At 63.2% G+C, this 113,964-nt stretch carries 100 protein-coding genes, 3 rRNA genes and 8 pseudogenes (2 of these 111 cut by a window edge); 43 read left to right on the top strand and 68 right to left on the bottom strand.

Annotated features, from left to right (window positions below):
• The 5 genes from ACLI1P_RS12220 to ACLI1P_RS12240 form a co-directional block, all read right to left on the bottom strand.
• On the bottom strand, positions 1-508 hold the 5' portion of the coding sequence (locus ACLI1P_RS12220; protein ID WP_095279056.1) for an ABC transporter permease. Its footprint begins 245 nt before the window's first position; only the first 508 of its 753 coding nucleotides appear in the window; the start codon lies at positions 506-508; its stop codon lies beyond the left edge, outside the window.
• A complete protein-coding gene (locus ACLI1P_RS12225) occupies positions 505-1,548 on the bottom strand; it encodes an ATP-binding cassette domain-containing protein (protein ID WP_239180856.1) in 1,044 nt (347 codons plus the stop codon). The genes ACLI1P_RS12220 and ACLI1P_RS12225 overlap by 4 nt, the downstream gene beginning before the upstream one ends.
• The gene (locus tag ACLI1P_RS12230; protein WP_257157145.1) at positions 1,545-2,621 is read right to left on the bottom strand and encodes a saccharopine dehydrogenase; all 1,077 of its coding nucleotides are present in this window, start codon (positions 2,619-2,621) and stop codon (positions 1,545-1,547) included. The genes ACLI1P_RS12225 and ACLI1P_RS12230 overlap by 4 nt, the downstream gene beginning before the upstream one ends.
• A 166-nt stretch (positions 2,622-2,787) precedes the next feature.
• Positions 2,788-4,989 carry an ATP-binding cassette domain-containing protein gene (locus ACLI1P_RS12235; RefSeq protein ID WP_411709012.1) on the bottom strand — a complete coding sequence of 734 codons (2,202 nt, stop codon included), beginning with the start codon at positions 4,987-4,989 and terminating at the stop codon, positions 2,788-2,790.
• 107 nt (positions 4,990-5,096) lie between these two features.
• Positions 5,097-5,600: an ECF transporter S component gene (locus ACLI1P_RS12240; protein ID WP_408929726.1), complete on the bottom strand. Its 504-nt coding sequence runs from the start codon at positions 5,598-5,600 to the stop codon at positions 5,097-5,099.
• 627 nt (positions 5,601-6,227) lie between these two features.
• Here ACLI1P_RS12240 and ACLI1P_RS12245 point away from each other — a divergent pair.
• Positions 6,228-6,611, top strand: a pseudogene (locus ACLI1P_RS12245) (IS110 family transposase); the annotation flags it as partial.
• Between the two features lie 2 nt (positions 6,612-6,613).
• Here ACLI1P_RS12245 and ACLI1P_RS12250 read toward each other — a convergent pair.
• From ACLI1P_RS12250 to glf, 3 genes are all read right to left on the bottom strand, one after another.
• Positions 6,614-7,222, bottom strand: a complete 609-nt coding sequence (locus tag ACLI1P_RS12250) for a three-helix bundle dimerization domain-containing protein (RefSeq protein ID WP_306508374.1) — start codon at positions 7,220-7,222, stop codon at positions 6,614-6,616.
• Between the two features lie 50 nt (positions 7,223-7,272).
• Positions 7,273-7,509: a hypothetical protein gene (locus tag ACLI1P_RS12255; RefSeq protein ID WP_408929727.1), complete on the bottom strand. Its 237-nt coding sequence runs from the start codon at positions 7,507-7,509 to the stop codon at positions 7,273-7,275.
• Positions 7,510-7,586: 77 nt separating this feature from the next.
• On the bottom strand, positions 7,587-8,783 hold the full coding sequence (gene glf, locus ACLI1P_RS12260) for a UDP-galactopyranose mutase (RefSeq protein ID WP_411709013.1): 1,197 nt from the start codon (positions 8,781-8,783) through the stop codon (positions 7,587-7,589).
• 147 nt (positions 8,784-8,930) lie between these two features.
• Between glf and ACLI1P_RS12265 the strand changes: the two genes are divergently transcribed.
• On the top strand, positions 8,931-10,910 hold the full coding sequence (locus ACLI1P_RS12265; RefSeq protein ID WP_411709014.1) for an N-acetylmuramoyl-L-alanine amidase: 1,980 nt from the start codon (positions 8,931-8,933) through the stop codon (positions 10,908-10,910).
• A gap of 77 nt (positions 10,911-10,987) precedes the next feature.
• On the opposite strand, the gene ACLI1P_RS12270 is transcribed toward ACLI1P_RS12265, so the two are convergent.
• The 7 genes from ACLI1P_RS12270 to serS form a co-directional block, all read right to left on the bottom strand.
• The gene (locus ACLI1P_RS12270; protein WP_408932376.1) at positions 10,988-11,287 is read right to left on the bottom strand and encodes a hypothetical protein; all 300 of its coding nucleotides are present in this window, start codon (positions 11,285-11,287) and stop codon (positions 10,988-10,990) included.
• A gap of 124 nt (positions 11,288-11,411) precedes the next feature.
• Positions 11,412-12,251, bottom strand: a complete 840-nt coding sequence (locus ACLI1P_RS12275) for an HAD family hydrolase (protein WP_296133865.1) — start codon at positions 12,249-12,251, stop codon at positions 11,412-11,414.
• A 32-nt stretch (positions 12,252-12,283) separates the two neighbouring features.
• Positions 12,284-13,831 (bottom strand): glycerol kinase GlpK, encoded by a 1,548-nt coding sequence (glpK, locus tag ACLI1P_RS12280; protein ID WP_411709015.1) that lies wholly within the window; start codon positions 13,829-13,831, stop codon positions 12,284-12,286.
• Between the two features lie 24 nt (positions 13,832-13,855).
• A complete protein-coding gene (locus tag ACLI1P_RS12285) occupies positions 13,856-14,593 on the bottom strand; it encodes an MIP/aquaporin family protein (RefSeq protein ID WP_306508168.1) in 738 nt (245 codons plus the stop codon).
• 74 nt (positions 14,594-14,667) lie between these two features.
• Positions 14,668-16,392, bottom strand: a complete 1,725-nt coding sequence (locus ACLI1P_RS12290) for a glycerol-3-phosphate dehydrogenase/oxidase (protein WP_411709016.1) — start codon at positions 16,390-16,392, stop codon at positions 14,668-14,670.
• A 325-nt stretch (positions 16,393-16,717) separates the two neighbouring features.
• Positions 16,718-18,445 carry a lysophospholipid acyltransferase family protein gene (locus ACLI1P_RS12295; RefSeq protein WP_411709017.1) on the bottom strand — a complete coding sequence of 576 codons (1,728 nt, stop codon included), beginning with the start codon at positions 18,443-18,445 and terminating at the stop codon, positions 16,718-16,720.
• A gap of 60 nt (positions 18,446-18,505) precedes the next feature.
• Positions 18,506-19,771: a serine--tRNA ligase gene (gene serS, locus ACLI1P_RS12300; protein ID WP_411709018.1), complete on the bottom strand. Its 1,266-nt coding sequence runs from the start codon at positions 19,769-19,771 to the stop codon at positions 18,506-18,508.
• A 63-nt stretch (positions 19,772-19,834) separates the two neighbouring features.
• Here serS and ACLI1P_RS12305 point away from each other — a divergent pair, with 63 nt between their 5' ends.
• Genes ACLI1P_RS12305 through ACLI1P_RS12315 form a run of 3 tightly spaced genes read left to right on the top strand, consistent with a single transcriptional unit; the run spans position 19,835 to position 22,071 of the window.
• Positions 19,835-20,569: a GntR family transcriptional regulator gene (locus tag ACLI1P_RS12305; protein ID WP_306508164.1), complete on the top strand. Its 735-nt coding sequence runs from the start codon at positions 19,835-19,837 to the stop codon at positions 20,567-20,569.
• Between the two features lie 58 nt (positions 20,570-20,627).
• Positions 20,628-21,719 carry a septum formation family protein gene (locus tag ACLI1P_RS12310; protein WP_411709019.1) on the top strand — a complete coding sequence of 364 codons (1,092 nt, stop codon included), beginning with the start codon at positions 20,628-20,630 and terminating at the stop codon, positions 21,717-21,719.
• 4 nt (positions 21,720-21,723) lie between these two features.
• Positions 21,724-22,071: a metallopeptidase family protein gene (locus ACLI1P_RS12315; RefSeq protein WP_411709020.1), complete on the top strand. Its 348-nt coding sequence runs from the start codon at positions 21,724-21,726 to the stop codon at positions 22,069-22,071.
• A gap of 14 nt (positions 22,072-22,085) precedes the next feature.
• Here ACLI1P_RS12315 and ACLI1P_RS12320 read toward each other — a convergent pair whose 3' ends face one another.
• A complete protein-coding gene (locus tag ACLI1P_RS12320) occupies positions 22,086-22,733 on the bottom strand; it encodes a histidine phosphatase family protein (RefSeq protein WP_296133850.1) in 648 nt (215 codons plus the stop codon).
• 10 nt (positions 22,734-22,743) lie between these two features.
• The gene (gene pheA, locus ACLI1P_RS12325) at positions 22,744-23,652 is read right to left on the bottom strand and encodes a prephenate dehydratase (RefSeq protein ID WP_306508161.1); all 909 of its coding nucleotides are present in this window, start codon (positions 23,650-23,652) and stop codon (positions 22,744-22,746) included.
• A gap of 33 nt (positions 23,653-23,685) precedes the next feature.
• Here pheA and ACLI1P_RS12330 point away from each other — a divergent pair, with 33 nt between their 5' ends.
• The 3 genes from ACLI1P_RS12330 (at position 23,686) to ACLI1P_RS12340 (ending at position 26,947) form a co-directional block, all read left to right on the top strand.
• Complete coding sequence (locus tag ACLI1P_RS12330) at positions 23,686-24,831, top strand: amidase (RefSeq protein WP_411709021.1); 1,146 nt, start codon at positions 23,686-23,688, stop codon at positions 24,829-24,831.
• The gene (locus ACLI1P_RS12335) at positions 24,828-25,529 is read left to right on the top strand and encodes a CPBP family intramembrane glutamic endopeptidase (RefSeq protein ID WP_411709022.1); all 702 of its coding nucleotides are present in this window, start codon (positions 24,828-24,830) and stop codon (positions 25,527-25,529) included. The genes ACLI1P_RS12330 and ACLI1P_RS12335 overlap by 4 nt, the downstream gene beginning before the upstream one ends.
• Before the next feature lie 80 nt (positions 25,530-25,609).
• Complete coding sequence (locus ACLI1P_RS12340; protein ID WP_411709023.1) at positions 25,610-26,947, top strand: LCP family protein; 1,338 nt, start codon at positions 25,610-25,612, stop codon at positions 26,945-26,947.
• 110 nt (positions 26,948-27,057) lie between these two features.
• Here the strand turns inward: ACLI1P_RS12340 and ACLI1P_RS12345 are convergent, their stop codons facing one another.
• Genes ACLI1P_RS12345 through ACLI1P_RS12355 form a run of 3 tightly spaced genes read right to left on the bottom strand, consistent with a single transcriptional unit; the run spans position 27,058 to position 29,660 of the window.
• Positions 27,058-27,987, bottom strand: a complete 930-nt coding sequence (locus ACLI1P_RS12345) for a DUF5926 family protein (RefSeq protein WP_411709024.1) — start codon at positions 27,985-27,987, stop codon at positions 27,058-27,060.
• Positions 27,988-28,008: 21 nt separating this feature from the next.
• Entirely contained in the window at positions 28,009-28,713 is a 705-nt protein-coding gene (locus ACLI1P_RS12350; protein WP_408932366.1) for a glycerophosphodiester phosphodiesterase, read from the bottom strand.
• Positions 28,713-29,660 carry an L-lactate dehydrogenase gene (locus tag ACLI1P_RS12355; protein ID WP_296133837.1) on the bottom strand — a complete coding sequence of 316 codons (948 nt, stop codon included), beginning with the start codon at positions 29,658-29,660 and terminating at the stop codon, positions 28,713-28,715. Before ACLI1P_RS12355 ends, ACLI1P_RS12350 begins: the two co-directional genes overlap by 1 nt.
• 139 nt (positions 29,661-29,799) lie before the next feature.
• Between ACLI1P_RS12355 and ACLI1P_RS12360 the strand changes: the two genes are divergently transcribed.
• The gene (locus tag ACLI1P_RS12360) at positions 29,800-30,960 is read left to right on the top strand and encodes an alpha/beta-hydrolase N-terminal domain-containing protein (protein ID WP_411709025.1); all 1,161 of its coding nucleotides are present in this window, start codon (positions 29,800-29,802) and stop codon (positions 30,958-30,960) included.
• On the top strand, positions 30,944-31,633 hold the full coding sequence (locus tag ACLI1P_RS12365; RefSeq protein ID WP_411709026.1) for an alpha/beta-hydrolase family protein: 690 nt from the start codon (positions 30,944-30,946) through the stop codon (positions 31,631-31,633). Before ACLI1P_RS12360 ends, ACLI1P_RS12365 begins: the two co-directional genes overlap by 17 nt.
• Here the strand turns inward: ACLI1P_RS12365 and msrA are convergent.
• The gene (msrA, locus tag ACLI1P_RS12370) at positions 31,630-32,280 is read right to left on the bottom strand and encodes a peptide-methionine (S)-S-oxide reductase MsrA (protein WP_296133832.1); all 651 of its coding nucleotides are present in this window, start codon (positions 32,278-32,280) and stop codon (positions 31,630-31,632) included. The two genes, ACLI1P_RS12365 and msrA, sit on opposite strands and share 4 nt — an antisense overlap.
• A 196-nt stretch (positions 32,281-32,476) precedes the next feature.
• On the opposite strand from msrA, the gene ACLI1P_RS12375 reads away from it, so the two are divergent.
• The 4 genes from ACLI1P_RS12375 (at position 32,477) to ACLI1P_RS12390 (ending at position 36,225) form a co-directional block, all read left to right on the top strand.
• The gene (locus tag ACLI1P_RS12375; protein ID WP_411709027.1) at positions 32,477-33,079 is read left to right on the top strand and encodes a superoxide dismutase; all 603 of its coding nucleotides are present in this window, start codon (positions 32,477-32,479) and stop codon (positions 33,077-33,079) included.
• A 236-nt stretch (positions 33,080-33,315) separates the two neighbouring features.
• Positions 33,316-35,022 carry a carbon starvation protein A gene (locus tag ACLI1P_RS12380; RefSeq protein ID WP_411709028.1) on the top strand — a complete coding sequence of 569 codons (1,707 nt, stop codon included), beginning with the start codon at positions 33,316-33,318 and terminating at the stop codon, positions 35,020-35,022.
• On the top strand, positions 35,012-35,269 hold the full coding sequence (locus tag ACLI1P_RS12385) for a cory-CC-star protein (protein WP_306508220.1): 258 nt from the start codon (positions 35,012-35,014) through the stop codon (positions 35,267-35,269). Before ACLI1P_RS12380 ends, ACLI1P_RS12385 begins: the two co-directional genes overlap by 11 nt.
• Positions 35,260-36,225 (top strand): ArsA family ATPase, encoded by a 966-nt coding sequence (locus tag ACLI1P_RS12390; RefSeq protein ID WP_411709029.1) that lies wholly within the window; start codon positions 35,260-35,262, stop codon positions 36,223-36,225. The genes ACLI1P_RS12385 and ACLI1P_RS12390 overlap by 10 nt, the downstream gene beginning before the upstream one ends.
• Here the strand turns inward: ACLI1P_RS12390 and ACLI1P_RS12395 are convergent.
• Entirely contained in the window at positions 36,173-37,063 is an 891-nt protein-coding gene (locus ACLI1P_RS12395; protein ID WP_411709030.1) for a LysR substrate-binding domain-containing protein, read from the bottom strand. The genes ACLI1P_RS12390 and ACLI1P_RS12395 overlap by 53 nt on opposite strands.
• Positions 37,064-37,133: 70 nt before the next feature.
• Here ACLI1P_RS12395 and ACLI1P_RS12400 point away from each other — a divergent pair, with 70 nt between their 5' ends.
• Positions 37,134-38,285 (top strand): MFS transporter, encoded by a 1,152-nt coding sequence (locus tag ACLI1P_RS12400; protein ID WP_411709031.1) that lies wholly within the window; start codon positions 37,134-37,136, stop codon positions 38,283-38,285.
• 11 nt (positions 38,286-38,296) lie between these two features.
• Positions 38,297-39,586: a copper oxidase gene (locus tag ACLI1P_RS12405; RefSeq protein ID WP_411709032.1), complete on the top strand. Its 1,290-nt coding sequence runs from the start codon at positions 38,297-38,299 to the stop codon at positions 39,584-39,586.
• Between the two features lie 134 nt (positions 39,587-39,720).
• On the opposite strand, the gene ACLI1P_RS12410 is transcribed toward ACLI1P_RS12405, so the two are convergent.
• Entirely contained in the window at positions 39,721-41,157 is a 1,437-nt protein-coding gene (locus ACLI1P_RS12410) for a TM0106 family RecB-like putative nuclease (protein WP_411709033.1), read from the bottom strand.
• 75 nt (positions 41,158-41,232) lie between these two features.
• Between ACLI1P_RS12410 and ACLI1P_RS12415 the strand changes: the two genes are divergently transcribed.
• Both ACLI1P_RS12415 and ACLI1P_RS12420 read left to right on the top strand, forming a co-directional pair.
• Complete coding sequence (locus tag ACLI1P_RS12415; RefSeq protein WP_296134749.1) at positions 41,233-41,865, top strand: DUF6474 family protein; 633 nt, start codon at positions 41,233-41,235, stop codon at positions 41,863-41,865.
• Between the two features lie 337 nt (positions 41,866-42,202).
• The gene (locus tag ACLI1P_RS12420; RefSeq protein WP_296134737.1) at positions 42,203-42,520 is read left to right on the top strand and encodes a histone-like nucleoid-structuring protein Lsr2; all 318 of its coding nucleotides are present in this window, start codon (positions 42,203-42,205) and stop codon (positions 42,518-42,520) included.
• 2 nt (positions 42,521-42,522) lie between these two features.
• Here ACLI1P_RS12420 and ACLI1P_RS12425 read toward each other — a convergent pair whose 3' ends face one another.
• Positions 42,523-43,161, bottom strand: coding sequence for a response regulator (locus ACLI1P_RS12425; protein WP_296134735.1), 639 nt, complete (start codon positions 43,159-43,161; stop codon positions 42,523-42,525).
• Between the two features lie 36 nt (positions 43,162-43,197).
• Positions 43,198-44,370: a sensor histidine kinase gene (locus ACLI1P_RS12430; RefSeq protein ID WP_296134733.1), complete on the bottom strand. Its 1,173-nt coding sequence runs from the start codon at positions 44,368-44,370 to the stop codon at positions 43,198-43,200.
• On the opposite strand from ACLI1P_RS12430, the gene ACLI1P_RS12435 reads away from it, so the two are divergent.
• Entirely contained in the window at positions 44,369-44,953 is a 585-nt protein-coding gene (locus ACLI1P_RS12435) for a DUF2020 domain-containing protein (RefSeq protein WP_411709034.1), read from the top strand. The two genes, ACLI1P_RS12430 and ACLI1P_RS12435, sit on opposite strands and share 2 nt — an antisense overlap.
• A 15-nt stretch (positions 44,954-44,968) precedes the next feature.
• Here ACLI1P_RS12435 and ACLI1P_RS12440 read toward each other — a convergent pair whose 3' ends face one another.
• Both ACLI1P_RS12440 and ACLI1P_RS12445 read right to left on the bottom strand, forming a co-directional pair.
• Positions 44,969-45,121, bottom strand: a complete 153-nt coding sequence (locus tag ACLI1P_RS12440; RefSeq protein ID WP_411709035.1) for a hypothetical protein — start codon at positions 45,119-45,121, stop codon at positions 44,969-44,971.
• Positions 45,121-45,882 carry a class E sortase gene (locus ACLI1P_RS12445; RefSeq protein WP_411709036.1) on the bottom strand — a complete coding sequence of 254 codons (762 nt, stop codon included), beginning with the start codon at positions 45,880-45,882 and terminating at the stop codon, positions 45,121-45,123. The genes ACLI1P_RS12440 and ACLI1P_RS12445 overlap by 1 nt, the downstream gene beginning before the upstream one ends.
• 65 nt (positions 45,883-45,947) lie before the next feature.
• Here ACLI1P_RS12445 and yidC point away from each other — a divergent pair, with 65 nt between their 5' ends.
• Positions 45,948-46,934: a membrane protein insertase YidC gene (yidC, locus tag ACLI1P_RS12450; protein ID WP_411709037.1), complete on the top strand. Its 987-nt coding sequence runs from the start codon at positions 45,948-45,950 to the stop codon at positions 46,932-46,934.
• Here yidC and ACLI1P_RS12455 read toward each other — a convergent pair.
• From ACLI1P_RS12455 to ACLI1P_RS12470, 4 genes are all read right to left on the bottom strand, one after another.
• Positions 46,891-47,499 carry a TetR/AcrR family transcriptional regulator gene (locus ACLI1P_RS12455; RefSeq protein ID WP_296134724.1) on the bottom strand — a complete coding sequence of 203 codons (609 nt, stop codon included), beginning with the start codon at positions 47,497-47,499 and terminating at the stop codon, positions 46,891-46,893. The genes yidC and ACLI1P_RS12455 overlap by 44 nt on opposite strands.
• A 69-nt stretch (positions 47,500-47,568) precedes the next feature.
• On the bottom strand, positions 47,569-47,829 hold the full coding sequence (locus tag ACLI1P_RS12460) for a GlsB/YeaQ/YmgE family stress response membrane protein (RefSeq protein WP_296134722.1): 261 nt from the start codon (positions 47,827-47,829) through the stop codon (positions 47,569-47,571).
• Between the two features lie 135 nt (positions 47,830-47,964).
• On the bottom strand, positions 47,965-48,861 hold the full coding sequence (locus ACLI1P_RS12465) for a universal stress protein (RefSeq protein WP_411709038.1): 897 nt from the start codon (positions 48,859-48,861) through the stop codon (positions 47,965-47,967).
• Positions 48,862-48,907: 46 nt separating this feature from the next.
• The gene (locus ACLI1P_RS12470) at positions 48,908-49,051 is read right to left on the bottom strand and encodes a hypothetical protein (protein WP_296134717.1); all 144 of its coding nucleotides are present in this window, start codon (positions 49,049-49,051) and stop codon (positions 48,908-48,910) included.
• Here ACLI1P_RS12470 and ACLI1P_RS12475 point away from each other — a divergent pair.
• Entirely contained in the window at positions 48,987-50,039 is a 1,053-nt protein-coding gene (locus ACLI1P_RS12475) for a pseudouridine synthase (RefSeq protein ID WP_411709724.1), read from the top strand. The genes ACLI1P_RS12470 and ACLI1P_RS12475 overlap by 65 nt on opposite strands.
• A 1,139-nt stretch (positions 50,040-51,178) precedes the next feature.
• On the opposite strand, the gene rrf is transcribed toward ACLI1P_RS12475, so the two are convergent.
• The 6 genes from rrf to ACLI1P_RS12505 form a co-directional block, all read right to left on the bottom strand.
• Positions 51,179-51,296: ribosomal RNA gene (gene rrf, locus ACLI1P_RS12480) — 5S ribosomal RNA — on the bottom strand.
• A 127-nt stretch (positions 51,297-51,423) separates the two neighbouring features.
• Positions 51,424-54,496, bottom strand: a 23S ribosomal RNA gene (locus ACLI1P_RS12485).
• A 481-nt stretch (positions 54,497-54,977) separates the two neighbouring features.
• A 16S ribosomal RNA gene (locus ACLI1P_RS12490) occupies positions 54,978-56,496 on the bottom strand.
• The 16S, 23S and 5S rRNA genes sit together here, the layout of an rRNA operon.
• 598 nt (positions 56,497-57,094) lie before the next feature.
• The gene (locus tag ACLI1P_RS12495; RefSeq protein WP_411709039.1) at positions 57,095-58,081 is read right to left on the bottom strand and encodes a hypothetical protein; all 987 of its coding nucleotides are present in this window, start codon (positions 58,079-58,081) and stop codon (positions 57,095-57,097) included.
• Positions 58,078-58,881, bottom strand: coding sequence for an ATP-binding cassette domain-containing protein (locus ACLI1P_RS12500; RefSeq protein ID WP_411709040.1), 804 nt, complete (start codon positions 58,879-58,881; stop codon positions 58,078-58,080). The genes ACLI1P_RS12495 and ACLI1P_RS12500 overlap by 4 nt, the downstream gene beginning before the upstream one ends.
• Positions 58,878-59,252: a GntR family transcriptional regulator gene (locus ACLI1P_RS12505; protein WP_411709041.1), complete on the bottom strand. Its 375-nt coding sequence runs from the start codon at positions 59,250-59,252 to the stop codon at positions 58,878-58,880. Before ACLI1P_RS12505 ends, ACLI1P_RS12500 begins: the two co-directional genes overlap by 4 nt.
• A 226-nt stretch (positions 59,253-59,478) precedes the next feature.
• On the opposite strand from ACLI1P_RS12505, the gene ACLI1P_RS12510 reads away from it, so the two are divergent.
• The gene (locus tag ACLI1P_RS12510; protein ID WP_411709042.1) at positions 59,479-60,744 is read left to right on the top strand and encodes an NYN domain-containing protein; all 1,266 of its coding nucleotides are present in this window, start codon (positions 59,479-59,481) and stop codon (positions 60,742-60,744) included.
• A gap of 98 nt (positions 60,745-60,842) precedes the next feature.
• On the opposite strand, the gene ACLI1P_RS12515 is transcribed toward ACLI1P_RS12510, so the two are convergent.
• The gene (locus ACLI1P_RS12515) at positions 60,843-61,598 is read right to left on the bottom strand and encodes a PspA/IM30 family protein (RefSeq protein ID WP_411709043.1); all 756 of its coding nucleotides are present in this window, start codon (positions 61,596-61,598) and stop codon (positions 60,843-60,845) included.
• A 123-nt stretch (positions 61,599-61,721) separates the two neighbouring features.
• A complete protein-coding gene (gene trxA / locus ACLI1P_RS12520; protein WP_411709044.1) occupies positions 61,722-62,093 on the bottom strand; it encodes a thioredoxin in 372 nt (123 codons plus the stop codon).
• Between the two features lie 146 nt (positions 62,094-62,239).
• Between trxA and ACLI1P_RS12525 the strand changes: the two genes are divergently transcribed.
• Genes ACLI1P_RS12525 through ACLI1P_RS12540 form a run of 4 tightly spaced genes read left to right on the top strand, consistent with a single transcriptional unit; the run spans position 62,240 to position 66,497 of the window.
• A complete protein-coding gene (locus ACLI1P_RS12525) occupies positions 62,240-62,440 on the top strand; it encodes a heavy-metal-associated domain-containing protein (protein ID WP_296134345.1) in 201 nt (66 codons plus the stop codon).
• A gap of 7 nt (positions 62,441-62,447) precedes the next feature.
• Positions 62,448-64,658 carry a heavy metal translocating P-type ATPase gene (locus ACLI1P_RS12530; RefSeq protein ID WP_411709045.1) on the top strand — a complete coding sequence of 737 codons (2,211 nt, stop codon included), beginning with the start codon at positions 62,448-62,450 and terminating at the stop codon, positions 64,656-64,658.
• An 11-nt stretch (positions 64,659-64,669) separates the two neighbouring features.
• Positions 64,670-66,004, top strand: coding sequence for an MFS transporter (locus ACLI1P_RS12535; RefSeq protein ID WP_411709046.1), 1,335 nt, complete (start codon positions 64,670-64,672; stop codon positions 66,002-66,004).
• A gap of 28 nt (positions 66,005-66,032) precedes the next feature.
• Positions 66,033-66,497, top strand: coding sequence for a VanZ family protein (locus ACLI1P_RS12540; protein WP_411709725.1), 465 nt, complete (start codon positions 66,033-66,035; stop codon positions 66,495-66,497).
• A gap of 13 nt (positions 66,498-66,510) precedes the next feature.
• On the opposite strand, the gene dnaB is transcribed toward ACLI1P_RS12540, so the two are convergent.
• The 8 genes from dnaB to ACLI1P_RS12580 all read right to left on the bottom strand — a co-directional run bounded on the left by dnaB (position 66,511) and on the right by ACLI1P_RS12580 (position 74,366).
• Positions 66,511-67,938, bottom strand: coding sequence for a replicative DNA helicase (dnaB, locus tag ACLI1P_RS12545; protein WP_411709047.1), 1,428 nt, complete (start codon positions 67,936-67,938; stop codon positions 66,511-66,513).
• A 586-nt stretch (positions 67,939-68,524) separates the two neighbouring features.
• Positions 68,525-68,977 carry a 50S ribosomal protein L9 gene (gene rplI / locus ACLI1P_RS12550; protein ID WP_296134352.1) on the bottom strand — a complete coding sequence of 151 codons (453 nt, stop codon included), beginning with the start codon at positions 68,975-68,977 and terminating at the stop codon, positions 68,525-68,527.
• A gap of 46 nt (positions 68,978-69,023) precedes the next feature.
• On the bottom strand, positions 69,024-69,617 hold the full coding sequence (locus ACLI1P_RS12555; protein WP_411709048.1) for a single-stranded DNA-binding protein: 594 nt from the start codon (positions 69,615-69,617) through the stop codon (positions 69,024-69,026).
• A 64-nt stretch (positions 69,618-69,681) separates the two neighbouring features.
• Positions 69,682-69,972, bottom strand: coding sequence for a 30S ribosomal protein S6 (gene rpsF / locus ACLI1P_RS12560; protein ID WP_296134355.1), 291 nt, complete (start codon positions 69,970-69,972; stop codon positions 69,682-69,684).
• Between the two features lie 140 nt (positions 69,973-70,112).
• The gene (locus ACLI1P_RS12565; protein WP_411709049.1) at positions 70,113-70,301 is read right to left on the bottom strand and encodes a hypothetical protein; all 189 of its coding nucleotides are present in this window, start codon (positions 70,299-70,301) and stop codon (positions 70,113-70,115) included.
• Positions 70,298-71,689, bottom strand: coding sequence for a glycosyltransferase family 87 protein (locus ACLI1P_RS12570; RefSeq protein ID WP_411709050.1), 1,392 nt, complete (start codon positions 71,687-71,689; stop codon positions 70,298-70,300). Before ACLI1P_RS12570 ends, ACLI1P_RS12565 begins: the two co-directional genes overlap by 4 nt.
• A 9-nt stretch (positions 71,690-71,698) precedes the next feature.
• On the bottom strand, positions 71,699-73,930 hold the full coding sequence (locus ACLI1P_RS12575) for a transglycosylase domain-containing protein (RefSeq protein WP_411709051.1): 2,232 nt from the start codon (positions 73,928-73,930) through the stop codon (positions 71,699-71,701).
• 76 nt (positions 73,931-74,006) lie between these two features.
• Entirely contained in the window at positions 74,007-74,366 is a 360-nt protein-coding gene (locus ACLI1P_RS12580; RefSeq protein ID WP_373692302.1) for a DUF5318 family protein, read from the bottom strand.
• A gap of 146 nt (positions 74,367-74,512) precedes the next feature.
• Between ACLI1P_RS12580 and ACLI1P_RS12585 the strand changes: the two genes are divergently transcribed.
• From ACLI1P_RS12585 to ACLI1P_RS12595, 3 genes are all read left to right on the top strand, one after another.
• Positions 74,513-74,992, top strand: coding sequence for a MarR family winged helix-turn-helix transcriptional regulator (locus ACLI1P_RS12585; RefSeq protein WP_411709052.1), 480 nt, complete (start codon positions 74,513-74,515; stop codon positions 74,990-74,992).
• Positions 74,993-75,088: 96 nt separating this feature from the next.
• Complete coding sequence (locus tag ACLI1P_RS12590; protein WP_306508141.1) at positions 75,089-76,078, top strand: universal stress protein; 990 nt, start codon at positions 75,089-75,091, stop codon at positions 76,076-76,078.
• Positions 76,079-76,095: 17 nt separating this feature from the next.
• Positions 76,096-76,584: a hypothetical protein gene (locus tag ACLI1P_RS12595; RefSeq protein ID WP_306508140.1), complete on the top strand. Its 489-nt coding sequence runs from the start codon at positions 76,096-76,098 to the stop codon at positions 76,582-76,584.
• Here the strand turns inward: ACLI1P_RS12595 and ACLI1P_RS12600 are convergent.
• Together ACLI1P_RS12600 and ACLI1P_RS12605 are read right to left on the bottom strand one after the other, a co-directional pair.
• The gene (locus ACLI1P_RS12600; RefSeq protein WP_306508139.1) at positions 76,581-77,522 is read right to left on the bottom strand and encodes a rhodanese-related sulfurtransferase; all 942 of its coding nucleotides are present in this window, start codon (positions 77,520-77,522) and stop codon (positions 76,581-76,583) included. The two genes, ACLI1P_RS12595 and ACLI1P_RS12600, sit on opposite strands and share 4 nt — an antisense overlap.
• A 118-nt stretch (positions 77,523-77,640) precedes the next feature.
• Positions 77,641-78,333, bottom strand: a pseudogene (locus ACLI1P_RS12605) (IS30 family transposase); the annotation flags it as partial.
• Between the two features lie 45 nt (positions 78,334-78,378).
• On the opposite strand from ACLI1P_RS12605, the gene ACLI1P_RS12610 reads away from it, so the two are divergent.
• On the top strand, positions 78,379-79,722 hold the full coding sequence (locus ACLI1P_RS12610; protein WP_411709053.1) for an IS256 family transposase: 1,344 nt from the start codon (positions 78,379-78,381) through the stop codon (positions 79,720-79,722).
• 27 nt (positions 79,723-79,749) lie between these two features.
• Here ACLI1P_RS12610 and ACLI1P_RS12615 read toward each other — a convergent pair.
• Positions 79,750-80,103 (bottom strand): annotated as a pseudogene (locus ACLI1P_RS12615) (transposase); the annotation flags it as partial.
• A 42-nt stretch (positions 80,104-80,145) separates the two neighbouring features.
• Here ACLI1P_RS12615 and ACLI1P_RS12620 point away from each other — a divergent pair.
• A pseudogene (locus ACLI1P_RS12620) lies at positions 80,146-81,241 on the top strand (IS256 family transposase); the annotation flags it as partial.
• Positions 81,242-81,390: 149 nt separating this feature from the next.
• Here the strand turns inward: ACLI1P_RS12620 and ACLI1P_RS12625 are convergent.
• Positions 81,391-81,894 carry an SHOCT domain-containing protein gene (locus tag ACLI1P_RS12625; protein ID WP_411709054.1) on the bottom strand — a complete coding sequence of 168 codons (504 nt, stop codon included), beginning with the start codon at positions 81,892-81,894 and terminating at the stop codon, positions 81,391-81,393.
• Positions 81,895-82,021: 127 nt separating this feature from the next.
• On the opposite strand from ACLI1P_RS12625, the gene ACLI1P_RS12630 reads away from it, so the two are divergent.
• Positions 82,022-82,324, top strand: coding sequence for a transposase family protein (locus ACLI1P_RS12630; RefSeq protein WP_034991509.1), 303 nt, complete (start codon positions 82,022-82,024; stop codon positions 82,322-82,324).
• Here ACLI1P_RS12630 and ACLI1P_RS12635 read toward each other — a convergent pair.
• From ACLI1P_RS12635 to ACLI1P_RS12645, 3 genes and pseudogenes are all read right to left on the bottom strand, one after another.
• Positions 82,324-82,508 (bottom strand): annotated as a pseudogene (locus ACLI1P_RS12635) (IS30 family transposase); the annotation flags it as partial. The gene ACLI1P_RS12630 and the pseudogene ACLI1P_RS12635 sit on opposite strands and share 1 nt — an antisense overlap.
• Before the next feature lie 19 nt (positions 82,509-82,527).
• Positions 82,528-82,977: pseudogene (locus ACLI1P_RS12640) on the bottom strand (helix-turn-helix domain-containing protein); the annotation flags it as partial.
• 73 nt (positions 82,978-83,050) lie between these two features.
• Positions 83,051-84,547 (bottom strand): DUF1846 domain-containing protein, encoded by a 1,497-nt coding sequence (locus tag ACLI1P_RS12645; protein WP_411709055.1) that lies wholly within the window; start codon positions 84,545-84,547, stop codon positions 83,051-83,053.
• A 93-nt stretch (positions 84,548-84,640) separates the two neighbouring features.
• Here ACLI1P_RS12645 and ACLI1P_RS12650 point away from each other — a divergent pair, with 93 nt between their 5' ends.
• From ACLI1P_RS12650 to ACLI1P_RS12660, 3 genes are all read left to right on the top strand, one after another.
• Positions 84,641-85,450 carry an Fpg/Nei family DNA glycosylase gene (locus ACLI1P_RS12650; protein WP_411709056.1) on the top strand — a complete coding sequence of 270 codons (810 nt, stop codon included), beginning with the start codon at positions 84,641-84,643 and terminating at the stop codon, positions 85,448-85,450.
• Positions 85,451-85,461: 11 nt separating this feature from the next.
• Entirely contained in the window at positions 85,462-87,018 is a 1,557-nt protein-coding gene (locus tag ACLI1P_RS12655) for an NAD(P)H-hydrate epimerase (protein ID WP_306507886.1), read from the top strand.
• Between the two features lie 166 nt (positions 87,019-87,184).
• A complete protein-coding gene (locus ACLI1P_RS12660; RefSeq protein ID WP_411708718.1) occupies positions 87,185-88,138 on the top strand; it encodes an integrase core domain-containing protein in 954 nt (317 codons plus the stop codon).
• On the opposite strand, the gene ACLI1P_RS12665 is transcribed toward ACLI1P_RS12660, so the two are convergent.
• A protein-coding gene (locus ACLI1P_RS12665) for an IS3 family transposase (RefSeq protein ID WP_115021451.1) occupies positions 88,135-89,351 on the bottom strand; the annotation gives its coding sequence in 2 pieces (ribosomal slippage) (positions 88,135-89,090 and positions 89,090-89,351; 1,218 coding nt in all). The genes ACLI1P_RS12660 and ACLI1P_RS12665 overlap by 4 nt on opposite strands.
• A gap of 219 nt (positions 89,352-89,570) precedes the next feature.
• Between ACLI1P_RS12665 and ACLI1P_RS12670 the strand changes: the two genes are divergently transcribed.
• A complete protein-coding gene (locus ACLI1P_RS12670) occupies positions 89,571-90,011 on the top strand; it encodes a hypothetical protein (RefSeq protein WP_411708719.1) in 441 nt (146 codons plus the stop codon).
• 331 nt (positions 90,012-90,342) lie between these two features.
• Here the strand turns inward: ACLI1P_RS12670 and ACLI1P_RS12675 are convergent, their stop codons facing one another.
• The 3 genes from ACLI1P_RS12675 to ACLI1P_RS12685 all read right to left on the bottom strand — a co-directional run bounded on the left by ACLI1P_RS12675 (position 90,343) and on the right by ACLI1P_RS12685 (position 92,906).
• Positions 90,343-91,167 (bottom strand): TIGR02206 family membrane protein, encoded by an 825-nt coding sequence (locus tag ACLI1P_RS12675; protein WP_408929781.1) that lies wholly within the window; start codon positions 91,165-91,167, stop codon positions 90,343-90,345.
• A gap of 96 nt (positions 91,168-91,263) precedes the next feature.
• Positions 91,264-91,911: an ABC transporter ATP-binding protein gene (locus tag ACLI1P_RS12680; RefSeq protein WP_296133975.1), complete on the bottom strand. Its 648-nt coding sequence runs from the start codon at positions 91,909-91,911 to the stop codon at positions 91,264-91,266.
• Positions 91,911-92,906 (bottom strand): FtsX-like permease family protein, encoded by a 996-nt coding sequence (locus tag ACLI1P_RS12685; RefSeq protein WP_411709057.1) that lies wholly within the window; start codon positions 92,904-92,906, stop codon positions 91,911-91,913. The genes ACLI1P_RS12680 and ACLI1P_RS12685 overlap by 1 nt, the downstream gene beginning before the upstream one ends.
• A gap of 115 nt (positions 92,907-93,021) precedes the next feature.
• Here ACLI1P_RS12685 and ACLI1P_RS12690 point away from each other — a divergent pair, with 115 nt between their 5' ends.
• From ACLI1P_RS12690 to ACLI1P_RS12700, 3 genes are read left to right on the top strand one after another with little or no spacing between them, the layout of a single operon-like run.
• On the top strand, positions 93,022-94,179 hold the full coding sequence (locus ACLI1P_RS12690; RefSeq protein ID WP_411709726.1) for a sensor histidine kinase: 1,158 nt from the start codon (positions 93,022-93,024) through the stop codon (positions 94,177-94,179).
• Between the two features lie 11 nt (positions 94,180-94,190).
• A complete protein-coding gene (locus tag ACLI1P_RS12695; RefSeq protein WP_411709058.1) occupies positions 94,191-94,808 on the top strand; it encodes a response regulator in 618 nt (205 codons plus the stop codon).
• 6 nt (positions 94,809-94,814) lie between these two features.
• Positions 94,815-95,831: an NAD(P)-binding domain-containing protein gene (locus ACLI1P_RS12700; protein ID WP_411709059.1), complete on the top strand. Its 1,017-nt coding sequence runs from the start codon at positions 94,815-94,817 to the stop codon at positions 95,829-95,831.
• A gap of 1 nt (position 95,832) precedes the next feature.
• Here the strand turns inward: ACLI1P_RS12700 and ACLI1P_RS12705 are convergent, their stop codons facing one another.
• Positions 95,833-96,384 carry a VanZ family protein gene (locus tag ACLI1P_RS12705; RefSeq protein ID WP_408929784.1) on the bottom strand — a complete coding sequence of 184 codons (552 nt, stop codon included), beginning with the start codon at positions 96,382-96,384 and terminating at the stop codon, positions 95,833-95,835.
• Positions 96,385-96,471: 87 nt separating this feature from the next.
• On the opposite strand from ACLI1P_RS12705, the gene ACLI1P_RS12710 reads away from it, so the two are divergent.
• Positions 96,472-97,437 (top strand): acryloyl-CoA reductase, encoded by a 966-nt coding sequence (locus ACLI1P_RS12710; RefSeq protein WP_408929785.1) that lies wholly within the window; start codon positions 96,472-96,474, stop codon positions 97,435-97,437.
• Between the two features lie 533 nt (positions 97,438-97,970).
• Here the strand turns inward: ACLI1P_RS12710 and ACLI1P_RS12715 are convergent.
• The 7 genes and pseudogenes from ACLI1P_RS12715 to ACLI1P_RS12745 all read right to left on the bottom strand — a co-directional run bounded on the left by ACLI1P_RS12715 (position 97,971) and on the right by ACLI1P_RS12745 (position 106,330).
• Complete coding sequence (locus ACLI1P_RS12715) at positions 97,971-98,678, bottom strand: response regulator (RefSeq protein ID WP_296133962.1); 708 nt, start codon at positions 98,676-98,678, stop codon at positions 97,971-97,973.
• Positions 98,675-101,272, bottom strand: coding sequence for an ATP-binding protein (locus ACLI1P_RS12720; RefSeq protein ID WP_411709060.1), 2,598 nt, complete (start codon positions 101,270-101,272; stop codon positions 98,675-98,677). The genes ACLI1P_RS12715 and ACLI1P_RS12720 overlap by 4 nt, the downstream gene beginning before the upstream one ends.
• 33 nt (positions 101,273-101,305) lie before the next feature.
• Entirely contained in the window at positions 101,306-101,857 is a 552-nt protein-coding gene (locus ACLI1P_RS12725; protein ID WP_411709061.1) for a potassium-transporting ATPase subunit C, read from the bottom strand.
• An 18-nt stretch (positions 101,858-101,875) separates the two neighbouring features.
• A complete protein-coding gene (kdpB, locus tag ACLI1P_RS12730) occupies positions 101,876-103,957 on the bottom strand; it encodes a potassium-transporting ATPase subunit KdpB (protein ID WP_411709062.1) in 2,082 nt (693 codons plus the stop codon).
• The gene (gene kdpA, locus ACLI1P_RS12735; protein ID WP_411709727.1) at positions 103,954-105,666 is read right to left on the bottom strand and encodes a potassium-transporting ATPase subunit KdpA; all 1,713 of its coding nucleotides are present in this window, start codon (positions 105,664-105,666) and stop codon (positions 103,954-103,956) included. Before kdpA ends, kdpB begins: the two co-directional genes overlap by 4 nt.
• The gene (gene kdpF, locus ACLI1P_RS12740; protein ID WP_039672809.1) at positions 105,666-105,761 is read right to left on the bottom strand and encodes a K(+)-transporting ATPase subunit F; all 96 of its coding nucleotides are present in this window, start codon (positions 105,759-105,761) and stop codon (positions 105,666-105,668) included. The genes kdpA and kdpF overlap by 1 nt, the downstream gene beginning before the upstream one ends.
• A gap of 278 nt (positions 105,762-106,039) precedes the next feature.
• Positions 106,040-106,330: pseudogene (locus tag ACLI1P_RS12745) on the bottom strand (PaaI family thioesterase).
• On the opposite strand from ACLI1P_RS12745, the pseudogene ACLI1P_RS12750 reads away from it, so the two are divergent.
• The 3 genes and pseudogenes from ACLI1P_RS12750 to ACLI1P_RS12760 form a co-directional block, all read left to right on the top strand.
• Positions 106,325-106,510 (top strand): annotated as a pseudogene (locus tag ACLI1P_RS12750) (hypothetical protein); the annotation flags it as partial. The pseudogenes ACLI1P_RS12745 and ACLI1P_RS12750 sit on opposite strands and share 6 nt — an antisense overlap.
• A 78-nt stretch (positions 106,511-106,588) precedes the next feature.
• Positions 106,589-108,289, top strand: a complete 1,701-nt coding sequence (locus tag ACLI1P_RS12755; protein WP_411709063.1) for an FAD-binding dehydrogenase — start codon at positions 106,589-106,591, stop codon at positions 108,287-108,289.
• 27 nt (positions 108,290-108,316) lie between these two features.
• A complete protein-coding gene (locus ACLI1P_RS12760; RefSeq protein WP_411709064.1) occupies positions 108,317-109,600 on the top strand; it encodes a hypothetical protein in 1,284 nt (427 codons plus the stop codon).
• 38 nt (positions 109,601-109,638) lie between these two features.
• Here ACLI1P_RS12760 and leuS read toward each other — a convergent pair whose 3' ends face one another.
• Positions 109,639-112,482 (bottom strand): leucine--tRNA ligase, encoded by a 2,844-nt coding sequence (leuS, locus tag ACLI1P_RS12765; protein WP_411709065.1) that lies wholly within the window; start codon positions 112,480-112,482, stop codon positions 109,639-109,641.
• Positions 112,483-112,565: 83 nt separating this feature from the next.
• Positions 112,566-113,964: the 3' end of a DEAD/DEAH box helicase family protein gene (locus tag ACLI1P_RS12770; RefSeq protein ID WP_411709066.1), read on the bottom strand. Its footprint extends 2,342 nt past the window's final position; the window shows 1,399 of its 3,741 coding nt (coding positions 2,343-3,741); its start codon lies beyond the right edge, outside the window — the gene reads right to left on this strand; it ends in the stop codon at positions 112,566-112,568.

Below are 113,964 nucleotides of genomic sequence, written 5' to 3' on the forward strand. Positions count from 1 at the left end.
GGATCGATGAGGCTGTCGACACCGGGGCGGGCACCATCAGGATCACCCCGTCCGTGACCAGGGACAGGACCGCGGCGGCGAGCAGTGACCACAGGACTGTCCACGCGACGTCACCGAGAGCCATGTCGAGGCCGCAGGACCACGCGACGACCAGCAGCGCCGCGATCGACGCGGACATCCGCAGCACATCGGTGGCGAGCCTGCCGGCGACATAGCCGCCTGTGGCCCCGGGCAACACGCGCACGCGGTCAACGAGCCCGGATTCGACGTCCTGTCCCACCGCCATCGCCGACGCCGCGGCGGTGAACATCGCCGCCTGGAACAGGCAGCCGCCGAGCACGAAACGCAGGTACCCGAAGCCGGATTGCCCTGCCGAGTACCCAAACACCGCGTACAGGCACAGCAGGAAGAGGGGAGGAACGACGAACATGGAGATCAGCGACGCGGTGTTGCGTCGCAACAGCAGCAGATCCCGACGGAGGAACGCCGCGACCGACGTCGCACTCATCGCGCCGCACCCCCTGCGTTCATCGATATGAATACCTCGTTGAGGGTGGGCGGCGACACGCTCAGCGAATCCGGCAACGCGTCCGAGGCCTCCATCGCCTGCGCCACCGCCTCGAGGACCTGCGGTCCGGGGTCGACGTCGAGGGACACCGACTTCCCCGCGACGCGGGCGCCGTCCAGGCACGTTCCTCCGAGGCAGCGGGCGAACGCCTCCGCCTCGGCGGTGGTGGCAAAGGACACGCGGAGCACGTGCGACCCGAAGTCGCGGCGCAATTCCTCCGGCGTTCCGCTGGCGACGATGCGGCGGTCCTTGAGCAGATGGACGTGGTCTGCCAGCGCCTCCGCCTCTTCCAGGTACTGGGTGGTCAGCACCAGGGTCATTCCGTCGTCCCGCAATTGCCGGATGAAGCCCCACAACTCTTCGCGGCTGACCGGGTCCAGCCCCGTCGTGGGTTCGTCGAGGAACAGCAACCTGGGCACGACGCACAGCGACGCGGCGATGTCGAGGCGGCGCCGCATGCCACCCGAATAGGCCGACGCCAGCGTCGAGGCACTGTCCGCGAGCGAGAATTGCGCGAGCAGTTCCGTCGCGCGGGCGGCCGCGTCGGCGCGGTCGAGTCCGCGCAGACGCCCGAAGAACTCCAGGTTCTCCCGGCCGGTGAGGTTCTCGTCGATCGCCGCGAATTGGCCGGTGGTGGCAATGGCGGCGCGCACGCCCGCCGGATCCTCTTTCACATCGCGCGAGAAGATGCTCACCTCGCCGGAGTCTGCGGTGATGAGCGTCGACAGGATTCGGATGAGGGTGGTCTTGCCTGCGCCGTTGTGGCCAAGGAACGACACGATCGACCCGGCGGGCACGGTGAAACTCACGCCGTCGAGCACATGCTTGCGCATCCGGGCGCCGCGCTTTCCCTTGCGCCCGCCGTCCGGCGGAGCACCTGCCCCGCCTTCGGGCGCGGTGCCGGCTGTGCCCGCAATCGGGTAGCTCTTCGTGAGGTCGCGGACGACGATCGCCGCACCCCGTTCAGCTTGATCCGTCATCGTTTCTCCTTTTCTTTGGTGTCGCAGTGGGCCGCTGCCGGCAGTGGCCCCGTGGTCGGGTTGTCATGCGGCGTTTCGATATGGATGCCTGCATCGCGGGCGAAGGCGAGGACCGGTTCGAGGAGCCGGGGGTGGCTGACGAGATCCCGGCACCCCGGCGCGACCGGCTTCCCCGCGACCGACGCAACGGTGGCGGCAATGGCCGCGGTCATTTTGTAGGAACCCGGGCCAGTTGCCCGGACGACGGTTGTCTCGGCCGCCGACCCCGCATCGCCCGCGCCGGCGGAGGACAGTGCGATGACCAGCTCGGCGGGTTGCGGAGTGCCGTTCGCCCGCGCCTTCCGCGACGTCACGGCCGCCCCGAGACGGGCGAGCAGACCGGAGACGACGGGCATCGCGTACAGTCTCGACGTGCGGATCTTCTCCACCGACTCATCGGGGAGAGCATCGAAGGCGACGTGATAGGAAAATCCGAGGATCGAGGGGCACACCCCGCGTACGACGTCGATGTCCGGGCATTCGTAGCCGATTCCGCTTTGCGACGACACCAGGTTGCGCCGCACTTCGACGATGGCGCCGCCGAGCATCGCGCGGTATCCGCCGCGAATGGTCCGGAACATCGACTCGACCGACGCGGCCCCGGATTCCTGGTCGGCGCCAATTCGCAGATCGACCCGCACATCGCGGACCTCTTCGGTCCCCGCAGCGCAGGCCCCGAGCATCAACAGGGCCGTCGACAAGCCCGGGCACAGGCCGAACCCGGTGAGCACGGGAACCCCCTCCCGCCGAGCATCCCCGTCGAGGGCCATGATTGCGCGGCGGGCGTCGATCGAATCGTTGACGTCGATGTACCCGGTGCCTGAGTCGATGCAAGCACGGGCGAGTGAGTCTGCATGCACCTCGAACGGGCCGATGCCGGCTTCGGCCAACCGAGTCGCAGCCGCCACCGCCTCCGCATGGACCCGGCCGTACGGGACGAGGACGTCCCGCCGATTCTCGACGAAGGTGATCCCCTTCTTCGTCTCATCGGCCTTGTCCCGAAGCACGTCGCTGATGGTCCGGATCGTGTTCACTGGTACCTCTTTCGGTTGTCGGCGCCATGCCGGTGCCGGGCGGACCGGGCCCGCATGGCGCGACCCGGAGGATGTGTCTGAAGGGTTGAAGCAACTGGGTGGGGCGCGTCTCCGTACAGGCTCGGAAACGCTCGCGGGCTCGGGGCCCGCCGGTTCCGGGTGCCCGTCAAGTCACTGCGGACACAAGGGCCGCAACGAAGGCCGCGGCGGACGCTGCGGCCGCGAAACCGTCACGCACTCGCCAGGGGTGATCGGTGCGGAAGGTACGCCCCGGATGGCGGCCGAAGTTGCGCATCACCAGGGTCAGGGACAGCTTTTCGGCGCAGCGCACGGCGCTGACGAACAGGGGAAAGGCGATGCGCGCGGGCGTCGTCGCGCGAATGAAGCCGGAGCGGAAAGACTGCCCCGGTCGCATCGAGCGCAATCTAATCGCCCATGTCAGCTGGGGGATTTCGCTGCGCAGGAACGCCGCGATGCTCACCCCGGAAATCGCTATGGTGCACCATGTGTAGGGCACCCGGAGGCGTTGTACCATGGCGTCGAAAAGCTCCTCGACGCGCATACACGCGGAGACCAGGACCGTCCCCGCAAACACGGCCGTCAGTAGCAGTCCGTGATGGATGCCGTGGCGGACAGCCTCCGCCGGATCCCCACTGCCGTAGAACTCGGAGCGCCACCCGAGCAGGCCGAAGAACACCCCGATTAACAGGACGAGGAGGACCTTCCCCGCCGTCGCCCGAACGTCACGTTCCGCGATCGCAGCGAGTGCGAGGAACGCGACCCCCGTCAGAGCGAGAACGGCGTCTCCGCCGGAGAGCAGCCCGGCGACGAGGACGAGCATCACCGCCGCGACAATCGTGATGGCGTTCAACCCCGCGCGCCTTCGAGCGGCGGATCCACTGGTCCAGGGGCTTTCGTCCAAGGACGTCCGTGCGCCGGCCGCGGGCAGTGCGCGATCCCGCCGGGACGACTCCGGGGAAGCCGGCACGTCGGCTGCGGGACCGGACCAGGCGACCTTCCCTTCGGCGACGATGCTCGCCCGATCCGCCCACGTTCGCGCAGCACGGCGGTCGTGGCACGTGAACACAACGGTTCCGCCGGCCCCTGCGTATTCCGCTAGGGCATCCAGTACGATGCGCGAGCTCGGCGAATCCAGATGCGCCAACGGCTCGTCGAGAAGCAGCAAACGGCGATTGGCCGCCACCGCCAGGAAGATGCCCAACCGTCTTTTCTGTCCGCCCGACAGGACGAACGGCGAGACGGGGTCAAGTGCCCGGGGGCACAAGGCTTCCCGCAGTTTCCGCAGCTCATCGGCGCCGAGTGGTCCGTGCGGGTCCGTGCCGGCCAGCGCGGAGTCAATTTCCGCGGCGACGGTCGCGCGGGTGAACTGGTGCTCGGGGTTCTGGAACGCCAACGACGCGAAGGCGTCGGGGACGCGCCGGGCGGACGCGCCGTCAATCCGGAGGTCCGCTCCCGCCTTCATCTGGCCCGACAGCACCGCCAGCAAGGTGGACTTACCGGCTCCGTTGGCACCGACTAGGGCATGAATCTCGCCCCGCTCCAGTGTCAGATCGGCCCCGTTCAGGATCCTCTCCCCGCCTCGGGCCACGTGGGTTCCGGTCAAGGCCAGCAGTGGAACGGCCTCCGCCTCCGATTCCGGATTGGGACGGTCCGGCACCCCCGTGCCCGGCGTACTGGCGTCCGGCGTTCCGGCGGTCGCGGCCGTCGTCGCAATGCCCTTCACCGCGATGCCATCCGGCGCTCCGTGGGCGGCGACGCTCCCGTCCGCATCGAGGATCGTCACCGTGTCGACCCACCCGTCGAACGGGCGGAGGTCGTGCTCGATGAGCAGGATGACGCGCCCCGGGGCCCGCAAATCACGGATGGCGGCGAACAGCGACCGGCGACCGTCCTCGTCGACGTGGGCCGCGGGCTCGTCGAAGATCATGACCTCCGGCGCCCTGGCCACCGCACCGGCGATGGCCATCCGCTGGCGTTGCCCGCCCGACAAAGCCCACGGATCCTTCTCCGCGAGCTCTGACAGCCCGAGCTCTGATAGGGCCGCGGCTGATCGCTTGGCGACGATACCGGCTTCCACGAGGGAAAACTCGAGGGCCATGGCCACGTCATCTACGACTCGGAGCGTGAGCACCTGCGTCGCCGGGTCTTGCCCGACGAAGGTGACCCGGTCCCCGTCCACGGGGCGTTCGGTGCCGTCGGCATCGACGATGTGCACGAATCCGGCATGGTCGATGGGGATGTGCGAGGGAATCAGTCCAGCGATGAGGTGGGCCAGGCTCGTCTTTCCGCATCCCACGGGTCCCGTGATGGCGTTTATCGTGCCGAAATCGAAGGAGAGATCCACCATGTCGGGTGCCCATCGCCCATCGGCGTGCCGCACGCCCGCGCCCCTAACCCGTAACCGGGCCGGGGCCGTCCCGCGTGTCGCACCGGCGCACGCGGGTGCTCCGCCGGTCACCGGGTGACCCCGCGGCTGCGAAGCCCCTTTGCGACGGCAAAGCCCAGGACCAAAAACACCAAGCTCGATGCCAAGGCTATGGCGAAGCTGATCAGGGTCATGGGCGTGGTCGGCGAGTCGACGCCAACTGCGCGCGGGGCCATCGTTCCCATCAGCGCGGAGAACAACATCGCCGACGCCACGAACTGGGTACGCGTCCACCGCCGGTACAGGGTGACCATGAATGGAAGCTCGATGAGCAATCCTTCCATGATCAGCGCCCCGATCGCGGCGACGCCGAACGGGGTGGTCGCCGCGGACACGACGCCCATGGCAAGGCACGCAATGAGGCTCGCGCCAGGCTTGCGGACGACGATGAGGGGAACGACACACTGCAGGAACCACAACCCGAGCGTCGCCGCGACGAGATAAACGTGGGCGATGCCGGCGAACACCTGCAGGTAGGTCAGGGGCACGACGACGAGAGACCCCGCGACGCCGATCGCGGCGGCGACGAGCATATCGCGGGTGGATGGTCGGCCACCCGCTGCGACCGGTGCGACGTGTACCAACCGCCCGTCGTCCGTCTGCGACGCCACCGCGTCACCGTCGCCCGTCCCGTCCGGGCCCGCGTCCCCGACTCCCCCTCCGGAGAGGGGTTCTCTGGTCGATCCACGTTTTCTGTTCATCGTCGCCGCCTCGCTTCCGTTGCCGATTCCCGATCGGAACATAACTTGAAACAGTATTAGGTTAGGCAATCCTTATCCACTTATGCCAGACTCGAATTATTGACTTTGCCCCCGCTCCCCCCCATTACGTTGTTAGCAGTTCCACCTCAGGGCACCGAAGATTCATAGCCTGTCCACCCGATTGGGCTGGTTATGTTTATTTCCGGTCCCTCCGTCTGAAAGGACAGTGGAACTAGTCGCTGGCTTCGGTATGGCTTATTCCCGCCCCTGTCTGAAAATGATCCGGGGGTGATGCCGCCGAAGACAGTGACATCCTCAAACTGCTAATAGGAACCCGACCCAGCCCAGGTGGTATGAGGTCTCACAGTAATGTGGATGCCAGCGCAAGCATGTCCGACAACCCCAGCGATGAAGCTTAAATAGTCCAACTTCTAATTCATCGCTAGGAGGCATACACCCATGGCCTATGACTTCGTCATTGGCGTAGACGTCGGCAAATACTTCCACCACGCCTGCGTCCTCGATCCCCAAGGCAGGCAAGTCCTGTCCAAACGCATCAATCAGCATGAAGGCTCGCTACGCAAGCTCTTCGGCCAATTCCTCGCCAACAACGCCTCGGTCCTTGTCATTGTCGATCAGCCCAACAACATCGGCCGATTAACCGTCGCAGTCGCCCAAGACATGGGGGCAGATGTTCGCTATCTACCAGGGCTTGCAATGCGACACCACGCCGGCAACTCCAAGACCGATATACGCGACGCCTACGTCATCGCCCATGCCGGCCTTAACCTTCCAGATTCCCTGCGCAGTGTCGACCGCGTTGAGGAAGTCTTTATCCAGCTGATTTAGGCCGTGACAGCGGCATCCTCCGAGATGGGATCGATGCCCAGGCGGTTGAGCATGTAGAGCACGCGGGCGCCGAGGTCATCGGCCAGCTCGCGGGTCTCCTCCACGGTTTCTGCCGTGGCGATGTCCCAGATCTTGACGTCCTTGCCGGCCTCGTCGCGCGGGATCTCGCGGCCGAGGTAGACAATGAAGTCAGGGATAGTCACCAGACGCAGGTCCTCGACGTAGCGGTCCGGGTGCTCCGCCATGCCGCGCTCCTGGAGCACGTGGGCCATGTGGGAGTCAGGGTCGTTTTCCGGGTGGGCTACGGCGGCGTCCACCAGCAGCGCGTTACCGGCATACTTCTTCGTCAGTGCCACGGCGGCCTGCGCCAGCGCATGGTCGGCACCTGCCGAGAAACGCACGTGGATGCGGTGGCTGCCAAAATGCTCGCGCACCTCGCGCTCCACCATCACGGGGACAAACTCTTCTAAGGTTGCACCAGCTTCGTGCCGCTCGATCGTGGCATCGAGGAAGGAGTCAATCTCCTGCGTGGTGTGCTCGTGGCCATAATCGGCATGCAGGTCGTGGCGCAACGTATCGAAACGGCGGGCATTAGGGGAAGTCATCTCTAAACTCACTTTCTGTTCGCCTATTGTTAACCTGCTGTTAACTTTAATCAATCATTGAGCACCCGACAAGTTTTTTGTGCGGTGCCCCGGCCCCGTGCGCTGGCGAAACCTCCCAGAGAAAGGCCAAAGGCCCGCCGGGTGTTCCGGCAGGCCTTCTTGGATTGTTCCTTCTTCTTATCCGGTATCCGCGTTGCGCGGCTGCGGAGCTTGAGGTGCTCCTCAAGCCGCTCCGGGGACATCTTCCACATGCGGCGGTCTGCGCGCTTCTTCTTGCGCTGGGCCATGCCGTCACCTCCTTCCATCGAGGTGTTTCAGCATACCGCGCCACGGGGACTAACCCGTCCAGGCCGCGCGCAACTGCCTAGTGGCCGCGCTCCTGCGTGATGGCTTGGCCATCACGGAAATAGGGGGCCAGCTTGTTATCGAACAGGCTCAGCGCGGAGGCAATGGCCATGTGCATGTCTAGGTACTGGTAGGTGCCCAGGCGGCCGCCGAAGAGGACCCGGTTCTCGCGAGCCTCAGCGGCGGCGAGCTTGCGGTAGGCCTCCAACTTGGAGCGGTCCTCCGGAGTGTTAATCGGGTAGTACGGCTCATCACCCTTCTCCGCGAAGCGCGAGTACTCCTTCATAATGACGGTTTTGTTGGCAGGATATTTATCCTGCCGCTCCGGGTGGAAGTGGCGGAACTCGTGGATGCGGGTGTAATCCACGTCCGCATCGTTGTAGTTCATCACCGGGGTGCCCTGGAAGTCACCGGTCTCCAGAACCTCCAGGTCAAAGTCCAGCGTGCGCCAGCCCAGCTCACCCTCGGCAAAGTCGAAGTAGCGGTCCAGCGGACCGGTGTAGACCACCGGGGCTTCCGGGGAGGCCGCGCGCAGCTCCTCCCGGACGTCGAACCAGTCGGTGTTGAGGGAGACGTCGATAAGCTCGTGCTCCGCCATCTTCTCCAGCCAGGCCGCGTAGCCGTCGACGGGCAGGCCCTCGTAGGTGTCATTGAAGTAGCGGTTGTTGAAGGTGTAGCGCACCGGCAGGCGGGTGATGTTGCCGGCCGGCAGCTCCTTCGGGTCGGTCTGCCACTGCTTGGCGGTGTAGTCACGAATGAAGGCCTCGTAGAGCGGGCGGCCAATGAGCGCGATGGCCTTCTCCTCCAGGTTCTGCGCCTCATCCACAGCGAACTCGCCGGCCTGCTCCTTGATGAGCTCGCGCGCCTCGTCCGGGGAGTAGTAGCGGCCAAAGAACTGGTTAATCAGGCCCAGGCCCATGGGGAACTGGTACGCCGTGCCATCGTGCATGGCAAAGACGCGGTGCTGGTAGTCGGTGAAATCGGTGAACTGGTTGCAGTAGTCCCACACGCGCTTGTTCGAGGTGTGGAAGAGGTGCGCGCCGTACTTGTGGACCTCAATGCCGGTCTCTGGCTCGGCCTCCGAGTAGGCGTTGCCGCCGAGGTGTTCGCGACGCTCCACAATGAGCACCTTCTTGCCCAGCTGGGAGGCTGCGCGCTCGGCCACGGTCAGGCCAAAGAATCCGGATCCAACAACAATGAGGTCATATGCAGTCATGGCCACCAGCTTAAAGCAGCGCGCGTGAGCCCACCGACGCCCACACGCGCGGGCGTGTCACACCTCCAACAACATTGGCCACTGGCGTAACATCTGTCCCGTTAGTTAACTCTTTGTGCCTCTCAGCGCAAACCCTAGGGAGAAACAGTGCACTTACGACGTCGTCTTGTTCCCGCGAAATCGCCGTGGTCCACCCCGCTCATCGCCGCCGTGACCTCCATCGCCGTGGTAGCCGCCGCGGCCATCAGCGGCCATGACATCCTCGAAACCCAGGAGACGGGCTCCGGCCCCATCGAGGTCGCCTCCGCATCCGAGTCCTTCGGCGACGGCGAGACCGTCATGGTCGATGACCCCGCCATCGCCGCCCAGGGCGACGGCTCCGGCCCGCGCGCGGTCAAACAATTCCACCGCGACGATCCCTTCTCCTCCTTCGCCGTGACGTGGAAGGGCCAGCGCGACGTCGCCGCCTTCGTGCGCGCGAAGCAGCAAGATGGGTCCTGGTCCGAGTGGTACGACATAGACGCGAACGCATACTCCAGCGACGACCCGTCCGCCACCAACGGCACCGAGCTCATCTTCGTGGGCGATACCAACGACGTGCAGGTCTCCGTCAACAACGTGGACCTGGTCACCGGCTCCAACCTGGATGACTCGTTCACGGAGACCCCTGTCGAAGACGCAGCGCTTGCCGACGCCCCCTCCCTCGCCGCCGCCGAAGCCGCAGCGAAGCGCTCCGAGAACCCGCTGCCGGCGCCGATCGCCTCGAACGTCGGCGACATCGCCCCGGTTGCAGACGCCGCGGACCTGAACAGCCTCGACGGTCTGGAGGCCGTGTTCATGGACGGCAACGCCCAGGCCGGGGAGGCCATCGCCCCTGCCGCGGACACCGACGGCATGCCGCGCGTGGTCTCCCGTGCCGGCTGGGGCGCAGATGAAAACCTGCGCTGCAAGGGTGCCGACTACGACGACGGCGTGAAGGCCATCGCGCTGCACCACACCGCGGGCTCCAACAACTACACCCGCGCGCAGGCGGCCGCCCAGGTCCGCGCCGCCTACACCTACCACGCGCAGAACCTGGGCTGGTGCGACATCGGCTACAACGCCCTGGTGGATAAGTACGGCACCATCTATGAGGGCCGTTACGGCGGCCTGGACAAGGCCGTGCAGGGAGCCCACATTGGTGGCTTCAACGAGAACACCTGGGGGATTTCCATGATTGGCAACTACGAGGAGGCTCAGCCCACCTCCGCCATGCTCGACTCCGTCACGGACCTGGCCGGCTGGAAGGCCGCCATCTCCGGCGTCGACCCGGCCTCCCGCGTCTCCCTGCGCTCGGGCGGATACCGCGGCGCGAAATACCCGGCCGGCTCCACCGCCACGGTCTACGGTCTCTTCGGCCACAGCGACGTTCACTACACCGCCTGCCCGGGCCAGTACGTCATCGCCCGCTGGCCGCAGATCCGCCAGGCGGCGCACGAGAAGTACTTGGCGCAGAAGTCGGGCTCAGTAAGCGCACCGTCGACAGACTGGTCCGACGTTGAGGACAGCGTGGATGCCAACACCGATGCCCCCGTTGATACCGGTGCCGCGGACACCCCACGCCAGGAGGCCACGTCCTCCATCGGCGATTCTGAAATCCCGGTCAGCACCATCACCGCCGTGGCGGGCCTGGCGGCGACGGTCTTTGCCATCATGCACAAGCGCTCGGAAACCGAGTTCGACCCGCAGCAGAAGGTCGGCGGACTGCCGGCGGAGAAGATTCCGGGCATCGTGACCAAGGTGCTGGCGTTGAGCAAGAACGAGGGCCTCAAGACATCGTGGACCACGGTGCTCAACAACTTCGGCCCGGTCCTCGGCCTGGCCGTGGGCGGCCCGGATGAGACGTCCGGGGTAATCTCGCAGCTGTTCCAGAACGGAGTGGTGCTCTACTCCGAGGAGACCGGGACACACGCTCTGGTGGGTGAAATCGCCAAGGCTTGGGCGTCCGACAACAACGCAGCGCAGCTAGGCTTGCCGACGTCCGACGAGCACCCCACCGGCAACGGCAAGGAAATCAGCGTGAAGTTCCAGGGCGGTTCCATCGTCTTCGACCCAGAGACGCAGCAGATTCACGTCTACACGGACTAAGGCAGGCCTTGTAGCCCGTCAACCTGGTGCGGTTGGCGGGTTTCGGTGTTTAAGGAAGTACATCTCCCCTGCGATGTTTAGGAGTCCTGTAAAAGCCAGGCAGTCAGTTCTTTTACTGCTTGGCTTTTTCCTCCTGGATAATTAGCGTTCAATTCTGCGGACACAGATTCAAATATTGTGTTGGAGAGTTTCTCAGCCCTATCGGAGCTGATGCTTCCGCGCAGATCATCTAGCGGTACAGAGAGCATGCCATCCCTACTCGGACGCATCCAATACGAGTGCATATCATCAGCGTAGATTTTTGGGAATGTTCCTGACACCTGGGACTCAAGAACAACATTGCCAAAAAATAATGAGGACAGTCGTTTTTCTTCCATGAAGCCCATTCTATGAGAGCGTTCTCCACTAGCGCGATCCCCGAGTTGCGGTAGTGGAAGTAGGTTTCTCATACCCCCATGGCCACTGAGGTTAAAGCACCCTGGGGACCCCGCAACCGGAGAGCTAAAACCAGCGCTCCAGCACCTTGGCCACGCCGGCCTGATGGTGGGCCACAGTCACTTCGTCGGCAGCCGCTTTGACCTCCGCGTGGGCATTCTCCATGGCCACGCCCCGGCCGGCCCAGCTGAGCATCTCGATGTCATTCGGCATGTCCCCGAAGGCGATGATGTCCTCGCGGGCAATGCCGTGGTGATCCGCCAACCACTGAATTCCGCGGCGCTTGGTTACGTTGGGAGCGGCCACCTCGAGAACGCCCTCCGTCATCGAATACGTCACGTGCGCAAGCTCCGGATCGATGTGCGGGGCAATGAGCTCATAGAGCTCCGGGGCCGAGTAGTCGGTATTGCGGATGAGCAGCTTCACCGCCGGGCGGGAAACCAACTCCCCCACGCTGACCACACCGAAGCCGTCGAAAAGCGCGTTGTCCGAATAGTGGGGCTCGACCACAAAGAGCTCCTCCACCGGGTCCAGCACGGAACCGCCGGCCCGCTCGGAGCCAAAGCCCACTCCCCCGAGGGGCTGGAGCACGGTGGTCGCCACGTCGACGACCTCCGTGAGCGCTGCCGGGGAGAGTTCGTGGGCGGAGAGAACGCGGTCCGCTGCGGCGTCGTACAGCACGGCGCCATTCGACGTCACACACACCGGCCGCACCGTGAGCTGCTCCAGCACCGGCATGATCCAGCGGAACGGGCGGCCCGTAGCCAGCGCGAACTCCGCCCCAGACGCCACGGCGCGCGCCACGGCCTCGCGGTTGCGTATGGGCACTCGGTGATTGCGGTCGAGCAGGGTGCCGTCAATATCGCTGGCGATGAGCCGCGGGGCCGTGGTGGCGTCAATGGACATAGTGACGAGTCTACGTCAGGGCGCAGACACAGCTACTGGATGATGTCGTCGTCATCGGTGTCTTCCCAGTTCAGGGAACGCTTGATGGCGCGCTTCCAGTCGCGGTAGAGGGCCTCAACCTCTTCCTTGTCACGCTGCGGCTTCCAGACCTTGAAATCTCCCTGCTGGGAGCCCAGCACGCTGAGGTCATCCCAGAAGCCGGAATCCAAGCCGGCGGCGAACGCGGCGCCGGTGGCGGTGGTCTCCACGTTCTTCGGGCGGTGTACCTCCACGCCGAGCATGTCGGCCTGGAACTGCATGAGCAGCTCGTTCATGGTCATGCCGCCGTCGACGCGCAGCTCGGTGATCTCCACGCCGGAGTCCGCCACCATGGCATCGGCGACGTCGCGAGTCTGGTACGCGGTGGACTCGAGGACCGCACGGGCCAGGTGCTTGCGGTTGGCGTAGCGGGTCAGGCCCACGATGACACCGCGGGCATCCGGGCGCCAGTGCGGGGCGAAGAGGCCGGAGAAGGCCGGCACGATGTAAACGCCGCCGTTGTCCTTAACCTCACGGGCCAGGTTCTCGATGGACGCGGCGTTCGGGATGAGCTGCAGGTTGTCGCGCAGCCACTGCACCAGGGAGCCACCCATGGACACAGAGCCCTCGAGTGCGTAGACGGGGCGCTCGCCCTCGCGCTGGAAGCACACGGTGGTCAGCAGGCCGTTCTCGGAGAACTTCGGGGTGGTACCGGTGTTGAGCAGGAGGAACAAGCCGGTGCCGTAGGTGTTCTTGGCCGAGCCCGGGCGGAAGCAGCCCTGGCCGAACATGGCCGCCTGCTGGTCACCGAGGATGGCGCGAATGGGCACGCCGGCCAGGGAACCGCGCTCACGGACGGTGCGGAAGTCACCGAGAGAGGGGCGGATCTCCGGCAGCATGGAGGTAGGAATCCCCATCTCCTTGCACAGCTCCTCGTCCCACTCGAGCTTCTCAATATCCATGAGCAGCGTACGGGAGGCGTTGGTGACGTCGGTGGCGTGCAGGGCTTCCTGTCCATTGTCGCCCTCGGCGCCGCCGGTGAGGTTCCACAGCAGCCAGGTGTCGACGGTGCCGAAGAGGAGTTCGCCGGCCTCGGCGCGCTCGCGCGCGCCCTCGACGTTATCGAGGATCCACTTGACCTTCGGGCCGGCCGGGTAGGAGTTGATGATGAGGCCGGTGCGGCGGCGCCACTTGTCCGCGCCCTCGTCGCCGGCGAGCTCCTTGCAGATCTCGGTGGTGCGGGTGTCCTGCCAGACGATGGCGTTGTACACCGGCTTGCCGGACTTCTTATCCCACACCACGGTGGTCTCACGCTGGTTGGTAATACCGAGCGCGGCGATGTCTTCGACGTTGATGTCGGCGTTCGCCAGGGCCTCACCGACGGCGCGGCGGGTGTTGCTCCAGATCTCTTCCGGGTCGTGCTCGACCCAGCCCTTCTCCGGGAAGATCTGCTCGTGCTCGAACTGGCCAACGGCTACCTGCGCGCCGTCGTGGTCGAAGATGATGCAGCGGGTGGAGGTGGTTCCCTGGTCAATCGCTGCAACGTAGCTCTTGGTTGACATTGTTTTCTCCTTGTCGGGGTGGTTTTACAGGGCCATGGACAACAGGCCAACTGCCACTGCTGCCAGCAGGGGCGCGACGACCGGGACCCAGGCGTAGCTCCAGTTGGCGGTGCCCTTGTCCTTGATGGGCAGGACGAAGGCGTACATCAGGCGCGGGCCCAGGTCACGGACCGGGTTGATGGCGTAGCCGGTGGGGGTGCCCAGCGACAGGCCCACGGCGACGACGACGAAGGCGACACCGAAGTAGCTCAGCGGGCCCAGCTCGCCGCCGGTGGGACCGAAGGCGATAAACATGAGGAGCACGCAGGTAGCGATGAACTCGGTGACCGCGTTCCAGCCATTGTTCGGGTGCGCTGGGTTGGTGAAGAAGATGCCGCCGGTCGAGGCGTTGGCGCCGGTAGTGTTGCCGGCCTCGTCGACATTGTTGGCGTCGAAAAGCTGCTTGAATGCGGCCCAGGCAAGGAATGCACCGACCATCGCGCCCAGGATCTGGCCCAGGGCGTAGTAGGGCACGAGGCTCCATTCAAGGGAACCGTTCACCGCGAGCATGAGAGTCACGGCTGGGTTGAGGTGGCCGCCGGAGGGATCAGCCACGCTGGCGCCGACGAAGACCGCCATGCCCCAGCCAAGCGCGATGACGATCCAGTCTGCGCCGCGCGCACCCGAGGTGCGCAGGTTAACTACGGCGCATACGCCGTTGCCGAGCAGGAGCAGCAGCGCAGTGCCGATGAACTCCCACAGGAATGCATCCATTCCGGTCATTGTGTTGTCCTTTCTTATTTGCCTAGGCCAAGGGCCCAGCGAGAGGTCGCTGCTCCCGCTGGGCCCTCAATCTCTTAGGCGTCTGCCTGGGTGGCGCGTGCGCTGCCCGCACGCTCCAGAATGTCGTTCGCCTCGCGGTCAGTAAGCGCAGCCTCGGCCGCAAGCTCCGCCTCGGTGTGCTGCTTGAATTGGGAAACCTCGCGCTCGATGTCGCTCTGGTCCCAGCCCAGCAGCGGCGCGACGAACTCAGCAATAGGCTGAGCAGCGGCAACGCCACGGTCGGCGAACTCGATGGCCACGCGCAGACGGCGGCTCACGATGTCGTCGATGTGCAGAGCGCCCTCGTGGGTGACGGCGTAGCGCACCTCGGCCCACAGGTAGCTCTCCGCGCCCGGCACCGGCTCGAGCAGGGAGGCATCCTCGGCGGCGGGGGCCAGGACTTCGTGGATAAGCGAGCCGTAGCGGCCGAGCAGGTGCTCGATGTAAGTCTCGGAGAGGTTGTAGCGGCGGGCCAGCGCCGGGACCTGGTTGGCCAGGGCGTGGTAGCCGTCGGCGCCGAGGATCGGGGTCCTCTCGGTGATGGACTCCGCCACCTTGGTGCCCAGCTCCTTGGCGGCCAGGTCCACCGCGTCCTTACCAATGACGCGGTAGGTGGTGTACTTGCCACCAGCCACGGAAACCATGCCCGGTGCCACGCGGGCCACGGCGTGGTTGCGGGAGAGGTTGGTGGTGGAGTCGGACTTACCGGACAGCAGCGGGCGCAGACCGGAGTAGACACCAACGATGTCCTCGCGGGTGATCTTATTGCGCACGCGCTGGTTGACCTGGTCCAGAATGTAGTCGATATCCGCCTTAGTCGGCGCCGGGTCCGGCAGGGACAGGCCCTTCTCCCAGTCGGTATCGGTGGTGCCGATGATCCAGTACTCGCCCCACGGGATGACAAACAGCACGGACTTCTCGGTGACGAAGCACAGGGCGGCCTCGGCATCGAGGGCGTCCTTCGGCACGACGATGTGCACACCCTTGGAGGCGTGAACGGTGAACTTGCCCTCGGCGCCCGCCATGTCCTGAATCTTGTCGTTCCACACGCCGGTGGCGTTGATGAAGACCTTGCCGCGGACCGTGGTCTCACGGCCGGTCTCGAGGTCACGCACGTGGGCGGCGGTGATGCGGCCACGCGCATCCTTTTCAAAGCCGGTGACCTCGGTGCCGGTGCGCACGCTGGCGCCGTACTCGGCGGCGGTGCGCAGGACAGTCATGGTGTGGCGGGCGTCGTCGACCAGCGTGTCGTAGTAGCGCACGCCACCGACGACTGCGTCTTCCTTCAGGCCCGGGGTCACCTTGAGCACGCCCTTGCGGGTGAGGTGCTTCTGCATCGGGACGCTCTTGGCGCCGCCCATGAGGTCATACAGGGTGAAGCCACCGAACATCATGACACGCTCCCAACCGCGGTGGGTCAGCGGGAAGATGAACTTCAGCGGCTTGACCAGGTGCGGGGCCAGGGTGGACATGTTGAGCTCGCGCTCCTTGAGGGACTCCGCTACCAAGCGGAAGTCAAACATGGCCAGGTAGCGCAGGCCGCCATGGAACATCTTGGAGGAGCGGGACGAGGTACCAGCGGCGAAGTCGCGGGCCTCGAGCACAGCGGTCTTCAGACCGCGGGTGGCGGCGTCGACGGCAGCGCCGGCACCGACGGAACCCCCGCCGATGATCACTACGTCGTAGTCCTCAGTGGAGTAGTCGTTCCAGGTCTTCTCAAAGTAGTCGGGGTTGAAACTGTGGTTGCTCGTCGTGGTCATGGCTGACCGAGTCTCCTCTCTCGCTGCTCGCCCCTGCGCGGCGCCAGAAAGTCCTGTCCAGTTGACTAAAGCGCAGTTCAGAGCATCTGTTGCTCACCCTCAAAGCCGTGATTCTCACGCGGGGTGAAGAAGAAGTTTTCTCCCACACCCAATGGTATAGGTCACTGACTCAATGCCGGAAAGCACTTACTCACACGTAACCTCCACTCCCGTAAGCAGGCGTTTTCAGACATTTCCATAGGGAACACAAAAGAAAACGCACCCCCACCAAGGGGTGCTTATGGAAATTTCGGCGTACCGCTACGTGGGAGTGTGGTGAATCCCGCTACTTCTTTTGCTGCAGGCGCGCCATGGCCTCGAGCACCTCAGCCACGCCGAAGCGCTCGGTCGAGTACGTCACCGCCTGCGCCGCCTTGACCACCTCAATGGGAGCGGTCTCCAGGGCCACCATGCGCACGGCGATGTCCTCGCCGCCCTCGACAAAGGCGTCATCCCCGGGCTCGTTGGCAAAGAACAGCAGGTCCTTGGGCGCAGCACCCATCTCCTTGACTACCGCGGCCAGTCCCTCTGCGGGGGAGGAGGCCGTGGCGACGATGCCCCCGGGGGCATCGTTAAGCTGCACTCCGTTAGCGCCCTCACTGCATGCGATGCGCCAGCGGGACTGGGGCACGTCCGCAAACGCGGCATCGTCCAGCACGGTGCCCTGCTGCGAGATAATCACCAGCGCCTCGGCCTGCGGGTACACCCCAGCCAGGGCCTCGCGCAGGCGCTTCGACAAGGCGCCGTCCTCCATGCTCAGCGCACTCTGGTCCGCCACCAGGATGCGGGGCACCTCGGAGTATTCCGCCTTCACGCGGTGCGGCAGGCGTGAGACGATGAGCCGCGACTGCGTGGCGGCGGACAGCAAGCCCTGCTCCACCACGGAGCCGGCGAAGATCTCCTTGCCACTCGCGGTCATGGACGCCTGGGCCTCCGCCACGTCGGCCTTGAGCTGCGCTATGACCTCCGTGACCTTGTCCCGGCCCTCGTCCAGACCGCGGCTGGCCTCCTCCACCACGGAGTTGAGGTTGTCCTTGATCCACTCCAAGGTTTCCGGGGCGGTGCGGGGGCGGTCCTTGGACTTCGCCGCGGCGCCGTCCGTATTCGCGGCCGCTGCCGCACTGTCCGGCACTTCCACGCCCTCCGTTGCGTCAGCCGCGCCCGGCGCCTTCATGAGTGCCATCCGGTCCCGGACCAGCTCAATCGTGGCCTCGGAGACACGGTCCTTGAGGCTGGTCAGGTCGTCGCGCAGGCGGCGCACGCGGTAGCGCTCCGTTTCCACCGCGAAGTCCTTGGCCTCAGCCTCCTCCAGCGTCGGCGCCCCGCCGCCCTTGCGGGCCGGCACCCACGTCTCGCCCGCGGGCATGGGGCCGAACTCCGCCTCGTACTGCGCCCACAGGCCCTCCAGGGCCTCCTGCATGCGGCGGCGCACCTCCGCGATATCCGCGTCGAAATCCCCGGTGGTGTAGTACGGCTCCAGCGCCGTAATGAGGATCGGGGTGTGCGTGCGCCCCAGGTGCTTCTTCTGCCCCTTGGTCCACAGGCGCTGGGAGCCGAAGATGACCTGCGGGATGATCGGCACGCCCGCGCCGTGGGCGATGCGCGCCGCGCCGTTGCGCATGGAGCGAATCTCAAAACTGCGGGAGATTGTGCCTTCCGCAAACACTCCCACAAGCTCGCCGTCCTTGGCCAGCTCGATGCCCTTCACAATGGAGGCCCCGCCGTCAATGCGGTCCACCGGCACGTGGCCCATGACCTGGAAGAGCTGACCCGCCACGGGGGTCTTAAAAATCGAGGCCTTAGCCAGGTAGCGCACCAGCCGGCGCTTGCGGTACGCCAAGAACGCGCCAAAAAGGAAGTCCATGTACCCGGTGTGGTTGGTCACGATCACCGCGCCGCCCTTGTCGGGGATGTTCTCCAGGCCCGACAGGCGCATTTTCAGCCCCTGCGCCAGGGTCACACCGCGACCCACATGCGTAATCTGCCGGTAGATGAAGTCGGTCACAACGCTCATGATGCTCCAGAACTCAGGGGGGCGAGGGAAAAGGCACTTAAGTATAAGTACCGGAAAATACTACTGGGAGTTTACGGGGTAAAGCACATCCTTGCCCACGAACGGACGCAGCGCCTCCGGGACCACCACGGAGCCGTCCGACTGCTGGTGGTTTTCCAGGATGGCCACCAGCCAGCGCGTGGTGGCCAGCGTGCCGTTCAGCGTTGCGGCGTACTGGGTCTTGCCGTTCTCATCGCGGTAGCGCGTGGACAGGCGGCGGGCCTGGAAGGTGGTGCAGTTGGAGGTCGAGGTCAGCTCGCGGTAGGTGCCTTGGGTCGGAACCCACGCCTCGTTGTCGAACTTGCGGGCGGCGGAGGAGCCCAAATCGCCGCCAGCGATGTCGATGGTGCGGTAGGGCAGCTCCATCGCGGCCAGCATGTCCTTCTCCATGCCCAGCAGCTTCTGGTGCATCTCCTCGGCCTCTTCGGGCTTGCAGTAGACGAACATCTCCAGCTTGTCGAACTGGTGCACGCGCAGGATGCCGCGTGTGTCCTTGCCGTGGGAGCCCGCCTCGCGGCGGAAGCAGGAGGACCAGCCGGCGTACTGGACCGGGCCGTTGGACAGGTCAATGATCTCGTCCTTGTGGTAGCCCGCCAGGGCCACCTCGGAGGTGCCAACCAGGTAGAGGTCATCGGCCGGCAGGTAGTAGATCTCGTCCGAGTGCTGGCCCAAGAAGCCCGTGCCCTGCATGACGTCCGGGCGCACCAGGACCGGCGGCACCATGAGCGTAAAGTCGGCCTCGCGGGCCTTCTGCGCGGCGAGCATGAGCATGCCCAGCTGCAGGAAGGCGCCATCGCCGGTGAGGTAGTAGAAGCGGGCGCCGCCGACCTTGGCGCCCCTCTTGACGTCGATAAGCCCCAGCGTCTCACCCAACTCCAAGTGATCCTTCGGCTCGAAATCGAACTCGGGCTTCTCACCGACCTCCTCGATCACCACGAAGTCGTCCTCGCCGCCGGCCGGCGCGCCTTCGACCACGTTGGAGATCTGGTACTGCAGCTCTTCGACCTTGGCCTCGGCGGCAGCCGCTTCCTCGCCGGCTGCCTTGACCTTTTCCTTCAGCTCGTTGGAGCCCTCCAGCAGCGCCGGGCGGTCCTCCGGGGCGGCCTGGCCGATCTTCTTGCCAAAGGCCTTCTGCTCCGAGCGCAGCTGGTCCGCCTTCACAATCGCCGCACGGCGCTGCTCATCGGCGGCGAGCAGCTGATCCACCAGGGACGGATCCTCCCCACGGGTGACCTGGGAGGCGCGGACTACATCGGGGTTTTCGCGAAGAAACTTGAGATCAATCACGCGGACAGTCTAGCGCACGCCCTCCCATTGCGCTGGTAATAACCAGCGTCTTATCATGGACGCATGGCGCCTCACATCATCACCGACGGCCCCGTGCCCAAGCACGCGCAGCTCCGGGACATCCTGTCAGAACTCTGCCGGACCACGCTCCGGCCCGGCGACATCCTTCCGGGCGAGCGCATCCTGGAGGAGACCTACGGCGTCTCCCGCATCACGGTCCGCCGCGCCATCGGTGACCTCGTGACCGAGGGAAGATTGCGCCGCGTGCGCGGCAAGGGCACCTTCGTGGCCCCCAACCCGCTGGTCAGCCATCTTCACCTGGCGTCTTTTTCCGACGAGATGGGCAACCAACAGGTAGCGGCCTCTTCCCGCATCCTGCTCGGTGAGCGCGCGAACGCCTCGGAGGAGGTGTGCGCGTTCTTCGACACGGAAGCCACCGTCGCCCACACGCACCTGCGCCGCCTGCGTCTGGGCGATGGCGAGCCCTATGCCATCGATGACGCCTGGTACAACTCCTCCTTCGCGCCGACCTTGCTGGAAAATGACATCTATAACTCCGTCTACGCCATTTTGGATGAGACGTTCCAGGTGCCCATCACCGACGCCGAGCAGACGGTGACGGCGATTGGTGCGGATGAGGAGATTGCCGCGCTTCTCGACGTCTCAGCGGGCACCCCCTTGCTCCACATCACCCGCTTCGCGCGCTCCGGGGACCGGCCGGTGGAGTGGTGCTCCTCGGTGTACCGCACCGACCGCTACCACCTGACCACCCAGGTGACTCGCTCCGCGGAGAAATAAGGAGTACAAGCAGGCAGCAGGGAGCCTGACAGCAGCGACGGGTACTATAGGGGATCCTATGAGCACTTCTTCTGCGTGGCGTTCCGCCTCCGCGGTTCGCATCGTCCTCGTCGCCACCCTGGCCGCCGCTGCCTTCCTGGCTGCCTACGGGCTGGTCAACGACACTTCCGGCGACAGCACCTCGACCGCCAGCAGCGAGTCTGCCTCGGCCGCACCGGACAGCGACTCGGCGGATCCGTCGGCGGCGCAGGCTAAGCCGGCGTCCTTCACTTCGGCGTCGGCAGGCGCCTGCATGACGTGGTCCCTGGCCGCGGACGGCTCCGCCTCCGGCTTCGAGCAGGTCAGCTGCGGTGAGCCCCACCGCTTCGAGGTCTCTACCCGCGAGGACTTGAGCGCCTACCCCACCAGCGAGTTCGGCCCCAACGCCAAGCGCCCGGACGTCACCCGCCAAAACGCCCTGCGCGACGAGCTGTGTGAGTCCACCACCGTGGGCTACCTCGAGGGCAAGTGGGACCCCAACGGCCGCTACGACATCGCCTCCATTCTCCCGCCGGCAGAGGCCTGGGAGCAGGGCGACCGCACCCTGCTGTGCGGCCTGCAGACCACGGACGCCGCCGGCGTTCCGCAAGAGTCCACGGGCAAGGTGTCCCAGGTGGACCAGGCCGTAGTGGCCCAGCCGGGCGAGTGCCGCCGGGTGGATGACCAGAACGTGCTGACCACCGTGCCGTGTGCCGAGCCGCACCAGCTGGAGACTGTCTCCATCATCAACGTGGCACAGAAGTTCCCGGGCGGCTACCCCGCCGACGCGGACATGGATACCTTCATCCAGGACACCTGCACCCAGAATTCCATGGACTACCTGGGCGGGGAGGAAAACCTGTACCAGTCCACGCTCAAGCCCTTCTGGGGCTCGATGTCCCGCGAGTCCTGGGACGCCGGCTCGCGCTCCGTGAACTGCTCCCTGATACACGACAACGCAGGCTCCTTCTCCACCCTCACCGGCTCCGCCAAGGACGGTCGGGATGGCATGACTATCGACGGCGCCCCGCCGACCGAACAGCCCAAGCGCAACCCACTGCGGGACCCGAACTCCCAGCCGGCGGACGCTAACCCCTCCGCCGCCCCGACGGCCGACGCGCCCGCGCAGTAGCACCATGTACGAGGTCAGCGAAGAGCGCTTCGAGGAGCTAGTGGGCGAAGCCCTGGATAAGATCCCGGACAAGTTTGTCCAGCGCATGCGCAACGTCGTCATCCTGGTGGAGGAGGAGAACCCGGACAACCCCAACCTGCTGGGGCTCTACGAGGGAGTCATGCTCACCCACCGCACCGCCACGCACACGGGCTTCCTGCCGGATACCATCTCCATCTACCGCCGGCCGCTGCAGTCCATCAGCAGTTCAGAAGAACAGCTAGCCCACGAGGTCATGGTGACGGTCTTCCACGAGGTGGGCCACTACTTTGGCTTCGAGGAGGACCGCCTCCACGAGCTGGGCTGGGGGTAGGTGCCCATCACGGGTTAGACGTCGGTATCGGCCCAGCGCTTGAGCGTCCACTGGCCAAAGGGCTTGCCCTGAGGCTCCATGACGGTAAAGCGGCAGTTGGGCATGTAGCCGGAGTAGGCAAAGTCCGGGTCCACGCCGCACGCGTGGGTGGTGACCACGCGGATGGCCGCACCGTGGCTGACGACGACGACATCCTCGTCCTCCCCTAGCTCCGCCGCGATATCCTCCAGCACCGGCTGGTAGCGCTCCAGCACGTCCGCGTAGCTCTCGCCGCCGGGCATGCGGGCCTCCGGGTCGCCGTCGACCCAGCCGCGCAGCGCCACCATGTACTCGCGGTGGGTGTCCTCACTGCCGCTCATCTCGTGCTCACCGGCGAAGACCTCGTGCAGGCCCACGCGGACCTCCACGGGCACGTCGCGCTCATCTGCGGACTCAGCGTAGGCCCGGGAGGCCAGCATCGCCGTCTGCTGGGCGCGCAGGGCAATGGAGCACACGAAGCGCACGCGGCGGCCCGCGCTAAACTCCGCCAGCTCGCGGCCGACGTCTTCCGCTTGCCCGCGGCCGCGCTCGGTGAGCTCGGCTCCCGGCGGGCGGGTGTCCATGATGCGGTCAATGTTGGAGTAGGTCTGGCCGTGGCGCAGCAGGATGATTCTTCCGGTCATGCTGCCCAGACTATTGGCCGCTGCGCGCCCGCGCTACCCATTCGTCGGCCTGCTGCAGGCGGGACAGATCCAGCTCGGTACCGGGCGTGGCCACCGCGGAAGGCCAGGAGCCGACGAAGACGACCTCCTCCGCGCGCAGCCACAGCGCCCGCAGTGCCTCGGCCACGGGCTGGTCGTCGATGTGCCCGATGAGATCCGCGTGGAAGCGGTAGTTGCCAAAGGCGGTGCGCAGCGGCCGGGATTCAATGCGGGTGAGGTCCACCCCGCGGTGCGCGAATTCCTGCAGGGCGCCCACGAGCGAGCCCGGCTCGTTGAGCAGGGTGAAGATGACGGAGGTGCGGTCGTGGCCGGTGCGCGCGGTGGGTTGTCCGGACGGGCCGACGAGCACGAAGCGGGTGGTGGCGCCGTCCACGTCGGCGACATTCTCCGCCAACGCCCGCAGTTTAAAGACCTCCCCGGCGCGGGCCGGGGCCGCCGCCGCATCCACCTCGCCGCGGGCCACGGCCTGGGCCGCCGCGCCATTCGACGCCGCCGGGACGCACTCCACCCCGGGGAGGTTCTCCTCCAGCCAGCCGCGGACCTGCTGGTACGCCACCGGGTGGGTGGAAAAAGTCTTAATGTCCCCGGCCGGGGTCCCGTTGGTCAGGATAGAAAAGGACACCGGCAGGTCCACCTCGCGGTAGATCTGGACGGGGGAGCCTGCGGCCAGCGCGTCGAAGGTGGCCGTGACCGGCCCATCAACTGAGTTCTCGATGGCCACGCAGGCATAGTCGGCCTCCCCGGAGCGCACCGCAGCCAGCGCCTCCTTCGGCGAGCCGACGGGCAGGGGCGTGGTCTCCCCTAGTTCTGCGGCAAAGCACTGCATCGCCGCCTCCGTGAACGTTCCGGCGGGACCAAGGAATGCGATGGTGGTGCTCATGCAGGCAACCTTAGCCCACTAGACTGGGCCGGCATGGACGCTAAAGAGTTCAGCGTGGAGCAGCTGCGCGAGGATCTCGCGGGCTTGGGGCCTGAGGAGCACGGTTTTACCTACCTCGATCTGGAGCGCCGCCCGCAGCGCCACGGCCGCCTGAGCGGGTGGGTTCTCTCCGCCAAGGATCTCAATGACGTCGCCGGTATGCCCACCACTCACGGCCACGCCGAGCGCACGTATGTGGCCGCGGAGACGGATCCGTTCGTGCAGGAGCTTATCGACGCCGGCGCGGTCATCATCGGCAAATCCTCCGCGCCAGAGCTGGGCTTGCGCGTCGATACGGAGCCGGTGGGCCTGCCCCACCCGGATAATCCGCTCTACCCGGGGCACACGCCGGGCGGTTCCTCGGGCGGTGCGGCCGTACAGGTGGCCCGCGGGCTGCTGCGCGCGGCGCACGCCTCCGACGGCGGCGGCTCCATCCGCGTTCCGGCGGCTGCCTGCGGTGTCGTGGGCTTCAAGCCCGCCGGCGAGGACCTCTCCGTACCCGGGTTTATCACCCGCTCCGTGGCCGATGCCGCCACGCTGCACGGCCTTAAACCCCGCACCCCGCGCGCCCGGATTGGCGTGCTCACCGAACCACTGTTTGCTGAGGTCACCGTGGCACCGCACCTGCTCAACGCCGTGCGCGAGGCCACTGCGCGGCTGGAGGGCGCTGGCTTCGAGACCGTCGCGCTATCGCCCTATCCGCAGGCAGCTCAGACTTTCGAGGCCTTTCAGCACATCTTTACCCGCCGACTGGCGGGGCTTGAGTCCGCCGCCGGCTACACGGAGTGGATTCGCGCCCGGGGCCGCCGCGTGAGCGATGCCCAGCTGGCTGCCGCGCGGGCCCACGCCGCCGCCCTGCCGGCGCTGCTGGCTGAGTTCTGGCAGGTGGACGCCATCCTCACGCCCATGCTGGCCTTCGATCCGCCCAGGCGCGGGCACTTTGTGGCGCTGGCGCACCAGGAGAACTTTGATGAGCAGACCCGCTGGTCACCATGGGGGTCGCTCTTCAACGTGGCGCAGCTGCCGGCCATCTCCGTGCCGTGGCCGGTGCCCCACCACCCTCCGGTGGGTGTTCACTTAGGCTCCGTCACGCTGGATGAGCCCGCCCTCCTCGGGCTCGCGCAGGTGTTGCACGCATGAGCGCATCACGCTCCCGCCTGCGCGCGGAAATCCTCATTGTCCTCACCATCACCTTCGGTATGTCGGGAGTGCGGGCGCTACTGCGGCTGACCGATTCCCTCCTCAACCCCGCCCCGCTCAACGAGCAGTCCGTCACGCTCAACGCTTCGCAGTCTGCGACGACGTTGCTCGACCTCGCCTTTCAGCTGTGCAGCGCCGCGGTGCTGTTCGCCTGGGGCGCGCTCGTGCTCTACCTGACCTCGCTGCCGCCACGGGCGCGCTGGCGCGATGGTCTCCACGGCGCGGCACTCGCCGCGGTCATCGGGCTGCCGGGCCTGGCGCTGTACTACACCGCCCTGCACTTCGGCTGGACCAAGGAGGTGATTCCGGCCGCCTTCGACACGTGGATTGAGGTGCCGGTGCTCCTGCTCAAGTCCTTCGCCAACGCCTGGGCGGAGGAGCTCGTCGTGGTCTATTGGTTCATCACCCGGCTCAAGCAGACCGGGTGGGGGCTGCCCGCGGTACTCGCGGCCTCCTGCCTCCTGCGCGGTTCCTACCACCTGTACCAGGGGGTTTCGGCGGGGTTCGGCAACATCCTCATGGGCCTGCTCTACGGCTGGTACTTCCACCGGACCGGGAAGGTGTGGCCGCTGGTCATCGCGCACTTTCTTATCGACGCCATCGCGTTCGTCGGCTACGCCGCCCTCTTCGGCGTCTAGCCCGTGCCCGGGCCGCGTTGTGGCACGCCCGCTCCTTGTGAAAGCTGGGGCGCAAGTGATTTCGCGGTACAGTGTTCCCCATGACTTACCAAGGACGCGATCCAGAGCGCGAGACGCGACGCGCCGGCGGAGCCCACGGCGATTCCCGCCGCGCGGGCTCGGCTGAGTCGTTCGATCCCAAGGATTACGTCCTGGGCGCGGACGGTCAGCCCTTGCGCGACCGCTACGGCCGGCCCGTGCGCCGCCGCCCCGCGTCCCCCGGTACCGCGCAGGCCCGCCCGTCCAGCACGCCGCGGCGCAGCCCCTCCCGGCCGGAGGAAACGCGCTTCGACGTCGACGCATACATGGCGCAACACTCGCCACAGCAGCAGCCTGCCCCGCGACAGCGCTACCCGCGCCGCCCGGCCGAAGCGGCCTCCCCCGCTGCCCCGCCCCGCAGCTACAACCCGGAGGATCCCTCCCGCACGCGGCGCGGGCGCACGAGCGACCGGCCACACCGCCGACGCAAGAAGGTCAACCCGTTCAAGCAGATATTCGGCTGCGCCGGCTGGCTGGCCATCATCGCGGTGGTCTTCACCCTCGTGTTCACCTTCTGGACCGACTCGCGCCTGACCCGCATCGAAGCGCTTCCCGACGAACAGGTCCCCGGCACCTCCGGCACCAACTGGCTGCTGGTGGGCTCCGATTCCCGCCAGGGGCTGACTGAGGAGCAGCAGGCGGAACTCGGCACCGGCGGCGATGTCGGCGTGGGCCGCACGGACACCATCATGCTTCTGCACATCCCCTCCTCCGGCAAGGCCAAGCTGGTGTCCATCCCGCGCGATAGCTACGTCGACGTGCCTGGTTTCGGCATGGATAAGATCAACGCCGCCTTCACCTACGGCGGCCCGCAGCTACTCGCCGAAACCGTGGAACAGTCCACCGGGCTGCACATCGACCACTACGCGGAGATCGGTATGGGCGGCCTAGCCAACGTGGTCGATTCCGTCGGCGGCGTGGATGTCTGCGTCAAGGAGCCCATCAATGATCCGTTGGCCGGCATCGACCTGCAGGCGGGCTGCCAGAAGCTGCGCGGCCCCGACGCCCTGGGCTACGTGCGCACCCGTGCCACCGCGATGGGTGACCTGGACCGAGTGCAGCGCCAGCGCGAGTTCTTCGCGGCCCTGCTGGACAAGACCACCTCGCCGTCCACCATCGCCAACCCCTTCAAGGCCATCTCGCTGGTCAACCACACCGCCAGCTCCTTCATCGTGGGCGAGAAAGACCACGTGTGGCACCTGGCCCGGGTGGCGTTGTCCATGGCCTCGGGCGTGGAGACGGAGACCGTGCCCATCGGCGGCTTCGAAGACACCGTGGTGGGCAACGTGGTGCTCTGGGACGACGCCGAAGCGCAGGCCCTGTGGGACTCGATGCGATAGGGGGGGCGTCGGCTGGCCATAACGATCAAATAGGGCTCCAAAACTGGTGGGTTTTGGAGCCCTATTTGTTCGAAACGTACCTACGCTGTGATGCGCAGCCGACTACGCGACTAGCGCAGGGTCACCTGACGGGACTTGATGTTCTGCAGCTGCTTGCGCTCGTCGGCGTTGAGGTTAGCGTCGTTGGAGATCTCCTCCTCGAGAGCCTTGTTCACGCGGGAGAGCTCGGCCTCGTAAGAGTCGTGCGCGACCTCCGGCTGCAGGTCGAAGACCGGGGCGATGAGGCCGTGGGTGCGGAAGACACCAGCGAACTTGGTGTTCTCACCCAGGTTGAGCTCGCCGCGGGCAGCCACGCGGGCCAGGGCGTTGAGGAAGGCGTTCTCGTCATCGCACGGGCGCACCCAGCGGATGTGGGCCTTGCCGCCGCCGGCGTTAGCCCAGAACGCGGTGCCGACGAAGCCCTCGGCCTCCTGTCCCACCTGGTGGGACTCAATGACGGAATCGTTGGCGCGCTGCATAGCGTTGGCCATGTGCGGCGGCACCTGCGCGCCCTCCGGCATCCACCAGGAGAAGTCCTGGTAGACGTTGACCTCGAGCTCCGCGGATTCATCGAGAAGCTCGGTGAGCTCCGGCTGGGAGCCGTCCGCCGCGGTGGACTCCAGGCTGGAGCCCGGCGCGTTGTTCTTCACCCAGTTGAGAGCGAAGGCCAGGTCACGGCCTGGGTTGTGGGTGTGGGACTGCACCTGCAGGCCCACGAAGGCGTCGCCGCCGGACTGCTCGTCACGGATCAGCGCAGCGGAAGCGCCCGGGAGCACGGTGGCAACGTAGACGTCCTTGTCAAAGCCCTTAAGGGAGAGCTTTGCCGTCGCGGACGGCACGAATTCCTGCAGGGCGATGAGGGTAGCTTCAGCGGCGAGACCACCGTAGGGGCGGGCATCCTTTTCCAAAGCGGCGCGCTCGGCGGCGCGGGCAGCGAGCTTAGCCTGACGGCGGGACATGCCCTCCGGCAGCTGTTCGTTGTTCTTTTTCTTCTTGGCCATACCCAACAACTTACCCGGTTGCTACAGCTCGATGGCGTGTAGGGCCACTTCCGGTTGGTTGGTCGCCAGAATGTCAACCCCGTTGGCCCACGCCCACTTCATGTCCTCTGGCTTATCAATAGTCCACATGTACGTGGGCACGCCATGCGCGCCGATAGCGCCGGGCTGGAGCTTGCCGCGCAGAATAGACATGCCCAGGCCCGTGGGCTGGGATAGCAGGACATCGGAACGGTTGACGTGGCGCTCCCAATCGCGGCGCAAGTAGATGCGGTCCATGTGCGGCGCCAGCGCCGTCACGCGGCGGATGGCGCGGTGGGAAAAGGAAATCATGTGGATCCGGGGATCGTCGATAAGCCCCGCGTAGCGCAAGCACAGCACCATCTGCTCCTCCAGGATATCGCCCTGCCCGGAGGGGTGCTTGGTCTCAACGTAGAGGTGGTGCTGGGTGTCCTGGAGCATCTCCAGCAATTCGTCGAAAAGCAACATGCGCTGGCCGCCGCCGATATCCAGCCGCCGCAGCTCCTCCCAGGTCTTCCGGGACACACGCCCGGAGCCGTTGGTGGTGCGGTCCACCGTTGGGTCGTGGTGGACCACGACCTTGCCGTCGCTGCTCAGGCGAATGTCGCACTCCACGCCGTGGATGGGCAGCGCGAGTGCTTTTTCAAATGCAATAGGGGATAGCTCCGGAAACTTCCCGGAGTATCCCCTGTGGGCGACAATCTTCACTAGCCGAAGATTTCTTCCTTAATCTGGTTCAGCGTCTCGTAGGACTTGTCGAAGCGCTCCTGCTCGTGTTCGTTGAGCTCGAGCTCAATGACGCGGTGAACGCCGGAGCGCTCAACGATGGCAGGGGTGCCCATGTAGACATCTTCCTTGCCGTACTCGCCCTGCAGGTAGGCGGAGACCGGAAGGGCGACAGCCTGGTTCTGAATGACCGCGCGGGTAATGCGGGCCAAGGCCATGCCGATGCCGTAGGAGGTGGAACCCTTGGCGTCGATGATGGTGTAGGCGGCGTCACGGGTCTCTTCGAAGATCTTCTCGATGCGCTCGTTGTAGCCCGGATCCTTCTCGGAGCGGCGAGCCAGGGAGACACCAGCGATGTTGGCGGAGGAGACGACCGGCAGCTCGGAGTCGCCGTGTTCACCGATGATGTAGGCGTGGACGGAGGTCGGAGCCACGTCATCCATCTCAGAGAGCATGTAGCGGTAGCGAGCGGAGTCCAGGACGGTGCCGGAACCGATGACGCGCTCGTGCGGGAGGCCGGAAGCCTTCCAGACAGCGTAGGTGAGCAGGTCAACCGGGTTGGAAGCAACCAGGAAGATGCCGTCGAAGCCGTTCTTCATGACATCGCCGACGATGGAGTTCATGATACTGACGTTCTTGTCCACGAGCTGCAGGCGGGTCTCGCCCGGCTTCTGCGCAGCACCAGCGCAGATGACGACCATGGAGGCGTCCTTGCAGTCTTCGTAGGAGCCCTTGGTCACGCGGGTGCGGGACGGGGCCCAGACAACACCATGGTTGAGGTCCATGACGTTGCCCTCGAGCTTCTTCTCGTCGATGTCGATGATGGCCAGGTGGTCAACGGTGCCCTGGTTGACCAGAGCGTATGCGTAGGCGATTCCGACATCGCCGGCGCCGATGAGTACTACTTTGTTTCCAACATGATTTCCCATGGCTCCTATTGTGCCCCCAATGTCCGATTTTTGCTCGGTTTGCGCCCGAACTCACAGGTTCGGTAGTCCGATCTCACATCCCCGATGCCCGATCAAACACCTTCTGCGCGCGCTTACTAAAGCTGGTTCAATGGCCCCCATGCGCCCCCTCGTCCGCCGAATCGCTATGAAGTCCGCCCAAAAGGCGCTTCACGCTGCAATTTTCGGTTTGGAGCTGGTCAGCGATCTTACTCCCGGTATGCGCATGACGGGTAGGAGACGTTTGCCACAGAACATGTGGCCCGGCCTCTTCGGCGCGGAGATTGCCATGTGGGCGGCGGTCTCTCCGTCGCTGTTGCCGCGCCCGTGGTGGGTCACCGCCGCCAACGTGGCCATCGGCCAGGGCGCGGGGCACCTGGCCGCAACCACGGCGGCGTTTGCCGCGAAGCAGGCGCTGCGCTTGGCCGGGCACCGCCCACAGGACCACGTCGGCCCCACCGCCCGGCGCTACTCCTATTACGTACTGGGCGTGGGCACCTTCATCGTGGGGCTGCGCTCGCTGCGCAACCAAACCACGCAGGCACGGCTGGTGGGCAAGCTCAACGACCGTGGCCCGCAGTCCGCGGCGCTGGGCGCGGTGGTGGGCACCGCCGGCTACGGCGTGCTGCTCATCCTCGGCGAGGCCACCCAGCTCGCCGTCACCCAGCTGTCCTACCAGGTGCAACGGTGGCTGCCGCGCTGGGTTGCTTGGCCGCTGGCTGGCGGCGCGGTGGGTTACGCCGCCGCCGTGGTCAGCGACCGCATGGTGTGGCGCCGCATGGTACACGAGGCCTCCATCAAGGGGCTGGCGCTCAACAAGCTGGTCTATCCCGGTTCCTCCATGCCGTGGGAGCCGGAGCGCTCCGGCAGCCCGTGGTCCCACGAGCCGTGGACGGCGGTGGGTTCCCAGGGCCGCGCCTTCTTGGACCGTGGCCCGCGCGCCCACGACATCAAGGAGGTCATGCACTTCGAGCGGGCACACGAGCCGATCCGCATCTACATCGGCCTCATCCGTGGCCGCGGGCCGCAGGCGGCCGCCCGCCAGGCGGTAGCGGAAATGGAGCGCACCGGTGCCTTCCACCGCGACACCATCGTGCTGCAGCTGCCCTCGGGCTCCGGCTGGGTCAACAACTACTCCGTGAGCGGCTATGAGTTCCTCACCCGCGGCAACTGCGCCACGGTGGTCGTACAGTTCGACTACCTGCCCTCCATGTTCTCCTACCTGGTGGACAAGGATTCTTTCTCGCACTTACGCGGCAGCCCTCATGTCCGCGGTCCATGACCACTTGGAGCTCCTCCCGGAGGATAACCGCCCCAAGCTCTACCTCAGCGGTGAGTCCTTGGGCTGCTACGCCATCGTTGAGAACTTCGACACGGTGGATGAGCTCCTGGCCGCGTGCGATGGCGCGGTGTTTACCGGGCCGCCGCGCATGACCAGCTTCATGCGCCGCCTCCACCGCGAGCGCGGCTCCCTGGAACGCCTGCCGCTTATCGACGGCGGACGCCACCTCCGCTTCGCCGCCGTCCCCGAGCACATGGAGCACGACGCCTTCGGCGAGCCCTACGGCCCGTGGCAGCGCCCGCGCGTGGCGGTGGGCCAGCACGCTTCCGACGCCATCGTGTGGTGGGACAGCAAGCTCATCTACGCCCGGCCCAACTGGATCCACGAGCCCACCCCGCCCCCGCTGCACGCCGATACCTTCGAGCACCTTCGCTGGTATCCCTTCATTACCTACTGGCAGGTGGCGCTGGACCAGATCAACTCCCTCAACGTGCCCGGCGGCCACGGTCACAACTACTTTGAGGAAACCTTCTGGTACTGGGATTCCGTGCTCGGCTCCCAGACGCGCACGCAGCTCACCCCGGAGCTAGCGGACCGCATGCGGGACTTCGTAGCCCGCGATCAGCTCAACAAGCCCTCCGACTTCCGCACGCAGGTGCGCAAGCAGCTCTAGCCGCACTTGATACCGGTGCTGTGGTGCGGGCAGTAGCCGTTGGGGACCTTGTGCAGGTACTGCTGATGCTCGTCTTCGGCCAGGTAGTACTCGCCTGCATCCGTCTCGCTGAGGAGGGTGACTTCGGTGGTGGTGGCACCAAAACCGGCGGCGACTAGCTTGGCGGCGTACGAGTCCACCAGGTCCTGAATCTCCGCGCGTTCCTCCTCCGTCTCCGGATAGAACGCGGACCGGTACTGCGTGCCCACGTCGTTGCCCTGGCGGAAGCCCTGGGTGGGGTCGTGCGCCTCCAGGGCGGCGACCACGAGCTCGCGCAGGCTCACGCGCTGCGGGTCATAGGTGATCTGAACGGTCTCCGCGTGGTTGGTCATACCGCGGCAGACCTCAAAATAGGTGGGGTTCGGGGTGGTGCCGCCGGCGTAACCCACGGAGGTGGACTCCACGCCCTCGGTCTCCCAATACATCTTCTCCGCGCCCCAGAAGCAGCCGATGGCCACGAGCAGGGACTTCTGCCCGTCCTTCCACGGGCCGGTAATGGGCGTGCCCAGCACCGCATGCGGCTGCGGGGTGGCCAGGATGGGCTCGTCGCGGCCGGGAAGCGCTTCTTCTGCGCTCACGAGCGCGGGCTCCGGTGTGTAGAGGAACATGCGTAGATTCTCCTTTACTTATCGTTGCCTCCTCTTATACTCCCCCGGCCTGGCACCGAGCCAGCTTTTTGTTCACGGTCACGCCGCCATGCACGCTGCCGCACTCACCTCGGACAAAACATGACAAAAATATTGTGGCCAAATTCTCAATCTGCTCCTACCATGGGCCGCGAACCCAATAGAAAGGATGTCAACAATGGCTGTTTACGAACTTCCGGAACTCGACTACGCATACGACGCACTGGAGCCGCACATCTCCGCTGAGATCATGGAGCTGCACCACTCCAAGCACCACGCTGGCTACATTGCTGGCGCTAACGCTGCGCTCGAGGCTCTGGAGGAGCAGCGCAACGGCGAGGCTAACGCTGACGCCATCCGCGCGCTCACCAAGAACCTGGCGTTCAACCTGGGTGGTCACACCAACCACTCCATTTTCTGGAAGAACCTGTCCCCGAACGGTGGCGGCGAGCCCACCGGCGAGCTGGCGGAGGCTATTAACCGCGACTTCGGTTCCTTTGAGAAGTTCAAGGCTCACTTCTCCGCTGTTGCTACCGGCCTGCAGGGCTCCGGTTGGGCAGTTCTGGGCTACGACCACGTTGCTGGCCGCCTGGTTATTGAGCAGCTCACCGATCAGCAGGGCAACATCTCCGTGAACTTCACCCCGCTGCTCATGCTGGATATGTGGGAGCACGCTTTCTACCTGCAGTACAAGAACGTTAAGGCTGACTACGTCAAGGCCGTCTGGAACGTCTTCAACTGGGACGACGTTGCAGAGCGTTACGCTGCTGCCACCAAGTAAGGCTACTGCTTAGGCTTACTCATACCGCGCCGAGAGACCTCTCTTCTGAAGGTTTCTCGGCGCGGTTACTCGTTTTTGGGCAGAGCCATTGTGGGCAGAGCCAAAGGAGTGCCGACCAAGGAGTGAGAAACTAACCCACCTTCACACCGCTTTCTATGGCATAATTCACAACACCTGCACATGGGGTAACGGATCACTTCTTAGCTGTTGCCCACGACTCTCTACAGGTGGTTGCCTTGAACTCACTCGTCCTCACGTTTATCGGACTCGCCATGATGCTGGCGGGCTACCTCGTCTACTCCCGCTTCCTCGCCTCGAAGGTCTACCGCCTCTCGGAGGGCTTCTCCACGCCCGCCCACACCATGGAGGATGGCGTGGACTACGTGCCCACTAACAAGTACGTGCTGTGGGGCCACCACTTCACCTCGGTGGCGGGCGCAGCCCCCATCATCGGCCCGGCCGTCGCGGTGATCTGGGGCTGGCTGCCGGCCTTCCTCTGGGTCACGCTGGGCACCGTGTTCTTCGCCGGCATGCATGACCTGGGCGCGCTGTGGGCCTCCCAGCGCCACCGCGGGCAGTCCATCGGCACCCTGTCCGGGCGCTACATCGGCGCCCGCGGCCGCGCGCTCTTCCTCGTGGTTATCTTCCTGCTGCTCCTCATGGTCAACGCTGCGTTCGCCGTGGTGATTTCCAACCTGCTCATCTCCACGCCGTCCGCCGTCATCCCGACGTGGGGCGCCATCTTTGTGGCTCTGCTCATTGGCCAGGCCATCTACCGCTTCCGCTGGAACCTCACCGTGGTGTCCATCGTGGGCGTGGCCGCGCTTTACGGCCTGATGATCCTCGGGGACCGCGTGCCGCTGGCCCTGCCGGAGACCGTCCTAGGCATCCCGGACCGCGGAGTGTGGATCATCCTGCTCTTCGTCTACGCCTTCATCGCCTCCCTCCTGCCGGTCTGGGTCCTGCTGCAGCCGCGCGACTACATCAATGGCCTCCAGCTCTTCGTGGGCCTGGCCATCCTGTACGGCTCCTTCCTGGTCACCCGCCCGGAGGTCGTCGCCCCGCCCCTCTCAGACCACGTGCCGGATCAGACCCCCGGCATCTTCCCGCTGCTCTTCGTCACCATTGCCTGCGGCTCCATCTCCGGATTCCACGGCGTAGTCAGCTCCGGTACGTCCTCCAAGCAGCTGGATAAGGAGACCGACGCCCGCTTTGTCGGCTACTTCGGCGCGGTGGGAGAGGGCCTGCTGGCACTGGGTACCATCATCGCCACCACCTCCGGCTTTAAGACCGCCGCCGACTGGGAGGCCGTCTATAACGAGTGGAATGCCGGCGGCGTCGAGGCCTTTGTCCAGGGCGGCGGCAGCCTCATGAACGAGGGCCTGGGGGTTCCCACCTCCCTGTCCGCCACCATCCTGGCCACCATGGCGGTGCTGTTCGCCGCCACCACGATGGACTCCGGAGTGCGCCTGCAGCGCATGGTGGTCTCGGAGGCCGCGGAGCTCATGGGCATCAAGCTCAGCGGGCTCGTGGCCACCATCATCGCCGTCGGCTGCGCCTTGGGTCTGACCTTCTCCACGGGTGTGGACGGCTCCGGCGGCATGCTCATCTGGCCGCTGTTCGGTACCACCAACCAGCTCATGGCCGGCCTGACGCTGGCCATCGTGGTGGTCATCCTCACCCAGCTGCGCCGCCCAACGTGGCCGGTACTCATCCCGCTCGTCTTCGTCACCGCCATGTCCCTGTGGGCAGCTGTCCTGCAGCTCAAGACCCTCTTCAGCGCAGGCAACTGGCTGCTGCTGATCATCGACGCGGTCATTATCGTCGCGGCCATCTGGGTTATCGGTGAGGCCATCGCCGCCATCGGGCGTGCCCGCAAGGCCCCGCAGGTCACATGGAAGGACGAGGACGTCGAGCCGCCCATGCCCGCCCATGTGGGATAGGCTGCGGGCCCTCGGGCGCGGCCTGGATGAGTTTTACACCGCGCCCTACCGCCGGACCTTCGCCAAGGCTCAGCAGGAGGAGGACGATCTCTTTATGCTGCTCGTTATGTCGGAGGCCCTGGGCGTGCCGAACCCGGCTAGCTACTACACACTGGAGCTCCTCCCGCTTGTCTACGAGGACGTCCACGCCTGGCACACGCGTATGGGCCTGGAGCGCTCACCACTGGACGGAATTTCATGCTGTTAACCCCCATCATCTTCTTCGGCGGCAAGGGCGGGGTGGGCAAGACCACCCTGGCCACCGCGACCGCACTGCGCCTGGCCCGGGCCGGCAAGCGCGTGCTGCTGGTGTCCACGGACCCGGCCCACAACCTGGGCCACATCTGGGACGCCCAGCTTTCCGACGTCCCCACGGCCGTCCACGACCACCTCGACGTCATCGAGATCGACCCGGCGCGCGCGACCAACGACCACCTGCGTGACGTCGGCACGCACATGCGTCGCTTCATGCCGGAGCGGCTGCACCGCGAGGTGGACCGCCACCTGGAGCTGGCGCGGAACTCGCCGGGCACGCACGAGGCGGCAATGCTGGAGCGCATCGCGCAGCTGGTGGAGCACCGCGCGGACTACGCCCACATCGTCTTCGATACCGCACCGTCCGGGCACACCTCGCGGCTGATGGCGATGCCGGAGATTATGGCCGCTTACACCGATGGTTTGCTGGCCCGCCGCGAAAAATCGGATAGGTTTGGCGCGGCACTGCGCGGGGTAACCTCGGCGGAGAAGTCCGTATCCGCAGCGACGCTGAGCCCCGTGGAGCGCCGGAACCAGGAGATTCGCTCCACGCTGCTCCAGCGCCGTCACCGCTTCGAGCACCTGCGGACAGCGCTGACCAGTGCTTCGACCACGTCCTTCTTCCTCGTGCTCACCGCCGACCGCACCCCGGTGCTGGAGACCACGGAATTTTGCGCGGACCTTCAGGCCAACGGTGTGCACGTAGGCGGCGTGCTGGTCAACCGCCGCACGCCCGTCAGCCAGGACGAGTTTCTGGCGCAGCGGCGCGCCGCCGAGGACGAGGCGCTCGCGCTCCTGGCGCAGAAACTACCCGGCCAGTCTGTAGTGGAGGTCCCCTGGCTGCCCTACGAGGTTTCTACTCCGCAGGCCCTGGAGGCGCTGGCTGAGTTCCTACCACGAAGTTCCTGAAGCGCTCCACCGGCGGGGCGTCGTCGCCCACCCGCCACACCAGGCCAAGCTCGCGGTAGGCGGCGGGCTCCAGCGGGATGAGGCTGCCCACGTGCAGGTACGGGTCATCCAGCGGCAGCAGCGCGCAGCCCAGGCCCGCGGCCACCAGTCCCGCCACGGTGGTGAGCTCCATCGACTCGAAGACCAGGCGGGGGCTGAAGCCGGCGTGGGCCGAGAGGTCGTCGAGAAGCATGCGCGTGCCGTAGCCGGGCAGCATGCCGATGAAGGCCTCCTCCGCAAAGTCCGCGAGGCGCACACTGTCCCGGCCGGCGGCCCAGTGGCCCTCCGGCACCGCCAGGCCCAGGCGCTGCAGCTTGAGCTGGTGCCAGCCCACCTCCGCGTCCGTCACCGGGCGCGGGCCCACCAGCGCCAGGTCGGAGTCCCCGGCCAGCACGCGGCCGACCAGCTCGCGCGCCGCGCCCTGGTGCAGCCGGATATCCACGTGCGGATGCTGGGCACGGTAGGCCTTGAGCAGCTCCGGCACCATCCACGTGCCCAGGGAGTGCATGAAGTCCAGGCGGACGGTGCCGCGCTCCGGATCCATGAGCCGGGCCACCGCGTCCCGCGCTGCAGTCTCGGCGCTGAGCATCCGGCGGGCATGCTCGACGAAGGCCACGCCCCGGGAGTTGAGCCGCAGCCGCCGGCCGCTGCGCTCAAAGAGGCTGGCCCCCACCTCGGTCTCCACGCGCTGGATGCGTCGGCTCAGCGCGGGCTGGGAGAGCCCGAGGGCGTCGGCAGCCGCGCCCACCAGGCCGTGCTCGGCCACGGCGACGACCCCACGCACGTCTTCGACATTCATGCACACCTCGCATGGTTTTTGTTATTTCTGCACATTTTACACATAACTGCGGGGAGGCCATCCTGGATGCATGACACGAACCCGGCGCGCTACCATCGCCATGCTTTTCGTGGGCCTGGCCATCTTCTCCTGCCTCTACCCCACCCAGGCCATGCTGCCCACCCTGGTCGCGGAGATGGGGATGTCCTCCACCGAGGCCGCCCTGACCATCTCCGCCGCCACGGGCGCGCTCGCCCTGTGCGTCATCCCAGTCTCCATCGTCTCCGAACGCATCGGACGTGGAAAGCTCCTGCTTATCTCCACCATCGCCGCTACGCTCATCGGCATGCTAGTACCGCTGGCTCCCACCCCGGAGGCCCTCATCGCTACCCGCGCGCTGCAGGGCGCTGTCATCGCCGGCGCGCCGGCGACGGCCATGGCGTGGATTTCGGAGGAACTCGAGTCCGACTATGTCGCCCGCGCCATGGGCCTCTACATTGCCGGCACCACCATCGGCGGGCTCACCGGGCGGCTTATCCCCACCGGGCTGCTTGAGCTCACCTCCTGGCGGTGGGCCCTATTCGGCTCCAGCCTAGTCACGCTCATCCTGGCCATCCTGGCCTCCCTCCTGCTGCCCTACCAGCAGAACTTCACGCCTAAGGAAATCCATTTCCGCTCGGAGCTTTCCGCCATCTTCCGCCACGCCCGCGACCGGCGCCTGATACCGCTGTTCATCGTGGCCTTCGTGGCCATGGGCACCTTCGTGTCCCTCTATAATTTCTTGGGTTTTCGGCTCATCCACCACTTTCACCTCGCGCCCGGCCTGGCGGGCCTAGTCTTCCTCTTCTACCTCACCGGCACGTGGTCCTCGGCGCGGGCGGGCCGCCTGGTCTCCCAGCTGGGCCACGCCACCACTCTGCTGCTGTCCTGCGCGCTCTTCGCCATGGGCATCGCCCTGTGCGCTGGGCCGCTAGTGTGCGTGCTGCTGGGCATCGTGCTGCTCACCATCGGGTTCTTCGCCGCACACTCCACGGCCTCCGGCTGGGTGGGGCACATCGCTACCTACGACCGCGCGGAGGCCTCCAGCCTCTACGTTTTCTTCTATTACCTGGGCAGCTCCATCCTGGGTGCGCTGGCGGGCGTGCTTTTCGACGCCCTTCCCTGGCCCGGCTTCATCGCCGTCTACACCGTCTTGTGTGTAGGCATCACGGGCCTGAGTTGGGCCGTGAGAAAAAACGGATAAACTCGGGTTTTATGGATACGTGGTCGCCGCGCACATGGCATAGGAAGGCATCCCGCCCCGTTACCGTCTGGATGATGGTGCTCCTCGTGGCCGGCGCCGCCCACACCCTGATCCCCAACTACCGCTGGGTGCTCATCCACCTCTTTACCCTGGGCATTCTCACCAACAGCATCCTGGTGTGGTCGCAGTACCTCACCGAAAAGTTCGTGCAGCAGCGCCTGCCAGAATCCGCCCGCCCCTGGCAGCTCGCCCGCATCTACCTGCTCAACGCAGGCGTCGTCCTGGTCCTCCTGGGGCAACTGCTCATTCAGGCGTGGGTGCAGCACTGGATTCTCACGCAGGTGGGCGCCACCTTCGTGGCCGCCACTGTGGCCTGGCACGGCGCCGTCTTGTTCGGGCAGTGGCGCCACGCAGAGGCGAAGCGCTTCCGCCCCGTCGTGGCCGCCTACGTGGCCGCGGCCTTCTTCCTGGCCGTGGGTGCTGTCCTAGGCGCCCTGTTGGCGGTGCATCCCGGCCAGCCGCGCCTGCTCATCGCGCACGTGGCCGCCAACGTCGGCGGCTTCGTGGGCCTCGCGGCGGCGGGCTCGCTCACCATTTTGTTCCCCTCCATCTGGCGAACCAAGGGCATCAACCCGCACATGCGCCTCAGCTTCGCCCTGCTGGGCCTGGGCGTCATCGGCGCCCTCGTCGGGGCAGCCTGGAACGTGCCCCAGGCAGGGCTCATCCTGTACTGCGCGGGGTGGGTGCTCAGCCTGCACGGCTGGGTGAGCAACGCACTCACCGTCCTCCGCGAACCCCGCGGGCGCATCACCTACCCGGCGCTGTCCGTGCTGTGCTCCGCATTCTGGCTAGTCGGCGCCCTGACCTACTACGCAGTGCAGCACTTCTTTAACGCCGAGCCGAAGATCCCCATGCTGGCCCTGGTCATCGGCTTCGCGGCGCAGCTGCTCACCGGCGTCATGGCCTACCTGCTACCTTCCACCATGGGCGGCGGTCCCGGGGCCGTGCGGGCTGGCCTGCGCGAGTTCAACCGCTGGGGCCTGGGGCGCGCCGTATTCATCAACGGCGGCCTGGGGCTGTGGCTCGCCACGTCGAACTCGCTGGTCATGGTGGCCGCCTCCCTTCTCTGCATCGGATCGATGGCGGTGCTGCCCATCCTCATCGTCCGCGGGGTCAAGGCGCAGAAGGCAGTACTGCAGAAGAAGACCCCGGGCCCTGCCCCAGTGACCACCACCAACTGGGATCAGGCATGGGTGGCCCTCGCTGTGCTCATCATCCTCGGCGGGCTCGGTCTGCTCTAGCTGTTCACATCCCCAGACCTGGAACCCGAAAGATGCAGCTCGGCGTCGCCCAGCGCTTGCCGACGCCTCACCACCCACCAGCGAGTTTCGGGTTCCAGGTCTGGGGATCTAGAAGGTAGGGGCCGGGACAGGGCCTAGGGCTCCAGCGGCGGCACGCCCGGCGCGCCGGCGGACATCCACTCCCGCACGACCTGCGTGGCATGCACGTCGCCCGCGTTATAGCGCAGAATCTGCGCCCGGGCAGTAGTGTCCCCAGCCACGGCCGTGCGGCGCGCGTTGACGGACTCCTCACCGTCGAAGTCCTCGGGCCACGCAAACCCCGCCACCGGAGCCACGGTCTTCAGGCCCAGTCCGGTAGTCCCCGCAAAACTACGCTTCACGTGGGCAAACAGGTCCACCCACTCCGCAGAGGAGATGAAGCTTTCCACCTCTGCCAGGTCCGGATAGTGAAAGCGCTGTGCGGACCTGCGCATCCAGTGGTTCTCCCCGTGCGCCGAGTAGCAATAGGCCGCAAAGGTCTTGCCCGCAGCGTGGGCCTGCGCGCGCACGTCCATGAGCCACCGCCAGAACTCAGCGAAGTTCTCCGCCTCGGCGCGCCCGCCCAGCGGATCCCACGTCACGAAGGGGATGTACTCCCCATTCAGGCGCGCGCCCCACAGGTAGGCGCCCTGGTCCATGTAGGCCTCCATGTCCACGTCGACCTCCACGTCCGCGCGCGGAACCGTCACCGCGCCGCGGCGCAGCAGCGGAATTCCCTCGCGCCAGGCGGCGGCGAGGGTGGAGGGGTCGCCCAGGGAGGCGTCGATAAGCGCCTGCACCGTGGTGATCCCCCGCTCCCGGTAGGGACGGGCCCGGTCCCCCGGCAGGAAGAGCGAAATGTCGTCGCGGGCCTTGAGCTCCTCTTCGCACAGAGGCCAGAAGCGGCAGGAGGCGCACTCCTTCACCCGGCGCGGGCCCTGCGGAAGCGGCTGGGCCAGGGCGGCATCGACGGCAAACCGGGAGGTATCCGTAACGAAGGCCTGGGTGCGATCCTGCCCAATCGCGGCACCCCGCCCGGAGTTCAGGCCCGCCTCCGCCAATCCGCGGGCGGCCAGCGCCAGACGGTAGCCATCCACGGCATGGTGCCGAATCTTGTACTTCGCCGGCAGGGGCTCGCTAAGACCTAAGCGGTGGGTCGGCACCACCGGGGTGCGGGCGCGCTCGTGCGGGCGGGCCACGCGGTGATCGGAGACGATGACGGGGCTGTAGTTATCGCCGTCGCGGACGAGGAGCTCCACCCGGACCATCCACTCACTGGTGGACAAAACCGCGTTGGTGATGTGGGTATAGCCATAGGCCAGGGCCTCCAGCGTGGCCATGGCACGCTCAAAGTCGGTACCCTCCAGGTCAATGCGGCGGAAGCGGCCGGGGCCGGTGCGGGGCACGAGTGCCAAGGCAGCCTCGATCGCCGCCGCGTGACGCTCGGCGCGGGCTTGGCTGACGGGGGTTCGCGGAATATCTGGATGCGCGCGGCGCTGCACCAAGCGGTAGCGGCAGCCCACGAGGTCCGTGGCAACGAGCACATCCTTCACACCAGGTGAGCTTAGTAGACCACCTTGCTAGAGTTGTAGCGAGACCCTAACGATAGATAACTTAAGGACGATTCCATGAGCATCCTGAAGAAGATTCGCAAGGCCCGCCGTGAGGCCCGCGCCGAGATCAAGGCCGCCAAGACTCGCGCAAAGGCCGAGGTCAAGGCGGCGGATAAGGCCAAGCACCGCCAGCAGAAGCTGCTGGCCAAGCAGGAGAAGGCACTCATCAAGTCCGAGGAGAAGGGCCTGAAGAAGCGCCGCAAGCACGAGTACAAGATGGCCCAGAAGGAACTTGAGCGCATCAAGGAAGGCCGTTTTAACAAGAACAACGTGAAGCGCTACGCCGGCGCCCTGCGCACCGCCGCCCCGCTGCTCCTGCCGCTGATCTACCGCGGCATCACCGCCGCGCAGCGCGAGATGGAGAAGAAGCGCGCCCAGAAGGCCGGCGTTTCCGCCGACCAGCTGGCGTCCTTCTCCGGCCACGGCGCCCCGCTCAAGGCCCGCACCGCCGGCATCCGCAACTCCCTCAAGGAGGCCAACGTCCCGGCCGGCTTCAAGCGCGATGTCAAGGAGCGCCTCAACGAGCTGGACTCCGCCATCGACAACGCCGAGTACATGACGGACCAGCAGCGCCAGCGCACCCACCGCGCCATTTCCGGCGAGATTGATTCCATCAACGCCGAGATCCAGGCCAAGCTGCAGGCCTAAGACCCCGCTAGCGTCTAGGCGCCGCGCCCTTTCGGGTGGCGGCGCCTGTGCCGTTTTAGGGCCTATCTTTTCGGGCCGGTTGTGGGACAACATTCGTTCTCCACGGCCTATTAATACGTGAAATACCTACCCCTGGTTAAAGCCGCGAATTCTATGATTTTATCCATATACAAAAATCGGGACTTTCGGTTATAGTCGGTGACTGAGGGGAGTGCTTTTAAACGTTTTCCCTTAAACAAAATACCGATACATTCCTGCCTGCTTCCCCCAGCGCACAGCGCCGCGTGAGGGCCCCGTAGGCCGCATGGGAGAGGCCGCAGCATTAACGAAGGACACTATGGCACGCCGCGAAGTAACCCAGTTCTTTGACGATCTTGATAACAGCCCGCTCACGGAAGAGGAGCTCACCGTAATCCGTTTTAGCGTGGACGGAAAAGAGTATCTCCTCGATGTTTCCAAGGAGAATGCCGATAAATTCCACGCGGCAATGGCCCCCTTTATTAAGGCCGCCCACCGCCCGGCAAAGAAGGAAACTCGCCCGTATAAGCCGGCCGATGTCCGCGCCTGGGCCGCCGCCCACGGCTATGAGGTAGCTGAGCGCGGCAAGATCCCCACCAGCGTCATCACCGCCTACCGCGAGGCCAACAAGATCTAGCTCTAAAGCACGCCCTGCTCGCGGGCGGCCGCCACGGCGGAGGTGCGGGAGCGCACCCCCAGCTTGTCGTAGATGTGCACGAGGTGGGACTTCACGGTGGCCTCAGACAGCATGAGCTCCACGCCAATCTCGCGGTTCGACGAGCCCGCCGCCACCAGCTTGAGCACCTCCAGCTCGCGCGGCGTCAAGGAGGTACGCGGGGTGCGCACGCGCGTCATCAACCGGTCCGCCACCACGGGGGAGAGCGCCGAGTCACCCTCGGCGGCCGAGCGCACGGCGGCGACGAGCTCCGTCGGCGGGGCGTCCTTGAGCAGGTAGCCCACGGCACCCGCCTCGATGGCGCCGAGGATGTCCGCGTCGGTGTCGTAGTTGGTCACCACGAGCACCTTGGGCGGGTTAGTCATGGCGCGGCGGATGGCGGCGGTGGCCTCCGCGCCGTTCATCACGCGCGTGCCTTCGATGCCGGCGCCAAAGCGCAGGTCCATGAGGAGAACGTCGATACCGCCTGCCTGCGCTGCGGAGACGGCCGCCTCAGCGGTAGCCACCTCGCCCACGACCTCGATGTCCTCGGCGCCCTCCAGCACGGAGCGCAGCCCCAGGCGGACGATCTCGTGGTCATCAGCAAGCAAGACCCTAATCACGGGCTTCCTCCTCCTCGGTACAGTGTGGACAAAATCCTAATCTACATCGTTATTTAAGGGCACACTAACTGAGACCGCCGCGCCCGCGCCCGGGGTGGACTCGATAGCCACCTCGCCGCCGAGCTCTTCGGCGCGCCGGCGCATGGCCGCTAGCCCAATGTGCCCGAGGCCGGCGGGCCTGCCCTCGACCGCCGCGACGTCGAAGCCTTGCCCGTTATCCACCACGTCGACCCGCACCTCATCCGGCGCGTACGTCACCGTCACGCGGGCCTTGCTGGCGTGGGCATGCTTGACGACGTTTCCCACGGCCCCCTGCGCAATACGCAGCAACGCGGCCTCGACCTTCATGGGCAGCTGCTGCGCGTCCCCCTCCACGTCCACGCTGACGTCGACGCCGCCCGTGGCCGAGAAGTTCTCCGCCATGCGCCCCATGGCCGCGCCCAGCGACGTTTCCGACAAGGCCGCCGGCTGCAGCGCCGCGATCATCGCGCGGGCCTCGTGCAAGTTATCGGCCGCCGTGCGCCGCGCCAGCTCGATGCGCTCCTGCGCCTTGGGGATATCCTCCCCAGCGAGATCCCGGTCGGCGGCATGCAGCAGCATCTGGATGGAGGACAGCCCCTGGGCCAGGGTGTCGTGGATTTCGTGCGCGATGCGCTGGCGCTCCGCGGTCATGCCGGCCTCGCGCTCGGATTCCACCAGCTGCTCGCGCGTTTCCACGAGCTCCTGGTTCATCCGGCTCAGTGCTTTAAAGGCGTAGGTAATAGCGATGGTCACCAGCGCGGAGACCGCCGGCCCCATGATGCCGCCGAACGTCAGCCCGCCCGGTATCTGGACCACCACGGACACCACCGTGGCCACCACCACGCTCACGATGCCGGGCACAAGGTCCAGCACGTAGAGGTAGACAAAGAAGAGGGAGAAGACCAAGTAAATGGCTGCGGGCGCGACGGCCATGTCCGCCAGCCACAGCACCGTGAGGATGCCCAGCCACCCGTACCGGGCCACCTTGGGCAGCGCTTCCAGGGATGCCGACCCGCCGAAGTAGACCACGGCGAAGGCGACGAGCAGCAGAAGGTTGAGCACCCCCTGCCACAGCGGCAGGCGCACGGTGGTAAAAATCGCCACGACCAGCAGCGTGGCGGTGAGAATGTGAATACCGTTGCGCAACGCGTCCGAATCTACCGAGCGCTGGTCTAGTGTGGACGTCATGCGCCACAGCCTACTTCTTAGCCTCTCTGCCTGCCTGACCGGGATCGGTCTCGCGGCCGCCGGGTGTTCCGGTGAGCCCACCGATACCGCGCAGGACTCCGCCGCACCCTCCGCCCCGTCTGCGGAGGTCACTAGCGCTGCAGACGCCCCGGCCGGCGACGGCCTGCCGGTCGACGCCACCCCGGATCTCGCCACCGTCACCGACGAAGAGTGCCCCTACCTCGACAGCCAGTGGGTCGCGGACACCAACGGCCAGCGCATGACCCGCGTGGCCGTCGACCACCGCTTTGCCACCCCGGCCTGTGTGTTCTGGTCCTACCCGGAAGCTCCCCAAGCCTCGGTGATGGTGCGGGAGATGCCCAGCGTCGAGGAAGCCCGGGCGGTCGTGGACCACGCCGCGCCTGTCGACGACACCGAGATCGCCGAGTTCGAGGACTGGACCGGCGGGCGCGGTGTACTAGGGGAAGAAGCCGTCTTCGCCGTGCAAAAGGACACCCATGCGGTGGTGGTGCGCTCGAACCAGCTCCAAACGCTCAAGCCGCAGCTCATTGCCCAGGAGGCTATTACCCGGCTAGGCCTCTAGCGCCTGGCAGGCTGCCTAGACGGCAACGTCGTTATACGGCATCAAGGTCGATACCCACGGGAACACAACCTCCATGAGCAGGAAGAACACGGCCACGGCGAGCGCCACCGCCAGCAGCGCCTTGACCGCCGTCGGGCCGGGCAACAAATTCCACAGTGCGCGATACATTAGTTCTCCTCCAAGACTGCTGGGCGTTGCCCGTTCGTACTCTGCTTGTCCTGCCGGTCAGTTTCCATGGCGTGAATGATCATGCGCTCCGCATTAGAAAACTGCGGGTGGCACGTGGTGAGGGTGAGCAAGCCCTCACTGGGTTCTACCCCTGCCTCCGGCTCAATGCCCGGGATGGGGGCGAGCACTGAGACGTCGCCAGGCAGCGTGATGTGCCGCCCCACAACCTGCTGGTATTCCTGCTTCGCGCGCTGCTCCGGGGAGAAGCAGGTGCCCTCGGCGCCGTCGATAGGCAGCACGCGGTAGGTGACCCACTCCGTGGCGGTCTCAATGACGACGGCGTCGCACGTAGCAAGGTTGCCCAGGTCATTAAACGGAGCGCCCTTGCCCACGCGGTGCCCCGCCACGGCGAAGTTGCCCGGCTCGCCCGGCATCTGCGTCTCGGTGTAGCGGCCGGGCCCGCGCAGCAGGTCGTCCTCGTTGGTGCCCTCCAGGACCGCGAAGGCAAAGTCAGAGCCGAAAGCCGGAACGTAGAGGCGGGCAAAGGCCTCACCCAGCTGCGGGGCGTGGCCCTGGCCGCGCGGGTTGTGCCACTCCTCCTCGAGTGCCTCGTTCGCCTCCTCCTGCAGGTGGCCGGACTCAATATTGGTCCAGTAGGACTCATAGAAGGCAAAGAGCAGCAAGACGACGCCGACGGTAAGCATGAGCTCACCGATCACGGTGGTGACAAGGCGCGACTTCTGCGCAGCGGGCTGTGGCATGACCACTACCCTAACCCCTGTAACGTGTAAGTGCCCCATCCAGGACCGATAGGAGATGCCCCACCATGCTCGAAGTATTCATGTATCCGGTCTCCGGCATCATGAAGCTGTGGCACCTTCTCTTTGGCTCCTTCCTGGACGGTTCTGCAGCGTGGATTCTCACCATCGTCTTCCTCGTGCTCACCGTGCGCGCCATCATCGCGCCGCTGAACTGGATGTCCGTCAAGCAAGGCCGCATCGCTGCCCTCATGCGCCCTGAAATGACTGAGCTCAACGCCGAGCTGCGCCACGCCTCCACGGTGGACGAGGCCGTCTCCGTGCTGCGCCAGCAGCGCGATCTAAAAAAGCGCTTCCACCATAACCCTGCGCTGGGCTGCTTCCCCGTCTTTATTGTCATCCCGGCCTTTATGGGCCTGTACCAGGTGGTGCTCAACGTCTCGGGCTCCGCGAACGAGCCGGTGGGGATGCTCACGCTTGCCGACGTCTCCTCCTTCCGCGCCTCCACCGTCTTCGGCGTCCCGCTCACGGACTTTGCCCGCGAACACCACGACTTGGTGCTGCCGATGTTGGTGGCGGCGATCGTGTTTACCTCCCTCAACACGCTGGTCACCCTCTACCGCGGCTATCTCACCACGCAGTTCGACCAGAAGATTCCCCGGCGCCTGCTGTGGTTCATGGCACTCTCCGTGCTCGTCATCCCGTGGATGCTCTGGAACGTGGCCTGGCACGGCCCCATTCCGGTCACCATCATCCTGTACTGGGGATGTTCCTATCTGTTCACGCTGCTACAAACGCTGACCTTTGAAACCATTTTGCGCCGTCACTACCCGCTGCCCGAGGTGATTCATGAGCAGCGCAAGGACAGCATTCGCCGCTGGCGCACCAAGGAACGCAAGCGGCGCAAGGCAGAGCAGAAGGCCGAGTGGAAGGAGAACCCGCAGGCCAAAGCGGAGGCCAAGGAGGCTGCACAGCGCCACTCAGCGCTCGTGGAGGAGGCGAAGAAGGTGCTTAAATCGAGTAATCAGCAGGAGGGGCCGACAGCAACTGAATAGCCAGCTGCTTGGCCGCAACCAGCGGGGCGATCTCGCGGGTCAGGCGGGCACCTGCCATACCGCCGTCTAAAAAGATGAGCAGCTCGCTGGCCTGCTGCTCGGAGGGGTAGCCGTTCTTGGCATTGAGCAGGGCGGTGATAGTGGAATGCATCCACGTGCGGTGCTCGACGCATGCTGCCACGATGCCGCGCTCGGCGTCGGTCTCCGGGCGCGGGTACTCGCCCGCCGCGTTCAGGAAGTGGGAGCCGCGGAACTCCATACCGGGCTGCTCTTCAATGGCTTTGTCAAAGAAGGCGAGGATCTTCGCTTCCGCGTCGGTGGAGTCCTTGGTGCGCTCCTGCCAATCGGCGCGGTACTGCTCATCCAGCGCCTCCACGTACGCGATAACAAGCGCATCCTTAGATCCGAACAGAGAATACAGCGACGCCTTAGCCACATCGGCCTCACGCAGAATGCGGTCGATGCCGATAACGCGGATACCTTCGGTGGTAAAAAGACGCGTAGCAGAATCCAGCAGGCGGCTGCGCGGGCTGGGGCGGTTGCGGCGCGACTTCTTCTCTGCCATTACTTTCTCCTCACATGACAAAACCGGTTCATCTACACAATATAGACAAACCGGTATGTATGCGAAATCTTACTTCTTGCGGCCGGTAATCGCGCCGACGATCCACAGCAGGATGCAGGCGCCCACGGTCGCAGTGATGATCATGAGGAACCAGCTATCACCCACCGACTTGTTGAAGATGGCGAGGATACCGCCACCAATCAGGCCGCCGATGACACCGACGATCAGGTTGGTGAGCAGGCCCTGATCACGCTTCATGATCTTTTCAGCGAGCCAGCCGGCGATGATACCGACGACAATTGAACCGAAGAATCCAAGACCGAGTCCCATTGCGACACTCCCTTTCTCTATGTTTGTTGCCTTCATCAACCACTGTACGCATAAAACCCAGAAAACGATTCGGTCGCAGCAACTTCACAGCGTACTGCGCCCGAATCGTTATTCTTGCTTTATGAGTTCGCTACACTACTCGGAGTCGGGGCGGACCACCATCATCGGGCACGGCGCGGACTGCAGCAGCGCGCGGGAGGTCGAACCCAACAGCATGCCCTTGAAACCGCCGCGGCCGTGGGAGCCGACCACGAGGAGCTGAGCGCCTTCGGACGCGTCAGTCAGCGCGCGCACCGGTCGGTCGCGGGCGATGATCTTCTTCACCGGCACGTCCGGGAACTCCTGCTGGTGCTCGGCCAAGCGCTCCGTGAGCAGCTCCGCCTGCTCCTTCTCCACCTCAGCCCACTCCGCCTGGGCGGCGGACAGGCCAGCCAGAGAAGCCTGGACCTGCATGTCCATCCAGGTGTGAACCGCGATGAGCTCAGCGCCACGGGCTTCCGCTTCCTTGAACGCGTAGGCGGTAGCCTTTTGGGAGACCTCGGAACCGTCGACACCGACGACAACCGGACCGTACTTCGTGGAATCGGTCACGTGGTTATCCTCGCGAACAACCACGACCGGGCAGGATGCGTGGGAGACCACAGAGGCGGAGACCGAGCCCATCACCATGCCGGACAGGCCACCCATACCGCGGGAGCCCATGACAATCATGGTGACGTCCTGGGACATCTCCAACAGCATGTCAATCGGGGAGCCCTCCGCCACGGTGTGGCCAATCTTGAGCTCCGGCGCCACCTTGTGGGCCTCAGCACGCGCGGCCTCGATCTTCTCCAGGGTTTCGGCCTGGAGGTCCTCAAAGAGCTCCTTCGGCGGGACCATGCCCTCGGCGTAGAGGAACTGCGGCATCGTGTAACTCGATGCAATGCGCAGCGGGATCCCGCGCTTCATCGCAGTGTTTGCAGCCCAGCGGACGGCGTTCTTCGACGCTTCCGAACCATCAACGGCTACGACGACAATGTCTTCCTTGGCCATGACCATAATCCTTTCGAAGTGCTTACAAGGATCAGTCTAATACCGTTTAGTCCAGCTGTGGGGCAGTTGCCGCATCCGCATTCGCGGGGAACAAAACGTTGTAGAGGCCCACCGCAATATCGCGGATAACGGCACCGATACCATTGGAGAAGAAGTCAATGACGGGTGCGAGAATAGAGTTAAAATCCATGGGAGAAAGATTAGCCAAAAAACGGCGTGGCGCAACCCCACTTCCCATCCGCGATGGGCTAAACCCCACCCACGCACGCGTCCCCGAAGGCCCCATCACCGCGTGGGACTTCGTCCGCGAACTCATCCTCACCCAACGCCACCGGCACCCCGAGGACAACGACGCCGCTCTCCGCTCCCGTTTCGCTGCGGGTGAGGTGGTCCGCCAGGACGGAACCTCCCTGACCCCAGACAGCATTCTGGCCACTAACGCCACCATCTACTTTTATCGGATCCCCGCGCCGGAGACCCCCGTCCCCTACGACATCCCAATCCTCTATGAGGACGAGCACCTCCTTGTCGTCGACAAGCCGCCCTTCATGGCGACTATGCCGCGCGCCCGCCACATCACGGAAACCGCCACGGTGCGGCTGCGGCGCGCCACCGGCAACAACGAGCTCTCGCCGGCGCACCGCCTCGACCGCCTCACCTCCGGCATCCTCGTCTTCACCAAGGACCGTTCCATCCGGGGCGCCTACCAGACGTTGTTTGCACAGCGCCGGGTGTCCAAAACGTACGAGGCTATCGCCGCGCTTGCCGACGTCTCACCGGGCACCCTCTGGCGCTCCCGCATGGAGAAGACCCCGGGGGAGCTCCAAGGGCGCATTGTCGCGGGCGAGCCCAACGCCGTCACGGAGGTAGCGGCCGTGGAGCCAATCGACAAGGCCCCGTACGAAGCCCTCCACGGACCGCTTCCGGCATTGGCGAAGTACACGCTCAAGCCGCGCACAGGTAAGACGCATCAGCTACGCCTCCACATGCTCCAGGCGGGCGTTCCCATTATTGGGGACCCCATTTACCCCACGATCCTTCCTGCAGAAGCCGAAGACATGCGGATTCCCATGCACCTGACGGCTACACACATTTCCTTTGTCGATCCCTTATCAGGAGAACCCCGAGAATTCTCTTCTCAACTACCACTTGAAACCCATGATTTGTTACGCCCGTAATTAAGCCTCTGAAACCACTACAGGCTGCTTCAACTCACCTTTCGAGGGCCGCATCCTCGCTCTCACTTCCAAGCGCGCGCCCGGCCGACTCCCACCACGTGTCCGTGTCCCGCGCGCCCTTCCACCCGGCAAAATAGGCCACCGCCAAGCCTGCAACCGGAACAAGGACAGCGCCAATCGGACTGAACAGAGATGCCACAACATCAATCACGTGGTCAATCTGGAGGAACTTCACGCAGACGGCACTCCTGGTGCAACCTTCTAGCCCCCGATGACTTCGAAGCACTCACATCAGCTACACTGACCCAAGCAGCATAGCTAACCCCCGACGTGTCTACTTTCCGGGGGTCAGGCCCTGCTTCGACCATTCCTGTTGAGAAAGGATACCTAGAGTTGGCAGACGATAAAAACGCAGAGAACTTTGTGGACTGCCGTGAAATCCGCACGGTTTTCAAACCAACTTGGGTGAGCTGGTGGTTCCACAAGATTTTTACGTTCCCGCGCGTTGAGTGTGATGGGATAGTAAGCAATTGTCACTGGGGAAGAGACAAAGCGTTAGTGAAGGATGGTGGGACGGTTACGGTTGGATTTAGTTATCGTATTTTCCATGATACGAAAATTAGATGTAAGAGCTCCCCTATCGAGGTTTCCCCTTCACATGCTGAGTTGGAAGCCAAGACAGCCATAATTAACAACTCCCCGATGACTGCCGTGCTCTACTAGCATTCGTCTCGAGCCTATCGATGGTTCGGGCGCGTACTTCCCCGCGACGTTGTGAACGCGTTGCATAGGGTTACCCCGCCGATAGCGGTATGAGACCAGTCGAAATTGTAGTCGTGGCTGGACTCCACATACGCCTTCTGCCGGGCGCTCTGAGGCTAAAATACGGCCGGGCGTAGGCCCGCTCAGTCATCAACGTGCGGTCGAACAGTTCCTCGTGGTGGGTGTGCTGGGAATCTGGGGTTTCGCCTCTGGACAAACACACCACCGGGGCTTGGCCCGTCGTCGTGTGACACAACGAGGCGGCACTAGGGTCGGGTTTTGGTTGGTAGTGGGGTGTAAAACGTGTTGGGGGCCCTAGACGGTGTGTTGTCTAGGGCCCTCAAGGTGGGCTATTTTGTTGTTGTTTTGTTGTTTGGTGTCGGCGGTTTCTTACTCTCCCACAACCTCCCAGTTGCAGTACCATCAGCGCGGGCAGGCTTAGCTTCCGGGTTCGGAATGGGTCCGGGCGTTTCCCTGCTGCTATTGGCCACCGACAAACATCCAGGGCATTGTTTCTGGCCGTGGGTGTTGTGTCAGATACTGTGTAGTGGACGCGAACACGGACAATGTGATTACACAATCGTGTGTTTGTGTTGTTAACACTTCCCTCTTGGGGGTAAGTGTGTGTTTGTTTTGGTCTATTAGTACCAGTCGCCTAAACACCTTGCGGTGCGTACAGTTCTGGCCTATCAACCCCATCGTCTTTGGGGGACCTTGAATGAAACCTCATCTTAAAACAGGCTTCCCGCTTAGATGCTTTCAGCGGTTATCCCTTCCGTACGTAGCCAACCAGCGATGCCCCTGGCGGAACAACTGGCACACTAGAGGTACGTCCGTCCCGGTCCTCTCGTACTAGGGACAGCCTTCTTCAAGTTTCAACGCGCGCGGCGGATAGAGACCGAACTGTCTCACGACGTTCTGAACCCAGCTCGCGTGCCGCTTTAATGGGCGAACAGCCCAACCCTTGGGACCTACTCCAGCCCCAGGATGCGACGAGCCGACATCGAGGTGCCAAACCATCCCGTCGATATGGACTCTTGGGGAAGATCAGCCTGTTATCCCCGGGGTACCTTTTATCCGTTGAGCGACACCACATCCACAAGTAGGTGCCGGATCACTAGTCCCGACTTTCGTCCCTGTTCGACATGTCTGTCTCACAGTCAAGCTCCCTTGTGCACTTACACTCGCCACCTGATTGCCAACCAGGCTGAGGGAACCTTTGGGCGCCTCCGTTACATTTTGGGAGGCAACCGCCCCAGTTAAACTACCCACCAGGCACTGTCCCCAACCCAGATCATGGGCCAAGGTTAGATGCTCAATCCGATCAGAGTGGTATTTCAACAACGACTCCACACACACTAGCGTGCGCGCTTCGAAGTCTCCCACCTATCCTACACAAACCGAACCAAACACCAATACCAAGCTATAGTGAAGGTCCCGGGGTCTTTTCGTCCTGCCGCGCGTAACGAGCATCTTTACTCGTAGTGCAATTTCACCGGGCCTGTGGTTGAGACAGCAGGGAAGTCGTTACGCCATTCGTGCAGGTCGGAACTTACCCGACAAGGAATTTCGCTACCTTAGGATGGTTATAGTTACCACCGCCGTTTACTGGGGCTTAAATTCTCAGCTTCGCCAACAAACATTGACTAACCGGTCCTCTTAACCTTCCAGCACCGGGCAGGCGTCAGTCCATATACATCAACTTAACGTCTTCGCATGGACCTGTGTTTTTGATAAACAGTCGCTTCCCTCTATTCTCTGCGACCCCACAACCCCACACACCTGTAAAAGATGCAGAAGTCGTGTGGTCCCCCTTCTTCCGAAGTTACGGGGGCATTTTGCCGAGTTCCTTAACCACAGTTCACCCGAACGCCTTAGTATTTTCAACCTGACTACCTGTGTCGGTTTCGGGTACGGGCCATACATCCACATCGCTAGAGGCTTTTCTCGACAGTACTAGATCACCAACTTCACCCCAATCGGGCTACGCATCACGCCTCAGGCAAAAAGTGTGCGGATTTACCTACACACCACCTCACACGCTTACACCAACAATCCACTAAGCGGCATGGCTACTACACTGTGTCACCCCATCACTTGAACCACACATCAGGCCCCACGACATCAACAACCACCATGCTCAAAGAACACGACGATCGAATCCGCGGTGGTTAGTATCAGTGCTTTATCATGGGCGCGGATATACGGGTACCAGAATATCAACTGGTTATCCATCGACTACGCCTGTCGGCCTCGCCTTAGGTCCCGACTCACCCTGGGAAGACGAACTTGACCCAGGAACCCTTAGTCATCCGGCGGGAAGGATTCTCACCTTCCAATTCGTTACTCATGCCTGCATTCTCACTCGCACACACTCCACGCCTCCTTACGGTAACGCTTCAACACATGCACGACGCTCCCCTACCCAATAACAAGTTATTGCCGCGGCTTCGGCGGTGTGCTTGAGCCCCACTACATTGTCGGCGCAGGACCACTCGACCAGTGAGCTATTACGCACTCTTTCAAGGATGGCTGCTTCTAAGCCAACCTCCTGGCTGTCTTCGCGATCCCACATCCTTTTCCACTTAGCACACCCTTAGGGGCCTTAACCGGCGATCTGGGCTGTTTCCCTCTCGACTATGAAGCTTATCCCCCACAGTCTCACTGCCGCACAACACAATTGATGGCATTCGGAGTTTGGCTGACATTGCTAAGATTGTAGTCCCGCTCAACCAACCAGTAGCTCTACCTCCACCAAGCTAATGCGACGCTGCACCTAAATGCATTTCGGGGAGAACCAGCTATCACGGAGTTTGATTGGCCTTTCACCCCTACCCACAGCTCATCCCCGCAGTTTTCAACCTACGTGGGTTCGCGCCTCCACAACCTCTTACAGCTGCTTCACACTGGCCATGGGTAGATCACCCCGCTTCGGGTCCAGGACATGCCACTAAAAACACCCCATTAGGATTCGGTTTCCCTACGGCTACCCCACACGGGTTAACCTCGCGACATGCCGCTGACTCGCAGGCTCATTCTTCAAAAGGCACGCCATCACACACAAGAAGGTGCTCTGACGGATTGTAAGCACACGGTTTCAGGAACTATTTCACTCCCCTCCCGGGGTACTTTTCACCATTCCCTCACGGTACTAATACACTATCGGTCACACTGAGTATTTAGGCTTACCGGGTGGTCCCGGCAGATTCACAGCAGATTCCACGAGCCCGCTGCTACTCGGGCAACCCAACAACTTAAATGCTGAAGTCTTCAACTACGGGACTATCACCCTCTACGGCAGGCGTTTCCACACCACTTCACCTAACAACAACACACAAGCAAACCAGTGGTAGCTGATTCACATTGGGGCCCACAACACCGCACACACAACCCCTACCAAGTATCACATGCACACGGTTTAGCCTCATCCACGTTCGTTCGCCACTACTAGCAGAATCATAAATTTATTTTCTCTTCCTACGGGTACTGAGATGTTTCACTTCCCCGCGTAAACCCCCACAACAGCTATGAATTCACTGAAGGGTAACACCCCATAACAGGCGCCAGGTTTCCCCATTCGGACATCCTCGGATCAACGCTTAATTGACAACTCCCCGAGGCTTAACGCAGCCTTTCACGTCCTTCATCGGCTCAGCATGCCAAGGCATCCACCATGCGCCCTCAATAACGAACACACAACCAACACAAACAACAACCACCACAAAAGCAGTGACATCATCATTCATGCCGGCGTGAACTACACAAAACACAAAAGAACAGAAATCACACAAACCACACACCAACAACCACCTCACAAAGGCGGCAGCATAACAGCGTGCGGTTTAATGCTCGCGTCCACTATACAGTTCTCACACAACACCCCACACAGACCAACAACCACGAAACATTAACCATGACTGCTGAATCACGTGCGGGTTACAACCAGGGGATAATGCCCCAGACACCCAACAATGCACCAAGTACTTCACAAACAAACGCGTTGGTCAAAAACCCTTTAATCACCACTGGTTAAGATGTATCTCCACCCGATTAAACAAAAAGTGGCAGCAGAACTTACGCCTACTCAACCACCACACAACCACCACCACACAAAGAAAAATGAATGACGATGATTGCTTAAAGCACCAACTGGTGCACAAAAATAATGCTCCTTAGAAAGGAGGTGATCCACCCGCACCTTCCGGTACGGGTACCTTGTTACGACTTCGTCCCAATCGCCGATCCCACCTTAGACAGCTCCCTAAACGAGTTTGAGCCACTGGCTTCGGGTGTTACCAACTTTCATGACGTGACGGGCGGTGTGTACAAGGCCCGGGAACGTATTCACCGCAGCATTGCTGATCTGCGATTACTAGCGACTCCGACTTCATGGGGTCGAGTTGCAGACCCCAATCCGAACTAAGGCCGGCTTTCAGCGATTCGCTCCACCTCACAGTGTCGCTGCGCGTTGTACCGACCATTGTAGCATGTGTGAAGCCCTGGACATAAGGGGCATGATGATTTGACGTCATCCCCACCTTCCTCCGAGTTAACCCCGGCAGTCTCTCATGAGTCCCCAACTAAAATGCTGGCAACATAAGACAAGGGTTGCGCTCGTTGCGGGACTTAACCCAACATCTCACGACACGAGCTGACGACAACCATGCACCACCTGTACACCAACCACAAGGGAAACTACATCTCTGCAGCGATCTGGTGTATGTCAAGCCCAGGTAAGGTTCTTCGCGTTGCATCGAATTAATCCACATGCTCCGCCGCTTGTGCGGGCCCCCGTCAATTCCTTTGAGTTTTAGCCTTGCGGCCGTACTCCCCAGGCGGGGCGCTTAATGCGTTAGCTACGGCACAGAAGACGTGGAAGCCCCCTACACCTAGCGCCCACCGTTTACGGCATGGACTACCAGGGTATCTAATCCTGTTCGCTACCCATGCTTTCGCTCCTCAGCGTCAGTTACTGCCCAGAGACCTGCCTTCGCCATCGGTGTTCCTCCTGATATCTGCGCATTTCACCGCTACACCAGGAATTCCAGTCTCCCCTACAGCACTCAAGTTATGCCCGTATCGCCTGCACGCCCGGAGTTAAGCCCCGGAATTTCACAGACGACGCGACAAACCACCTACGAGCTCTTTACGCCCAGTAATTCCGGACAACGCTCGCACCCTACGTATTACCGCGGCTGCTGGCACGTAGTTAGCCGGTGCTTCTTATACAGGTACCGTCACAAAAGCTTCGTCCCTGTCGAAAGGAGTTTACAACCCGAAGGCCGTCATCCCCCACGCGGCGTCGCTGCATCAGGCTTCCGCCCATTGTGCAATATTCCCCACTGCTGCCTCCCGTAGGAGTCTGGGCCGTATCTCAGTCCCAATGTGGCCGTACACCCTCTCAGGCCGGCTACCCGTCGACGCCTTGGTAGGCCATTACCCCACCAACAAGCTGATAGGCCGCGAGCTCATCTTGCACCGAAAAAACTTTCCAACCACCACACTAAAGGCAGTTATTATCCGGTATTAGACCCAGTTTCCCAAGCTTATCCCAGAGTACAAGGCAGATCACCCACGTGTTACTCACCCGTTCGCCACTCGAGTACCCCTGCAAGCAGGAGCCTTTCCGTTCGACTTGCATGTGTTAAGCACGCCGCCAGCGTTCGTCCTGAGCCAGGATCAAACTCTCCACAAAAAAGGCCGTGAAAAGCCCAAACCTAGACAAAAAGAACAAACCAAAACAAACAACACCACCGAAAAAAGCAGCATCGCCTGAACTGGCACATCCAAAAATTACATAAAGAAAAAATCCAACCAACCCCCAACCCGACGGGGCAACAGGGAGCTGGCCCAAGTTAGAAGATTTTTAAACAATACGCCCAAACAACTTATGTTATTTACAATGACGCCGCTTGAAAAAAGCGCCATCCGGCATACACCAACCACAACACGCATACGACGTATCACAGCCACAATGATCAAAAATCAACCAACACAAAAAGTACATTGGCACACTATTGAGTTCTCACACATCATCATCACCACACAGCCATACGGAACATCTTTCGATGAAACGCAGTACTGCGAGTAAAGAAAATCTTTGTTTGTCAGGGCCTGTTTTCCTACCGCCACTCTCCAAGAACTCTCGTTCCTGTGGGGCGCTGTCGGTCGCGCTGACCCACATAAAGTTACACATGGCCTCCATAAAACACAAACATGCACTTCATTGAAGGTTTTCAACCCCTCAAGAAGTGCACGTAATTGACTTTATAGCGCTTGTCTGCGAGCAGTTTCTAGCTCGCGCCAAACCACCCCATGAGACCCGGGCTGAAGACGTTGGTGTGCTTCGCCATTGCCGGGTAGACCACCATCCACGCGAGGTAGATGATCGCCATGCCGGCAAGCGCCCAGCCCACGGCAATAGTGGAGTTGATCAGCCAGGTAAGAAGCAAGGCGGCAATGAGTGCGGCAAGGACAACCGTGTAGCGCCAGGTCTGCCTATCAGTAATGGCAAGACTCAGGAGGAGTGAGGTTGTCGCGAGAAGCACGACGGTGAATCCTGCAAGGTTTCCCGTCACCACGGCGAATATCAGGTCGGCCGCGACCGCTAAAGCCACCGGGATCAGGGTGCACAGCAGCGTGGTTTTAACCCAGGCAGTACGGGGCAGCCCAAAAGCCACCGCGTCTTTCAGCGAGCTACGCACTGCATCCATCACTAATGGCAAGGCAATCATCGTGACAATGGCGCCGCCGAATCCGATTCCAATATCCCACAGTTTGTTGATCAGGAAGGTCACCAGGGCCGCGAGGGCTATGCCCAGTACCGTCCACAGCCACGCGCGAACTTGCGGGCGCAGAACGATTTGCGAAGCTGGGGAAGCGGAGAATAGGCCGGTTGAAGAATCACCATCGCTGCCAGCGATAAGGGAGCGTGCCGTCATACGCGATGGTTCGAACTGCTTCATCATGCAGACTATCCATGCCAGCACCGGTGCAATGAGGACCCACCAGGGAAACGCAAAAGGTGCGCTGACAAGAATGAGCACAAGCGCAATAGAGGCATTGAGCCTCCGATGCCCGTTCCACACGCGTGTACTGAGACCAAAAGTGAGGTAGCGCGAGAAGTCAGGTTGGGAAAGGTAAAGCATGAGGGGCATAAAGAGTGAGTAACCGATGGCCCAACCAGTTCCACTGTCCCGCCCTAGAAGCGGCAGGGCAATAATCCATATCGCGTAGATAGCGCTGAATGTAGAAAGCGCCATGTGCCTATAGAGCTTCATCGCCCCTCCCCCAATGCCAGTACTGCCTGCTCAAGGGAAACCTCAGAAGCCCGCAATCCCATCTCCTGCGCCATGTCGAAGACGTTGGTGGTGTGGTTGGGGCGGGCGTCGACAAGCGCGCGATCCGCTACGGCAGAGCTTTCGCGCTCGAGCACCGGAAGGGACAGGCGCCCCAAGGCGCGGTCCATGGCCTCGGCAGGTCCGGTGAGCTGGACGACGCCCTCAATGAACTCATCAATCGGACCAGACAAAGGGCTCTCCCCCATCAGGGCCACCGTGTCGAGCAAACCGGACAACTCGTTGAGGTGATGGGTTGAAACAATAATGGTGCGTCCGTGTTCTTCGCGCAGGACGTCGTAGAACACCTCACGTTTCGCAACATCGAGCCCGAGGTAAGGCTCATCCAGAAGCATGATGGGAACCCCCGAGGCCACCGCAACGATGAAGCTCGCCGCCGACTTTTGACCACGGGACATTCCCGAGTAGTTCTTCATCGGAAGCTCAAAGCGCTCGACCAGCTCTTCGGCGCGCTCTTTATTCCAGGTGGACCAACGCAGACTGGACACGGTGAAGACCTTCTTCATGTTCCAGCCTTCGGGCAGGGGGTTATCAATTCCCATGAGCACCACTTTGTTGAGCACCTTCTCATTGTCGAAGGGTTTCTCACCGTCGACCGTGATACCGGAACCACCCAGTTGACCGGCAATTTTGCGCAACAGAGTGGTCTTACCAATGCCATTGGGGCCGACAAGCCCGTGGGTGAGGCCGTCGCTGAATGTGAAATTTGGGGTCTTAATCATGAGTAGAGTCCTCGGCTTTCTGCGACTAGGTCTATGAGGTCATGGAGTTCCTGGCGGGTGTAGCCCAGGTGCACGGCTTCGTCGATAAGGGGCGCGGCGTACTCGGCCGCAAAGTCCTGGCGACGGCGCGCACGGATAAGTTCGGCCGCGCCCGAGGTGACGAACATTCCGATGCCACGGCGCTTTTCCAGGATTCCCAGGTCCACGAGGAGAGTCAGGCCCTTGCGGGCGGTGGCGGGGTTGATGTTGTGGAAGGCGGCGAGCTCATTCGTGGACGGAGCCTGCGCCCCTTCCGCGAGGGTGCCGTCAATCACAGCATCCTCAATGAGCACCGCTATTTGGCGGAAGAGCGGTTGTGCAGAATTGTCCATGCACTCTCCCTCATTGGTTGGTTACTCATGTAACTAACCATATAACCAGGCCCATATCCGCCGCAAGGGCTCCGCCCGAAAGGCTCACGAACTGGGATTTTCCCAAAGGTTATCGACGTTTTGTGGCCAATGGGGCACACTGGATAGCACCGGCCTTAGGCTGGAGACCTCACGAAAGTGACACAAGAAAAATTAGTTAGAAACAATAGAACGGAATTTAGGAGCCATGCTTGAACGAACACTTGTCTTCGTTGACACCTCATACCTACTTGCAAGTTTCTACAACTCCTGGGAGACGGGTGCGCGAGCGCAGCTAGAAATCGATTTGCCGGAGGTCGTTAGCTCCCTCGGCTGCATGATTGAGAACCAAATTGGCAACCGGATCCACCGTCAGTACTGGTACGACGGCATCCCCGATACCGGCCCGCACCGCTACCAGCGCGCGCTGCGCGTGTGCGACGGCGTACAGCTACGCACCGGCCAGCTCATCGAGTGGGGCGAGCGCCGCACGCAGAAGGCCGTGGACACGCGCCTCGTTGCGGACATGATTGTCTCCGCCATGCAGGGCCAGGTCACTGACTTCGTGCTGGTCTCCGGCGATGCCGACATGATCCCCGGCGTCCAGGAGGCCGTGAACAACGGCGTGCGCGTCCACCTCTACGGCTTTGGCTGGGACTCCATGTCTTCCGCCCTGCGCCACGCGTGCGATTCCACCACCATCCTCGATCCGCGCGAGGACTTCGCCGACGCCATGGAGCTCGAGGTCCTGGAGGGCCCGCTGCCGCCGACTATTCGTGAGCCCCGCGCTGAGGGCGCCGAGACCCCCGAAGGCACAGAGACCCCAGAGACCCCAGCGAACACAGATGCCTCAGGTGACGGCGCTGAGACCGCGGGTGAGGCGACCAACGCAGCGCTTGGCGACGCTTCCGGGGACACCGACTGCACCGAGCCCACCGAGGCGCAGGCCGCCTTCCCGTCCGCGCCCAAGCCGGGACCGGCCACCCCGTCCGCTGCTGCGCCCGCCGCTCCCGATGCCGCGACTGCCGCCGGCCCCAATGAGGCCGTGGAGCCCGCCGGTCAGGAGAGCGCTCCCGCGGCCCCGAAGCCCGGCGCGCCCGCGCCCAAGCCCGCCGCCCCGAAACCTGCGGCGCCGAAGCCCTCCATGATGGCCCCGCGCCGCAAGCTGCGCTCGAAGTACGTGCCGCTACCGGAAGAGGTGTGGACCTCCGCCGGCTTCCAGTCCCCGTTTGATGTGGGCCAGCAGTACGCATCGTGGTGGTTCGACAACGCCGCAAGCTCCGACCAGCGCGACCAGGCGCACCTGCTCTCCGGCGGCGGACTGCCCCCGGAGATCGACCGCCCGCTCCTGCAGTTCGCGTGCGAGACGCTGCACGAGTACACGCTGACTGAGACCCAGCGCGTCAACCTGCGCGATGGCTTCCACTCCGGTATCCGCGGCGTGCTCATTAACGTCCGCCGCCAAGACGGCTAGCTCTTTCCCCTAAAACACGTCGAGGGACCTTCCACGCGCCTTACTCCCGCGCTGTGGAAGGTCCCTTCGTGCTCCGTGCTAGGTGCTCCGTGCGGGAACTACTTGTCGTCCTCGCCGGCCTCCAGCTCCTTGTTCTTGGCTTCCCCGGCCATCTCGGCACGAATCTCATCCAGGCGGGAGGTTGCGCGCATGTCGTGGCCCGCGGCCGCGATCTCCTGGATGCGGTCCCCGCCGGAGGCCTGGTGCAGCTCCTGTGCGCCGAGGGCATCCGCGTAGCGCTTTTCAATCTTCGCGCGCACCGAGTCCATCGTCGGCGTGGAGTCATCCGGCTTGAGCTCGTTCATCGAGTCCATAGCCTCGGCGTTCTTCTCCTGCATCGCCGCCTGGTCCGCCTGCGCCCGCAGCTGATCCACCTGGGCCAGCTGTTCCTTAAGGCGGGCCTCGGACTGCTGCTGCTGCGCCTTGGCCTGCTCGGCAGCCTGGCTGGCGGCCTGGTACTGGCTCTTGACGCCCTCCAGCTCGTTTTCTACCGCGACGAGCTGGCTGGCCACGACCTCGGCGGCCTTGTTGTACTCGGACGCCTCCTGCGGATCCTTAGCGGCATCCGCCATCTCTAGGGCTCGGCGCGTCTGGTCCTGGTAGTCCTTCTGGGAGTTGACCAGACGGTTGAGCTGCATCTCCAGCTGCGTCTTGCGGCCGATGATCTCAGCGGCGTGCTCAGAAATCTGCCGGTGCTGCTCCTTCGCGGCGTCAACGGCCTGCTGGATCTGCACCTTCGGGTCGGCGTTCTCGTCGATCTTCTGATCGAAAGAGGCCATCACGTACTTCCAGCCCTTGCTGAACGGATTTGCCATCGCCTTACTCTCCTTAGAACGTGGTCACTATTAAAAATGCGCTTTCCTGCGAGTGTAGCGATACTCGCAGGAAAGCGCGCGAAGTGCGGGAAGGCCGCGGAAGGAAACAGCGAAAACCGAAAACTAGGCCTCGTCGCCCTTCTGCTCCTCCACCTGGGCGCGAACCTCATCCATGTTGAGGTCCTTGATCTGAGAAATCAGATCCTCCAGTGCTGCCGGCGGCATGGTGCCAGCCTGGCGGAAGACCAGGATGCCATCGCGGAAGACCATCAGGGTCGGGATGGACTGAATCTGCAGCTTCACCGCGAGGTCCTGGTTGGCCTCGGTGTCGAGCTTGGCAAAGGTTGCTTCCGGGTGCTCCTCGGAGGCCTTCTCAAAGACTGGGCCGAAGCGCTTGCACGGGCCGCACCACTCCGCCCAGGCGTCGACAAGCGTAATGCCCTCACCGGTAACGGTTTCCTCGAAGGTTGCCTCAGTGATGTCGATAGTTGCCATGAGTATCTCTCCCTTATCGCAATGACGTTGATTAGTAGGTTCGTACTCACACAACGGTACATGAGGCTGGGCTATTCCTTGCCGCTATACCCCTAGGGGGTATAGCATGGTCCGTGGAACAATTCCCACCAGAAAGGGGTCCTCTCATGGCCACCAAGAACTACACCGTCACCGGAATGACCTGCGGGCACTGCGAGATGTCCGTGAAGGAAGAAATCGGCGAGATTGCCGGCGTCACCGACGTCACCGCGGATCACGCCACCGGCGCCGTCACCGTCACCGGCGAGGGCTTTAGCGACGCACAGGTCGCCGCCGCTGTCGACGAGGCCGGCTACCAGCTGGCCTAAGCACACCATGACCGTCAGCACCCAGCCACAAGGCCCCCTCGCGCACCTCGACCTCGGCGTCACCGGCATGACGTGCACCTCCTGCTCCGGGCGGGTGGAGCGCAAGCTCAACAAGGTCGACGGAGTCGAGGCCACCGTCAACTTCGCCACGGAATCCGCCTCCGTGAGCTACGACCCCGCCACAACCACGCCCAGCGACCTCATCGAGGTTGTCGAAGGCGCAGGCTATGGCGCCTTCACCATGGGTGGTGAGGATGAGGGGAACTCGGCGCCCACTACGACGGAATCCGCCCGTGATGCCGAAGCCGCCGACCTGCTGCAGCGCACGCTCATCTCCGGGGTGTTGTCAGTGCCGCTCATGGTGCTGTCCATGGTCCCGGCCCTGCAATTCCAGCATTGGCAGTGGGCGTGCCTGGTGCTCGCGACCATCGTCTACATCTTCGGCGGCGCGCCCTTCCACCGGGCCACCTGGGCCAACCTCAAGCACGGTGCGGCCACGATGGACACGCTCATCACCTTGGGCACCACTGCCGCGTATGCTTGGTCACTCTATGCCCTTTTCCTGGGCAACGCCGGCATGCCCGGCATGACCATGCACATGACGCTGCGCTCCAACAACGCCCAAATGGACCACATCTACCTCGAGTCCGTAGGCATGGTCATCACCTTCCTGCTCCTCGGACGGTGGTTTGAGGTCAAGGCAAAGGGACGTTCCTCCGAGGCTTTAACCACCTTGCTCACCATGGGGGCGAAAGAAGCCACGGTTCTGCGGGGAGAGTCCGAACAACGCATCCCTGCCTCTGACCTGCGCGTGGGCGACATCATCGTGGTTCGCCCTGGTGAGAAGATCGCCACGGATGGTGTCGTCACCGCCGGCCACTCCGCAGTTGATGAATCTTTGCTCACTGGCGAATCTCTCCCCGTTGAGGTCTCCCCAGGCAGCCGCGTTACAGGCGCGACCATCAACGCCTCCGGCCGCCTCGAAGTGCGCGCCACGCGCGTCGGTTCCGATACCGTCTTGGCCCAGATGGGCAAGCTCGTCACCGATGCTCAGGCGTCGAAAGCCCCCATCCAGCGCTTGGCCGATCGCATCGCGAGTGTCTTCGTCCCCATCGTCATCGGTATCGCGCTGCTGACGCTCGTCGCGCACCTCTTTGTCGGCGGCATGGCCCCAGCATTCGTCGCCGCCGTCGCCGTCCTCATCATTGCGTGTCCGTGCGCGATGGGCTTAGCAACGCCCACCGCGATCCTCGTCGGCACCGGGCGCGGCGCCGAACTGGGAATCCTTATCAAGGGCCCGGAGATCCTGGAATCGACCCGGCAGATCGACACCATCGTGCTCGACAAGACCGGCACCATCACCGAGGGCCGCATGTCAGTCACGGAGGTAGCCCCCACGGCTGCAGCGAGCCTCACCGAGGATGATATCCTGCGCCTCGCCGCAGCCGTGGAGAAGGGCTCCAAGCACCCCATCGCTCGCGCCATCGTTGGCGCCTACGAGGGAGAGCTGCCCGCCACGGACGCTTTTGAAGAACTGCCCGGCCAAGGTATCGAGGCGACTATCGACGGCTCCCGGATTCGCGTCGGCCGTCCGCCGGCTGGTTACCAGGGCACGGGCACGCTGGTCGGCGTCTACGTCGACGGTGACGTTGCCGGAACCATCGAGCTGCACGATCGCATCAAGGATTCCTCCGCGACAGCCATTGCACGTCTGAAAGAACTTGGTCTCGAGCCCTACCTGCTCACCGGAGATAATGCTGGCGCAGCGCGTGCCGTAGCCAGCGAGGTTGGCATCGACCCGTCAGACGTCCAGGCAGAGGTCATGCCCGAGGACAAGGTGGATGCCGTCAAACGCCTGCAGGCGGAGGGGAAGGTCGTGGCCATGGTGGGCGATGGCGTCAATGATGCCGCTGCACTTGCCCAGGCCGACCTTGGTATTGCCATGGGCGCTGGCGCAGACGTCGCCATCGAGGCTTCCGATATCACCGTGATGAACAACGATCTGCGCTCGGTGGCCGATTCTGTACGGCTCGCCCGACGTACGCTGCGCATTATTAAGGGCAATCTCTTCTGGGCTTTTGCCTACAATATTATTCTTATCCCCGTTGCCGCGTTCGGCCTGCTCAACCCGCTTCTCGCCGGCCTGGCCATGGCGTTTAGCTCCGTGTTCGTCGTCACGAACTCGCTTCGCCTGAGAGGTTTCACCTCAGCGGAGTAGATTTACTGTGCATGAACCAACTTGACCATCGCACAATCTCTCGCACCGAGCGGCTCGACCGCCTACCGGTTACTCCCAAACACAAACGCCTCCTCTTCGGCTCCGGAATCGGTTGGGCCCTCGACGCCATGGACGTGGGCCTCATCTCCTTCATCATGGCCGCCCTCGCCGTGCACTGGGGCATCACCCCGACGGAGTCCTCCTGGCTCGCCTCCGTCGGCTTCCTCGGCATGGCACTGGGCGCGACCTTCGGCGGTCTGCTGGCGGACAAGTTTGGCCGCCGCCACGTCTTCGCCCTCACCCTGCTGGTCTATGGCCTGGCTACGGGAGCCTCCGCGTTAGCCACCGGGCTCGGCGTCCTCATCGTGCTGCGCTTCTTCATCGGCTTAGGTCTGGGCGCGGAGCTGCCAGTGGCCTCCACCCTCATCTCCGAGTTTGCGCCCCTGAAGGTGCGCGGCCGCATGGTGGTCCTACTCGAAGCCTTCTGGGCCGTGGGCTGGATTCTGGCGGCGGTTATTGGAACGTTCGTCGTGGGGGCGTCGGAAAGCGGCTGGCGCTGGGCCCTCGCCTTCGGCATGGTGCCGGCACTCTACGCCTTGTTCGTGCGCCTCCACTTTCCAGAATCCGTCCGCTTCCTCGAATCGCAAGGCAGCCACGAGGAAGCCGAGGAGGTCGTCGCGTCCTTCGAAGCGGAAGCCGATGAGGCCGACATCGACCACAGCACGCCCGCCCCGACCTATTCGGAAGAGGACGTCACCGCCACCAGCATCTGGTCGAAGAGCCTGCGCGGTCGCACCGTGGCGCTGTGGGCCATCTGGTTCTGCGTCAACCTCTCCTACTACGGCGCCTTCATCTGGATCCCGTCGCTGCTCGTGGCCGATGGCTTCTCCCTGGTGAAGTCCTTCAGCTTCACCCTCATCATCACCCTGGCCCAGCTGCCCGGATACGCCGCGGCCGCGTGGCTCATTGAGGTATGGGGCCGCCGCAGCACCCTGGCCACCTTCCTGGTCGGCTCCGCCCTCGCGGCGGGCCTCTACGGCATGGCGGGCTCCGAGGCCACCATCATTCTGGCCGGCTGCCTGCTCTCCTTCTTCAACCTGGGCGCGTGGGGCGCCCTCTACGCTATCGGCCCAGAGCTCTACCCCACCGCCCTGCGCGGCCGGGGCACCGGTGCGGCCGCCGGCTTCGGCCGCCTCGCCTCCATCCTCGCCCCGCTCATCGTCCCGCCGCTCGTCGCCGCCGGCGGTGTAGGCTGGCTTTTCGTACTCTTCGCCGCCGCCTTCGCCATCGCGGCGCTTGCGGCGTTGTGCCTCCCAGAGCTGAAAGGAAAGGCGCTTGCTCGCTAGGATTTCACTGCCCGCGTGGGTGGCCGTCATGGTCGCGCTCACCACGCTCAAGCCCTTCTACCAGATCGGCTACCTGTGGAACCCCGACAAGCAACGCGTACGCGACCTGCGCCTCGTGCCGCTCGACGAATTCTCCGGCGGCACCTGGTTCGGCCCGCTCTTTGAATACGCGGGCAACACCGCCTTCTTTATCCCCTTCGGCATGCTCGTCTTCGGACTCTGCCGCTCCTTGCCGCGCACTACCGCGTGGGGCTTCGGGCTGAGCCTAGCCTTGGAGATTGTCCAGTACTCCTTCGCGCTCGGGCGCACCGACATCGACGATCTTCTCTTTAATACCTTGGGCGCGTTCATCGGCGCCGCGTGCGCCCGCCTGTGCGGCGAGCGCTTCTTCCCCGTTTGGCGCTGGCTAGCACTCGCCGCGGCCGCCGTGTTTGTCGTACTGGTCATCCTCGGGCCTCGGCTCGGGGACCCCGCCGCAGTGGTGGAGTTGTAGTTCTCCCCCCGCCTTAGCCGTGGGCCATGTTGACGAACTTGGAGTAGTGCAGCTGGTGGGCCACCTTCACGGTATCAATGGGGCCACCGCGGTGCTTGGCCAAGATGATGTCCGCCTCGCCCGCGCGAGGATCATCGCGGTCCTGTGAATCCGGGCGGTAGAGCAGCATAACCATATCGGCGTCCTGCTCCAGCGAGCCGGACTCACGCAGATCCGCCAGCTGCGGCTTCTTATCCGTACGGGACTCCGGGCCACGGTTGAGCTGCGAAATCGCAATCAGCGGCACCTCGAGCTCCTTGGCCAGCAGCTTAAGCTGACGCGAAAATTCCGAGACCTCTTGCTGGCGGGACTCGACCTTCTTGCCCGAGGACATCAGCTGCATGTAGTCCAGCACGATGAGGTCGAGGCCGTGCTGCTGCTTGAGCCGGCGGGCCTTGGAGCGGATCTCCATCATGGTGAGGTTCGGGGAATCATCAATGAACAGTGGTGCGTCCTGGATGCGGTTGAGCGTGTCATCGATCTTGGCCCAGTCCTCAGTAGAAACGCGGCCACCGCGCATATCCGTCAGCTTCACCTCTGCCTCCGCAGACAGCAGACGCATGACAATCTCCGAGGCGGACATCTCGAGGGAGAACACCACCGAGGTCTTGCCGTGCTGCAGGGAGGCAGAGCGCATGAAGTCCATGGCGAGCGTGGACTTACCCACGCCCGGACGGGCCGCGACGATGATCATCTGCCCAGCACGCAGGCCGTTGGTGAGGTTATCCAGGTCAATAAAGCCGGTAGGCACACCGGCATCCACGCCGTTCTGCTGCAGGGAGGCGAGCTCATCAATGGTGGGATCGATGAGGTCACCCAATACGCGGTAGTCGTCCGTGTTCTTCTTCTGCGCCACGCCGAAGACTTCCTGCTGCGCGCGGTCCAGCACCGCGTCGACCTCGAGGTCCTCGGAGCCCTCAAAGCCCAGTTGCACCACGCGCGTGCCGGCATCCACCAGCTTGCGCAGCACCGCCTTCTCCGCCACGATTTCCGCGTAGTAGCGCGCGTTCGCCGCCGTGGGGACGGTGGCGAGCAGCGTGTGCAGATAGGGCGCGCCGCCGACGCGCTCCAAGTTGTTGTAGCGGTCCAGGCGGGAGTTCACAATCACCGCGTCGATGTCCGTGCCCGCGGCGTAGAGATCAATCATCGCCTGATAGATCAGCTGGTGCGCCGGGTAATAGAAGTCATCCGGCTCGAGCTCCTCGATGACCTCCATCACCGTGTTGGGGCTGAGCAGCATCGCACCCAGAACGCCCTGCTCCGCCTCACGGTCCGCCGGCGGTTGACGGAACTCGCCGTAGCGCTTCGGCTCCTCCTGCCAGCGGAAGTTGCGGCGCGGTTCCTCCTCCGCGGGTTCGGGCGGTGGCGGCACGGAATCGTCGTCAAAGCTGGCGTTCGTCATAGTTCATCGACCCCCAAATAACAGTCATTGTTTTAAGTACACATCAGTGTAGCCGAGCCCCCGGACACTCCCCCTTGGGTATAACTCTCACAGTTATCCACAGTGGCCTGTGGAATTACCAGCTCATGGCGTCGGCCGTTTCCGTCGGCCGAGGTCAGCCCTGTGGATAACCTTTCAGGCCCATGACCTGCGACAATAAAACACGCAGGTCACAGCATGTTTTTGCAGGTGTGAAAAAGTGCACATAAGCCGTGGAAAAGTACGACTATTCGGCCAAAATTGCCGCTACCAGCGGGTTAACTTCAAGCAGCGTGAGTAAACTCACCGTAAACTCGGCGCAGCTTTATCCACAGAATGCGCGAGTTATCCACAGGCGGCTGCCGCGCGTCCGGGGCAGTGATTCCACGTGCGTGGGGACCGCCGAATTGTGCCTACACATGACTAAGGGCCGCGCTCCTCTCACCACCTCACATGGTGGGAGGAGCGCGGCCCTGAAGCCTTGCTGTTGTCAGTGGGTCACCGCGCGCTGCCTCACAGCGCCTCACACACTGGGGGCTACGCCGGCGACCGTCGTGCGCCTTAAATCTTAGGCAGCGACGACCGAGAAGTTCACCTTGCCGAGAACCTCAGCGTGCAGCTTGAGCTCGACTTGGTAGTTGCCGGTCTTCTTGACCAGGCCCTTGGGAAGCACAACAATGCGCTTGTCCAGCTTCGGACCGCCAGCGGCGGCAACGGCGTTCACGATGTCCTCTGCGGACACGGAGCCGAAGAGCTTGCCAGACTCGGAGGTCTTCACGGGGACGTTGACGTCCTTGAGCTCCTCCAGCTGGGTGCGGATCTCGCGTGCGTGATCCAGGTCGCGGATCGCGCGAGCATCCTGGGCGCGCTTGATGCCCTCGATCTGCTTCTCAGCACCGCGGGTGGCAACGATAGCCAGACCGCGCGGAAGCAGGTAGTTACGTCCGTAGCCGTCCTTAACCTCAACAATTTCGCCGGGGGCGCCGAGGTTCTCAACGGCAGCGGTGAGGATCAGCTTCATGATCCCTGCCTTTCAATTGAGTTAAATGAATAATTGCGTGACAGTCTTAGAACGGGGGTTCTGCATCTGCACCGCCGAAGCTTCCCGCCTGGGGTGCCGAATTCCACGGATCATTGCTAGGAGCCGACTGCTGCTGCGACTGCTGCGGGGCCTGGGACTGGTTTCCGGAGAAACCACCCTGGTTGTTGCCACCGCCGTAGTTGTTGCCGCCGCCGTAATTGCCGCTACCTTGCTGCTGGCCGCCGCCGTAGTTGCCACCGTTGCCGCCGTTTCCGGACTTGCGGGTGACCTGAGCGGAAGCGTAGCGCAGGGACGGGCCCACCTCATCGACCTCGATCTCAAAGACGGTGCGGTTCTCGCCCTCACGGTTCTGGTAAGAACGCTGGCGCAGACGGCCAGTGACGATAACGCGCATGCCCTTGGTCAGGGTCTCCGCAACGTTCTCTGCGGCTTGGCGCCACACGTTGCAGGTGAGGAACATGGCCTCGCCGTCCTCCCACTGAGACGTCTGCTGGTTGTAGCGACGCGGGGTGGAGGCAACGCGGAAGTTAGCTACCGCGGCACCTGCCGGGGTGAAGCGCAGTTCCGGGTCAGCAACGATGTTGCCGACAACCGTAATGTTGGTATCTCCCTGAGCCATGTCTTTTACTCCTTAAATATTGGTTACGTGGATTCGCGAAGAAATGCTCGAAACCCAGTATCCGCTATTTGCTGTCGGTGCGCAGAACCTTGGTACGCAGAATGGAGTCGTTCAGGTTCAGACGACGATCGAGCTCGAGCACCGAGTGGGACTCGCACTCCAGGTCAACGACGGCGTAGATGCCCTCTTCCTTCTTGTTGATCGGGTACGCAAGACGGCGCTTGCCCCACACATCAACCTTGTCGACTTTGCCGCCATCCTTGCGGATAGCCTCGAGGAACTTGTCCAGGGACGGGGTTACGGTGCGCTCATCCTGATTGGGATCCAGAATGATCATGACTTCGTAGTGACGCACGGACCTCATCACCTCCTATGGTCTAGTAATTGGTATCGGCCATATCACCTTTGCGGATATGGCAGGAGGGTCTGTTGCGTCAAGCAACCCCCACACAGTACCGCATTGACCGGCGGAAAAGAAATCCGCGACTCCGGGTGCTAGCTGCGCATCGTGGTGGCGAAGAAGATGGCGCTGCCCGCGGGAATCACCGTGAGGAACAGCAGCGCCAGCAGGCCCAGCACCAGGGGCCACGCCCGGTCCTCCGAGCGCTGGTACAGGTAGTAGGCGCCCAGCACGCAGAAGAACCCCAGCGTGATGGACACGATGCCGATGAGGGTGAGGATCATCGCGCGAAGTCCCCCACCAACGGGTCCCGCCCGCCGTGCGCGGCACGCACCTTGTCTTCGGACTTGCCCCACATCTGTCGCAGGACCAGGACGCCGATGGCCACGATGAAGCCATCACGGGTCAGCACGGCCAGATCGAGCATCTCCTGTGGCAGGCCCTTGTTGTCGCTTCCTAGCATGTGCCACATGAGGATGGGCCACACTAAGGCGTCGGCAAGCGCCCAGCTCATGATGAGACGCCAGCGCGGCAGCGCCAGCACCGCCGGCACCAGCAGCCACAGGGAGTACTGCGGAGACCACACCTTGTTAAAGAGCAGGAACGCCATGACGATGAGGTAGATCATCTCGCCGACGCGTGGGGTCCGGGGTGCTCGCAGGCCCGCCACGGCGATGGCCGCGCAGCAGGCCAGGAAGCCCACGAGGGAGAAGGTGTTGAGGAAGTCCGGCTCGAAGTTGATGCCGAAGATACGGCTGAGCACCGCGTAGATGGTGGTCCACTCGGCGCCGCGCTCCTGATTAAGGCGGAAGAACTCACGCCACGCGTCCGGGTACTTCAACGCAATCGGGACGTTGACCACGAGCCACGCCAGCACCGTGCCGCAGAGCATCTGCAGGAACGGCACCCAGCGCCGGTTGCGGATAGCCAGGACGAGGAAGGCGCCCAGGATGAACAGCGGCCAGAGTTTAAAGGCGGTACCGAGGCCCACCAGCACTCCAGCGAGCCAGTTCTTGTGCTTAGTCACCGCGTAGAGCGCGCCCACCATAAACGCAATGGAAGGGATGTCCCAGTTGGTGAAGGCGTGGATAACCACGAGCGGGCTCGCCGCCATGAGGATGGTGTCCCAGGCGCGGTTGCCCGTCAGGCGGAAGACCATGACCACAGTGCCAATCCACACCATGGCCATGATGAGGGCGGTAAGCCCGAAGTACCAGCTGACCTCCGCCATGCCGAGCCACTTCACCGCCGGGTAGGTGGTGCGCGCCAGCCAGCCGACGCCGCCCTGGAACATGCCGGCGAGCACCGGGTACTCCATGTAGCGGGTCAGGCCATCCTCTACCCACGAGTACGCGTAGGGGAAACCCGGCTCATCCAGGCCACGCCCGCCATAGAGCGGGACGATGTCGTTGTAGCAGAAGGAGGTGTACTGGCGGTTGCCGTCCCAGTTCAGGCTGATGGTCCCGTCGTCGGCCGCGCGGCTGCCGGCGCAGGTGGCCTTGCTCAAAAAGCCACAGGCCAGGAAGGTCCACGCCAGGGTGATGACCACCCGCAGGGGTGACCACCAGCTCGAACGGGGAATGCGGGCGAAGCGCCCCAACGGTCCGCCCACGGCAGCGACGGCGCCGCGGGACAGAGACTCGGAGGAGAGCGGGATTAGCTTCTGGCTCACCACGTTCTCCTATTGGTTGAGTAACTGATCTAGGCCATCGCCTATGAGTTCTTCAATGTTCGGCTGCTGCGGTTGCTCAGGCTGCGCCGGCTGGGCCGGTTGTTCCGGAGCCGGGGCGGGGTCACCGCCGTTCTCTCCGCCGCCTTCGCCCTGGCCGTCCGTCTCGGGCGCGGGGTCCTCGCCACCCTCCGGGGTGACGGCTTCCGGCGCCGCGGGAGACTGCGTCCAGCTCTGGGTCTGGCTCGGGTCGTAGACGTAGCCGGAGCCCCAGGAACCAACGCCGTAGTTGATGGGGTAAGCCTGCGGGAAGGCCTGCTGTTCGACGTCGACAAGCGAGGTGTCCAAGATGGACTTCCAGATCCTCGTCGGAGCGTCGGAGCCGTACATGATTCCGCCGGAGCTGTTGTAGATAGCGGAGGTGTTGTCCGCAGTACCGACCCACACGGCGGTGGCCAGCTGCGGGGTGGAGCCGACCATCCAGGCGTCCTTGTTCAGACCAGAGTCACCCAGCTGGGTCGTACCCGTCTTAGACGCCGACGGGCGCCCGCCCGCCAGCGCGCCGTTGGACCACGCAGCCACCGGGCCCATGGCCTTCAGAACGTTGTTGGCCACGTTGGCGGAGACGCGGCGCTCACCGGCATCGGTCGGGTTCTCGTAGAGGACCTCACCGGCTGAGTTCTCCACCTTCTCCACGAAGTGCGGCTGGTGCCACACGCCCTGGTTCGTCAGCGTTGCCATGGCGGTGGCCATGTCGAGCGGGCGGGACTGGTACTGGCCCAGGACCACGCCCTCGAACGGGGTGCCGCCGTTCTCCGTCAGCGTCTTCTCGATTCCCGGCAGGCTGCGCGCCACACCGAGCGCGTGCGCCATGTCCGCGGTGTCCTGCATCTTGTTTTCCAGGTCATCCTGGAGGCGCAGGAAGGAGGTGTTGTAGGAGTTCTTCAGCGCCTCCGCGATGGAACAGGTACCGCAGCCACCGCCGACGTTGTTGACCGTCTGGGATCCCGGCAGCTGATACGGCGCCGTGGAGTAGTTGGTCTCCAGCCCGATGCCCTGCTGGAGGGCGGCGGCGAGCGCCATGATCTTAAACGTCGAGCCGGTCTGCAGCGGGGAGTTGGCGTAGTCCCAGCCGTTGGGATCATCGCCACCGAAGTAGCCGCGAACCGCACCCGTCGCCGGGTCGATGGTCACGGCTGCCGTGCGGGCGTCATCCTGCAGAGGCTCCAGCTGGGCGTGGGCGGCGTCGGTCGACGCGTTCTGCACCGTCATGTCGATGGTGGTCGTCACCTTGAGGCCGCCGGTCGCCACCTGTTCCTCCGTGATGCCGACGCGGGAGAGCTCATCAATCACCTGGTTCTTGATGTGACCGTAGGCGCCCGGCGCCTCGGTGTAGGCGGAGTACTCGGACGGATCGCGCGTCTGCGGGAAGGCCATCTGCGAGCGCTCGGCCTGGTCCAGGTCTCCCATCTCCACCAGGCCATCCATGACGTAGTTCCATCGTGCCTGGGAGTCTTCCTCATCGACCCACGGGTCGAGCACGGACGGGGACTGAATCAGGCCGGCGAGCATGGCGCCCTCCTCCACCGTCAGGTCCTTGGCGTCCTTATCAAAGTAGGCGTTGGAGGCTGCCTCGATGCCGTAGGCATTACGGCCGAAGTAGACGGTGTTGAGGTAGGCGTTGAGGATCTCTTCCTTGGACCACTCGTTGGTCATCTTCACGGAGTAGATGAGCTCGCGGATCTTGCGCACGTAGGAGTACTCGTCGCCCACCAGCGTGTTCTTCACGTACTGCTGGGTAATGGTGGAGCCACCACCCGCGGTGCTGTCACCGGTGAGCTTGCCCAGCACCGCGCGGCCCAGGCCGGTAAAGGAGAAGCCGGAGTTGGTCCAGAACTCGCGGTCCTCCGCGGCGAGCACGGAGTCCTCCACGTAGTCCGGGATCTCATCCAGGCTCACCTGGCGGCGGTTGCCCTCCGGCGGGACGAGCTTAGCCAGCTGGGTCTGGCCATCGCCGGCGACGATGGTGGAGACCTGGCTGGCCTGCACGTCCTTGGGGTCCGGGACGTCGTACTGCGTATACGCGTAGCCAAAGAGAGCCGCGGGGACGGCCACGATCACCAGCAGGGTGACGAGCACGATCCACGGCCACCTGCGCTTGCGGTGGCCGGAGCGCTTGGCCTTTGTCGGCGTCGCCTTCCTATGGCGCGATGGCTTTTGCTGGGACGTTTCCTTTTCGGTCACTGATCCGTGTCCTCATCAATCCTGTACAGAAACTGTAAATATATGCAGCTTACCGGGGTGAACTGGGAAGCCAAAACTAACCTAGAGCATAGACGGTGGCGGCCCGCAGCAGATGATTCCAGCGGCATGCCGGGCACACTTCTACGTCATGGACGGTAAATTCCAGCCCCTCGGCCGCAATGTCGGCGATTTCCCGCTCGCGGCGCGCGCTTCCTGAGCGCCGCCCCAGCGCATCGCCGTACACCCAGTGCGTCAGGCGCAGGCCCTGGCCGCAGACCGGGCATGCCTTGTGCATGTCCACGCCGTGGTGTTCGGCAGCGGCTCGGAGAAGAAAGTCCGCGTCACAGAGCTCGTCCCGGCCCAGCTTTCCCGCCTGAAAGTCGCGCAGGTGCTGGGCGCGTTCCCACTCATAGGAGACTTCGTTGCGGCGCTCCACATGCTTTGACGGTGAATTCACCCGGGACAGTGTAATGGTGCGCGGCCCGGCGATCTAGGCCACCGGCAACTACTTCTCCACGCAAAAGCTAATTTTTTAGTGGACGAACTACCGCCGCAACCCACAAATCGCTACACTTATTTTCCATGAGTGAAGAAAACGTGGAGTCCCCCACCTCCTACGAGGAAGCCCTGGACGTCGCCCGCCAGATCCAGCCCTCCCTGAACAAGCTGATGCTAATTTTCCAGCGCACCACCGAGGGCACGTCATTGACCACGTCGCAAGTGTCCATCATGAACCAGTTGTGCCTGCGCGGCCCGTCACGCGTGAGCACCATCGCCCAAGCGGAGCTCATTCGCATGCCCACCGCGTCGAATGCGCTGTACCAATTGGAGCGCCACGGTTTTGTGGAACGCCACCGCGATGAGAAGGACCGCCGCGGCGTGCTCGTGGCCCTGACCCAGCTGGGCGAATCGGAGCTGACCATTGTCTCCCGCCAGCGCGCGGCGGCTTTGGCAGAGATTCTCCGCTGGCTCGAGCCGGAGGACATTAAGGACGCTGACCTGCTGGTGAACCTGATCTCCAAGCTGGCGGATGTTTACCACCCCATCATGGACGGTAAATAGACCTTTCTGGAGCCATTTTTCGGATTTTATTTTTCTGCCTGCAGGGGTTGATAATACTGATAACACTAAGGAAAACAACTCCGAAACTTTAGGTGAATGGCTAAGAAATCTCCGTGCCCGTCCGAGGCTTCTCTTCCTAGTGGGGTCCCGAGCACCCCGATCCGCATCCTCGTGTCGTGGAGCCCCAGCTCCGCGGGCACTGAGGCGATCGATTTCGCAGCGTGGCTAGCGCGCACCACCGCAGTAAAGATTCGGGTGGTCTCCACCATCTCCCAGCCTTTTACGGTGACCTCCCTAAGCAAGCTCACCGGCTCCTACAAGAAGTGGTTTAAAAAGGAGCGCGGGAAGTGCGAGGAGGCCGTGCGCGCGGCCCTCGACCACGCCGGCGTGGACAAGTCCCAGCTGGATAAGAACGTCTCGGTGCTGGTGGCCGGCCCGGACCGCCCCCAACTGCTGGAGGAGATGGCGCAGGACTTTAAGGCAGACGTCATCTTGTTGGGCGCCAACCAATCGGCGCCGAAGGGCCGCTTCTTCTCCGGCTCCACGGCGGACGCCCTGCTGCACTATTCGCCGCTCCCGCTGGGGCTGAGCCCCCGCGGCATCAAGCTCTCCAAGCACGGCGTGACCCGCATCAACTTCGCGTTTACGGACCGCGGCGTGGACGACGATCCGGCGCTGCTGCGCGCAGCATGCGTGGCCAACCACGCGGGTCTGCCGCTGCGCATCCTGGCGTTTTCTGCCAAGGGGCTTATCGACGTCCCCCTGGAATACTCCGATACCTTCCCCGCCGACGCTCCGAATTGGCGCGAGCATTCGCTTTCCCTCTTGGACCGCGCCCACGACATCGTCTCCGAGCACTTCCCGGAGCTCGACGTCACCACGGCCATCGGCAGCGGCAACGGCTGGGCCGGCGCGGTGGACTCGCTGAAGTGGAAGAAGGGGGACCTTCTGTGCTTGGGTTCCTCCCCCATGGGCCCCATTGCCCGCGTCTTCATCGGCAGCACCGCCACGGAGCTGTTGCCGCACGTGCGCGTTCCCGTGCTGGTCAGCCCCACCAGCACGCCTGACACAGCCGCCGCAGACTAAGCGTTAGACTACACAGCATGGCAGCAGAGCACCCCGAGAACGACCTCACCTCAGACGAAGTCAGCGACGCGGACTACACCAACCTGCGCCGCCCGGAGCCGCAGACGTTCGACGAGCTTGCCGACGCCCCCGATCCCCTCGCCGTCGCCGCCGCGAACCGCCGCTCCACCCGCCAAGCGCTGTGGTTCATGGTGGGCATTATCGCGGCCTCTGCCGTCTACGCCCTCATCCTGGTCGGCATCCTGAAATTTACCGGCGGCGGTCAGGAGTGCCACTCGGCGGAGCTGGCCGCGTGGCTGTGCACCAAGCAGCAACGCACCATCTACGCCACCACCACGGTGGTGCTGCCCTTCCTGGGAATGATCGGCTGCGCCGTCATCATGGTGCGCAAGCTAAAGAGCTACGTGCGCTGGCGCGGCTGGATGGCCATCTTCTGGGTGATGGTGGGCCACTTCATGCTCTGGTGCATCACCGACATCCAGATTCTGCTGGCCCCCGAGCTCTAGGACTCCTGCGCAGCCCGCGCCAGGCTGGCCGCAACCTCCGCGCAGTCCTCACGCCCGCAGTGCTGGGTTTCTACGTGCTGGATGCAGTCATCACAGATGAGCACTTGCTGCCGGCAGGTGTCCTCGTTGATGCAGTTGTGGAAGGTGTTCGTCCCCTTCCCGCAGTGCACGCAGTGACCCAGCTGAATGAAGCCCGGATCCTCCAGGCCCTGGCCAAACTCGTGGTGCATGCGCTTGTCAAAGACGTACATGGAGCCTTCCCACAGCCCGTCGTTGCCGTACTTCTCGCCGTAGCGCACGATGCCACCATCAATCTGGTAGACCTCACTAAAGCCGCGGTTCTTCATCAACGAAGACAGGATCTCGCAGCGAATACCGCCGGTGCAGTAGGACACCACCGGCTTATCCTTCATCCAGTCGTACTTGCCGGATTCGAGCTCCGCGATGAAATCGTGCGTGGTCTTCACGTCCGGGACGACGGCATTTTTGAACTTGCCGATTTCCGCCTCCATGGCGTTGCGGCCGTCGAAGAAGACGACCTCATCGCCGCGCTCTTCCACCAGCTTGTTGACCTCTTCCGGCTTCAGGTGCACCCCGCCCCCGACGACTCCGTTCTCATCCACCTTGAGCTCGCCCGGCGCGCCGAAGGCCACGATCTCCTCGCGCACCTTGACCGAGAGGCGCGGGAAGTCCTCCGCCCTACCCTCGGACCACTTGAACTCCATCTTCTTGAAGCCCGGGTACTCGCGGGTCTCACGCACGTAGCGCTTGCAGGCGTCCATGTCGCCGCCCACAGTGCCGTTGATGCCGTGCTCCGAGATGAGGATGCGGCCCTTCAGTCCCAGCTTCTCGCACAGGGAGCGCTGCCACAGCATGATGGCGGTGGGGTCCTCGATGGGAGTGAAGCAGTAATAGAGGAGAATCTTGCCAATAGTCACGCTCGCAAGTCTAGGCCCCGCAAAGAGCAAAGCCCCAAACCCCCAGACCTGGAACCCGAAACATGCAGTTCAGCGTCGCCAAGCGCTTGCCGACGCCCCACCACCCACCAGGGCGGAATCAAGCGGTGGATGCGCCACGCTTGAATAGTTCGTTTAGTATTTCACGTGGGGTTGCGCCACCGAGGATTTGCCGGGGAGTTTCGTTGAGCTCGTTTTGCACCCACGCGACATGTTCGGGTGCGACGGTGGCAAAGTCGGTTCCTTTTTTGTAGAACCGGCGCCTGATCTCGCCGTTGGTGTTCTCGTTGGTTGGTCTCTGCCACGGTGAGTGCGGGTCGCAGAAGAAGACCTGGCAGCCGTCTTTGATCTGGACTTGTGCTGTGACAGCCATTTCCACCCCTTGGTCCCACGTGATGGTCTTTAGCTGCTCGATGTTGAGGTCTTTGACCATGTTCTGCAGGGTTGCGACCACGGTGTGTGAACTGTGCTCATCGGGAAGGCGCCCAAGCAGGGTGTAACGGCTGGTGCGCTCTACTAGGGTAATCAGCGCGCTTTTGCCACCTTTACCAATGACAAGATCGCCTTCCCAGTGCCCGGGGATAGTCCTGTCATCAGCCTCCGGGCTGCGGTGGGTAATCTCAGCACCTTTGATCCAAGGGCGACCAGTTAACACGCCAGCGTTTCGGGCACGACGTTTGCGGGTTACGCCGCCGCGGATAAGTACGTCTTTGGTCTTCATGACTTCTTCAAGCTCGGCGCGCAGGCTGCCTCTGCCTTGAATGTACAAGGCACTGTAAATGAGAGTGTCTGATGGTTTGTGTGTGGGTACCTAACCTGCATGAGGAGATGGACCAGAATGACTACCGTGGCACGACGAGATCCGGCTGATAAGGCCAAGATTGATGCGATTGAAAAGAAGCTGCTTGCTAACCCTGAGATCGCGAAGCTGATTGATGACCTAGGCACGTCTACAACGGATGCCAATGACCTGGTTCGCGGCATGTTGCAGGCCTCGATTACCAGGGGGCTCAATGCTGAAATGGATGCCCATTTGGGCTACGAGTCTGGCGACAGGAGCGCTAAAGCTGCTGCCGGGACAGACAATTACCGCAACGGGTCGTATCCAAAGACCGTGGATTCTAACTACGGGCCAGTAACCGTTGATGTCCCGAGGGATCGGGCTGGTACATTCTTGCCGACTATGGTTCCTAAAGGTTCTAGGCGCTTGACTGATGTCGATGACATGATCGTCAGCTTGTATGCCGGTGGGATGACAATTAGGGACATCCAGCACCATATGGCAACGGCGATGAGGGTTGATATTTCCCATGAGACGATTTCCGCAGTCACCGATGCTGTCCTCGATGAGGTCATGGTCTGGCAAAACCGCCAGCTAGATGAGTTCTACCCGGTCATTTTCCTGGATGCGTTGCGCATTAAAGTCCGTGATGGTGGCCGAGTGGTCAACAAGTCCGCGTACATGGCAATCGGTGTGGATCTTGACGGTATCAAGCACATTTTGGGATTGTGGATTGCCAAAGAAGAAGGCGCTTCATTTTGGGCGCAGGTATGCGCCAATCTTTCTAACCGTGGGGTCAAAGACGTCTTTATCGTCTGCTGTGACGGGCTTAAAGGCCTGCCTGAAGCAGTCGAGGCAACGTGGCCGAACTCTATGGTGCAAACCTGTATCGTGCACCTGATTCGTGCAGCTAACCGGTGGGTAGCCTACGGGGATCGCCGGGGCGTATCGGCTGCGTTGAAAAAGATTTACACCGCCGCGGATGAGTCCACAGCTAAGGCTGCCTTAGACGATTTTGAAGCCTCTGAATTGGGAGAAAAGTATCCACGCTCAGTCAAGGTCTGGCGAGATGCTTGGCAGCGTTTCGTACCGTTTCTGCAGTTCCCACCAGCGGCCAGAAAGGTTATCTATACGACGAATTCGATTGAATCATTCAACAATGAACTGCGTAAAGCTACCCGCAACAGGGTGCAGTTCACCAACGATGAATCAGCGCTGAAGACGCTGTGGCTGATGATCTGCAATATCGAAGACAAACGCGCTGCAAAGAGAGCAAAGCAGGGCAAACGAGTCTCAGCGACAGCCGGCAGACTCATGGAAGGAGCCCGAGTTTCCGGCTGGAAACAAGCTATAAACCAAATGGCCGTGGCCTACCCCGACCGCTTCGACAAATACCTATAAACCTAGCCCCACACACAAACAACTTGACACGCTCCTGTAAATCGCTTCGTGGGAAATACGCATGCTTTCATCATCGCTGAAAACATGCTCAAGCCATGCACTAATGCGCCCAGGGGACCACCTGCGGGCAAGGCAATCGACCACTACACCCCGAAGCGTTGGGCTTTCATCGAGCTTGCGTAGTTTTGGCCGCACCATCCGACCAGCAGTAGAAACAGCAGCGTTGTGGGCGTTATACCGCAACTGCTCTTCGCCGTCTTCACCGATAATCTTCCACCCATTACGGGTGATTTCACGGGCGACAACACTGTGGTGCCGATTGATTTTCTGCGCGATGGCACGTGCCGAATCACCGACACGACATCCCGCTTCAATAGCCATTCCGACCGCAAGGCCAAAGCCCAGGTGGAAACCGCGCAGGAGAGCAATCACCGCAACGGGTCGTACACCAAGACCGTCAATTCTGGCTACGGCGCGGTGGAAGTGACCGTGCCCAGGGATCGTGCCGGCACGTTTACTCCCCGGATGGTGCCCAAGGGCGCACGCCGGCTCACAGAACTCGACGACATGATCGTCTCGCTCTACGCCGGCGGGATGACAGTGCGCGATATCCAGCATCACCTCGCGACCACCCTTGGGGTGGATATGAGCCCGGATACGATCAGCACCATTACCGATGCGGTGTTAGACGAGGTCATGATCTGACAAAACCGCCAGCTCGACGAGTTTTACCCGGTGATCTTCCTCGACGCGCTACGCGTGAAAATCCGTGACGGCCACCACGTGGTCAACAAAGCCTGCTATATGGCGGTTGGTGTCGACATGGACGGCATCAAGCACATCCTGGGAATGTGGATCGCCGACAATGAAGGCGCTGCATTCTGGGCATCGGTGTGCGCGGATCTGGCCAACCGCGGTGTCCAGGACGTGTTCATTGTGTGCTGCGACGGGCTCAAAGGCTTGCCGGAAGCCGTGGAGGCAACCTGGCCGAATTCCATGGTGCAGACCTGCATTGTGCACCTGATTCGGGCTACGAACCGGTGGGTGTCGTATCAGGACCGCAAAGGTGTCTCCCGGGCGCTGCGTGAGGTCTACACGGCCGCAAACGAGGACACCGCCCGTGCCGCCTTGGATGCGTTCGAAGCCAGTGAACTGGGCCGGAAATACCCGCAGTCGGTCAAAGTCTGGCGCGACGCTTGGGAGCGGTTCGTGCCGTTTCTGCAGTTTCCGCCGGCGGTACGCCGGGTGCTCTACACCACCAATTCAATCGAGTCGCTGAATGCTGAACTGCGTAAAGCTACCCGCAACAGGGGCCAATTCCCGAACGATACCGCGGCGCAGAAAACGCTGTGGCTGATGATCTGCAACATCGAACAAGCGTGCCGCCCAGCGAGCGAAGAAAGCAAAGCGCAACATTGAGTGCAACGGCTATATTGAAGGAGCGAAAGCCACCGGGTGGAAACAAGCCATCAACCAACTAGCCGTGGCTTACCCCGACCGATTCGCGGACTACTTGTAAACCACCCCCCGCACACAAACAATCGGACACCCTCTGCCCGGTATGCGCCTGCTCGCGCGCGCAAGCCGCACACTTGGCGAATACCTAGGCCGCGCCGGATGGCCGCCCTCGGACCGCGACGCTGCGGCTGGCGAGGGAGCGGACCAGGGTCAGACCGAGGAGAGCGCCCTTGCCTTGATCTGGTCGAACTCCTGCTGGGTAATCGCTCCCGAGTCGAGAAGGGCCTTCGCCGAGGCGATCTCATCGGTCGGGCTCGATCCGGCGGAGCCGCCGGCGACGGACTTGATGTACTCATCCTGCCGCTGCTGGAGCTCCTGGCGCGCCTCGACCGCGCGGTCGGTCATCCCCCGACCTCGAACAAGCAGGTACGCGAGCATTCCGATGAACGGCAGCGCGAGGATGAACACCACCCACAGCGCCTTCGCGAAGCCGCCGAGGTCCTTGCTGCGGAAGAGATCTCCGAAGATCCACCACAGGGACATGAACCATGCGAAGAAGATGAAGAACTCGAACATGGCGAGTAGGAATGAGCCGTTGTCGTCGAACATTTGCTGACTGCCTCCTGACTGGATGGACGCTGGCCGAGCGGTCCACGCGGACCCCAGCGCACGACGGTTAGGAACAAGGACGTGCCCGGGCCGTAGCCGAACCATGTTAGCAGCTTTTCCTCACCAAGCGTGGTAGCCGGGTTGCGACGCGCTGACCGAGTTGGGCTGGTGAAGACGGGCCTGGGACTCCACGATTCGTAGCGACCAAGCAACGGATCGAGAGGAGTCCCAGGTGAGTGTTGAGGCTACCGTCCTGCCCGCTGCGATGCTCGGCATCTCGGGGTTGGTGGTGCTTGCCGTCGGTGAGTACGGCGGTGAGCTGGAGCTGTTGGTGGAGACCTCCGAGTCGGTGACCGGGTGCCCGCGGTGCGGGGTGGTCGCGGTGGCCCACGGCCGGCGTGAGCATCTGGTGCGTGACATCCCCTCGGCGGGGCGGCCGGTGCTGCTGGTGTGGCGCAAGCGGCTGTGGCGGTGCGCCGAACCGGCGTGCCCGCAACGTACCCGGTCAGTACACCTAATAAAGCGACGTCAGTGAAGCCTGCGACCACGCCCTACCATGCCCTGTTTATCTAAAGCGGCGCTAGGAAATCCATCAACGGCCTGAGTTTTCAACGGTGCTGGCATAACAGTATCTTTACCCAGCTTCTTGCCTGTATCTGGCATAGACACCACCGCCTCATCAGGCGTTCTGCGGTGTCGCTGCCGGCGTAATTGCGCATACCGTTGCTTCCTTATCCACTCATACACGGTAGAAGGATGCACACCGACAGCATCAGCCACAGTCTGACAGCTCTCACCAGCAAGCACTCGCTCCACGGCCTGGGCACGCTCATCAGGTGACAAACGTGCGCGTCTAGGCCGCACTTCGATTACACCAGCTTTCTTCAACCTGCTGTGAAGGACGCCAGTCGATAATCCAACAGTCTGTGCTGCTTGATTGATCGACATACCTGCACGCACCAACCCAACAGCCTCACGGACAAACGGATCACGCAGACGACTCGCACGCCTGCCAGGAGGTTCGACACCTCTAACCCTCAACCAACCGTAAACCGTATCGGGACCCACACCCACATCACGCGCAACCAGACAAACTGCCTCGCCTGCCACCACGCGCTCAATAGCAACATCCTTAACATCCTTCGGAGTCCAACGCGTCACAACTACCTCCCGGTCGAAGTGGCGCATTCACCCCTTGACAGCACGCAGGGACTTTCGGGGTGCAGGTCTGGGGAAATGCGGGGCAGGGGCCTTGCCGGGTCTAGCGCTTCTGGTACAGCGCGCTCTTGCGAGCAAAGACCGGGTCGGAGGTCACGAGCACGCCCAGGTTGCGGAAGATGCCTTCATCCACCGAGCCCAGGATGGTGGTGGTGTGCACGTCGCAGCCCTCGAGCTCCTTGAGTGCGTCGAGCGCGCGGCGCGCGTTCTCGTCCTTCGCCGCCGAGACCGACAGGGCGATGAGCACCTCGTCGGTGTGCAGGCGCGGGTTCTGAGACCCCAGGTGCTTGGTCTTCAGAGTCTGAATCGGCTCGATGGACTCCGGGGACAGCAGGTGGAGGTCGTCGTCAATGCCCGCCAGGTGCTTCAAGGCGTTGAGCAGGGTGGCCGCGGAGCAGCCCAGCAGCGGGGAGGTGCGGCCGGTGATAATGGTGCCGTCGTGCAGCTGCAGCGCCGACGCCGGCCCCTCGGTCTCCTCCGCCTTCGCCCGCGCCGGCAGCACCACCGGGCGGTCGGTGGACTTGATGCCGGCCTTGGCCATGACCACGGCCGCGCGCTCGGACTGGGTGGAGTCCAGTCCGTTGCGGGCCTCCTCCACCAGCGCCTTGAAGTAACGGCGAATGATCTCCTGCTTGGACGCATCGCGGCACACGGCGTCATCAGTGATGCAGAAGCCCGCCATGTTGACGCCCATGTCCGTCGGGGACTGGTACGGCACCGTGCCGGTCAGGCGCTCCAGCAGGGACTTGAGCAGCGGGAAGGCCTCGACGTCGCGGTTGTAGTTCACCGTGGACTCGCCGTGGGCGGAGAGGTGGAAGTGGTCGATAACGTTGGCATCGTTAAGGTCCACCGTCGCGGCCTCGTACGCCAGGTTCACCGGGTGATCCAGCGGGAGGTTCCAGATGGGGAAGGTTTCAAACTTGGCGTAGCCTGCCTGCACGTCGCGGACGTTCTCGTGGTAGACCTGCGACAACGCGGTGGCCAGCTTGCCGGAGCCCGGCCCCGGCGCGGTGACCACCACAAGGTCACGGGTGGTCTCCACGTAGTCGTTCTTGCCCAGCCCCTCTTCCGAGACAATGAGGTCGATGTTGGAGGGATAGCCCGGGATGACGCGGTGGCGCGCCACCTTAAGCCCCAGCCGCTCCAGGCGCTCAATGAACGCCTCGGCCTGGCTGTTGCCGTCCTCCAGCTGGGTCATGACGATGTTGTTGACCAAGAAGCCGCGGCCGCGGAAGACATCCACCAAGCGCAGCACGTCATCTTCATAAAGAATACCCAGGTCACCGCGCATCTTCTGACGCTCGATGTCCTTGGCGTTGATGCAGATCAGGATTTCCAGATCGTCCTTGATGCGCTCCAGCATGGCGATCTTGTTGTCCGGGGTGAATCCGGGGAGAACACGGGAGGCATGCATGTCATCAAAGAGCTTGCCGCCCATTTCCAGGTAGAGCTTGCCGCCGATCTCCTCCCGGCGGGCGTTGATGTGCTCCGACTGCAGTTCAATATATTTCTCACGGTCAAAACCGAGCGCGCGCCTCATAATGGGCCCTTCCGTCCAACGGGATAGTACTCATGAAGTCTACAGCAGCACCCCGACGTGGCCCGAACACCAAGGCCGCGTAAACTTTTCCCTATGCCTGAGGGACATGTCATTCACCGCCTCGCCCGCACGCTCAACGCCGACTTCCGCAGCGGCCCCCTGGCCGTGAGCAGCCCGCAGGGTAGGTTCGCCTCCGAAGCAGTGCTTGTCGACGGCTCCTCACTCACCCTCGCCGAGGCCTTTGGCAAACACCTCTTTATCCACTTCGACGCCGCGGATCCGCGCCACGTCATCTACATTCACTTAGGCCTCATCGGCTCCCTGCGCTTTGAGCCCGCAGCCGACGTGTGGGGCCAGATCCGCCTGCGCCTCGATAACGGAACCACGGCCGCGAACCTGCGCGGCCCGCAGTTCTGCACGCTCATCACGGAGGAGGACTACCAGGCCAAGGTGGCGAAGGTGGGCCAAGACCCTCTCCGCACAGACGCCGACCCGGATTCCCTCTGGGACCGCGTCCACGCCTCGCGGCGCAGCATCGGCGCCCAGCTCATGGACCAGGGCCTCTTCGCCGGGGTGGGCAACATCTACCGCGCCGAGGCCCTCTTCCGCCAGGAGCTCTCCCCCTTCATCCCCGGCACCCAGCTCGACCGCGCGGAGTTCGACGCCGTGTGGGAGGACCTGGTGGAACTCATGGACTACGGCGTTCAGCACGGCCGCATCGACACGGTCCGCCCCGCACACACCCCGGAGGCCATGGGCCGCGAGCCCCGCAAGGATGACCACGGCGGCGAGGTCTACGTCTACCGCCGTGCCGGCCAGCCCTGCCACGTGTGCGGCACCGAGATCCAGGAGAAGGTGATGCAGGGCCGCAACCTCTTCTGGTGCCCCACCTGCCAGGGCTAGACTCTTCGGGTATGCGCCCTGCTTATACCGTTGCCACCGTCCGCGCCGCCGAGGAGCGGCTGCTAGCCCAGCAATCAGAGCCAGATCAGCTCATGCGGCTGGCTGCCGCGGCGGTGGCGGATGCGGCCGGCACCATGCTGGCCGCGCGCCCCGGCGCGGTGCTCATCCTGGCCGGCCCGGGCGGCAATGGCGGCGATGGCCTCTACGCCGGCGCGCTCTTGGCTGAGCACGGCGTGGAGGTTCACGCGCTAGTCACCGACAAGCACCACGAACCGGCGCTGGCAGCCTTCCGCGCCGCGGGCGGCACGGTCCTTCCGTCAGACACCGAGCTGCCGTCAGGCTGCGCGCTGCTTATCGACGCCATCGCGGGCCTCGGCTCTGCCCGGGGTTTGAGCGGCACCGCGCTTTCGCTCTACCGCCGCGCCACTTCTGCCGGGGCCGCAGTTCTAGCCGTCGACGTGCCCACCGGCGTCGATGCCGACACGGGAGTCTGCGCTGCGGATGCCGTCCACGCCGATGTCACCGTCACCTTCGGTTACCCGCGCTTGGGCCACGCGCTGGCCGCCGAGTGCGGGCAGGTTGTGGTCGCTGACCTGCATCTTCCCGGCGAAGTGCCTTCCTTCGCCGAAACCCTGGCTGACCTCGATGAACCCGCCGGCTTCCTTGCCCACGAACCTACGGTGGTCTCGCCGTACGCGTGGAACCAGGGTGGACCCTGGCCGGTTGGCTGCACCGGCCCCATCACCGATCCCACCCCGGGTGCGCACTCCGATAAGTATTCCGGGGGCGTCGTCGCCCTGGCTGCTGGCAGCGAGACCTATCCGGGTGCGGGAATTCTCTGCGCCACCGCGGCGGTACGGGCCACGCCGTCGATGGTGCGCTTCATCGGTGACAACACCATTACCTCGCTCCTCCCAGAGCTGGTCTGCCACCCAGATGTCGCCTCCGCCGGGCGCGCCCAGGCGTGGGTCGTGGGCCCCGGCCGAGGCACCGACTCCGCGGCGGCCAGCGAACTGCGCAAGGTATTGGCGCAGGGCCTGCCCACCGTTATCGATGCCGACGCCCTCACGCTTCTGGCGCGCAACACCTCCCTGCGCCAGAAAGTCACCAACCACCCGATGACCATCCTCACCCCGCACGAGGGCGAGTTCACCCGCCTCTTTGAGGCCACCTTCTCAACTGAGCCGTCCGCCGCGTGGGGTGATGCCCTCCACCAGCTTTCTGAGGAACTGAACAGCATCATCCTGCTCAAGGGCCGTCTGACCCGCGTCACTGCCCCGGGCCAGCCGCTTTATTCCTTCAACGCCGGCCACTCCTTTGCCGCGACCCCGGGTTCCGGGGACGTGCTCTCCGGGATCCTCGGAGCAGTCATCGCCCAGCTTTCGGCCAACTCTCCCGCCGCGTCCCCAGCCGAAGTCATCATGGAGGTCCTCCACGCCGGGGCCATCCACGCTCACGCGGCAGCCATCGCGGCCGAGACCCCCGACGGCTTCGCCCCCTGCTCCGCCTCCCAGATTGCCGCGGCCATTCCACGGGCCATCGCGCGGCTCCTCAACGCGAAGCGTTAGCTCCGTGGCCCGGCGCTAGCCCTGTGATGTCTATGGAGTTTTTGGACACGGAGTCTAATGGATTTTTGGACGGGGAGTCCAGATAGTTTTTGGTCACGGAGTCCAAAGACTTCCTTGTCGTGATGTCTCAAGACTTTTTGGACAGTCGGTGGGTTGGAATACCAAGATGGCTATTTCAACCCATCTCCGCAAGAAAATAGCGGACTTCGACCCAGTAAGAGACGGACGAACCGTCACCCAATTCTGCAAGGATATTGGCGTATCTCGCCAAACCTATGCCAACATCAAACGCCGCGTTGAACAACGCGGCCGTGCAGGCATCCTGCCTGACTCCACCGCCCCGCATTCCCCAGCCAGAATCTACGATGATCACCTTCGTCAGAAAGTCATCACAGCTCGATCAGTGCTCAAGGCCCAGGGACGTGACTATGGCCCGTGGTCAATCTATTACTACCTCATTGATGACCTTGGTTTAGAGCACCCACCGGCACGGTCTACGATTGCGCTTTGGCTCCACGAAGCTGGTGTTGCTGAGGCCAATGCCCGTAAACGTCCTCGTAAAAGCTATAAACGCTGGGCACGCGATAAAGTCGATGAGCTGTGGCAACTCGACGGGTTTGTCTACCGACTCTTTGACACTCCACATACCCAGATCACTATCTACCAGCTGGTTGATGATGCCAGCCGGTTTGATCTGGGCTCACAAGCCTTCGCCGCCAAAGAAAACGGATTCGATGCTCGCACTACCTTGGCCGCAGCAATAGAAACGTATGGTCGCCCGCAGGAACTTTTGACCGATAACGGTGAAGCTTTTGCCACCTATCACCGGGGCCGATTGTCCGATACCGAGCGCTGGCTCGCCGCCCAAGGTATCTGGTCCATTGCAGGTTTTGGCCCGCAAACCCAAGGCAAAGATGAACGCTCGCATCAAACCATGACCAAGTTTCTCGATGCACGCCAACCTACGACACTTCAGCACGTCCAACAGCTGTTGGACGACTACCGCGAGTTTTACAACACCAGGCGCCGCCATCAAGGCCTGCTAGTCGGCAAAATGCACATCACTCCAGTGGGGTTGCCCGCAAATCGTGGACACGTAGTGGAGCTACCTAGTGGTTAGGCAGCTATTTCTTTTCTACTGGTGGTTAGACCAATGTGGTTTTCGAAGTCGACGGGGCTGACCATCCCGAGTGCAGAGTGCCGGCGTCGGCGGTTGTAGACGACTTCAATCCAGTAGGCAACGGCCTTGCGTGCAGCATCACGGGTCGCCCAGCGCTGCCGGTCATAGAATTCAGTCTTTAGCGTCGACCAGAACGACTCAGCCATCGCGTTATCGAAGCACACACCAGTACGCCCCACAGACTGGGCAATGCCCAGGTTGCGGCAGACCTCCCAGAGCTTCTCACTGGTAAATTGCGTTCCGCGGTCAGCGTGAAACACCAGCCCATCAGGAACATCACCGCGTAGCGTATGCGCCATCCGCAGGGCCCGTTCAACCAGGTGTGTGTCTTGAACGCTATCCATAGCCCAGCCCAGTACCCTGCGGGAATGACCATCGCGGACCGCGCACAAGTACAACCAGCCCTCACCGGTGCGCAGGTAGGTAATATCTGACATCCACACTCGGTTGAGCTGACCAGTATCAAACATGCGCTTGACCAGGTCAGGAAGAGTTGACTTACGCTTGGCTTGAATCGTTGTCACCGGGACAAAGGCACGCGGTGAAATCCCTTCAATGCCCATCATGCGCATCCGTTTAGCCACAGTCTTGCGATTCAAGGTGATCTGGTAGCGCTCGGCAAGCTCTGCGGTGATCCGCGGAGCACCATAAACCTCATCGGAGTCTTTCCAAATCTGATGAATCTTTCGGTCAACATCATCGTAAAATGCTGCCCGATCATCTTCGCCGGATAGTCGTTTCTGCTGCGCATGGGCCCATTTGTAGTATCCAGACCGAGATACTTTTAATAGTCGTGCCATGCGCTTGATGCTGTAGTTCGCCTTCTCCTGCTGCATTAGTTCGAACTTTTCTGCTCGCGTTGCTTCGCGGCGAAGAAGGCTGTCGCTTTTGACAAAAACTCGTTATCCATCTTGGCTTCTGCCAGCTCCCGGCGCAGACGAGCATTCTCAGCTCGGAGGTCAGCCTCGCTCATCCCATCGGAGGATCCTCGGCGTTCACGTTCGAGTTTGACCCACCGGCCCAAAAGCCCGGCGGAAACACCGATTTCCTTAGCCACATGAGCGATCGGTCGCTCTGACTCGATTACCAGGTTCGCGGCTTCACGCCGGTACTCCGGCGTGTACTTCTTGCGCTGTTGACTCACAATGAACATCCTCTCTTACGGACACAAGATCCGTACAAATAGGGTGTCCACTAAACGAGGGTAACCTCACCAGCCCAAGCCCGTGAGCACTTCGCCCACGCTCAATCCCCAACACAACCCATTGACCCGGATCTGCTGTGGGCCAAGATTGTGAAGTCATACCGGGATACACACTCAGAAAGCGCGATACACCACGAGCATCGTATCGAGAATGGGGTTAAAGAGGCGATGGCGCCGGTTGTGGGAGAAGTTGCAGCTTCTCCCACAACCATCGATGACGATAACGAACCAATCCAGCAAGAATCATCTCCTACCGTCAGTCCCACCGTAGACGGTCTATCCGCCCAGTCAAGCAACGCCTGGGGTATCCCCGACACACTGTGGATCAACAAAAGCGGAGTGGTGCGCATCCTGGGCTATGGATTCTATGTAGGACTCCGGTTTAAAAACCGGCTCATATACAGCCACGTTACCGATGACACCGCTGAGTTCTTCACTGATCATGATGGTGAAGCACTGTTTTCATTCCCACTGCCCATCAAGCTACTTGAGCGTCCAGCCGGCGGACAGATCAACATCGGGCATGTCGAAGGAATGTGGCACCGCCGGCCACCAGAGATCAAACCAATCCTGTCGCGTCCGCGCCCGTCGAGACGAAAGAAACCATAACCGGTAAGACGAGCTAGAGACTGTCCAAAAACACCAAAGACTCCCTGCCCAAAAAGCAGGGAGACTCCACGTCCAAAAAGTCATTGGACTCCTAGCCCAAAAAGTTACTGGACTCCGTGTCCAAAAAGTCCATGGACATAACAGGCCCGGCGCTAGCCCGGCGCTAGCCCGGCGCTAGCCCGGCGCTAGCTCCGCAGCAAGGTACGTTTCGATCAAATAGCACCCCAAGAATTCGAAGATCTGGGACCTTATTTGATCGATCCGTACCTAGCCGCCACCGTGTAAGTACGTTTTCGCAACGAAGTCCTCGAATTTCGCGATTTTCGGACCACTATCTACGAAAACGTACCGTGGCGCGGCGCAGAATACCGGATGCGGTACCTACAGACTTGCGCATGAGCCCGCGTGGGCCCACCGCCACCGTGCCGCGGCGCAGCGAGGTGTTTTCCCACGGCCATGTCATTCCGGCCCAGGCTGCCATGACGGCGAGGGTCTCCACCGCGATGTAGCCGGGCCAGGGGCCGAACAAATTGATGATGGAAGGGCTGCCCGGCGCGTGATTGAGGAAGCCGTAGTTGCCGTCGGTCTTGGCATTGACTGCCATGGCGATTGCCATCCACACGGGCGTGACCTTGACAGCGAAGCGGTAGCCCTTCCACGTCGGCCGGTAGCCCAGGCCAAAGGTCAAGCCCAGCGGCACGGCCAGTGCCACGATGTGGAAGAACCAGTAGGTAGCAAAGCGCAGCCAGCGTGGGGAGAAGTAGTAGATGACGTCCGGGGTGATGATGGCCTGCGGGTTAAGGATGATGCCCCAGAAGTACGTCAGGGTCAGCGCGTGCTCGTTGCCGGTGATAAGTCCCAGCGCCAGGATGGGACGCAGCACATCGCACAGGTGCAGAGGGAGGGACTCGCGGATGTCGAATTGCTTCGGGTCCAGGGAGATGACCGTCCACGCGGTTCCCAGCACCAGCAGGGCCCAGCCCACCATCTGGCGGGCAAACTTTTCGCGGCTGGTGCCCCGCACGCGGCGCGCGGCCACGATGAAGATTCCGCAGGCGGCAACGGTGATGGCCAGCATGAGCGCATGCAGCGGGGTCCACTGCTGCATGCGCTCATAATCGGTCGGGGTTACGCGGGGGCGTCGGGGGCGAAGCATATCGGGATAACAATGTACTCGGTGCCGGCCCCGCGCGGGCGCCCAGCGGGGAATTAGTTCCTTGAATTAACTACTGGGGGCGACCGATGGGGGTATTTAGGCCGCCACGTCGGCGTACGCGGACAGCTTTCCGTCCTTGACCTCCACGACGCGGTCAGCGTAGTCGAGCAGGCTGCGGTCGTGCGTGATGAACAGCGTGGCGGTGCCGAAATCATCGGTGACACCGCGCAGGAGCTTGGCAATCTCGCGGGAGAGCTGGGAGTCGAGGGCAGAGGTGGGTTCGTCGGCAAGCAGCACGGAAGGCTGGCCCATGAGCGCGCGCGCAATGTTGACGCGCTGGCGCTGCCCGCCGGAGAGCTGGTTCATGCGGCGGTTGCCCAAGCCCTCCAGGCCCACGAAGCGGAGCAGCTCATCGGCGCGGTCCTGGCGCGGCTTTGTGCCGGCGATGTGGTCGATGATGAGCAGCTGCTCGCGGGCAGTCAGGGACGCCAGGAGGTTGGCCTGCTGGAAGATAAGGCCGCGGGTGCCGTGCATCTCAACAGTTCCGGAGTCCGGCTCGATGAGGCCAGCCGCCACGGAGAGCAGGGTGGACTTGCCGGAGCCGGATTCGCCGATCACGGCGGTGAGCTCGCCGGGCCGCACATCCAGGCTCACGCCGTCGAGGGCGGTGATGCGGGACTGGCCGTCCGGGTAGGTGACCACGACGTCGCGGAGGGACAGGGCGGGAGAAGTAGTGCTAGTCATTAGGCGTTGCCTCCTAGGGCATCGAGCGGGTTGATCTTGCTAACGCGGCGGGTGGCCAGGAAGGCGCCGGCGATGCCGAGCAGCCAGATTCCCAGCGCGGGGACGATGACGGTCATCACGGAGACCTCGAAGGGCACGGTTCCCTGCGCCGCTAGGCCGAGCAGCCAGCCGACGAGCGCACCGGCCGCAACCCCGGCGGCCAGGATGATCGCGGCCTGGGCAATCGCGTCCTTGAGCAGGTAGGTCACGCTCGCGCCGAGGGCCCGCAGGATGGACAGGTCGCGGGTGCGCTGGATGGTCCAGATGCTCAGGAAGGCGATGGTGACCAGCGCGGAGATGCCGTAAAGGAAGGCCTGCATGGTCAGCAGCGAGCCGCGCTCAGAGCTGTACGCCGGGAGGCCAGACAGCGCCTTGCCCATGGACACGGAGGTCTCCGTCGGGGCGTCGGTAAGCAGCGCCACGCCCACCACGCCATCCGCGACGTGGGAGACCTGCTGCCACGTGGTGGTGGACACCCACACCACCGGGGAATGCGAGTAGTACTCATCCGGCACCGCGCCGCGCACGTCCAGGTCGACGCCGCCGAGGGTGCCCTCTGCGGGCGAGCTCAGGGACTCATCGAGGGACTGGCTGAGCACCATGCCGCGGTCCGGGACCAAGGTATCGGTGCCGGGGATTTGCGTACCGGCCGGCAAGCCCAGGACGGCCACGCCGCCCTCGCCTTCCAGCTTGGTCTGGGTCGCACCCAGCGGCAGCCCACCGGCGGACACCTCGTCGGCGTGGATCTCGGACTCCGTGAAGGACGGCTCCTCAGTGGAAAAGGTCACGTTCGGAGTCTGGGCGGCCAGCGCCTCGAGCGCAGAGGTATTTTGCTTAGACAGGCCTTGGGTGAGGCCGGACAGCATAACGAGCAACAGCGTAATTAGGGCCACGACGCCGCCGATCAGGAAGAAACGACCGCGGGCGGTGACTATCTCTCTCAATGCAAGGAACATGGTATTCATACTGGTCGCGGGCGCGCGGAAAGTAATCGGGCACCTAGTTGAACCTCCAGTCAACCAGTCGGTTGATTCGCGCTCCCCCACCTAGGCGATAGGCTGGTGCGTCGTGATGATGCGCACCAGCCTGTGGACCGTTGGCCTCCACGTCATGTTCGGATTCCTGCTGGTCTTCGGCGTGCTTCGCGCCTGGGCCGATAGCCGCCTCGATGCCCGCGTGCTCGGGCTCTCCGTGGCGCTCGCGGTGGTCTATGCGGCCTTGGCGGCCTACTCCGCCCGCCGGCGCGTATCCCCCGTGCCCACCACCCTGTGGCTCGCGGCGCTGTGCATCCTGTGGATCGGGCTCATGGTCCACGCCCAGGACTTCATGTGGCTGGAATTCCCGCTGGTCTTCGTCTTTGTGCACGCCCTGCCCTTCTGGCCGGGCCTTATGGCCAGCGGAGTGCTGTGGGCCATCGCCGCCTTCATCCCCGCGTGGCTGCACCCCCAGTTCTGGACTGCCGCCGCGGCCATTGGTCCCTTCATCGGCACGTGCTTCGCCGTGGCGGTCTACCATTCGGCCCGCAAGATCCAGGCGGAGGCGACGCACCACGCGGCTGTGGCCAAGCAGCTGCAAGAAACCCAGGAAGAACTGGCCGCCAGCGAGCATCAGGCCGGCCGCTTGGAGGAGCGCGAGCGCCTCTCCCGCGAGATCCACGACACCGTAGCGCAGGGGCTTTCCTCCATCGTGCTGCTCAGCCGCGCCGCCAAGAACACCACGGATCCGGCGGAGACCACCGCCCAGCTCGAGCTCATTGAGAAGGTGGCGCGGGACAACCTGGCGGAGGCCCGCCGCTTTGTGAAGGAGCTGGCCGCGCCGACCTCCACGCTGGATGAAGGGCTGCGCGCGCTGGTGGACGAGCTGCAGGCCCAAGCCACCGGTCTGGGCGTGAGCACCCGCTTCGACCTCAAGCTGCTGGGCAGCGCCCACGTGCCTGCCGAGTACACGCACGTGCTGCTGCGCTGCGCGCGCGAGGGGCTGACCAACGTGATGAAGCACGCGCACGCCGACCGCGCGGTGGTCACCCTTGCTTCCTACCAGGACGCGGTGACTCTCGACGTCGTCGATGACGGCGACGGCATCGACAGCCCCCGCGGCTTCGGCCTGACGGGCCTGGAGCAGCGCGTTCGCCGCGTGGGCGGGGAAGTCCAGGTAGAATCCTCCCCTGCTGGTACCGCGCTGGCGGTGCGCATCCCGCTGCGTCCGGCCGAGACCCCTCACGACCACTGAAGGAGGCAACGATGGTCACCGTCATGCTCATTGATGACCACCCCGTGGTCCGCGCCGGGCTGCGCGCGATCCTCAACACGTTCCACGACATTGAGGTGGTGCTCGAGGGCTCCGACGGCTCCGCGGTGGAACAACTCGCGGATGCGGATGCCCCGGCTATCGACGTTGTGGTGTGTGACATCCAGATGCCCGGCGTCGATGGCATCGCCGCTACCCGGCGCGTGCGCGAGCTTGACGGCCCGCCGGTGCTCATCTTGACCACGTACGACACGCAGGCGGATATCCTTGCCGCGGTGGAGGCCGGGGCCTTGGGCTACCTGCTCAAGGACGCCCCCGAGGAAGCCCTGCACACCGCGGTGCTCGATACCGCGCAGGGCAAGCGGACCCTCGCGCCGGAGGTGGCCAACCTGCTGGCGGAGCGCCTTACCCAGCCGGATACGGCGCTGTCTGCCCGCGAACTCGAGCTGCTCCAGGCCCTGGCCACGGGCGAGTCCAACAAGCAGATTGCCAAGCGCCTGTTCATCTCCGAGGCCACCGTCAAGACACACCTCATTCACATCTATCAAAAGCTCGGCGTCGATACCCGCACCGCAGCGGTCTCCGCCGCCCGCGAACGCAAGCTCATTTAAGTAGATATGCATACCTTCGACTGCATCGTCGTCGGCGGCGGCCAATCCGGCCTGGCCACCGGCTATTACCTGCGCCGTAAGAAGCTGGACTTTACCATCCTGGACGCCAACCCCGCCCCCGGCGGCGCGTGGCAGCACGTGTGGGAGTCCCTGACCCTCTTTAGTGATTCGGCCTCCTCTGCCCTGCCGGGCTGGCCCATGCCGCACCACTCGGGCTTCCCGCCGGCCGCCCACGTGGTGGACTATCTCACCCGCTACGAGCAGCGCTACGACCTGCCGGTTCAGCACGGGGTGACCGTAGACACCGTAGACGCAGTGCTTGCCCCCGCCCCCTTCTTCCACCTCACCACCTCCCACGGTGAGTTCCGCGCCCGCACGGTCGTAGCCGCCACCGGCACGTGGACCGCGCCCTTTATCCCCTACTACCCCGGCGCGTTTGCCGGCCGCCAGTGGCACACGGCCACCTATCCGGGTCTTACTCCATTTCTCTCCGCGGACCGGTCGGACCGGCGCTGCGCGGTGGTCGGGGCGGGCAACTCCGGGGCGCAGATCGCCGCCGAGCTCGCCCTCGCCGGGGTGGACACGGCATGGTACACCCCGCACCCGCCGCGCTGGATGCCGGATGACGTGGACGGTCGCGTGCTCTTTACCCGCAACCGCCAGCGGCTTCTGGCCCAGCTGCGCGGCGAGCCAGACCCGGGCCCTGTCTCCGACCTGGGAGATATCGTCATGGTCCCGCCAGTCCTGCGGGCGCGTGATGCGGGCCTCCTGCGCGCTTCGCCGATGTTTGAGTCGCTCAGTGAACTTCATGGAGTCACCGACCTCATCTGGGCCACCGGCTTCCGGCCCGCCCTGCGCCCGTTCGCCGGCCTGTTGAAAGACGGAAAGCCCACGGTGGAAGGCTTCTTCCCCGTGGGCTATGGCTCGTGGACCGGACCGGGCTCGGCCACGATTACGGGCGTATCGCCCTTCGCGCGCGAGACCGCCCGGCGCGTGGCTGAGCTGGTCTCCCGCGGCCAGTAAATCACGTCAGCAACACCGCCGCGCCCAGCGCGACCACGGCAACCGCCAGCACGAAGCCCAGGCGGTTGAGCACCTTCATGCGCTTGTCCAGGCTGAGCCGCCGCATCAGCAGCGCGCCGATGACCGCGCCCACGGTGTTGTAGATGAGGTCGTCGACATCGCTAAAGCCCAGGGCAAAGACGTACTGCGTGGCCTCAATGCCCATGCTCAGCGCCGCGCTGGCGGCCACCGCCGGCAGCAGCCTGCCGCGCGTGGCCACGCAGAGGGCTGCGGCGAGCGGCACGAACAGTGCGATGTTGCCGAACATGTCGGTCCACCCGCCGTACCACACCGAGGCGGTCTCGAAACCGGTGAACGGAACGAGGTTAACGTCGCGCACCGCGTGGGCGGTGCCGTCGACCACGCCCGGGATGTGCATAAAGGGCTTGCCCAGCGTGGCCAGCACCACGGTGGGTAGCGCCAGCGCGGTGACCAGGAGGGCGTCGCGAAGCGTGTGCTCTTGCGGCGCCGCCGGGGCCAGGCGGTTGTGCGGGCGTGTAAGTGTCGTGGTCATGGCTCTGACAGTATCGGCGGTTTCTGGGTGGTGCCAGGGGCGTTCGCTGGCAAAACGCTGCATCACATTGTCGGTACCATGGTGGCCATGAGCACACTGATTGTCACCCGTACCGAATCCGGCGTTTCCCACTCCTTCCAGGACGAACCAGTCCTGGCGGAGGGAGACACGCTGGTCAACGTCCAGCACTCTTCCCTCAATTACAAGGACGCGATGGCCCTGGAGGGCGACAAGGGTGTGATGCGCATCGACCCGCTGGTTCCTGGCATCGACGTCGTGGGAACGGTGGCAGAGTCCACGGATGAGCGCCTCTCCCCCGGCCAGCTCGTCGCCGCTTTTGGCGACGGCCTGGGGGAATTCCGCCACGGCGGCTACACCACCCAGCAGCGCGTCAACGGTGAGGCCACCATCCCGGTTCCGGAGCGCTTTACCGCGTTCGACGCCGCCGCTATCGGCACCGCCGGCTACACTGCGGCCATCTGCGTGAACCAGCTGCGCACCCACGGCACCACGGAGGGCCACATCCTGGTCACCGGCGCCACGGGCGGCGTGGGCTCCATCGCCGTGCAGCTGCTCAAGTCCGCCGGCTACGAGGTCACCGCGGTGACCGGCCGCGTGGAGTCCCAATCGGAGTACCTCACCACGCTGGGGGCGGACCACGTCCTCGACCGCGCAGCGCTCTCCGAGACCGGCCGTCCGCTGCAGAAGGCGCTGTACGACGGCGCCGTGGACACCGCCGGTTCCACCGTCCTGGCCAACGTTCTGGCGCAGGTGCGCTGGGGCGGCGTGGTTGCCGCCACCGGCATGGCTGCAGGCCCGGATCTGCCCGCCTCGGTGCTCCCCTTCATCCTGCGCGGCATCGTGCTGGCTGGCGGCAACTCCGTCGACGCGCCGCGTGCGGTGCGTGAGGCCGCCTGGCAGCTTCTCGACGAACACTTGGACCTCGAACTGCTGCACTCCATCACGGAGACGGTGCCGCTGGCCGAGGTCGCGGATGCTGCCCGCGAGCTGCGGGCCGGCACCCGCCACGGCCGCACGGTGGTGGAGATTTAATTGCGCTAGTGAACGCGGTGCGACAGGGCTTCGTCACCCGTGCCGGGGGCGGAGCCCAGCTCACCCGAAGTGTCATTGTCGTTGCCCTTTCTTAGTAGTGGTTATTTCTGGCCCGACACAGGCACAGCATTGTGGCCTGCGCTTTCGGTGGCGGTGTCTGCCGTCTGACCTGCAGCAAGCCGGTTCGGGGTACCAGCAGGATGATGCCCAACACGGCCCACCCGAAGAGCCCAATCTGGATGGAGGAGTATCCCTCGTATCCTTCCCTCGCGATAGTGATGATCTCATTGACAAGGAAGTAGATCAGCAATAGCGGGGTAGCGATGAAGGTCAGGACCTGCCAGAATCCGCTGACCTTAAGGTGAGAGACTGCATTGAGGTGCTACTGGATCTCGTTGCGGCGGCCGGTAATCCAGCCCACGACCACCAGTGCGCAGATGGAGCCAAAGACGATACCCAGGTTGTTGGTGAACTTATCCATGATGTCCAACGTGATCTACGACTACTCCGAGTAAGCCGCACCCCGGCCCGCCCTACTCCGGGACCACGAAGCGGTAGCCTAAACCGGGCTCCGTTAATAAGAAGGCCGGGTGGGCCGGGTCATCCTCCAGCTTGCGGCGCAGTTGAGAGGTGTAGATGCGCAAGTAGTGGCTCTGGCCCTCAAAGCCTGGCCCCCAAATTTCGGCGAGCAAGTCTTCCTTGCGCACCAAGCCACCACGAGCCCGCAGCAAGGTCGTGAGCAGCCCCCATTCAGTGGGCGTCAAGTGCAGCGGTTCGCCGCTTTTCGTGATGGAATGGCGAGGCACGTCAATGACCACGTCGCCTGCCTGCACGACGGTGACCTCTGAGCGCTGGGCAAACTGCTGTGGATTACCGTGGCGCAGTGCCACCCGCACGCGCGCGAGTAGTTCTTCCATGGAGAAGGGCTTTGTCACGTAGTCATCCGCGCCCCTGTCCAAAGCCGCGGCGCTAAAGAGCGGATCGGAGCGTGCCGTCAGGATGATCACCGGAACCGCGGACCATCCCCGGATACCTTCGAGCACCGTGGAGCCATCCATGTCTGGCAAACCCATGTCAAGAATGACGACATCGGGCTGTGTCTGCGACACCGCCTGCAGGCCTTGGGCGCCGGTCGTGGCGGGATGTACCTCGTAGCCGCGCGCCTTGAAGTTAATGCTCAGGGCGTTGAGCAGGCGCGGGTCATCATCAATGATGACAATGCTGGTTTTCTTGCTCGTCATGTATGTTCTCCTCCCGCAGCTGGGAAACTCAGCGTAAACGTTGCGCCGGGAGTGGTATCGACCTCGATACTACCGCTCATGGCCTCCACAAACCCCCGCACGACGGACAACCCGAGCCCGACGCCGTTCTCGTTGCTCGTATCCCCCAAACGCTGGAAGGCCGTGAACAACTCCTCCTGCTTTTCGGGCGGAATACCCGGCCCTTCGTCCGTGACGCTGAGCTCCACGCGCTCCTCCACGACCCGGGCGCTCAGCATCACCTCCCCCGTCGGCGCATACCGCAGGGCGTTGTCGAAGAGGTTAGCCAACACGCGCTCCAAGAGCGTGGCATCCGCACAGCAGGTCACCCCGCGCAGGTTGGGCGCCAACTGAATACGGCGGATTTCTTCACGGGTGTGTCCGAAGGCGCACGAGGCAATGGCGCGGTTGGCCACCTCTTCCACCTGTACCGTCTCCCGGCGCGCCGTGATAGCTCCGGCCGTGAGCCGCGAATAGTCCAACAGGTTGGTCACCAGCCCGGTCAGCTCTTCGATACTCGCAGCAGTCTCTGCCAAGAGCATCTCCCGGTCCTGGGCGCTGAACTCAATGTCGGCATTGCGCAGCGATGATACCGCCAACTTGGCTGTCGCCAGCGGGGTGCGCAAATCATGGCTCACACTGGACAGGAGCGCGCGGCGCAGCTCATCCGCAGCGGCGATGGCGTCTGCCCGGGCGGCTTCAGCGGCGAGGCGCTCGCGGCGAACGATACCCGCGAGATACCCCGTGACCACGGTGACGAGCCCGCGATCGCGAGCAGACAGGGCGGGCCCTTCCATCCGCAGCTGCACCGTCCTATCTTCACTGGCCACTACCGTTTCTACCCACTGCTGAGTCCGTGGTTTCGCCGGAATGCGCACGTGCGTGGACGTGCGCTCGGCGACAGGCGCGCGCCACGTCGCGAGGCTATCTCCTTCAGCATCGAGCAACACGGCCGTGTGGCAGCCAAAGGCCTCCCCTACCTTGCGCATGACAACATCCTTCGGTGAGACGTCCGCGCGGCGGTTCAGCGCAGCACGAGAAAACACCGTGAGCAGCTCTGCATCGCGCGCGGCGACGGCCGCGTTGGTGCGATCGATTTTTGCCCGGCGCACCAGCATGCCCACGGCCAAGGCGATGGCCACCATGACCACGACGATGACAGCATTGGCAGGCTCCGCAATATCGAAGGTGTACAGCGGCTCAGTAAAATACCAATTCACCGCCAAGCCTGAGGCTATTGCCACCGCCACCGCGGGCCACAGCCCCGCGACGAGGCTGACCAGCAGGATGAGAGCGAAGTAAAACGCCGAACACGTGCCAGTTCCCAGCTCTGCACCATCAATCGCGACGAGCAGCGCTGTCAGCCCCACAAAACCCACAACTGAGCCGAGCCAGGCGATGGCACGTTGTGGGAATGGCCGGAACGGGTGCAGCAGGCGTGTTAAAGGAAGGGGTTTGTCCGGCGGCAGGTTGATGATGTGGCAGTCGATCGTGCCCGACTCCCGCAATACCGCCTCAGCCACGGTGCCATGCCAGTGCACGCCCCACCGCCGGCGGGGAGAAACCCCAAGAACCAACTGGGTGGCGTTGACACTGCGCGCAAAGTTAAGCAGTGCCTCCGGGACCGAATCACCCGTGACCTGATGCAAGCGCGCGCCCACGTCGTTGGCCAAGGTCTGCAACCTCGCCAGCTGTCGCGCGGATCCCGCTACAGAGGACGTACCCGAGGCAAAAGAATCACCAAAGACCACGTGCACCACGTGCAGCTCCGCCGAGGATTTCGTCGCGATGCGGCGCCCGCGGCGAATGAGGGTTTCCGCATGCGCCACGTTCTGGATAGCCACCACGACGCGCTCGCGCGCCTCCCACGTCTCTGTAATTTTCTGGTCAGAGCGGTAGGTAATGAGCGCCTCGTCGACTTGGTCTGCCAACCACAGCAAGGCCAGCTCACGCAGCGCGGTGAGGTTTCCCACACGAAAATAATTGCTCAGGGCCGGTTCGATACGGGCCTCCCGGTAGACCTGCCCGTCCCTCAGACGGGTTCGCAACAGCTGCGGGGAAACGTCGACAAGCTCAATCTCATCTGCGGCCCGCACCACCTCATCCGGCACTGTTTCCTGCGGCGCAATGCCTGTAATCTGCTTGATGACGTCATTAAGGCTCTCTACGTGCTGGATATTCAACGTTGATATCACGTCGATTCCGGAATCCAGAATCTCTTCAACGTCTTCCCACCGCTTCTTGTGCTCCTCATCGCGGGGGTTGGAGTGCGCGAATTCGTCGACAAGCGCAATGTCCGGGTGCCTGTCGATGACAGCCGCAGTATCCATTTCACCCGCGGACAGCCCTTCGACGGTCCGCCGGGGAATAACCTCAAGGCCCTCGCACAGAGCCTTCGTGTAGGCGCGCCCGTGGTCTTCCACGATGCCCACTACAACGTCGCGCCCGTGGTCTCTTAGCGTGTGCGCCTCATTGAGCATGGCGCAGGTTTTGCCCGCGCCGGGCGCGGCACCCAGGAGAATCTTCAAGGTACCGCGTTTGCGCCGCGGGGCGGGTGCGCTTGCTTCGGTCATCATTGCTTCATCTTAAGTGCTCGTATGAACTCATCTTTATGCACACGGCGTCGGCGTGGGCAGCGACATGTTGAGTGTCGTCACATTGACCGCATCTTCGCCCAAGAATCCAAGGCTGGCGTGCTCAGTGTTATCCGCGATGAGTTGTTCTACTTCTTCCACGCTCAGGCCCTGTTCGCGGGCCACGCGCGGGGCCTGCAGCGCCGCGTATTCGGGACTGATGCCGGAATCCACGCCGGAGCCGGAGCCGGTGAGGGCATCGGCCGGTACCTCCTCCGGGCTCACGCCCTCCCGCTGGGCAATGCTCTCTCGACGTTCCGTGATGGACTTCTCCAGCTCGGAACTGCTCGTGCCGTAGTTGCTCATGCCTTCCGCACGAGGGAAGAAGTACGGCCCATCCGTGAGCCCATCCTGAATCTGGCTGGAGCCCACGAGGCACTCGCCCTGGTAAATAAGGTTGCCGTCGGCGGAATCCGGTGTGATGCGAGAAATCGCCCAGACGGCCGCCGGATAGGCCATGCCGAGTGCAACGACGCACAAGAACACAGCGACGAATCCGGCGATGAGGTTACGCATGTAGACACGCATTGAACTGTCCTTTACTTCTTAAAGACCTGGGAGGAGGGAGACAACCTGGTCAATGAGCCAGATGCCGATGAATGGGGTAATGACGCCGCCCAATCCCCAGATGCCGAGGTTGCGGCGCAGGAGGGACGACGCGGAGGCAGGCTTGTACGCCACGCCCTTGAGGGCCAGCGGAATCAGGGCAACGATGATGAGTGCGTTGAAGACAACGGCGGAGACGATAGCTGACTGCGGGGAATGCAGGTGCATAACGTTGAGGCGCTCAAGGTGCGGCAACTGCGCCGAGAACAGCGCCGGCAGGATGGCGAAGTATTTGGCCAGGTCGTTGGCCAGGGAGAAGGTGGTCAACGCGCCGCGGGTAATGAGTAGCTGCTTGCCAATGCGCACGATGTCGATGAGCTTGGTCGGGTCGGAATCGAGGTCCACCATGTTGGCGGCTTCCTTAGCCGCGGAGGTACCGGTGTTCATGGCCACGCCAACATCTGCCTGGGCCAGCGCGGGGGCATCATTGGTTCCGTCGCCGGTCATGGCCACCATGCGGCCCTGCGCCTGCTCTTCGCGAATGCAGGCAAGCTTGTCCTCCGGGGTGGCCTCGGCGATGTAATCATCAACGCCGGCCTCCTTGGCAATAGCGGCGGCAGTCAGAGGGTTGTCACCGGTGACCATGATGGTTTTGATCCCCATCTGGCGCAGCTCGGCGAAGCGCTCGGCCATGCCGGGCTTGACGACGTCACTCAGCTGCACCACCGCAATAACCTTACGGCTACCGTCGGCTTCTTCGACCGCAACCGGCAGTGGTGTACCGCCGGCTTGGGCAATCTGGGTCACCGCGTTCTCAATCTCCTCCGGCCAGTGGCCGCCGGCCTCGGTAACCCACGCGCGCACGGCGTCACCAGCGCCTTTACGAAGCTTGCGGCTGGCTAAATCCAGACCGGACATGCGGGTCGCGGCGCTAAAGGGGATCACCTCAGCGGTTCGGGCTTCGTCATCGCCCCCACCGCTGAGCCCGTAGTGCTCCGTCAGCCACGCCACGATGGAGCGTCCCTCCGGTGTTTCATCCGCTATGGAGGCCACGCGTGCAACCTCGGCCGCCTCGTGCTCATCACTGCCCTGTGCCACAATCAGGCCGGTGGCCTGGCGGTTGCCGTAGGTGATGGTGCCGGTCTTATCGAGGAGCAGGGTAGCCACGTCACCGGCAGCCTCCACCGCGCGGCCTGAGGTGGCCAACACGTTGTGGCGAACCAGTCGGTTCATTCCAGCAATACCCACGGCGGACAGCAAGGCCGCGATTGTAGTGGGGATAAGGCACACCAACAGCGCCACGAGGGAGAGCGGGGAGAGTTCGGCGCCGGTAAATAAGCCCATCGGTGCCAATGCGGTTACCGCCACAAGGAAGAGAATGGTCAGCGTCGACAGCAGAATGCTCAGCGCAATCTCATTCGGGGTCTTGCGGCGCTCAGCGCCCTCCACCAGGGCAATCATGGTGTCTACAAAGGTGGAACCCGGCTCCGAGGTGATCTTCACCGTGATGCAGTCAGACAGCACCACGGTGCCGCCGGTCACGGCGCAGCGGTCACCGCCGGCCTCGCGGACAACCGGGGCCGACTCACCGGTGATGGCGGATTCATCCACAGTCGCGGCGCCTTCGATGACGTCACCGTCGCCCGGGATGGTCTCACCTGCCTCGACGCGCACGATAGCGCCCTTGGTTAGCTCGGAAGCCGGAATCACCTCAATACCAGAGTCCGTCAGGAGGTTGGCAGTTGCATCGTCGCGCACGGAGCGAAGGCTATCCGCCTGAGCCTTTCCGCGACCTTCGGCGTAGGCCTCAGCAAAGGCCGCGAAGGCAATAGTGAACCACAGCCACACCGTCACAACCCACCCATAGAAACTGGGGTTGATGATGGACCACACGGTGGTGAGCGCGGCGCCGACCCACACCACAAACATCACGGGATTTCGGGCCTGGGAAAGGGGGGACATCTTGCCCGGCAGGGACTTGAGTGCCGCGGCGGCGAGGCCGTTGTTTTTCTCAGAAGCCGCGCGGCGAGGAGCCTTGTCCGGCTCAGAATTCGGCTCTGTGGTCATGGTTGGGGTTGTCATGATAGTGCCTCCGAAATGGGACCCAGGGTGAGAACGGGGAAGAAGGTTAGTGCGGCGACCAGCAGGATCACGCCGATGGTGAGGAGTGCGAAGGTCACGCCGGACGTCGGCAAGCTGCCAGCCGTGGTGGCCTGGCGCTTCTGCCCTGCCAGGCTGCCGGCGAGGTACAGGGCAAAGACGATGGGCAGGAAGCGGCCCAACAGCATGGCTAGACCCAAGGTGATCTGCCACCAGGGCTCAGTAACCGTCAGGCCGGCGAAAGCGGAGCCATTGTTGTTAGCAGCGGAGGTGAACGCATAGAGGACCTCGGAAAGCCCGTGCGCATTGTCCGCGGTACCCGGCGCGCCAAAGTTCGTCGCCGAGAGTTCTACCAACTTGCGTTGGGCCACCGAGGCGCCGACGCCCACGAGGACCAAGACGGGCATGGTGAGGATGTACAGGCTGACCGCGGAGATTTCCTTGCGGCCGATCTTGTTGCCCATGAATTCCGGGGTACGCCCCACCAGTAGGCCGCCGATAAAGACGGCCAGGATGGCTACAATGAGCAGGCCATACAGGCCGGTGCCCACACCGCCCGGCGCGATTTCACCCAACAACATGTTGAGGATGAGCAAGCCACCACCGAGCGGGGAATAGCTATCGTGCATGGAGTCCACCGCACCCGTCGAAGTGCCCGTCGTGGAGACTGCAAACAACGCGGAGGCATCAATGCCGAAGCGCTGTTCGATGCCCTCCATGTTGGCCCCGGCTGCGTGTGCCGCACCGCCGACGAGGGTGTGCTGGGCCCAGGTGACCAGGACCACCATGAGTGTCCAGAGGCCACCGGCCACGCCCAGAAGCGTCCACGCATGCTTCTGAGAATTCAGCATCACGCCGTAGACACGGATGAAGCAGAAGGAGATGACCAGGAGGGAGAAGATTTCCACCAGGTTGGTGAAACCGGTGGGGTTTTCAAAGGGGTGCGCAGAGTTAGCGCCAAAGATGCCACCGCCGTTGGTTCCCAGCAGCTTGATGGCTTCCTGGCTGGCCACGGGCGCACGCGAAATGTCCACGCCCGAGGCGGTCACCAGGTTGGAGCCAAAGGTCTGCATGGTGCCACCGAGGATGAGCACGGTGGAGATGATGAGTGACAGGGGAAGCAGAATGCGGACGAGACCACGGGTGAGGTCTACCCAAAAGTTGCCGATAAGGTGCTGACCGCTCTCAGTGGCCAGCGTGTCACGGCTATAACCTAGGTGGCCGATACCGCGAATGAGGGCGACGGCAACACACATACCCACGGCTGCCGAGGCAAAGTTTTGCACGGTCAGGCCCAGCATCTGGGAGGCGTTGGTCAGGGTGTCTTCGCCGGAGTAGGACTGCCAGTTGGTGTTGGAGGTAAAGGAGGCCGCAGTGTTGAATGCCATCCACGGCTCCACCGCCTCCTCCCGGGCATTGCCAAAGCTGGGCAGGACGGCTTGGAGGCGTTGCACCGCATAGAGAACCAGCACGGAGGCCAGGCTGAATCCCAGCAGCGCACGCGTGTAATTCTTGGCGTTATGGCCCCGGTTGGGGTCAACCCGGAGGATTCTGTACACGAGGCGCTCTACGGCCCAGTCTTTGTCGGAGCTATAGGCGCGGGCCATCCAGTTGCCGAGCGGCACGTACGCTGCACCGAGGAGTACACAGAGGGCAAGGTATTGCGGCGCCACTGCCGCGATGCTGGCGATCATGCGAAACGCTCCGGGTCAATAAGGGAAATGATGAGGTAGGCCACGAGCGCTACAACAATGATGAGCCCGATGACCGCAGTGATGGTGTTCATGATTTAGGCATCTCCGTCCATAAACTCGTTGATGGCGGAGGGAGCGCTAAATGTCAGGACCACGATCACGATGACCAGAATGTCCAACATGTGGGAGAGACCCCCTTGGGTGAAAGCAATACAAGGTTGTGCCCGGTGCGAATGAGCACCGAGCGCCGGTGACTAAAGCACCTGCCGAGCATTGACGTTAGGCCCGTTCTCCCCCGGCCCTATCGCTTCTTTGCAGCATCTTTACACCCCTTGACCCCGATTTTTACACTTCTTTTACGGCCCCCTTTTTACTCCCCTCCCGTTCTCGGGGATACCAGCGCATTCGTAATCCGAGCGGTGCACAGTCTTCTCCCCTCCTCATCTGTAATGAGGTTCTCGTGGGAGCACAGCGTCTTACCCAACTTGATGGCGGCCTCAGCTAGGCACGCCATAGCTCCGCCCTGGAGCAGACCGAAGGACTGGGTATTTCACTCAACCGGCATAGTGGCCACCACGAGCTGGGCCGACTCTTCGAGGATTTCGACACCCATCTTCTTATCCAGCTCGCGCAACTGAATCTTCCATACCTCTGCGTCCATGCCGTGACCTATGACGATTCCATCCGCGTAGAGCTCACCGCTAAGCGCATCACCCCGCGCGCCACCCATGGTTACGGCGAAGTCTGCTGGGATGCCGTGCTCTATAACCAAGAGGATGAGATTGTGGCGACCTACGACATCCTGACCCTCGTGGAGAAGGTGAACACCACCTATGCCTAATCCATTTCCTCGGCGCAGAGACGATGATATGCGAGCCAAGCCACTCAATTGAGGCCAGTTTCTTTTATCATTACTGTCATGAAAAAAAATACGTCGACTGAGAATTCCATCATCATCGTCGGCACCGGCCTCGCCGGCATGGTCGCCGGCTACGAGGCCCTCAAGGGCGGCAAGCACGTCATCTTCCTCGAGCAAGAGAACCGCAACAACCTCGGCGGGCAGGCTTTTTGGTCACTCGGCGGGCTGTTTTATGTCGACTCCCCCGAGCAGAAGATGATGCGAGTCAAGGACTCCGAAAAGTTGGCCTGGCGCGACTGGGCCAACTCCGCCGACTATGACCCAGTGACCGAGGAGGACCGTCACGACTTTTGGGGTGAGAAATGGGGCCGCGAATACGTGCGCTTCGCCGCCAATGAAAAGCGCTCCTACCTCAAAGGCCTAGGCCTCAACGTCTTGCCCACCATCGGCTGGGCCGAGCGCGGTTCGGGCGATGCCTCCGGCCACGGCAACTCCGTCCCGCGCTTCCACCTCACGTGGGGCACGGGTCCAGAGGTAGTGCGCGTCTTCCGCGAACCACTCCTTAAAGCAGAAGAAAAAGGCCAGGTAGAATTCCACTTCCGCCACCGCGTGGACGAGCTCGTCGTTGAGAACGACGAGATGGGCAACCCGCGCGTGGTCGGCGTGCGCGGCAGCGTCCTCTCCCCCACCAACCAGCCGCGTGGTGAGGCGAGCTCGAGGGATGTGGTCAAGCACTTCGAACTGCGCGGCTCCGCTGTCGTCATCGCCACCGGCGGTATCGGCGGCAACGTGGACAAGGTGCGCCGCATGTGGCCGACTGAGCGCTGGGGTGAGTGCCCGAAAGAACTGGTCACGGGTGTCCCCGCACACGTCGACGGCCGCGGCATAGACATCGCCCAGCAGGCTGGCGCCTCCGTTGTCAATACCGACCGCATGTGGGCCTACACGGAAGGAATGACCAACTGGGATCCCATCTGGCCTGGCCACGGCATACGCATCATCCCTGGGCCTTCCGCGATCTGGCTCGACGCGGAAGGCAACCGTCTGCCCACCAACCTCTTCCCCGGCACCGATAACCTGGCCGCACTCGCCCACATTGGCCAGACCGGTCACGGCTATTCCTGGTTCGTGCTCAACCAGACCATCGTGGACAAGGAGTTCATCTTCTCCGGCTCCGAACAGAACCCAGACCTCACCGACAAGAAGTTCAAGAAGCTCGCCGGCAAACTAGGCCCCGGCACACACGTTGCCGTCAAAGCCTTCATGGAGAACGGAATCGACTGGGTCGTCGAAGACAACCTGGAGGATCTGGTCGCCGGAATGAACCGCATTTCACCAGAGGGCTCCCCTACCATAGATGTTGCCCACCTTAGGAGAGTCCTAGAGGATCGGGATTCGCAGCTGGATAACCCCTTTAGCAAGGACGCCCAAGTCAACTACATTCGCGTAGCCCGCGGATTCTTAGGCGACAAGCTCATCCGCGTGGCTCCCCCGCACCGCATCCTCGATGAATCCAAAGGCCCGCTTATCGCGGTGCGCCTGAAGTTCCTCACCCGCAAGACGCTCGGCGGTTTGGAGACCAACCTGGATGGCCAGTGCCTCAACCCCGATGGCACGGTTCTTCCGGGCCTCTATGCCTGCGGCGAGGCCTCCGGATTCGGCGGCGGCGGAATGCACGGCAAGAACGCGCTGGAGGGAACCTTCCTGGGCGGCTGCATCCACTCCGGAAAGCGTATCGGCGAGGCGCTGGCGCGCGCGTAGCAGGCTTTTCTAATACTGTCGGTGACTATGAACCTAGCCAGGAACGTCCGTGTCGACGTGAAAAATCCCTTCTTCACCACGTCCCGCTTCGTCGCCGCGCCAGCGGAGCTCACGGTGGGGGAGATGATGATCATCGTCCACGCCGCCCTGGGCCTCGAGCCCTCGGCGCCGGGAATCCTCGTGGAGGCCGGCGGCGACGAGCCCATCGACGTCCTGGCCATCATCGACGAGGACTTCTTCGAGACCTTTCACGAGGGCGCACAGTATCACCCCTCGGACGGCGCGTGGAACATCGTGCTGAGCATCGCCGATACCTCCCGCGTGGTCATGGGGCTGCCTGCCCTCATCGCCGGCGAGGGCCCTGACCTGGTCAGCGCGCTAGGAAGCGCCGAGGAGATGTTCAAGGTGGTGGTGGACGTCCAGGCCACCATGGCCTACATGGCCGTGCCCGCGCACAGCATGGAGCACATCTTCGCGCACTTTCCCAACTACACCCTGGATCAAATCCACCAGCGCCTCACCACCTTCTACCCGCCGGCCGTGGCACAACGCCTGGCCACGATGGGCACCGAGGCAGCCAACCTGGAAGGCGGCACGAAGCCCGCATTGCCCGGGGATTTGCCGCTGGATCCCTTCCACGATGAGCTGGAGCAGTTGGGCACGCCCACGACGTCGATACTGGAGGAGTGGCGCGCGGAGATCCACGCAACCTACCCGGAGCTGGCGCCGGAGTACGCATTGCCCACGCTTGACGACGCCATCGCCGCCCACGTAGGCCAGCGCATACGCGAATACCTGGAGGTCATCGAGGAATTCCCACGCCTGACCGGGGCCGGCTACCTCAAGCAGTCAGCCGTCGCGCGCCTCAAGGAGGGGCTGAATAGCCCCAATGATTTTGATGAGGTCAAGCGCGAAGACTACCACCAGCCGCTGCTGAACTTGCGGGGTTTCTTGACGGACTTGGATTGGATCAAGACCACAACGACGGATATCAAGCTCACCAAGTATGGCCGCAAGGCCATGAGCGATCCGCTCTGGGCAACGCAGGTCGTCCTGAACAACATCCCCTATGCCTACGCCGAACCGGAGGGCATTCCTCAACTCTCCTTCGAGCTGGTCCACCTATTGCGCGGCGAGTGGGAGTTCAACCCGGAATACGACTACACGCACGCCATCACCCGCGACCTGCTGTTCACACTGGGCGTTATTGAGGATGACTCCACATTCCCCATCATCACCGATGGGTGCGAGGGCTTCCTCGGCGCGATCATCACCAAGGTGCGCGAGGAGCTGAACCAAGAGCTGGACTAGCTCCACGCCGCGGCCCCAATATCGGGGCCGCGGTGGTTTTATTTGACCACCAAGTTGACCATGCGGCCCGGGACGTAGATCTCCTTGACCACGTTCTTGCCGGCGGTGAGCTCCGCAATGCGCTCGTCGCTCTTCGCCACACCCACGACGGTTTCCTGGTCGGCGTCGGCCGGCACCATGACGCGCGCCTTGACCTTGCCGTTGATCTGCACCGGCACCTCAATCTCGTCGTCCACGAGGTACTTCTCATCGAACTCGGGGAAGGACTCATAGGTAATAGTGTCCTCGTGGCCGAAGCGCTTCCACAGCTCCTCCGCGATGTGCGGGGCAACAGGGGAGACCAGCTGGGCCAACGGCTCGACGGCCTTGCGAGGGGCACCCTTCGGGTAGGCCTTCGTCAAGTAGTTCACGTACTCGATGAGCTTGGCCACCACGGTGTTGAGACGCAGGTTCTCGTAATCATCGCGCACGCCGGCGATGGTGCGGTTGAGCTGCTTCAGGTCATCGTCGGAAAGCGCGGCGTCCGTCGTCGACAGCTCGCCGGAGTTCTCATCGATGGCCAGGCGCCACAGGCGCTGCAGGAAGCGCTGCGCACCCACCACGTCCTTGGTCGCCCAGGGGCGGGAGGTATCCAGCGGACCCATGGACATCTCGTAAACACGCAGGGTATCGGCACCATAGTTGTTGCAGATGTCGTCCGGGGCCACGGCATTCTTCAGGGACTTGCCCATCTTGCCGTACTCCTGGTTGACCTCTTCGCCGCTGTAGTAGAACTTCCCGTCCTTCTCCTCTACCTCGGCCGCTGGGACGTAGACGCCGCGGGAATCCGTGTAGGCATAGGCCTGGATGTAGCCCTGGTTGTACAGGCGGCGGTAAGGCTCCTTGGAGCTTACAAAGCCCAGGTCAAAGAGCACCTTGTGCCAGAAGCGGGCGTAGAGCAGGTGCAGCACGGCGTGCTCAACGCCACCGACGTAGAGGTCAACGCCACCCGGATCGTTGGCCCCCTGTTCCTCCGGCCGCGGGCCAGTCCAGTAGCGCTCGTTCTCCAGATCGCAGAACTTCTCGTCATTCGTGGGATCGATGTAGCGCAGCTGGTACCAGGAAGAACCTGCCCACTGCGGCATGACGTTGGTGTCGCGGTAGTAGGTCTGCGGGCCATCGCCTAGGTCCAGCTCCACCTCAACCCACTCGCGGGCCTTGGCCAGTGGCGGCTGCGGGGAGGAATCGGCATCATCCGGGTCGAAGGACACCGGCTTGTAGTCTTCTACCTCCGGCAGCTCGATGGGAAGCATCGACTCCGGCAGTGGGTAGGCTTGGCCGGCCTCGTCGTAGACGATGGGGAAGGGCTCGCCCCAGTAGCGCTGGCGAGCGAACAGCCAGTCACGCAGCTTGTACTGGATCTTCTCACGGCCTACTCCCTGCTTCTCCAACCACGGGATGATGGCCGCAATGGCCTCATCCTTGGACATGCCGTTGAGATCCAGGGAATCATTGGCAGAGTTCACGGCCTTGCCGGACTCCGTGTACGCTGCTTCGGCGATGTCGCCGCCAGCAACCACCTCAGTAATCGGCAGCCCAAAGACCGTGGCGAACTCATAGTCACGCGTATCGTGCGCCGGGACCGCCATGATAGCGCCGGTGCCGTATCCGGTCAGGACGTAATCCGCGATGAAGATCGGGACCTTTTTACCGTTGACCGGGTTGGTGGCATAGGTGCCCAGGAAGACACCGGTCTTTTCCTTATTTTCTTGGCGCTCTAGATCAGACTTCGCCGCAATCGAAGCACGGTAGGCCTCGACGGCTTCCTTCGGATCATCGTGGCCAAAGGTCCAGCGCTCATCCACATCATCGTCGTAGGGGATGGGGGAGAGGAGAGCGTCAACAAGCTCGTGCTCCGGGGCCAACACCACGTACTCCGCACCGAAGAGGGTATCCGGGCGGGTAGTGAAGACGTCGATGTTGTAGCCCTCGGCGTGGAAGCTGACCTCCGCGCCGCGGGAGCGTCCAATCCAGTTGCGCTGCATGGACTTGACCTTCTCTGGCCAATCCAGCACTTCAAGGTCATCAAGCAGGCGGTCCGAGTACGCGGTAATGCGCATCATCCACTGGCGCAGGTTCTTGCGGAAGACCGGGAAGTTACCGCGCTCGGACTTGCCTTCCGCGGTGACCTCCTCATTGGCCAGCACGGTGCCCAGGCCCGGGCACCAGTTCACGGTGGAGTTGGACAGGTAGACCAGACGGAATTCATCGAGCGCCTGGCGCTGCTCTTCCTTTGTCAGATCCGCGTAGTAGCGCCCATCCTTGGTGGTGCGCTTGCCCACCTCGAGCTCCTTGATGAGCTCAGACATCGGGCGTGCCTTCTGCTGTTCCTCATCAAACCAGGAGTTATAAATCTGCAGGAAGATCCACTGCGTCCACTTATAAAACTCCGGGTCAGTCGAAGCCACCGAGCGGCGTGGATCGTGGCCCAGGCCCAGCATGCCCAGCTGGCGACGCATATTGTTGATATTCGCCTCCGTGGTGGTGCGCGGGTGCGTACCGGTCTGGATGGCGTACTGCTCCGCAGGCAGGCCGAAGGCGTCATAACCCAGCGTGTGCAGGACGTTCTTGCCCAGCATGCGGTTAAAGCGGGCGTAGGTATCCGTAGCGATATAACCCAGCGGATGGCCTACGTGCAGGCCCGCACCCGAGGGGTAGGGGAACATGTCCTGAACGTTCAGCTTCTCCGCGGGAAGTTCCTTACCGTCCTCCGCGAGCGGCCCAACTGGGTTCGGCGCGTTGAACGTACCGTTATCCTTCCAGTACTGCTGCCAGGCACTTTCAATCTGCGCGGCGAGCTCCGGCGTGTAGCGGTGGGTGGTGTTATCGCTCGGGTTAGTCATGGTTAGACAGTGTAGTCACCGAACGGGCATCTCCCCAGATAGACCCAGTTGGACCGTGTTCCGGTTCTGAGGCACGGTAGTCCCTAGGTGGCCTGCGCCGTTGCTTCAATCCGTTCGAGACGCTTTTGCACATCCACAATGACGTCGGTTTTGTTGTGAAAGATGTCGATGACGGAGCCCTCTTCATCAAAGGGAGGCTGGAAGATCTCCTCGTAGGCCACACCACCGTTGTGGACCAGCACGTCCACCAGCATCGTGATGAAACGAATCTGGGCGGCGCTGAAAGAAGTATTTCCAAGCAGATCCGCAAATTGCTCTCGGACCGCATCTTCGTCGAGGCCCACCAGGCGCCGGATGAAGGCAGGAATGCTGTCCCCACCCATGCGCTCACGCAGCTTGTCGACACTTTCCTCGAAGTCCGCGCTTCCCCCGCCTGCCTGGGCTACCATCGCCTCCAGCGCTGCGACGTCCTCTGCGTTAAGCGTGCGTGCACTGCGCAATTTGATCATCGCCAGGTCATTAGCGTGCTCCTGCAGCAATTCGCGCAGTCGTTGTTCCAGCTGAGAAGGGTAGGAACCGGTGCCGGGCAGTCGCGCCGGCATCTCGTCATCAATTGTGAGCTCACCCATCTCATCTTGGATGTCGAGGGTGACGGCGTTGCGCTTTCCCTTGGGCACGAACTGAATGAGCGAGCGCATGCCGATGCGGATGGTCTCGAGGTCCTCGACCGTCACGTTATTCCACCATTCCGGATCTAGCGCGCGCTCGAGGAAGGACCGCCGCTCGGCCACCATGGGGATGGTGGAGCTTACGGCCATGAGGTCATTCGCCATCCTTTCGACTCGTTCGCGCAGTGCCGCAAACTCCGGGCTGTGGTCGAGAATCCCCACCTGGAGCTTTAAAATCACCAGGTCAAAGCGCTTAGCTGTCTCAGAGTCCTTCATCGTGTCCAGCGGCAAGTGCGCAATATGGCGGCGCAGCTGCTCAGCCTTCTCCTCACTTAGCTCATCCCACGCAGAGCGATCGCGGTATCGCAGCAAGGTTTCCTTGTCGCTGGGGCGGACCATGATGTGACCTAGCGGTATAGACGCCGCCGAGCCGTGAAGGGAGTCCGCAAGCTCGGCGCGCATCTCTGGGGCCGTAGCGTGCTTATCCAACTGAGCAAGCAACCCCACGCGGGCATCAAAGAGCTTTTCCGACAGCGACCGTGGGCGGCCAGTAGCCGATTCGCGGGCTCCACCCTTAAAGAACTCGTCTACGTTGCCGCAGAAGTCGAAGATAAGGAAGTGTGTCTTGTCCATGCCCGGGCCGAAGAGGTCTGGGCGCAATCGCGTTCCGCGGCCCACCATCTGCCAGAACTTAGTGGGGGAGTAGACAGGCTTGAAGAACACAAGGTTGACCACCTCGGGCACATCCACACCGGTGTCCAGCATGTCCACCGAAATCGCGATGTTGACATCTCCGTCTGGATCTGCGAAGTCG

This window comes from Corynebacterium tardum, from assembly GCF_046717785.1.
In the GTDB taxonomy this organism is placed as follows: Bacteria; Actinomycetota; Actinomycetes; order Mycobacteriales; family Mycobacteriaceae; genus Corynebacterium.

Coding starts and splice junctions, on each gene's coding strand:
- ACLI1P_RS12225 (WP_239180856.1), bottom strand. CDS start 1,548: ATGACGGATCAAGCTGAACGGGGTGCGGCGATCGTCGTCCGCGACCTC.
- ACLI1P_RS12235 (WP_411709012.1), bottom strand. CDS start 4,989: ATGGTGGATCTCTCCTTCGATTTCGGCACGATAAACGCCATCACGGGA.
- ACLI1P_RS12240 (WP_408929726.1), bottom strand. CDS start 5,600: ATGCTCGTCGCCGCCGCGATCGGCGTCGCGGGGTCTCTCGTCGTCGTG.
- ACLI1P_RS12250 (WP_306508374.1), bottom strand. CDS start 7,222: ATGACTTCCCCTAATGCCCGCCGTTTCGATACGTTGCGCCACGACCTG.
- ACLI1P_RS12255 (WP_408929727.1), bottom strand. CDS start 7,509: ATGGCCCAGCGCAAGAAGAAGCGCGCAGACCGCCGCATGTGGAAGATG.
- glf (WP_411709013.1), bottom strand. CDS start 8,783: ATGACTGCATATGACCTCATTGTTGTTGGATCCGGATTCTTTGGCCTG.
- ACLI1P_RS12270 (WP_408932376.1), bottom strand. CDS start 11,287: ATGGAAGAAAAACGACTGTCCTCATTATTTTTTGGCAATGTTGTTCTT.
- ACLI1P_RS12275 (WP_296133865.1), bottom strand. CDS start 12,251: ATGTCCATTGACGCCACCACGGCCCCGCGGCTCATCGCCAGCGATATT.
- glpK (WP_411709015.1), bottom strand. CDS start 13,831: ATGTCAACCAAGAGCTACGTTGCAGCGATTGACCAGGGAACCACCTCC.
- ACLI1P_RS12285 (WP_306508168.1), bottom strand. CDS start 14,593: ATGACCGGAATGGATGCATTCCTGTGGGAGTTCATCGGCACTGCGCTG.
- ACLI1P_RS12290 (WP_411709016.1), bottom strand. CDS start 16,392: ATGACCACGACGAGCAACCACAGTTTCAACCCCGACTACTTTGAGAAG.
- ACLI1P_RS12295 (WP_411709017.1), bottom strand. CDS start 18,445: ATGAGCGTTGTGACCGACTTCATCTACCGGCAGATTACGCATGTGGGT.
- ACLI1P_RS12305 (WP_306508164.1), top strand. CDS start 19,835: ATGGCGCCTCACATCATCACCGACGGCCCCGTGCCCAAGCACGCGCAG.
- ACLI1P_RS12310 (WP_411709019.1), top strand. CDS start 20,628: ATGAGCACTTCTTCTGCGTGGCGTTCCGCCTCCGCGGTTCGCATCGTC.
- ACLI1P_RS12315 (WP_411709020.1), top strand. CDS start 21,724: ATGTACGAGGTCAGCGAAGAGCGCTTCGAGGAGCTAGTGGGCGAAGCC.
- ACLI1P_RS12320 (WP_296133850.1), bottom strand. CDS start 22,733: ATGACCGGAAGAATCATCCTGCTGCGCCACGGCCAGACCTACTCCAAC.
- pheA (WP_306508161.1), bottom strand. CDS start 23,652: ATGAGCACCACCATCGCATTCCTTGGTCCCGCCGGAACGTTCACGGAG.
- ACLI1P_RS12330 (WP_411709021.1), top strand. CDS start 23,686: ATGGACGCTAAAGAGTTCAGCGTGGAGCAGCTGCGCGAGGATCTCGCG.
- ACLI1P_RS12335 (WP_411709022.1), top strand. CDS start 24,828: ATGAGCGCATCACGCTCCCGCCTGCGCGCGGAAATCCTCATTGTCCTC.
- ACLI1P_RS12340 (WP_411709023.1), top strand. CDS start 25,610: ATGACTTACCAAGGACGCGATCCAGAGCGCGAGACGCGACGCGCCGGC.
- ACLI1P_RS12345 (WP_411709024.1), bottom strand. CDS start 27,987: ATGGCCAAGAAGAAAAAGAACAACGAACAGCTGCCGGAGGGCATGTCC.
- ACLI1P_RS12355 (WP_296133837.1), bottom strand. CDS start 29,660: ATGGGAAATCATGTTGGAAACAAAGTAGTACTCATCGGCGCCGGCGAT.
- ACLI1P_RS12360 (WP_411709025.1), top strand. CDS start 29,800: ATGCGCCCCCTCGTCCGCCGAATCGCTATGAAGTCCGCCCAAAAGGCG.
- ACLI1P_RS12365 (WP_411709026.1), top strand. CDS start 30,944: ATGTCCGCGGTCCATGACCACTTGGAGCTCCTCCCGGAGGATAACCGC.
- msrA (WP_296133832.1), bottom strand. CDS start 32,280: ATGTTCCTCTACACACCGGAGCCCGCGCTCGTGAGCGCAGAAGAAGCG.
- ACLI1P_RS12375 (WP_411709027.1), top strand. CDS start 32,477: ATGGCTGTTTACGAACTTCCGGAACTCGACTACGCATACGACGCACTG.
- ACLI1P_RS12385 (WP_306508220.1), top strand. CDS start 35,012: ATGTGGGATAGGCTGCGGGCCCTCGGGCGCGGCCTGGATGAGTTTTAC.
- ACLI1P_RS12390 (WP_411709029.1), top strand. CDS start 35,260: ATGCTGTTAACCCCCATCATCTTCTTCGGCGGCAAGGGCGGGGTGGGC.
- ACLI1P_RS12395 (WP_411709030.1), bottom strand. CDS start 37,063: ATGAATGTCGAAGACGTGCGTGGGGTCGTCGCCGTGGCCGAGCACGGC.
- ACLI1P_RS12400 (WP_411709031.1), top strand. CDS start 37,134: ATGACACGAACCCGGCGCGCTACCATCGCCATGCTTTTCGTGGGCCTG.
- ACLI1P_RS12405 (WP_411709032.1), top strand. CDS start 38,297: ATGGATACGTGGTCGCCGCGCACATGGCATAGGAAGGCATCCCGCCCC.
- ACLI1P_RS12415 (WP_296134749.1), top strand. CDS start 41,233: ATGAGCATCCTGAAGAAGATTCGCAAGGCCCGCCGTGAGGCCCGCGCC.
- ACLI1P_RS12420 (WP_296134737.1), top strand. CDS start 42,203: ATGGCACGCCGCGAAGTAACCCAGTTCTTTGACGATCTTGATAACAGC.
- ACLI1P_RS12435 (WP_411709034.1), top strand. CDS start 44,369: ATGCGCCACAGCCTACTTCTTAGCCTCTCTGCCTGCCTGACCGGGATC.
- ACLI1P_RS12430 (WP_296134733.1), bottom strand. CDS start 44,370: ATGACGTCCACACTAGACCAGCGCTCGGTAGATTCGGACGCGTTGCGC.
- ACLI1P_RS12440 (WP_411709035.1), bottom strand. CDS start 45,121: ATGTATCGCGCACTGTGGAATTTGTTGCCCGGCCCGACGGCGGTCAAG.
- ACLI1P_RS12445 (WP_411709036.1), bottom strand. CDS start 45,882: ATGCCACAGCCCGCTGCGCAGAAGTCGCGCCTTGTCACCACCGTGATC.
- yidC (WP_411709037.1), top strand. CDS start 45,948: ATGCTCGAAGTATTCATGTATCCGGTCTCCGGCATCATGAAGCTGTGG.
- ACLI1P_RS12455 (WP_296134724.1), bottom strand. CDS start 47,499: ATGGCAGAGAAGAAGTCGCGCCGCAACCGCCCCAGCCCGCGCAGCCGC.
- ACLI1P_RS12460 (WP_296134722.1), bottom strand. CDS start 47,829: ATGGGACTCGGTCTTGGATTCTTCGGTTCAATTGTCGTCGGTATCATC.
- ACLI1P_RS12465 (WP_411709038.1), bottom strand. CDS start 48,861: ATGGCCAAGGAAGACATTGTCGTCGTAGCCGTTGATGGTTCGGAAGCG.
- ACLI1P_RS12470 (WP_296134717.1), bottom strand. CDS start 49,051: ATGGATTTTAACTCTATTCTCGCACCCGTCATTGACTTCTTCTCCAAT.
- ACLI1P_RS12495 (WP_411709039.1), bottom strand. CDS start 58,081: ATGAAGCTCTATAGGCACATGGCGCTTTCTACATTCAGCGCTATCTAC.
- ACLI1P_RS12500 (WP_411709040.1), bottom strand. CDS start 58,881: ATGATTAAGACCCCAAATTTCACATTCAGCGACGGCCTCACCCACGGG.
- ACLI1P_RS12505 (WP_411709041.1), bottom strand. CDS start 59,252: ATGGACAATTCTGCACAACCGCTCTTCCGCCAAATAGCGGTGCTCATT.
- ACLI1P_RS12510 (WP_411709042.1), top strand. CDS start 59,479: ATGCTTGAACGAACACTTGTCTTCGTTGACACCTCATACCTACTTGCA.
- ACLI1P_RS12515 (WP_411709043.1), bottom strand. CDS start 61,598: ATGGCAAATCCGTTCAGCAAGGGCTGGAAGTACGTGATGGCCTCTTTC.
- trxA (WP_411709044.1), bottom strand. CDS start 62,093: ATGGCAACTATCGACATCACTGAGGCAACCTTCGAGGAAACCGTTACC.
- ACLI1P_RS12525 (WP_296134345.1), top strand. CDS start 62,240: ATGGCCACCAAGAACTACACCGTCACCGGAATGACCTGCGGGCACTGC.
- ACLI1P_RS12530 (WP_411709045.1), top strand. CDS start 62,448: ATGACCGTCAGCACCCAGCCACAAGGCCCCCTCGCGCACCTCGACCTC.
- ACLI1P_RS12535 (WP_411709046.1), top strand. CDS start 64,670: ATGAACCAACTTGACCATCGCACAATCTCTCGCACCGAGCGGCTCGAC.
- ACLI1P_RS12540 (WP_411709725.1), top strand. CDS start 66,033: ATGGTCGCGCTCACCACGCTCAAGCCCTTCTACCAGATCGGCTACCTG.
- dnaB (WP_411709047.1), bottom strand. CDS start 67,938: ATGACGAACGCCAGCTTTGACGACGATTCCGTGCCGCCACCGCCCGAA.
- rplI (WP_296134352.1), bottom strand. CDS start 68,977: ATGAAGCTGATCCTCACCGCTGCCGTTGAGAACCTCGGCGCCCCCGGC.
- ACLI1P_RS12555 (WP_411709048.1), bottom strand. CDS start 69,617: ATGGCTCAGGGAGATACCAACATTACGGTTGTCGGCAACATCGTTGCT.
- ACLI1P_RS12565 (WP_411709049.1), bottom strand. CDS start 70,301: ATGATCCTCACCCTCATCGGCATCGTGTCCATCACGCTGGGGTTCTTC.
- ACLI1P_RS12585 (WP_411709052.1), top strand. CDS start 74,513: ATGAGTGAAGAAAACGTGGAGTCCCCCACCTCCTACGAGGAAGCCCTG.
- ACLI1P_RS12590 (WP_306508141.1), top strand. CDS start 75,089: ATGGCTAAGAAATCTCCGTGCCCGTCCGAGGCTTCTCTTCCTAGTGGG.
- ACLI1P_RS12595 (WP_306508140.1), top strand. CDS start 76,096: ATGGCAGCAGAGCACCCCGAGAACGACCTCACCTCAGACGAAGTCAGC.
- ACLI1P_RS12610 (WP_411709053.1), top strand. CDS start 78,379: ATGACTACCGTGGCACGACGAGATCCGGCTGATAAGGCCAAGATTGAT.
- ACLI1P_RS12625 (WP_411709054.1), bottom strand. CDS start 81,894: ATGGTTCGGCTACGGCCCGGGCACGTCCTTGTTCCTAACCGTCGTGCG.
- ACLI1P_RS12645 (WP_411709055.1), bottom strand. CDS start 84,547: ATGAGGCGCGCGCTCGGTTTTGACCGTGAGAAATATATTGAACTGCAG.
- ACLI1P_RS12650 (WP_411709056.1), top strand. CDS start 84,641: ATGCCTGAGGGACATGTCATTCACCGCCTCGCCCGCACGCTCAACGCC.
- ACLI1P_RS12655 (WP_306507886.1), top strand. CDS start 85,462: ATGCGCCCTGCTTATACCGTTGCCACCGTCCGCGCCGCCGAGGAGCGG.
- ACLI1P_RS12660 (WP_411708718.1), top strand. CDS start 87,185: ATGGCTATTTCAACCCATCTCCGCAAGAAAATAGCGGACTTCGACCCA.
- ACLI1P_RS12670 (WP_411708719.1), top strand. CDS start 89,571: ATGGCGCCGGTTGTGGGAGAAGTTGCAGCTTCTCCCACAACCATCGAT.
- ACLI1P_RS12675 (WP_408929781.1), bottom strand. CDS start 91,167: ATGCTTCGCCCCCGACGCCCCCGCGTAACCCCGACCGATTATGAGCGC.
- ACLI1P_RS12680 (WP_296133975.1), bottom strand. CDS start 91,911: ATGACTAGCACTACTTCTCCCGCCCTGTCCCTCCGCGACGTCGTGGTC.
- ACLI1P_RS12685 (WP_411709057.1), bottom strand. CDS start 92,906: ATGTTCCTTGCATTGAGAGAGATAGTCACCGCCCGCGGTCGTTTCTTC.
- ACLI1P_RS12690 (WP_411709726.1), top strand. CDS start 93,022: ATGATGCGCACCAGCCTGTGGACCGTTGGCCTCCACGTCATGTTCGGA.
- ACLI1P_RS12695 (WP_411709058.1), top strand. CDS start 94,191: ATGGTCACCGTCATGCTCATTGATGACCACCCCGTGGTCCGCGCCGGG.
- ACLI1P_RS12700 (WP_411709059.1), top strand. CDS start 94,815: ATGCATACCTTCGACTGCATCGTCGTCGGCGGCGGCCAATCCGGCCTG.
- ACLI1P_RS12705 (WP_408929784.1), bottom strand. CDS start 96,384: ATGACCACGACACTTACACGCCCGCACAACCGCCTGGCCCCGGCGGCG.
- ACLI1P_RS12710 (WP_408929785.1), top strand. CDS start 96,472: ATGAGCACACTGATTGTCACCCGTACCGAATCCGGCGTTTCCCACTCC.
- ACLI1P_RS12715 (WP_296133962.1), bottom strand. CDS start 98,678: ATGACGAGCAAGAAAACCAGCATTGTCATCATTGATGATGACCCGCGC.
- ACLI1P_RS12720 (WP_411709060.1), bottom strand. CDS start 101,272: ATGATGACCGAAGCAAGCGCACCCGCCCCGCGGCGCAAACGCGGTACC.
- ACLI1P_RS12725 (WP_411709061.1), bottom strand. CDS start 101,857: ATGCGTGTCTACATGCGTAACCTCATCGCCGGATTCGTCGCTGTGTTC.
- kdpB (WP_411709062.1), bottom strand. CDS start 103,957: ATGACAACCCCAACCATGACCACAGAGCCGAATTCTGAGCCGGACAAG.
- kdpF (WP_039672809.1), bottom strand. CDS start 105,761: ATGAACACCATCACTGCGGTCATCGGGCTCATCATTGTTGTAGCGCTC.
- ACLI1P_RS12755 (WP_411709063.1), top strand. CDS start 106,589: ATGAAAAAAAATACGTCGACTGAGAATTCCATCATCATCGTCGGCACC.
- ACLI1P_RS12760 (WP_411709064.1), top strand. CDS start 108,317: ATGAACCTAGCCAGGAACGTCCGTGTCGACGTGAAAAATCCCTTCTTC.
- leuS (WP_411709065.1), bottom strand. CDS start 112,482: ATGACTAACCCGAGCGATAACACCACCCACCGCTACACGCCGGAGCTC.